Below are 115,343 nucleotides of genomic sequence, written 5' to 3'. Positions count from 1 at the left end.
TGCCAATATGATGCCAGATTGCAAAATGAAACGGATCCTACTCAAGCTGGACGTGGTTTTGATCTTACTAAAATCGATCCTAACGTATTTGACCGACTTATCTTTTCTTTCATGGGTATTTATGGAGACTTTGGAGAAAAAGCCAACGTTTTGCAAAAATCAGTGGATGGCTGGAATAAACAAGCATCCACTGCAATGAGAAAGGGCCACATCGTGCTAATGGATCCTTGGGGCGATCTCGCCACTTATACCAATGTAGGTTTAAGCGCAGCTCAAGGACATATGGGTTTAACTTATGATAATTATCTCAACTATTATCAACAAGAAAAGGCAGCCGGCTTATTAGGTGGGATGAGAGAACTTAAGAAAAAAAATCCCGCTTTAAAATTCTCTTTTAGTGTAGGTGGTTGGACTTTATCAGGATTTTTCTCGGATATGGTTAAAAATCAAGAAATGCGCGAAGAATTTATCGATAGTATCATTGATTTCATCGAGAGATTCCCGATGTTTGATGGTATTGATATCGACTGGGAATATCCAGGCACCACCGGAAATGCGGGTAACCATTTTGATCCAGAAAACGATGGTAATAATTATGCTCTATTAATTAGTGAATTACGTACCGCATTAGATATTAAATTTGGAAAAAAAACCAAAACTATCACCATTGCGATGAGTGCGGATCCTGAAAAAATGAAATTTAGCAACATAGCAGGCTTGAAAAAAGCAGGCTTAGATTTTATTTTTCTGATGAGTTATGACTTTTTTGGTACTGGTTGGGCTCCTAGTTTAGCACACCATAGCAACTTGCAAAAATCACTAGTATCTGACTTTTCTGCGATCAAAGCATTGGCTTATTTGGTAAGTGAAGGTATTCCAACCCAGATGATTCATTTAGGTGTGGCCAATTATGCACGTGCTGCAGCAGATGCGAATTTAAGCTCATTAAAATATAATATACAAGGTAAGGCTTTGGGTAGTTTTGAAAACGGTGCCTATGAATTCTTTGATTTAATTAAAAACGTTCTTGATTTAGAAGCAAACGCAGCGCAAGGCAAAAATGGTTTCAACCTAATGACCGATACCGATGCCGATGCGGATATTCTGTATAGTACGAATACTCAACATTACATCTCGCTGGAAACACCCCGAACAGCAAAAAACAAAGGTGAATACGTTAAAAATCATGGTCTAGCAGGCTGTTTCAGTTGGTCTTGCGATCAAGATGATGGTTTATTAGCCAACGCTTGCAGAGAAGGAATGGGTTATAAGGTCATTAAGGAAAATTTTGCGATGGATCACCTATATAATAAGGGTATAGAATTTAATATGCCTGGGAAACTTAAAAAATAAATAATACTTAAAATTTAATTTTAAGAGTGCTCTTCAGGCACTCTTTTTTTTAATCAAAACTTTGTTTCATTAAACTAATATTAAACAAAAAAGTTGGATCTTTTTATTTTTACTTAGTTATCATGAAAGCAGATTATTTTCCTGCATCCAATCGTCGTTATAAATCTTGCTTAGATATTTAATACCACTATCCGGTAACACTGTCACAATAGTGGTAGGTTCGGTTAATTCGGAGGCAATCTTTAATGCCACCCATACGTTGGCACCCGATGAACCTCCCACTAATAATCCTTCTTCTTTAGCTAAGTGTCGCGCGGTTATAAAAGCATCTTTGTCATTAAAAGGAACAATTTCATCCAATACTGAAAAATCGAGTGCTTTCGCAATGTGATCTTCACCGACACCTTCAATTAAATAATTACAATTCCCTTCTTTTGAAATTTTTCCCGTCTTAAAGTATTCAAAATAAATAGAACCTATGGGATCGGGCATCACCACTTTAATGGCTGGATTTTTTTCTTTGAGAAAACGACCTATACCAGAAACTGTCCCGCCAGTACTGCCAGATGCTATAAAAATATCGATTTTACCGAGTGTTTGTTGCCAAATTTCTGGGGCCGTGCTGACATAATGTGCTTCAGGATTTTTTGGATTATCATATTGGTCGATTCGAAAACTATTTGGCGTTTCGGCAGCGATACGTTTAGCCACATTGACGTAATGTTCAGGAGAATCCGGAGCAGCTGCGGTCGGTGTCACCACTATTTCGGCACCATACGCACGTAAGGCATTTTGTTTTTCCAGACTGACTTTATCTGGCATCGTCAAAATAGCACGGTAACCTTTTATAGCGGCTAGCATCGCAATAGCGGCACCGGTATTACCAGAGGTATTTTCAACCAGCGTACCGGCAGGTTTTAACCAGCCTTTTTGTTCCGCATCGGCAATAATATACTCAACAATTCGATCCTTGATACTACCGCTAGGATTAGCAAATTCACATTTTACTAAAATAGTAACCTGCTTATTAGGCACAATTCTTTTTAATTTAATAAGCGGTGTATTCCCTATCGATCGTAAAAGAGAATCTATCATCATAAAAATTGAGCAATTACTTTACCCATATCGGCAGGCGATTTTACCGTATGTACACCAGCTGCTTCCAAGGCTTTAAATTTTTCAGCCGCAGTACCTTTACCACCCGAAATAATCGCACCGGCATGGCCCATACGTTTTCCAGCAGGTGCTGTCATACCGGCAATATAAGCCACCACAGGTTTAGTAACATAGGTTTTAATAAAATCTGCCGCTTCTTCTTCAGCCGTACCACCAATTTCACCGACCATTAAAATAGCTTCCGTTTGCGGATCTTCTTGAAACAAACGCAATATATCAACAAAGTTCATCCCTGGAATAGGATCTCCGCCAATACCAACACAAGTACTTTGACCGAAACCTAGATCAGTCGTTTGTTTAACCGCTTCATAGGTTAACGTACCCGAACGTGATACGATCCCCACGCGACCGGGTTTGTGGATATAACCAGGCATAATACCTATTTTACATTGGCCGGGTGTAATCACACCAGGACAATTCGGTCCTATTAAGCGCGCATGGGTATTCGTTTCTAAATAAACCTTCACATCGAGCATATCCAATACGGGTATCCCTTCAGTAATACAAACAATTAATGAAATACCCGCATCGGCGGCTTCAACAATAGAATCTTTACAAAAAGGTGCGGGAACATAAATAACACTCGCATCAGCACCGGTTTTTTCAATAGCATCAGCGACGGTATTAAATACCGGCAAATCTAAATGCTGTGCTCCCCCTTTTCCAGGCGTTACACCACCGACCATCTGTGTACCATAAGCGATGGCTTGCTCAGAATGAAAAGTTCCTTGTTTCCCGGTGAAGCCTTGACAAATGACTCTGGTGTTTTTGTCGATTAATATACTCATACATCTAACCTTTTAAGAAAATATGTTTTATTTTGTAGCCAAAAAATCAAGTGCGAAGAGTATCACGCAATTATTGGAGATTTAACAGCCGCTACTATCTGTTCCGCTGCACCGGTTAAACTATTCGCAGCAATGATATTCAAACCACTTTCAGATAATTTTTTTGCCCCTACCGTTGCATTATTACCTTCTAAACGCACCACAACCGGAATTTTAACACCCACATCTTTAACTGCACCAATAATTCCATCGGCAATCATGTCACAACGGACAATACCACCAAAAATATTCACTAATATCCCTTTGACTTTTTCATCGGATAAAATAATCTTAAATGCTTCCGTCACCCTTTCTTGTGTAGCACCACCACCCACATCTAAGAAATTAGCCGGGTTACCGCCGTGTAATTTAATTAAATCCATCGTCGCCATGGCGAGACCCGCACCATTCACCATACAGCCAATGTCGCCATCTAAAGCAATGTAATTTAATTCCCAATCATGGGCACGATTTTCACGTTCATCTTCTTGGGAAGGATCACGCATAGCGCGTAACTGAGCTTGTCTAAATAAAGCATTATCATCGACTACCACTTTGGCATCTAAACAGATTAGCTGATCATTTTTATCGATAATCAAGGGATTAATTTCGACTAAACTCAGATCACGCTCGACAAACATCTTACCTAGACCTAATAAAATTTGCGTAAATTCTTTTAATTGATTCGGTGTTAATTGCAATTTAAAACCAATATCACGTGCTTGATAAGGCATCACTCCTAACAAGGGATCCATGGTAATTTTTAATATTTTTTCGGGTGTTTCTTCAGCCACCTTCTCAATTTCAACACCCCCTTCGGTACTTGCCATGATAACCACCCGACGTGTACTGCGATCAAGCACCGCGCCTAAATAGAGTTCGCGTTTAATATCGCAAGGCTGGGCAATCAATACTTGACTAACCGGTTGACCCTGCTCATCCGTTTGAAAGGTCACTAAACGTCGACCCAGTAGACGTTTACTTTCCGCTACTACGGCTTCTTTACTCGTAACGTATTTAACACCCCCTGCCTTGCCTCTTCCACCCGCATGTACCTGAGCTTTGACCATCCATGCATTTCCACCTAATGCTTCTGCAGCAGCCAAGGCCTCTTCGAGTGTGCTAGCGGGTTTACCTAAGGGGATCGGTAGACCATATTCGCTAAATAGTTCTTTACCTTGGTATTCATGTAGATTCATGGATTTCTTTTTCTCCTAATTATTACTATTACTTTTTAAAAAAATGTAACGGATAGTTCTCACTCACAATGTCTGCTTATTGGAAGTCATTCATTGCTGCTAGCTTACACGTCAATCAACAAACGAGATGGATCTTCAAGTAGTTCTTTAATGGTTTTTAAAAAGCTCACTGATTCTTTGCCGTCAATAATACGATGATCATAGGATAAAGCAACATACATCATGGGTCGAATAACCACTTGACCGTTTTCTACCACAGGGCGTTCCTCTATTTTATTCATCCCGAGTATCGCACTTTGCGGTGGATTAATAATGGGTGTTGCAAGTAGCGACCCGAAAACTCCGCCATTGGTAATAGTAAATGTACCTCCGGTCATGTCTTCAATAGCGATCTGATTTTCTTTGGCTTTACGACCATAATTGGCAATCGTCTTTTCTATATCAGCAAACGATAAACGATCCGCATCGCGCACAATAGGTACCACCAAACCCCGATCGGTCGAGACAGCAATGCCAATATCAAAATAACTATGATAAACCACTTCGTTACCATCAATGGATGCATTCACAGCGGGAAAACGCTTCAAAGCTTCTATAACCGCCTTAGTAAAAAATGACATAAAGCCCAAACGTGTACCGTGTCTCTTTTCAAAACTGTCTTTATAGAGACTACGCAGTTCAATGACTTTTTGTAGATTAATTTCATTAAAAGTTGTCAAAATAGCCGCATTATGCTGCGCCGCCACAAGTCGTTCAGCGATGCGCGCACGTAACCGTGTCATGGGTACACGTTTTTCCAAACGTCCATTGCGGGCAGGCGTATCCGATACAGGGGCATCAGCAGCCATCCGCTTGGATAGATCCGAAGATAATGTTTGTGGTGCAGGTGCTTTTGCTTGCTGCAATACATCGGATCGCGTCACACGACCTGATTTACCGCTACCTGAGATATTCTCTAAAGGTAAACCTTGTTCTGCTGCGCTACGTCTTGCCGCAGGACCTGCCAAATGGGTGTCACTATCCGCAGGTTTAGTTTTTTCTGCGACGGGTGCTGCTGCTGATTGAGAGGGTTGATCTGTTTTCATACTCGCTTCCTTGTCAGTGTCTAGATGCGCTAAAATTTCACCCGCTTTAACCACAGTTCCTGCTTGTTTTATAATTTCGCCCATCACACCGTCGGCGGGTGCCGGTACTTCTAAAACCACTTTATCAGTTTCCAGATCGACTAGATTATCATCCCGTTTAACCTTTTCACCTGATTTTTTATGCCACGTGATGACGGTCGCATCAGCAACCGACTCAGGCAACATCGGAACTTTTACTTCAATACTCATCTCTGGATTCCTCTAAGTTAATTCAGCTTTTTGGCTTAAAAAAAATCTAGGTTAAAGCTTCTTTAACCAATGTTTGTTGTTCTTCTGCATGCACTAAAGGTGAACCTACCGCAGGAGCTGCGGAAGCGGGTCTACCTATATATCGTAAGGTTTGAGTTTTTCCAAGACACGAAACAAGATGATGTTGGACACCATACCAAGCCCCTTGGTTTTTAGATTCTTCTTGGCACCACACTACATCTTTGACTTTAGAATAACGTTTTAGTTCGGCATTGAGCTCGATGTCTGGGAAAGGATACAGTTGTTCGATACGTATCAGTGCAATATCATCACATTTTTTCATGCGACATTGTTCAAGTAAATCATAATAAACCTTACCGCTACATAAAACGACACGTTTTACTTTTTTGACGTCGACTTCACGGTCAGAAATAATAGATTGCCAACCGCCGCTGCTTAATTCATGCAAAGTCGATACCGCTAATTTATTGCGTAACAAACTTTTCGGTGTCATCAGGATCAAAGGTTTCCGATAGCGGCGTAACATTTGCCGCCGCAAACAATGAAAAATCTGTGCGGGTGTACTGGGGACACAGACTTGCATATTATCTTGTGCGCATAGCTGTAAGAAACGTTCTAAACGGGCTGAGGTATGTTCAGGACCCGAACCTTCGTAACCATGAGGAAGAAATAAAACCAAACCACACAATCTTCCCCATTTTTGTTCCGAAGAACTTAAAAATTGATCAATAACAACTTGCGCGCCGTTAACAAAATCACCGTATTGTGCTTCCCAAATAACTAAACTATTCGGATTAGAAATCGCATAACCATATTCAAAACCCATGACTGCCGCTTCTGAAAGTATGGAGTCAATAACAGAAAATGCATTGGGATGTTTGGCAAGCTGCGCTAAAGGGACAATGGTTTGATTGGTATTAAAATCGTGAAGTACCGCATGACGGTGGAAAAAGGTACCCCGTTCACTGTCTTGACCGGATAAACGCACTTCATAATCTTCTTGCAATAAAGTGGCGTAAGCCAGCGTTTCGGCATAACCCCAATTTAATGGTAATTGACCCGCGGTCATTTTACGTCGATCTTCCATAATTTTGGCGACTTGTGGTTGCAATACAAAACCTTCGGGTAAGGTTTCAATTTGTGTAGCCAATTTTTTAAGAAGTTTTAAATTGACCGCGGTATCAACCACGGCACGCCAATCTTGATAACGATAAGGGCGCCAATCAATACGATACGGATTGTCGTAATCGATAGTAAGACGTTGCACAACGGGCTCACCATTATCTAAGCAATTTCTATAGGCATCGGACCACTGTTGAACCTCGTCTGCAGTTACTATACCTTGACTCATTAAGACATCGGCATACTGCTGTTTTGCTGTCGGTAATTGCTTGATAGTTTGATACGTTATCGGCTGGGTTGCGGCAGGTTCATCAGCTTCATTATGGCCGTGACGACGATAACAAACTAAATCAATAACGACATCTTTTTTAAACGTTTGCCGAAAGTCAAATGCCAGTTGTAAAGTAAACAATACCGCTTCGGGGTCATCTCCATTGACATGAAAAATCGGCGCATCAACAATTTTAGCTGGGTCGGTACAATACCAACTCGAACGCGCGTCTTGCGGGTCGGTGGTAAAACCGAGTTGATTATTCAACACAATATGTAAAGTCCCACCGGTTCCATAGGCTTCGGTTTGTGATAATTCAAAATTTTCCATAACGATGCCCTGACCAGAAAAGGCCGCATCACCATGAATAAGTAAAGGTAACACCTGACTTCTACCACTATCTTGACGTCGCTCTTGGCGTGAACGTACTGAACCTTCTACCACAGGGTTAACAATTTCTAAATGTGAAGGATTAAACGCCATAGCGACGTGCATGATGCCATGATCAGTTTTTAAATCGGCAGCAAAACCTTTGTGATATTTCACATCTCCCGAGCGATTTTCTTGTGTTAGCTTACCAACGAACTCTTCAAACAATTTAGCCGGTGATTTACCTAAAATATTAATTAAGACATTTAATCGACCACGATGTGCCATGCCAATCACAATTTCTTGTACCGAATCAGCACTGGCATACGCGACTAATTCTTCGAGTAAAGGAATTAAACTATCACCGCCTTCCAAAGAAAAACGCTTTTGTGCGACAAATTTATTACCGAGAAATTTTTCTAAACCATCCGCCTTGATCAAACTTTTTAAAATAGTTTTTTTAATTTGTGCTGAAAAACTCGGTTTACCCGCAACCGATTCAATACGCGATTGCAACCAGGATCGTTGTGCGTGATCGACAATATGTTCATATTCAAAGCCTATAGTTCGACAGTAAATCTTTTTTAAATGCGCTAGCAAGCTTTCTGCCGTAACACTTTGTAAACCGAGTAAGCCATTAAGATTAACGGTACGACCCAAATCTTGCTCATTAATATCGTGGCTTTCTAAACTTAAATCGACTATTTTTCGTTTGGAGGCTAATGCTAACGGATCCAAATGCGCTTGATAATGACCATAGCGCCGATAAGCATCAATTAATCCTAACAATTTATACTGCAAATCGCTGGTCTGGCGAGTCGTTCTCTTCTCAATAGGACGTTGCGCTAATTCAGTGAAATAAGAACGTATGTCGGTATGCGAAACATCCTTTTCTTTATCACTGAGTTGATTAAAATAGGTTTGCCATTCAGCACTGAGCTGATTCGGGTCACGTAGGTATTGCTCATAGAGGGTTTCTAAATAAGTGCCATTGCCACTAAATAGATAGGAATTTTTTTGTAAGGCCTGTGCCGATTTTAATTGCTCAGTCATGATGGTTAAATTTTATCCTATTAAGTGCTCACCGTTAAGTAAACTTATATACTCCGTGTGAGTATAGTTTATTGTATTTATCTAAATAACAGAAATCATCGCTGACTCAGTGTTCTGCTAAAAAGCTTCACACTTCTTCCTGTAAAAGCTCAGAACGTATATGACCTATTGCCTTAGCTGGGTTAAGACCCTTAGGACAGACCGTGGTACAGTTCATAATAGTCCGACAACGAAATAAACTAAATAAATCATTTAATTCCGCTAAACGTTGTTCTTTGGCATCGTCGCGATTATCTACCAAAAAGCGGCAAAGCCACAATAAGGCTGCTGGACCCAAAAATTTATCCGGATTCCACCAATAAGAAGGACAAGCGCTAGTGCAACAAGCACATAAAATACATTCATAAAGCCCGTCTAATTTTTCGCGTTGCTCAGGTGATTGTAAACGTTCTTTGGCGGGTGGCTCTTTATCATTAATAAGATAAGGCTGAGCTTTTTCGTATTGACGATAAAAAGGTTCCATGTCCACCACTAAATCACGTATCACCGGTAAACCTGGCAACGGTCTCAAAATAATCGGCGAGCGCAAAGAAGAAACCTGCGTGATACAAGCCAAACCATTTTTACCATTGATATTCATGCCGTCGGATCCACAGACACCTTCGCGGCAAGAACGACGAAAGCTCAAGGTTTGATCTTGTTCCTTCAAACATTCCAAGGCTTCCAATAACATCATGTCTTTACCGGACGCAATCTCCAGCGTGTAATCCTGCATATAAGGCTTTTTGTCGATCTCGGGATCATATCGATAAATAGAAAATTGCATAATTTAGCCTAATGAGTGAATATATAGAACATACAAAAAAGCCATTCAACAACACAATCCATTAAAAGATAAAGAGGTTGCATTAGTAAGATCGCTCTTTAAGCTCCATCGGCGGTACCGTTAAAGGTTTCCGATTAACCGATCTAAAATCTATCGTATCCGCTTTAGAAAAGTATAGTAAATGCTTTAACCAATTTTCATCATCCCGTTTCGGAAAATCTTCACGACTATGCGCACCGCGACTTTCTTCACGCGTTAATGCAGATAGTGCAGAAGCAGTAGCCACTTCCATCAGGTTATCGAGCTCTAAGGCTTCCACGCGCGCGGTATTAAAAATTTGACTATGATCGGTTAAGACCGCATGGTTTAGACGTTCTTGCAATCGTTTTAATTTAACTAAGCCTTCTTCCATATATTTCGCCGTACGAAACACGCCAAAATCGGTTTGCATAATTTTTTGCATCGCATGCCGAATCTCGACCAAACTTTCTCCTTGCTTGGATTGCTCCCAACGGTTCAATCGACTTAATGCCACATCTAAATCATCCTGTGTAATATTAAGTAGTGGTAAATCTTGGATTAAGGATTCGCCGACATGTAAACCGGCTGAACGACCAAACACAATTAAATCAAGCAAAGAGTTACCACCCAATCGATTCGCACCATGCACAGAAACGCAGGCACATTCACCCGCTGCGTATAAACCTTCCACCACTTGATCCTGACCTTCGATATCGATCGTGATGACTTGACCATGCACATTAGTAGGTATTCCACCCATCATGTAATGACAAGTTGGAACAACGGGTATCGGTGTGGTAATGGGATCGACATGCGCAAACGTCAAGGCCAATTCACGAATTCCAGGTAAACGTTTTTTAATAATATCTGCACCCAGATGATCCAACTTTAATTTGACATAATCAGTGCCTTCTGGATTAAATCCGTTTCCAGCACGTAATTCTAAAGCCATTGCACGCGCGACGACATCCCGCGAAGCTAAATCTTTGGCATGGGGGGCATAACGTTCCATAAAACGTTCACCCTTTTTATTAATGAGATATCCCCCTTCACCACGACAACCTTCTGTCACCAATACACCAGCGCCGGCGATCCCAGTCGGATGAAATTGCCACATTTCCATATCTTGAACCGGAAAACCCGCGCGTAAGGCCATACCGATGCCATCACCCGTATTGATCATCGCATTGGTCGTCGATTGGAAAATTCGGCCTGCACCACCTGTCGCTAAAATAGTGGCACGACTATGAAAAAAAACCACTTCGCCGGTTTCAATACATAAAGCAGTCAACCCCGCGACTTGGCCTTGTGGGGTTTTAACCAAATCAATAGCATACCATTCATTAAAAAAATGTGTTTTAGCTTTTAAGTTTTGCTGATACAAAGTATGTAACAAGGCATGGCCCGTTCTATCTGCCGCGGCACAGGTACGAGCAGCTTGATCCCCACCAAAATTTTTGGATTGGCCACCAAAAGGACGCTGATAGATCTTTCCTGACTCCATCCGTGAAAACGGTAAGCCCATATGTTCCAGTTCATACACTGCTTCAGGACCCGTTTTACACATATACTCAATACTAGCTTGATCTCCTAAATAATCAGAGCCTTTAACGGTATCATACATGTGCCAACGCCAATCGTCTTCATGCGCATTACCTAAGGCACAGGTGATACCACCTTGCGCAGAAACCGTATGTGAACGCGTTGGGAATACTTTAGAAATTAACGCAACTTTCTGACCTGAGTGGGCTAATTGCAAGGCCGCTCGCATACCCGCGCCTCCCGCACCAACGATCACCGCATCAAATGTGTATGTGGGTAAAGCCATAGGTTAGTTGCCCCAGAAAATCACTAAACCCCAGATAAAATAGAGGAATAGCGCAATGATAATGATGAGTTGACTGAATAAACGTAAACTCGCTGATTTAATATAGTCCGTCACTATCGTCCATAAGCCAATCCATGCATGCCAAAATAAACTTAATAAAAATAAGCTGCTGAACAAACGCATACCAAAATGACTAAATAGACTCTGCCAGGTCACATAATCCAGAGGCTGATGACAAAGAATAAACGTCAATAAAAAGATAATATAGGCTGCCAAGATCAGCGAAGTGACGCGTTGGATTAACCAATCACGCAAACCGTTACCGCTCAGACTGGTTACATTGGTTAATTTTTTTACCATAAATAAATTCCCATCACACCAGTCAATAGTATCGCCAGCACCATCACCACACCTCCGCTAAAGCGAGCTGACTTCAGTTCTTCGCCAATTCCACCATCCATTAACAAATGGCGTATACCGGCAAATAAATGGTAAAAGAGTGCCAATAAAAAACCTAAGAGCATCAATTTAATTAAAGGGTGTGTAAAACACGTATGTACGGTAAAAAAAGCCTCTGGGCTCTGCAGTGTCAGTGTCATAACGACTAAAAAGACCGGGATAATTAAAAATAAGAAAAAACCCGAGATTCGATGCAAAATTGACACGATTGCGGTAATAGGAAAGCGCATCGTCAATAAATTAAGGTTAATGGGACGTTTACTCACAGATTGTAAGCCTTTAAATGAAACTAGAGGAAAAAGACTGGGCGATTATACGCTTAAATAGAGCGCAAATACAAATTAGTTTACTTTGATACCGGTGGGTGTTTAAAGTAAGTCTAATGACTCTATTAATAAGCAAATTCAACCGCGGAAGTTACGCATTATCTACTACTTGCTTATCCTTCAATTCGTAAAAACTCCTAAATAAAATTTAATTTAAACCCACCAAACCTGCTAATTTTTTCATCTCATCAGCTTTTAACTCACGGTATTGGCCTCTACTCAAATCCTCAGGCAATGCCACATTGCCGAATCGCACACGCATCAAACGACTGACGCTAATACCTTGCGATTCCCATAAACGTCTCACTTCTCGATTGCGACCTTCTTTCAACACCACATGATACCAATGATTGACACCGGATCCACCGCGCTCTTCGATACGCGTAAAAGCTGCTTTGCCATCTTCTAATTCCACGCCTTGAGTTAAACGTTGCAGAATTTTCTTATCTACTTTGCCTAATACACGCACGGCATATTCTCTTTCAATTTCGTAAGAAGGATGCGATAAACGATGCGCTAATTCGCCATCATTGGTAAAAACTAATAACCCTAAGGTATTGATATCTAAACGACCGATCATGATCCAACGTTGACCGCGCAATAATGGCAAGTGTTCAAATACTGTCGGCCGCTGGTCTGGATCCGAACGTGCACAGATCTCACCTTCTGGTTTATGATAGATCAACACACGGCGCTTAAAATCGGTAGCGGGTATTAAAGAGACGGGCTTACCCTCTATCAAGATTTTTGCTGTCAAATCAATTCTATCACCCAGTTTAGCAGGCTTCTGATTAATCCGAATTCGACCTTCGCGGATCCAACGTTCTATTTCACGGCGCGAACCGATACCTAAATTGGCCAATACTTTTTGGATTTTTTCATTCATGCCAGGTAACCTGTTAATTCTCTCATGCTACGCTAAATTAAAAATCGGTGTTTGTATTTCTTTTTCTCTTTCGAATAACCATTTCTTGTAACAATTAATTTAATGATATACTTAAAAATGCTTTTCAGGATGAAAAGTTTGATGCAGGAGTCGTATGTTAGCCAGGATATTGATTACACTATTATTGATACTCATCGCTGTAACCACTTACACACAAACCCATCACACTATTATTTACCAACCCTATGCCGCGCATCGCTTGAAAATACGGATGGATCAAAATCAGCTAACACACAAAACGCCTATCTCTGACACTTCCTAGGTATCACCGTCATGGTAAGCGAACGTAATGACAAACCAGAAGCTTTAGCCGAAAAAAATCTTTGATTAAGTTAGTTTTTTAACCTGAAATTAAAATTTATACGTGACTGATAAGGTAAAGATTCTACCTTGGAAACGTGCTTTAGCATTAAATTCCTGCATAAACTTACCCGTCACGGTTAAATTCCATGGACTATACCTATAACCTAACTCTGCGCCAGCTGCATGCACTTCGTTAGTAGTGACATTCGTTAATAACGTCGAACCGCTATCCTGTCTAACCTGCCATTGATCATAGCCAGGAATACCGATTTCTAAGGTTCCATGATCGAATGGTATATACTTACTGATTCCCCAATTTAAGGAAAAATAATCTCCTGGTTTAATATCCACATCCGTTTTTCGTTGATTGATATCGTAAGTAGCCGTTAACAAAAAAGCCAATGAATGGTGTTTATCAAAATAAAAACCACTCGCTAGCTGTAACTCATTCGTCCAAAAACCTAAGCCAATATTATTACGATCAAAACGTGCATAGCGTCCACTCGGTGCATAAACCGCATAAGATGCAGAAACATCCACATAAGGCCATTGCCAAGTCAACCAAATCGGCCGCAGATACACATCACCCCAGCCCCAACTGGATTGATTAGCGGCAATTCCAGTGTTTTGGATTTGTAAAAAAGCTTGTAAAGAAGGATTAGCAATGGGCTGTATCACCATCAAGGCATACTTAGCACCAAATAGCTTTTTCTTGGATGACCAAAGAAAAGTAGGCGCAGTGAAAAAAGTATTTACACCAATATCAAGCTGAATCGGCACTCCTTTAATGAGTACCGATTGAATAGAATTTCCGTTACGATCTTTTAAATCATTACTCGTGTATAAATAGTTATATAAGGTGAAATAAATTCCCTGTGGCGGAGGGATAAAGCTTCGTATATCCCAACTCCCTGGAATATAATGACCTATCTCCCCCGCCTGAACGTACGAAACAAAACCATAGAATAAGATGATACAACTAAAATAAACCTTAGCCCATTTTAATTTAACCCGTTTTATTCTGTTTAGAATCAAATCGTTTAAGTCCTTTTTGATAACGGTGAATTTTGTCTAAATAATGCGATGCATACCATTGCATATCAGTTATTTGTTGGGTGGATAATGGCTTTATTTTGCCTGGAGAACCCATTACTAAGGAACCATCTGGAATAATTTGGTTTTCTAACACCATGGCATTGGCAGCAATCAAACATTGCTTACCTATCACAGCGTTATTCAATACTTTAGCACCGATCGCAATCACTGAATAATCTCCCACGGCACGCGCATGAACCATTGCGTGATGAGCAATCGTTACATTTCTACCAATTTGCATGGGCATATCCGGATCGGTATGTAACACTGCACCATCTTGGATGTTCGTATTTTCACCAATTTCTATTACGGTATTATCGGCACGAATCACCGCTTGAGGTAAGATAATGACATGATTATGAATGATCACTGCACCAATGACATCCGCACTTTCAGCAATAAAAATATCGTCACCTAACAAGCTTGGAATTCTGTCTTCAAAAGAATAAAGCATTTAAAAGTAACCTAATTATCCAGGACATCGAGTGAAGCCTTGGATTCATTATCGGCCACATGTGGTCGCTCGGGAGATTCACTCATCCCAGGTAAGGGAAAAGGCGGTAATTCTGCTAACTCTTTTAAGCCAAAATGATCAAGAAATAATGTCGATGTAGCATACAGATTAGGTCGTCCCGGTACTTCACGTTGTCCGATCACCTGTATCCATTCTTGTTCCAATAAAGTTTTAATCATATTGGGATTCACCGCTACACCGCGTATCGCTTCAATGTCGCCGCGTGTCACTGGTTGCTTGTAAGCGATGATACTTAAGGTTTCTAAGAAAGCTCGTGAATAACGGGGAGGTTTTTCCGGCCAGAGTCGTTTTACCCACACGTTGAGTGGACTAGCCGTTTGAAAACAATAACCACTCGCTAATTGTTTTAATTGGATACCGCGATCATGATAATCCTCGGCAAGATTCAGTAGAGTTTTTTTTAGCGTCGATGTATTAGGCCGCTCTTCCTCAGTAAACAAATCCAAAAGACGCTTCAAACTCACCGGTTCGCCGGCCGCAAGAATAGCTGCTTCACATATTGATTTAAGCCTTTGGTTTTCCATAAGCAAACTATAGCAGCTTAACAATAAGCTGGCTATTGCCCAAACAACTTGATCCAACCCATTAATTGATGTCTAATAAAGTAAGTCACCAGGGGTGCCTTTAACAGGCTGAGAGAATGTTAATTCATTCAACCCTTATAACCTGATCGGGTTAGAACCTGCGTAGGAAGAAGTGTCATGAAAACAAAAAATTGTTTAGGTACGTTGTTAGCACACCCCTCGTCGTCTACCTCTAGTGCCTGTGCATTCACCTTAGAATCGCTATTCCGTGATGTTGAGCAAATCCGTCAAATCCAGCCATTAATCCACAATATTACGAATTGGGTCGTTATGCCAACGACGGCTAATATGTTACTAGCCTTAGGTGCTGCGCCGATAATGGCACATGCCAAAGAAGAGTTAGATGATATTATTCAAATAGCACAAGCCTTAGTCATTAATATCGGCACACTCGATAATGATTGGCTATCTTGCATAGAGTATGCCCAACTTGCTGCTTTAAAACGCGGTATTCCAATCCTATTGGATCCGGTGGGCGCGGGCGCAAGTGCCTATCGTACCACTTCGGCCTTAACTATCCTCGAGCGCGGTGTTGACATTATCCGTGGTAATGCTTCAGAAATTATGGCTTTGCGAGATAGTTCAATCAAAACCAAAGGGGTTGATACATTACATGCCAGTGAAAATGCACTTAGCGCTGCATTCGCCTTAGCTCAGCAACACCAATGTATCGTCGTTATTAGTGGCAAAATTGATTTTATTGTTAGTGTATCAAGTTCCGTCGCACTCGATTATGGAACCCCGCTACTCACTAAAGTAGTCGGCATGGGATGCTCCTTAACCGCTATGATGGCTAGCTTTTTAGCTGTAAACCCAGATCAATTTAGCGCTTGCATTCATGCCATGGCCTGGATGGGACTCGTTAGCGAAGTTGCCGAAAAAAAATCGAATGGACCGGGAAGTTTTTACAATTATTTATTGGATAGTCTTTATACCGTACAAAAAAAAGAGATACAAAGTTTACTTAAGCCAAATGTTGCCATATGACTATAAATTATTCCTATTATTTGCTTGCTGATGAACAAGCGTGCGCACCGTTCTCGATAATCGATGCCGTCCAACTCGTCCTAAACCAGCACATAACCTGCGTTCAATTACGCATGAAAAATCAAAAGCGCGAAAACATCATCAACACGGGTAAACAATTATTACGTTTATTACGATCACGGAATATTCCTTTAATTATCAATGATGACCCTGATATTGCACTCGCCATTGATGCGGATGGTGTGCATATTGGTCAAACCGATCAATCCTATGCCGTGGTCCGTCAACAATTAGGCCATAAAAAAACTATTGGCCTTACGATAGAAAACATTCAACAAGCACAGCAATGTCGTCATTATGATTGTGACTATTTTGGTGTGGGCCCAATCTTTACGACTCAAACCAAAAAATATCTTACACCGCCGATCGGGATTGCTCATTTAAAACAAATTAATAAAATACTGAATGCGCCTGTCGTAGCAATCGGCGGTATCAATCTAGAAAACATCCCCTCTGTGTTAGCCACAGACGTGGCTGGCGTGGCTATTGCATCCGCTATCTTTTCAGCCGCCGAACCCCGTCTTATGAGTCAACAATTAGCGCAAACTATTTTGCAAAGCTCGTATGTCGTCGTTTAACCCTTCGTTAGCTCAAGTTGTCAGTATAGCGGGTACCGATCCGTCCGGCGGTGCTGGTATACAAGCCGACATCAAAACTATTTCAGCCACCGGAAGTTATGCGGCCAGTATCATTACCATCTTAGTCGCACAAAACACACAGTCTGTTACTGCAATACAAGAAATTCCATTAGACTTTATTCAACAACAAATTGATGCCGTGTTCACCGATTTATCCATAACCGCTGTTAAACTTGGCATGCTTTATCATGAAAATATTATCCAATTAGTCAGCCGTAATCTAAAAAAATATCAACCCCCTTATGTTGTACTGGATCCGGTCATGATTTCTCAAACCGGTCATGTGCTATTAAAACCGCAAGCCATACTCGCTTTAGTCACTGATTTATTCCCTTTAGCGACACTGATTACACCCAATATTCCGGAAGCCGAATCCCTCTTAAAACTTAAAATTACTCATGAATCCAGCATGCAAGACGCCGCTATCTTGCTGGCGACACGCTATAAAGTTTCAGTACTCCTTAAAGGCGGCCATCTCAACACGAAACATTCTTCAGATATTTTTTATGATAATTCACAAAAACAAATACATCGTTTTGAAACGTTACGGATAAATACTAAAAATACTCACGGTACCGGATGTACTTTATCCGCTGCAATTGCTTCTTATTTAGCACAAGGCGAGAATTTATATACTGCCATTGCCCGATCAAAACACTATTTGACGCAATGTATTTTAGCGGCAAAAAATTTTAATCTCGGTCATGGTCAGGGCCCAGTCAATCATTTTTATTTTCTAGATAAGGTCGCACAACATGTTTGATGAACTAAAAAATGCTGTTGCAGATATCATGCCTAAAATTTATCAGCATCCTTTTAATCAAGAGCTCGCTCAAGGGACACTCCCTATTGAAAAATTTACCTTTTATTTAAGCCAAGATGCCTTATACCTTGTCGATTTTTCTAAAGCACTTGCGCTTACCGCAACGCGGCTGCCACACGATCAGCAAAGTGAATTATTCATTCAATTTTCCATGGATGCACTTAAAGCCGAACGCGATCTGCATATTAACATTCTAAAAAAATATGCTATCCATACTTCGACAACGCTTAAGCAAAGTCCTTTTTGTTTTATGTATACCAATTATTTGTTACGAATGGCAAGTACCGCCACAGTAGAAGAAGCCGTTGCAAGTTTATTACCTTGCTTTTGGATTTATCAACAGGTAGGACAACGTGCTTATGCTAAAAAAACTTCACATAATCCTTATCAAGAATGGATCGATTTATATTCAAGTCATGAATTTAATCATTCGGTTGACTTAATGATAGCGACCCTAAATGATCTTGCCACACAGGCCAGCATTTCCTGTAAACAAAAAATGGTCTACGCATTTAGACAAGCCAGTTTGTGTGAATGGCATTTTTGGCAAGGCGCTTACTCACAACAAAACTGGCCGATTTAAAATAAAATATATTTTCTAATCTTATTTATTTATCTTTTTTCATTTAAAAACTATTTAAAATATAAGTTATTTAATTTAATTAATTTAATCTTAATGCTATTGTGAATATAAAATTGACCTGATATTCTTATATTTTATTATAAGTAAAACAATAAAAAAAGTAAAATAAAAATTACTTAAATAATTAATTGTTTTTTCATAACATAGAGGGATAATCAATGTTAAATGAATATCAAGTGGATCCTGCCTTTAACAAAAATCTTGTTTTTTCTTTTGAACCTGCACCAGAAATAAATACGAATAAACTACCCGTTTTAGCTGAGAATTGGCTAGATGATTTCCAAGAAATTATTTGCCAATCAGATAGCACATTACCAAAAAATATTTTAGATCATCATTTAAATGAAACCTCCGATTACCGTGCCAAAAAATCTCTGCGAGAACAATTACAACTTATTTATCATCGCTTAAAAGGAAATTTAGACTCAGAATTAGATATACTTTCGACGGATAATCGTGACGCTATCATTAGTCAATTAACTGACGAAATACTACACTGCACCGAAGGTTTTCATAACCGCGTTAATATTATTGTTGACTCATTTCACAAGCCGCGCAATTTAGGCGAATTACTATGCGCCGTACGTAAAGAAATAGTTCAAGAAGTCGCCTCAACACTAACAAAGGAGATTCATGCCTGGAATCGCGTTAGTGTCATTGCAGCGAGCGATGGCTTAGGCGTAAAAGCCAATTTTCCTGAGGACCATTACTCAGGCGATTTATCAGAAACTTTAATTAGACGTACTTTGCAACAAACATTTTATAAAAACTTCACGCCTTTTAATTTACCCAGTTTATTAATCACTGCATTTATAGAATTCATTCCCGAATTAGAAATTGAGAAAAATAATGAGCATGGCATAACGTTGCAAATGAGGAAAAAGATCGTTAGTCTGATTAAACGTTTTTTACCTAACTATATCAATGAAATTCCTAATAATAAAAATAATTGGCAAAAGTATTTTAAAGCTTTTTATGACAAAAAAGATCCGTCAATTTTTAGTTTTGTTAATCTCGATTGGGAAAAATTGTATCGATCTTTTTACAATGCGCTATCTCATCAAAAGTATTTTACCAATCCGAAAATAAAAACATTGTTTGATAGTGCTTGTTATAATTTATTCTTAAAAAAAACTCCCGTCCATGAAACCGCAGAACTGATTTCCCAACTACTTAAAGAAGAAAGATATTCTGATTTATTAGAACAATTAGTCGAATTAAGCACTCGATTTCCAAATTATTACCTACAGTTAAGCAAAAAGAATATTTTTACTAAAAACTCTCTAGCTCTCATCGATCATTTGACACGACAATTAAGAATTAGTCGTGAATATTCCTCAGAAATTATGCAAGGTTTTCATTTAATCCTTCACTTAGATTTACGCCGTAAAAATTTTATCATTGGAAAAATAGCTGATTTGCTCGTTTCAAAAAATCAAGCGGACTTTAACCCATTGATGTTAGCTGCATTTAATAACCCTGATCTGGTAAAGGATATCCTAGATTTTCTCAGAACGCATGCAAGCATTATTACCGCCCACGATGCTGAAATACCAAAAAAAATATTTTTAATGAAAAATAAAACTAATTTGAATGCGTTAATGATAGCCGCTATGCATCATTCTGATGCCGTAGAAATGATACTGGACTTTATAGGAAGTCATATCCAAGAATTAGATGATCATCTATTACAAGAATTCTTCTTAGAAAAGCAAGCCAATAATTACAATGTGTTAATGTTAGCCGCAAGCAAGCAAGCCGAAGCGATGGTCACTATTTTAAACTTTTTAACGACCCATATTGGACGCTTTGCAAATGATACATTACGCCACTTATTTACGCAGCAGCAAAAGGATAGTTATACCGCTGTGACCTTAACAGCACGCGATCATCCTGATCGTGTACAAAATATTTTATCTTTTATAACCAATCATATAAAAATTGACAGTGAAATCTTACGTAAACTCTTATTTACTGAATATTCAAATGGAACCTGTACGGCGTTGATGTTAGCGGTAAAAAACCAAATCGATGCCACCTACTCTATTCTAAGATTCATTTCTGCCAATATTGAAAATTTTGATTCTAAAATTTTAGATAAAATGTTTTTAACAAAAGATCAAAATAATTTTACTATTTTAATGTTAGCCGCACGTTATCAGCCTAAAGCTTTAGAATTTATACTTGCATTTATTGATGAAAACATTGCTTTTTTTCCTGTAAAAAATCTTCCCGCATTTTTTATAGATAACAATTCCGATAACTATAATTGCTTAATGCTTGCCGCTGAATACCAACCTATCTCTGTGCTCCCTATTTTAAACTTTATTAGTAATAAGTCTGAAAGCTTTAAACCCTACTTAGAAAAAATAGTGTGGACAAAAAATAAAAAGGGCTACAATAGTTTGATGCTAGCACGTCATCATCCTGAAGTCATGGCCTCTCTTATTAATTTTATTAATACGCAATCAAAAGAGATCGTATATTTCACTTTAAATAAAATTTTCTTAGAAAAAGACGACTTGAGCTTAACGTTTTTGATGCTATTAGCCAGAGATAAAGCCTCCTCTTTAAAATTTAGCTTTGAATATATTGAAAAACACTCTCCGCTCTTTCTTAGGGAAATTTTACCTCAGTTACTCCTTGAAAAAAATGAATTAGAATACAATAGTTTAATGTTAGCTGCGCGTAATCAGCCGGATGCTGTCGAACATATCCTAAATTTCATCCAAAATCACCCTCAGTTTTTTTCATCGACGTTTATTAGCAATCTTCTGTTAGCCGATGACAAAAATAAAACGAGCACATTAATGATAGCGGCACGGTATCAGCCAGAAGCTGTCAAAGTTATTCTCAATTTTATCCAAAAACAAACTCATATGCTTTCATTCACCTTTCTTAATAAACTACTGTTAGCACACGACGAATATGGCGTTAATGCATTAATGACTGCAGCGACTTACCAACTTAATGTGATTGATCTCCTATTAGATTTTTTAGCTCAAAATATTAAGTATTTCAGTAACGATGCCCTATATGAATTTGTTTTTAAAAAAATTCATGATAAAGCGGCAGCCATGGCGTTGTTTTTTGGAGGTGGTTATAATTTTAAAAAAAGTGTCTTGTCAGTCATTACTCAACTCAACGATCGGACGGCAGCTAACGTCTTGTTAAAGTTTATAGATAACCATATTGAAATATTGGGGATCAAAATCTTCGTTGATTTACTAACAGAACAAGACGATAAAGAAAATTATATTTTCCAGACGGCATGCTCCCAATATCCTTTTATCATGAAAAAAGTCTTAAACTTTATTGCCAACTCAGAAAATAGTGAAGCCTTAATGCCTATTCGTGGCTTATCCGCCTATTTTATATTCGAACAGATCTCTCGATGGTCAATAGAAACGACTGCTGATAAAAATTTAGTCGATAAAGTTCTATTGAATTGCTCAGCATTATTATTAATTTATTTTAATAAAGATTATTTTGCTAAAAGGCCTAATAATTTGCAACTCGTTACTGATAAGTTATTTGACTGTTATTTAAACGAACTCGAAGAGCAAAAAGCCCAGAAAATAATCTACACCACTAAATTTTCATTTTTTAATTGGCGCTACTCTACAACGCAAAAAATAGAAGCAGCACTCTCCTTAAAAAAAGCTTTAGTTACACAAGAAATGGATAAAACATCCGTTTTAATGAAACTCAAAGACCAGTATTCTATTTTATCTTCCTATCCTCCTCTTTGTAATCTATTTGCTGCCTACCAAGAAAGCTATAAGCAGGCTGAGCAGGCTAAGGAAGTAGATGAATTAACTTTGGAAAACGATGCCGTACATCGTCAATTCGATGTGCCGGCTTACCATCTATAAACATTTAATTTAAAATTTTTTAGTCAAAGAAAATCCGTATTTTCTTTGACACGAAGTGAATCAAATTGAAACAAATTAAGCGTTAATGCGGGTAGGCTCGAGGAAGTTTACTCGTAAAACCCAAATAAAGTGCAATAATAGCCATCAAGAGATAGAAAAAACTATCGGAAATAGTAATGTGTACGATACCTAGATTACCATTTATGGCAAAACTCCAAATCGCTACCGCAGCAAAGATGCATCCAAAAAGCTTAAAATACAAACGCGCATAAAAGATAGAACCACTAGCAGACAAAGCAAGCAGACCGACCAGTATATAAAAAAGATTCAATAAAATAGCAACCGTAAAAAAATTGAACAATACATGATTGGGAGCAATCGCTGGAATGAAGCCCAATAAGCCTAATAGAATAAAAACAATAGCAAAGATTAAGGCCATACCTCTTAAGAACACGCTGAAACTCCCTTTACAACGTTTGGCTTTTGCTACCAAAGTCTCGAGTATAGTTTACTTTTAAAAATTAGCAAATAAGCCATACGTCTTAAATAAGATGACTCTGATCGCTAAAAATGTTTAATTATTAGGCATTAGGATGACAAATCTATATTTACCCACAGATTCTGTGAATAACTTTGTGGACAGCGTTGGGGGAAGCTAGTAAAAACCTTTATTTATAAGTCATCGTTACAATTTGTACAAGCTTTAAACAAAAGAAAAAAAATGTCTTTTTTCAAATAGTTATTTCCTGTCAATCAGAAAATTACTTTTAATGCTGTTAAGATTGCATAGAATAAATTAAATTAAGCTGACTTGTGCAAAAGTCCTGACCATTCTTAGCTAAACTTAGCGTTGTCAATAGGTAGTCTATGGAAATTTATAACAAACTTTTCAATCGGTTAAATCCAGATGATTTATTACTAACAGGCAATAAACGCTTAATTCCTTTTTTACAGAAAACTTACGCGCATTATCAACAAAAACAAAAAAAACAAATTTGGTCTACACCGAAATTTTTTACTTTTACACATTGGTTAGAAACGCTTTGGGAAAAACAATTCATTGAAGAAACCGGTTTCTCTTTGCGCTTACTCAACAAACACCAGGAATGTGTACTATGGCAAACGATTATTCAGCAATCGGCTTATTTTTTTTTAGATACGGCCCATACTGCAAAGAAAGCCCAGGAAGCTTGGCAATTAGTACAGCAAACGCAACTTGATTACCGATCTCCTCTTTTTAAACAATGTAATGAAACCGAAACCTGGCAAACATGGGCCAATCATTTCGTAAATCTTTGCCAAAGCCAGGCTTATATTGATTTATCGAGTGTCATTAATCATCTGATCCTATTATTTAACAAGAAAATTTTAAACCCTCCGCAGCGTATTTTTCTGATAGGATTTAATGAAATAAACCCACAATACCAAAAACTGCTCGGCGTCTTACAAGAACTACATTGCCACATCGATCATTACGCACCGATTTATCCAAGCGCTAAACCACAACGTCTACGCTTAAGCGATAAAGAAACCGAATGTCATAACATGGCACTCTGGACTTATCAATCCTGGCGACAAGGTAAAAAAAATATCGGCTGTGTTATTCCCAATCTAGTCGAACAACGTACTCATTTACTTAATACCTTTACCGACCTATTTACTGAATTGGCGCCTCAGAGCATCAATCCTCCTCCCTTTAATATTGCTGCGGGTAATCCACTGTCTGAATTTACATTAATTCAAACCGCAACTCACATTCTTAGCTTAGAGTCCGTCAATGCATTTCCGAAAATCAATCAATTATTACGCTCACCCTACGTAGGAGGTTCTCAACAAGAACAATCACAACGTGCACAACTTGATATTTATCTGCGTTGCACTGCTGAGAATAAACTGAGCTTAGATCAGCTACTTAAACTCAGCCAGCAACAAGCCTGTCCTCTTTTTAGTCATTTAATCACTCATCTCATTCATTTAATAAAGAAATATCCTATCCATTTTTTAGCTAAACCCAGTTTTTGGTCAGACTATTTTGCTAAAAAACTTTATGCTTTTTCTTGGCCTGGAGAACGTGTATTAATCAGTAGCGAATTTCAATTGCTGGAACGTTGGTCTGAATTATTAACTCAGTTGGCTAGTTTAGATTTTATTCTTGGAGAAATCTCACATGCAGAAGCATTACAGCAATTACATGAATTAATTGCGAATACCTTATTTCAAACTAAGACATTGCATGAACCGCCTATTCAAGTATTAGGATTACTGGATACGGCAGGCATGTATTTTGATGCCTTATGGGTGATGGGACTCGATGACAGAACCTGGCCAGCCGCTGCAAAGCCTAATCCTTTTATTCCTTATGCTTTACAGCGCACCTATCAAATACCTTATGCCTCCAGTGAACGTGAATATTATTTTGCATCGATGTTGACAAAAAAATTACGTGCCTGTGCAAAAACTCTTATTTTCAGTCATGCGGCACAACATCTGGATCAGATTTTATGTCCTAGTGTTTTGATTAAATCTATACCAGAGACTGAATTAAGTGATCTGAGTCTACCCAGCTACCAAACTTTTGCTAAAAAAATAATGGTTAGTCAACAATGGGAATATTACACTGAGGAATCCGTGGCAATAGCTGATGCAGATAGCTTTTCTGCTGGTACACAGCTCTTGCAATCGCAAGCGGCATGCCCATTTCAAGCCTTTGCGCGCTGGCGTTTAAAAGCACGTTTTCAACCATTCCCGCAAAACGGACTTAACGCACGAGAACGTGGCATACTCCTACACCAAATCTTGGAACAATTTTGGAATAAGGTGAAAAATCAAGAAACCTTATTAGCGCTAACACCCCGCGCGCTCCATCAACACATCAATACAGCAATTAACTATAGTTTAAACCTATTTAGTAAAAAACGACCGCTTGTTTTTAAAACGCATTTTATTAACCTAGAACGACAACGTTTGCAATCTTTATTAAATAACCTCATTGATTTAGAAAAACAACGACCCACTTTCAGACAAACACAACATGAAAACAAACGACAATTAACACTAGGCAAGTTGTTGCTGTCATTACGCATCGATAGACTTGATCAGCTTAATCCAATGGAATCTATGATTATTGATTATAAAACCGGCAAACCGAGTAAAATAGATTGGTTGGAAGAACGTTGTGATTATCCGCAATTACCGTTGTATTGTTTAAGCTATCCAGAAACCGTGCGTAGCTTTGCCATCCTACATCTACGTAGTAATAAAATTACACTGCAAGGAATTAGTGCAGAAGAAACTGCACTAAAGCAACTCACACCCTTAAAAAAATTAAAAACTTCCGTCGTCTTAAACCATTGGCCAGACCTACTTAAACATTGGCAAGCTTCCTTAGAAAAACTCGCCATAGAATTTCAACAGGGGATTACGCAAGTTAATCCGAAACAGGGTGCTCACACCTGTCGACATTGCGATTTGCAGTTACTTTGTCGTATTAACTCTCTGCAACTTAATGTAACAGTCTCATGAAATCTCCATTCCAGTTAGTCGACTCGGATCAACGCCAGCGAGCACTCGATCCTAACGCATCGTTTATTGTGCAAGCACCCGCTGGATCCGGAAAAACAGAATTATTAGTTCGCCGTTATCTGGTGTTATTGGCGCGCGTAGCATGCCCAGAATCAATCATTGCGATTACTTTCACACGTAAGGCCGCTAACGAAATGCGCTTACGGATTATGCACGCCCTAGAGCAAGCACAAAACATTGAACCAATCGCTAGTAAAAATAACGAACGATATTATTTAGCCCAAAAAGTGCTGGCACAGGATCAAGCCTTAAACTGGAATTTATTAAGCAATCCCAATCGACTGCGCATACTCACCATTGACAGTTTTTGCCAATCCTTAACTCGACAAATGCCTTTACTTGCTGGGTTAGGTGAAAAATTGACACCCGTCGATAATCCTGAATGGTTATATCGCTTAGCCACACATGAATTACTCAACCAGCTCGAAGATAAAGTGCCTTGGCAAGCCTCATTAAGTCATTTATTGAGTCATCTCGATAATGATTTTCAACGCGTAGAAAATTTATTCATTCCAATGTTAACGCGACGTGAACAATGGTTAGATTATTTATTGCAACATCAACAAGATTTACGCAAAGACTTAGAACACGCTTTATTTAACATTAATCAAGCATTGGTCGAAAAATTAAATCAACTCATTAGTCAAGACGTTGCACAAGAACTTTTTCAATTGCTCAATTTTTCCTTACAGCAGCGCCAATTAACACCTTTAGTTCAGCACAATGATTTAAAATTTTGGCAAGCAGCGGGTCATTTATTGTTAACGGAAACCCACACCTGGCGTAAACAATTACGAAAAACTGAAGGTTTTGCTGCGGCTAATGAAAAAAATAATCTCGAAAAAACTGAAATTCAAACACTAAAAAAACAATTATTGAATTTAATTACCCACTTAAGTCAACAAAACTTAGTACAAGAAACTTTAATTGCTTTAAACCGAGCACCACCTCAACACTACTCAGAGGCGCAATGGCAGATTCTCAAGTCACTCTTTGAATTATTGCCGATTTTAGTGGCGCATTTAAAGTTCATTTTTCAACAGCAGAAAAAAGTCGATTATACCGAGATCTTACTCGCCGCAAGCGCTGCGCTAGGACAACCTGAAAACCCCACTGACTTAGCCTTGGCTTTAGATTATCAAATTCAACATTTACTCGTGGATGAATTTCAAGATACTTCCAGTACGCAATTCCATTTAATTGAAAAATTAATTGCCGGCTGGGAAAAGCAAGATGGTCGCACATTATTTTTAGTGGGTGATCCGATGCAATCGATCTACCGATTTCGCAAAGCCGAAGTCAGTTTATTTTTAGACGTACAACGACAAGGCATCGGTTCATTGCAACTCCAAACGTTACGTTTAACTGTTAACTTCCGTTCGACCTCTGGCATCGTCGATTGGGTCAATCGGCATTTTAGTCAGTTATTACCCGCCACACAAGATATGCAATCCGGCGCAGTCTGTTACTCGGCCGCTAATGCTTACTCACAAGCGACACAAACGGATACCGTAGATACCTACTGGCAACTCGCCAATGATTCTGCCTCGGCAGAAACCGCAGAAGCCGATCAGATCATAAAAATTATTCAAAAAATTAAACTTAACGATCATCCCGGCTCAATCGCTATTTTAGTCCGTGCACGTAGCCATTTACGCAGCATTTTAACTGCCTTGCGCAGCGCGGCAATTGCTTATCAAGCCATAGAGATCGACAGTCTCGCCGAAAAATCAGCGGTGCAGGATCTTTTAAGCTTAACCCGAGCACTGCATCACTTAGGTGATAGGATCAGCTGGCTCGCCTTATTACGGTCACCCTACTGCGGCTTATCGTTAAGCGATCTTTATCAAATTACACAATTTAATGATGAAAACCAAACGATTATTAGTATTTGGCAACAACTCCAGCAATTTGAAAAAATTTCTCTTAGCATAGAAACTAAACAACGTTTACGCCGCATCGTGCCGATTTTACAACAAAGCTTGCAACAACAAGGACGTATTCCTTTCCCGTTATGGGTCAAACAAACCTGGTTACAATTAGGCGGGTCTACCACTTTGTCAAACTGGGAAGAAATGGATGATATTCAGGCTTATTTAAATTTTCTAGATAATAAAATTAAAGTCGAAGGCGAATCATTCGATTCTTTTAAATTAGGTGATGAATTAAGTCACATTTACACACAAACCACCTCGACAACTGGCGCTCAAGCAATCGAAGTCATGACACTACATAAAGCCAAAGGTTTAGAATTTGATCATGTGATCTTACCTGGTTTACATCGTCGTAGCCGTCCTGAACCCTGCCCTTTATTATTGTATAGTGAACAAATGCTTGGGCAACAAAAAAAAGATTTTTTACTGGCACCGATACCTGCCAGTCATGAAGAACAAAATTTAATTTATAATTATCTGTTGCACGAAGAAAATAAAAAAAACACCGCGGAATTAACACGTTTGCTTTATGTCGCCTGTACTCGCGCCAAGAAATCATTACATCTATTAGCAACGTTAACAAAAGACACCTCTGGAGAATTTAAATCCCCGGCGCCACAATCTTTGTTAAGTCAGTTATGGCCGGTTTTAGACATCCAGGCAAAAGACGTGTTAAGCAATGCTTCCATACCCACTCGTACAAATCTACCTGCTCAACCTTTATTAAAACGTTTACCCGCCGATTGGCAGTCTATTCCTAATAATCAATTTGAGACACACGCTGAGATAAAAATCAACGCTTATTCCTATCAATGGCTCTTACATCCAGAACGCATACTAGGAACGGTCATCCATCGTTTATTATATCAAATCAGTCAAGATGGTTTAGACCGATGGAATAGAAAAAAAATAAGTACCTCACAAGCGATGTTAGGCAGTTTACTGACACAATACGGCCTGTTAGACTCCTATCTACCGCAAGCTTTAGTGACACTCAACACTTGCTTAGAAAAAACCTTAGCCGATCCGCGCGGGCGTTGGATTTTAAATCAGCAGCATCTTTCACCACAATCAGAATATGCAATAACTGCTCTACTCCATGGCAAATTGGAAAACTTTGTCATCGATCGAACGTTTATTGATCCCATTACTCATATACACTGGATTATTGATTATAAAACGACGGATTATCAAGGAAATAAACCCGAAGAATTTTTAAAACACGCCATGCAACAACATCAACAACAATTGAATCGCTATGCGCAAGCACTGTTGTTGGATACACAATATTATGCCCGCCAGACGCGCTGTGGATTATATTTCCCACTCACCTCATTGTGGTGCGAGTGGAAATTTACGGAAGTGTCTATCACTGAATCGAGCCAATAAATTTAGTTTATTACAAAAATACTTACCGACATTCGGGTATCCTTATCGATGTTGAAGTAGGCATTTTATTTGAATCGTTTTTTCCATTGCCTTTAAAAAAAATAAATGCACTCGATCGGCTATTTTCTAAATTATTAATTACTTCTGCTTGTTTTTCATGATGGAGATTAATTTTATTATTAAAAAATTCTATAATTTTATCAAAAATAGTTTGAGTTAATACTTTGACTTTTAAAAATGCAGCGCATAATCTATTTAATAACGAGTCTGAAGGCTCCTCTGTCGAATTCTCAGATATCCGATTTTGCTGATCATACCGCTTAGCTTTATTATATATTTTTAAAAACTGAGAAAAGTGTTCTTGATCTAAAATATTTGAATGACTAAATTTAGAAAGTACCTGAAATAAGTGCAGCAAATCAGCTTTTTCTAAGTTAGTAATAGGGGTAAAATTATCCTGAGTTAAAATAGCCGCTTTATCCAATAAAGAAATTACATCCGATAACGTTTTAATATCAAAATCTGCTTTTTCTATTTTATCAATATTCTCATGCGTTAATAGATTTTTTAAATTAATGGCCAAATCAAAGTTTTCTTGAGTTAAGACTTTTGATTTATCTTCTACTTGTATAAATTGAGCCAGCACTTCGAGATCAAGCTCAGAATTATCGAGCAATTTATCCAGATTAGCTTGGTTTAAAAGAGGATCGGTCCCCCCACTTAAACTGAGTTTATTGAGTACACTAGAAAATAGTTTACTATTTAGTTGCGTTTTAGCATTAACTTTATTTAGGTTCTCCTCCATAAGTAAATCAAAGTCATTCAACCTTACCCACATTTTAGCCATTTCGAAAGCATCGGCATGCGTTAAGCTAACGTAAATTGCATCCATATTAGTAGAAAAATTAACGGTTTGGAAAAAATCGGATTGCTTGAGAAAAAACTCTACTGCCTTAGAAATTTGAAATACTGGCGAGATCGTTAAATGCTCAAAAGATGGGAAAGTTAATAGTGTCAGTATTTTTAAATAAATTCCATTTTCTTTTTTTTGTATAATTTTTTCCTCCAGCAATCCCTCTAGTTTAAATGTTATGTCAGTATTTTCAGAAGCTAAGTCCCTAAATGTTTTTTGCGGGAAAGATTGTTTTGGGAGTTTTTTATCGAGAAGTTCTTCCTTTAGAAATTGGTTAAATTTTTCGAAAAATAGTCTATACGCTTGCCTATCCGTTTGCTGGCTATTAATAATATTCTGCATATTTCGTAATGCAGCGGAGCGTGAAAAATATCTAATAATCCCATCGTGCTTTAGACTCACCTTCTTAATCTCTAAAGCGGTCTTAATAATTTGAAAAATTTTATTGTGATTTATGAGTTCTTTCATATTATTCTCCGATGCAACGCACTGGATCTCAGTGCCTAGTGTATAGAAGAAGCCTTAAGAAACACTTAAATATCAAGGTTAGTAAAAATACGATTTTTTATGCTGAATTGGATTTATTCAATCAAAAAAATAACTTTGTAAATTTTTAAATTTAAAAAAGCGTATGCAAAAATTTAAAAGACCGCTTTCATTAATAAGCTAATCTGTGTATGTAAGGCCTCGGTTGCACTATGCCAATGGTTATGAAAAAGATAACCGGCACCAATAAACAGACTAACCCATACAACCGCACCAAGATACGCAAACACAGCAAAATAGCGAAAGGGTAATTTTAACGCCCCAGCCACATAGCCAGTCAAGTGTCGAACGCCGGGAATAAAATAACCGATCACTAACGCCCATTTACCGAAGCGTTCAAACCAATTGTGTGCAAGCTGATAACGCTTTTCGGTTAATCCGATATATCGCCCCCAACTTTGACTCAGATAATGACCTGTGGCTAAACCTAGACCATAACTACCGCTGATACCGCAACAACTTCCCGCATAAGCGGCTAGTAAACTTGGAACTATGGCTAGTTTTCCTTTGGCCATTAAAAATCCTAATAATAATAGTAAAGATTCTTCTGGTATGGGTAAGGCAAAAACTCCTAATCCAAACCAAACAAAAATCGCCAGACTACCATAGTGATTTAACCAAGGTAAAAAATGATCCAGCAAAGCGGGTAAGGACATAAAATGTATTCAATAAATAAAACCATTTAATAGCATCAACAGCCACCTAATAAAGTATAGCGTTGCAACCGACAATGATTATGCTATTGATGCTTTTTTTCTCAACTTAATCAGGACGGGTAATCGCCTCTTCGATCTTTTTCAAATCCGCTTGACTTTTATCGGTTTGGCTCGCTGTCACTTGTTCCTCAAGGGAATTGATTATTTCTAATTGGTTGTCAGCCACTTGATTATCGAAAACATCAAAATCATCGTTACTGCTAATGATATCATCGTCATCGTCGTCGTCATCACTGACTCGAACATGATTCGAAGGATAAGGTAAAATAATTACCTGCGTACCAATATCCGCAAATTCTCTATTCAGCCACTGAGCATCGTCACCAAATAATCGCAGGCAACCATGGCTCGCATTGTAGCCTGGCACACCACGTGAGCCGTGCATAGCAAAACCACCTTTAAAGAACATGCAATATGGCATCGGTGCACCGCCATAGGGTTTAGGGAATTTAGTTGAAGTACAACCAGGTCCCCGTTTATCATAAATTTTGAAGGTTCCAGAAGGCGTATGACAAGGTCTACCTAAATCTGGACACCAATTTTGACCACTTGATGCCGGCCCCCAGCGAATAATATTTCCAGCAGGACCATAAGCTGCCCAGGCATTTAATGCCGGCGAGTAAACAATCATTTTTTTACCAGAAGGCGCTCTATAGGGTGAAAATGGTGTATACTCCATCCAATTAGTTGCGTCGAGATTTCGTGGTGCAGCGATCCTCATTCCCGGCCAAATACCCGTATTCATACGGTTAATACGTTGGACCAATTCGCGTCGTTGTGGATTGGGAAATAAGGTATACCAAGTTTCCCCTCTCGCTACGACCAAGCAATACAATCGAGGATCATTACACAGGCTTTGTAATAACCACCCGCGCGCGGCAAAGCTGTCACCATGCATAATGAAGAACACAACAAGCAATGCAATCAATAAACCAAATCTTATGAGTATACGCATAATTTCTCCTTCCGCTGAGTGAGGGCGGTTTTTTCGCTTTTTAAGAAAGCGTTACTCTTATTAAAATGATAGTCTATTTTTAAAGGCTAAGAAGAAATATCATGCTTAAATTTACTGAAAAAAACCGTAAATGGTGGATCCTACTCGCCATGTCCAGTTCCTTAGCACTGGTATTTATTGACCAAACGGCCTTAGCAGTCGCTTTACCGGCTATTCAGCGTGAACTGAATCTCAGTAATAGCCTCACACAATGGGTCATCAATGCTTATTTATTAGCTTTAAGTGCCATCATCCTATTGGGTGGAAAAATTGGCGATAGATTAGGCCATAAACGTGCTTTTTTATTTGGCGTAACTGTTTTTGTACTGGCATCGGTATTAAGCGCCTTAGCCGAGTCTGGCGGGTGGTTAATCACGATGCGTGCCATACAAGGTATCGGCGGTGCGTTTATGATGCCTTCGACCAATGCTTTGGTCACTAACGCCTTTCCTGATAAGGAACGTGGCAAAGCGCTAGGAATTTATGTAGCCCTGGCGGCTATCTTCCTTGCCTTAGGACCTTTATTAGGAGGATTTTTAACTCAGGTATTTAGTTGGCGTGCCGTTTTCTGGATAAATTTTCCGATCGCTTTAATCAGTATTTTTCTAGCGATTTCCTCTGTTCCTGGCTGGACACGCACTGAAAAATTAAATATCGATTGGTTAGGATTTTTTATCTCCATCCTTTTCATTAGCGGATTTGTATTAGGTTTTATGGAAGGTCCTAATTGGGGATGGACCTCTTTATCTAGTATTAGTTTATTTCTATTTAGCACACTCAGTCTTGTTTCTTTTATTGTATGGGAAAATAAAACCAGCAATCCATTAGTAGAATTAACTCTGTTTAAAAATCTAACTTTTTCTATTTTATTTAGTGTGCTGCTGATTATTCAAGCGGTGGGTATCGTGTTTATATTTTGGGCGATTTTTCTACAAAATGTTTTATATTACACCCCTTTAAAAGCCGGTCTATTGCTGTTACCAGCTATGTTGCCTATTATAATTATGGCTCCGCTTGGTGGTCATTTACGTGATAAATACGGGCCCACGATACCGATGTTTTGGGGATCGTTACTAGTTATATTAAGTCTTATTTGGATAGGTATTTTTTGTCATCATCAAACCTATCCTATTTTATTTCCTGGTTTACTCGGTTTTGGCATTGGTATGCCCTTGATATTATCCGGCATTATGGTAACGGTAATGAATATGGTCAAAGTCGAACAACGAGGGATTGCTAGTGCGATATTGAATTGCTCACGACAATTTGGTACCTCGATAGGCTTAGCCGTGTTAGCAGGTTTGTTAGGCAGTTTAAATAAATGGCAACTCGGTTCTTTTTTAAAACACAGTGCGCCCCCCTTTTCCTCTCTGCAGGAATATCAAATTGATGGTTTATTAGTACAATCGGATCGCGCTATGCAAGCAGTCCGTCATTTGTCAGCACAAAATTTGCACCTGTTAAAAGCAGCGGCCGCTAAAGCGTATACGACCTCCTTTAGTATCACAATGTTTGTCGCAGCTTTGTTTGGCTTGATTACCTTAACGCTAGTATCTAAGCTTCCACGTAAAAAGTAGATCAATTAAAGACCAGCATCCCGCATTCTTATCTATTTATTGATTAAATTAATTTCTTAAGTTTCTGCTAAGAAAACTAATTTATAATGCCAGCATTTTTTAGTCATTAAAACTTTTAATCTATTTAACTGCAAGGAAGTCACTCTTTATTTTTAAAAAAACCTAAGATCAATGCCTACTTCCTATGTTTTCGATTCCGCTTTAAACCTTAATAAATGCTTCCAAAACACTCCGCCTTTAACTCTACAAATCAATGATTTGTCTAAACTACCTGAAGCTTGGTTGACAGAATTAGAAAATAAATGTCGTCAAGTTACGCCCAACTTAGAAAAAAATATTTTTTTTAAACATGTCGGCCCTATTGCTCAATATAAACTTAAAAAAGCTTTAAAAGAGCAATTATCATTTTTATATTATCGTGTTTCAGGTGGTTTAGACACGCCTCTAGGTCCTTTAGATAACGAGTCAAGTAAAATATTATTACTCGAATTACTCGAAGATATCCATCAATGCACACCCGGTTTTCACATTCGGGTGAATAAACTGGTCAATTCACTACAAATACCAACCGATCTGGATCAGTTATTATATTTAGTTAGGAAAAGTATTATATTAGAAATTGCCGCTCACTTAACCAATACCGTTGAAGCGATATATCAAGTTCATGTTGTTGATCGAGTATGTCGAATTGCAAAAAAACAAGGCTTAGCTATAGAACCGAATATTCAAAACGATCAATACAAAAGTTTATTATCCGGTAGCACGATTCGTGAACGCTTAGAAGAATTTTCAACACACTATACGGCATTTAAAATTCCTTTTTTATTAGCTGAACAATTACAACTTATTTTAAATCAGCATGGGTATAAAGGCCCTGAAGATATGGGTTATGCCACCGGTCCTGCAGAACATATGCTTGATATTATACAGCGATTTTTAACTCATCCCGCTAAGTCAAATACAAATAAATTTTGTCCTTTTTTCATTCTAGATAAGTTTGACGAATTTGGTGACGCAACGCGGATTTATGATATTAATTGGTCTTTGATTCGACAGCTTTTTTTTCAAAAATTAAACAACCATAACTATTATACCGCGGAACCACAAATAGTTGATTTAATGGATTACGCTTACTATCAAGCCCTAATCCCTAAAAAAGCGACTATTGAAACAGAAACTAAGCTTATTCATAATAAACTTTATGATCAAAATTTTATACTACTGTTTGACGAATTAATCTTAATTCAAGATAAGTTCCCTGATTATTGGAAAAAACTCATAACCCATCCACTGATAATAAAAAATCTTGACACTTTTTTTAATTTTTTAATAGCGCAGCCCCGTAACGTTGCTAATGCTCGAGAACTATTAAAAAAATTAAATTTTACTTATACCTTATTTTTTTCTCAAAACGATAAATTTATTTTAGACAACATCATCGTTGGAAATGCTAGTAAAAAAAATTTAACGGTAATGGATGTCAATCATAACCTACTCTTAAAATCAATTAGATATCGACCTGAAATTACTAAAAAAGCCTTTAGCCTTATTTTTGCTAAAAGTAATCATTCTCATCAAGTGTTTTTTAATCTTGCCGTCAAACAAAATAGTGAAGGCTCTAATCTTTTAATGCTAGCTGCGCGATACCATACCGAAACAATGCAACATATTTTGGGTTTATTAAATCAATTTATTAATTGTTTTGAAAAAGAAAACATTACCGAATTATTTTTTAGACAAAACAAAGAGAACTGGAACTTTATTAGTTTAGCTGCTAAATATCGATCGGATGCTATGAAATTTATTTTTGATTTTATCAGTGAAAATCCTTATTATTTCGATGAAGAAATTCTCAATAAAACCTTCAATCAATCCACCTATTCTGAATGGAATTTTTTTTACTTTTTAGCGCGCTATCAAACTAACGATGAAGTCACTATTTGTTTAGATTTTATCAGTGAAAAATTTAAACTTTCTAAAAATACCCAATGGCTAAAATTGATTTTAAACAATCACATGGGAAATATATTACGATTGGCGGCGCAATCCAATTTAAATGCACTCAGCAGTTTCTTAGCTTTCATTAATCAACATAGTGATCACATTGAACTCCCTAGTTTAAGTGATTTTTTCTTACATTCCAGTAAAAATAATTGGAACTGTTTACATGCCGCAGCGCGTTACTCTCCGAGCAATCTGTCTTTACTTTTACAGTTCATCAAAGAAAAGAGAGATAAATTCTCTGATATCGCAATAAAGAATTTATTTTTTGCACAAAACGATACCGGTCGTAATTTTTTAATGCTGGCGGCTCATTATCAAACAGCGGCCATCAATCGAATCATTGAATTCATGCAGCAGCAATCTCAACTCTTCGACAGAGAAACCTTGAGAAACTTATTTTTACAACAAAATTCTGATGGTTGGAATTTTTTAAGCGCAGCGCATAATCAGCCCGGCAACCTACAGCTTTTTTTAAATTTTATCCTTGATAATTTCGATAAATTTAATACGAAAACGATTAAAGAAATTATCTTCCAGAAAAATAAACGTGGGTATACTTGTTTGCATCTTGCTGTCCGTTATCAACCGGATAGCATAAAAAATATTTTAGATTTTATCGATCAGTATATCGATAGTTTTACTCACGAATTTGAACAATTATTGCTCGCTAAAAATAAACATGAAAAAAATTTATTACTGCTTAGTTTAAACTATCAATCTGATGCAGCTATTCATTTTTTAAGTTTTTTTAATCAGCATGTTGATCGTTTTGCTACACTTAAAAATAATGAAATTTTTAAAAAGTTTATTTGTCAGACATTCCTATTAAGCAAGGATCAAACCTTAATTAAAACCACGCTGGCTATTCATAGTGATTTATTAGTTGATAATTTTTACCGATTAGCTTTCAATGAAATGACTATACCCCGCTGCACACAATTTTTTTCATTAAAAATGTGCTGCTCTAAACAACTAAAAACAGCTGCCCAAGCATTTAAAGATCTATTAAAAAGAGGTTTACACGCTAACGACTTAATGGAATTAAAAATCATGTATCCTGCTGTAGCCCGTGGAGAACTGGGTAAGCTTTATCAAGCGTTAAATCAGGTTTTTTGTAACAATAAAGAAACGCAACCCATCAATGAAATAAAGCATCCCTACCGCTTATAAAGGGATCATAGCATAGCAGGACTGAGTTAATCATTTATTTCGCCGCCATTCAGTCCCGGTGATACTATCCTCCAATACCACCCCTAAATTCAATAACTCATCACGTAACCTATCCGCTTCTTGCCAATTTTTAACCGCTCTCGCTTCATTGCGTGCCATAATTAAAAGGTTAATTTTTTCTGCCTCGTTGCTATTTTGTACTAGGCCAAGTTTTAAAAACTGTTCTGGATCCTGTTGTAAAATACCTAAGATGCTTGCCAGATAGCGTAAACACTCCGCATAGTACTGCGCTTTTTTGTTATTCGTTCCGCGAAAACGATTAATTTCACGTGCTAATTCAAATAAGACTGCTAAGGCGTCGGGTGTATTAAAATCATCATCCATCGCCGTTTGAAATTTTTCTAGGTATTCTCCTGAGAATTGCTCAGGAACAAAAGTTTGTGGCGCTTTACCCACCAAGCCGCGTAAGCTGGTATACAACCGTTGTAGTGCCGCCTGTGCGGTTTGTAAATTTTCTTGGCTGTACTTAATCGGACTACGATGATGGCTCGACACTAAGAAATAGCGTATCACTTCAGCCGGATATTCTTTTAAAACATCACGCAGCGTAAAAAAATTACCTAATGATTTAGACATTTTTTGACGATTGATTTGTACAAAACCCACATGGATCCAGGTATTAACAAACTTCTTAGCGGTTGCCCCTTCAGATTGAGCTATTTCATTTTGATGATGAGGAAATACCAGATCTAACCCTCCGCCGTGTATATCAAAATGTTCGCCTAAAGCCGCCATCGACATGGCCGAACATTCAATATGCCAACCGGGGCGCCCTACTCCCCAGGGAGATTCCCAACTCGGTTCGTTGGGTTTAGCTTTTTTCCATAACACAAAGTCTAAAGGATCTCTTTTGGTAATATCGACAGCAACACGTGAACCATGGCGTAACTTTTCTAAATTTTGATGCGCTAATTCGCCATACGATTTAAATTTATTCACTGCATAACAAATATCACCATTTTCTGCCTGATAGGCATAACCTTTATCGAGCAAGATTTGAATTAAATCTACTATCTGTGGGATAGCATCCGTTGCTCTGGGTTCATGCGTCGGTGGCAGGATATTTAATTGGGCGAAATCTTCATGCATCGCTACTATCATGCGTTGTGTCAATGCAGACATGCTTTCATTATTTTCTTTGGCACGTTTGATGATCTTATCGTCAATATCAGTGATATTACGAACATAATTTACCTGATACCCTTGCATGCTTAAGTAACGCAGCATGACATCAAAAGCAACCAATACGCGAGCATGGCCAATATGACACAAATCATAGACCGTCATGCCACACACATACATACCGACTTTCTTGGCATGCAGGGGTCTAAATTTTTCTTTTTTTTGCGTTAACGTATTATAAATTTTTAGCATAGCATATTCTCTCGCGAATTTTTTCATTGCCTAACAGGCTAAATAATTTAGCCAGCTCAGGACCATCGTGACGCCCCGTTAATACCAAGCGTAAGGGTGAAAACAAAGCTTTGCCTTTAAGATTTAATTTTTCTTGTAATTGTTTTATTAAAACTTTAAAATCTGTATTGCTTTGCTCTAATAAGTCTAAGAGTGTCTGCCAATAAAATGGATCAACTTTTTGTAAGAATTCCTCCACTTCTCGGGTAAAACTTAATCCCTTAGATTCTGCAAATAAAATAGTCGCCCATTCTACTGCTTGCTCAGGAAAACAAATTGTCGAACGCATCAACTCTATAAATTCTAATTCAGCCACATAAGGCACTAAATTTTTTATTTTAGGCTTTAACCATTCGTACAGTTTATCATTAGAAATATGTAATAAAGCTTGTTTTTGCCAATATAATAATTGGGTTGGGTCATAGTGTGCCGGTGATTTTCCGAGACGACTCGGTGAAAATTGATCGGCTAAAGCATGAATATCAAGAAAACTTGGATTAGGATAAGTATGACCTAAGCGTGCTAAATAATTCTGTAAGGCTTCGGCAAAATAACCTGCTTCCCGCAAACCTTTAATACTAAAACTCCCATGACGTTTTGATAAAGGCGCACCATCCTCACCGACAATTAATGCCATATGCCCATAAGCCGGAATATTTAAACCTAAAGCCTGCAATAACATAATTTGCCGTGGTGTGTTGGTGAGATGATCTTCACCACGCAATACATGCGTAACTTTCATTAATGCATCATCAATCGCGTTACAAAAGAAAAATGCGGCTGAACCATCACTCCGCTGAATCACAAAATCGCCGATATCATCACTGGAAAAGCTTTGCTTGCCTTTGACAAAGTCATCAAAACGTATCACTTGCTTAGGTAAAACATGAAAACGCAAACTCGCTAACTGACCTCGAGCCTTTTTTTCGGCCACTTGCTCGGTAGTTAATTGACGACATTGGCCGCTATAACGTGGTGGTTTGCCCAGTGCCAGCTGATGTTTACGCATCATGAGCAATTCCGATTCACTACAAAAACAAGGGTAAGCACGACCGATACTAACTAATTGTTCATAATAAAGCGTGTAAATCGCTTGCCTTTGCGATTGGTAATAAGGCCCCAAGCCTTTTTCTTGACCAGGACCTTCCTGCCAAGGTAAACCTAACCAGAGTAAGTCTTCCTCTAATTCTTTAGCCAGCGCCAATAGCGAGCGCGTTGCATCACTGTCTTCTATCCGCAATAAAAAACAACCGGCCTGTGAATGGGCCAACAAAAAATTAAATAACGCGGTTCTAGCATTTCCTAAATGGATATGGCCGGTAGGACTAGGTGCAAAACGAGTTTTCATAATCAACTACTTGTTTAAAATTTTGGTAGGTTCATCCAAGATGTTTAACTATTATTAGGGTTAAAAAATATCATCACGACCTGCTAATTTACGCTATTATTAAGTCCTATGTCGACCCTCTTTATATCCGATTTACATCTCAGTAGCGACCAACCTGCCATAACGCAGTTGTTTCTAAATTTCTTACAGTACCAAGCCAAGCAAGCTGAAGCTTTATATATATTAGGTGATCTATTTGAAATTTGGGTAGGTGACGATAATTTAAGCACCTACAATCAAAGCATTATAGCGGCACTCGCTGAATTAACGGCCAGTGGCATAGCAACTTACTTCATGCCCGGGAATCGCGACTTTCTCATAGGTAAACGTTTTATTCAGCAAACGGGCTGCCGCTATCTTACTGATCCGACAATGATTGATTTGTATGGAAATCCCACATTACTCACACATGGTGATAGTTGGTGCACATTAGACAAACATTACCAACGCTATCGGCGCTGGTCGCGTAATCCCTTTTGGCAATTTTTATTTTTACATCTACCTTTAGTATGGCGACAAAAAATTGCTAATTTCTTACGTAATCAAGAACATTCCACCGCATCGACTGATGCGACGAAATATGATGTAACCCTGCCTGATATGTTAGCTTGCTTAAAACACTATTCAGGTACACAACAAATCATCCATGGTCACACTCATTTACCAAGTATTCAATTAATAAAAATTGCGGATGATACATGGATAAAACGTTTTGTGTTAAGCGACTGGACTTCTAAGCAAGGGAATGTATTAAGCGCATTACCGAATCATAGCTTTGAATTAATCTATTTCAACTAGTCTCGATTAGCTTACCGTTTAAAATCAAAGACGTATTACGTATACTGGATACCTTACAAACTAACGAATTATGTCCTTGTCATTGGAAAAAAGGCGGAGCCCCCTAGCATCGCACTGTTGACCAAACCATAACCTTTCAGGAGATTATTATGATCCTAACGATAGAAACATTCAAAAACAAACTGTTAGACAGTGCAAAAGATATTAAACTAAATCTATCGAACATTTTAACAGAAGAAGGCTCACCGGATTTAAGCAAAAAACAGATCGGCGGCATTGCACTGGCTTCGGCGTGTAGCATAAAAAATACAGCCTTAATAGGAGCCGTTTTATCGGAGTTTAAATCTATATTGTCAGAAGCAGAAATAAACGCTGCCAAATCCGCAGCCACTATCATGGCAATGAATAATATTTATTATCGATTCATTCATTTGGTTAATGATAAAGAATTTTCGAGTATGCCGACTAATTTACGCATGGGTGTGATTAGCGATCCAGGTGTCGATAAAGTGAATTTTGAATTAAATTGTTTAGCGGTATCGGTAATCAATGGTTGTGGCCTGTGCATTGAAGCCCATACTCGCGGCTTGATAAAAAATGGTGTCAATAAACTGGGGATGCAATCGAGTGTGCGTATCGCGTCAGTATTAAATGCTGCAGCGGTTGCCTTCGAAATTGCAACACTTCAAGAATAATTAATCTAAATAGCTTGTTTACTGAGTAGTTTATACTCAGTAAACAGCATTCGCTTAATAAACCTTTTGCTCAAATTAGTATTGAGCTTTCTGTATTTCAAGATGACTATGTATAGACTCGGGTAAGAAACTACTCAACCAATCTTCTAAAGGTTGGAAATGTGGTACTAATACGGACTCTTGCCAAGATGCTTCTTTAGCGAACGGAGTTAAACTGACCAGCATCATTAATAACACTACCACTAAAATTCCGCGTGCAATTCCAAAAATAATCCCTAACACACGATCAGTGCCGCTTAATCCAGTATTCGCGACAAGTTGACCGATCAAATAATTAATCAGCATACCCAATATTAATGTCACTAGGAATAAACCGACAAAACTAACCACTAACCTGACTGAATCAGAATGAATAAAATTTACCAGTAAATCAGCAATATAACGATAAAAAATAAAGCTGACTGCAATCGCGGCAACCCAAATAACCAAAGAAATCACTTCGCGCACAAAGCCTCGCATGACGCTAATTAATACGGACAACGCAATGATGGCGATAATGGTGTAATCGATCCAATTAAATGTAGACATCAGAAAAACCTTAGAATAGTGTAAAGAATTTTAAACGTGTAGATAGCACCCCGTTGGGTTATATAGTATAAACTACTTTTTTAAAGTAGTGATATTAATAACGTTTGAAAACGGAGAAAGCCTATATCTTAGGACAAAAAAAGACCGATAGTATTTTAAATGCAACCCATTAACTCCTCTATCACTTAATTTTTAATTAATTCAAAGGAAGTAGTGTCATGTGGCAATCGAATTCTACTCTTGACGCAGGAACTCTGTTACGTCGCGCTGCAGCCGAAGGAGACGTAGACAAAGTTAGAAGCTTGTTAGATGATAAAAACTTTATCAATCATAAAAGTTCAAATGGTAATACCGCATTACATTGGTCTATCGTCAATAAACATTATGCCGTCACGAAACTCTTATTAACTCTCTCTGGCATCCATGTCGACGCTAAAAATAAGCAAGGTGATACACCTCTACATTTAGCGACAAAACAAGACGATAAAAAAACCGTCTATCGTTTACTAAAAGCCGGCGCGGGAAAAAAAAATATAACCGACAAAAAAGGATTTTCTCCTTTAGATTATGCTTTGGATAAAAATTGTAGTTTTATAGTCGCTAAATTAAAACAAATGCTTCCTAATATGACTTTTAAAAATGATGATCAGCTTGCCGAACAAGCCTATGAAAAATTTAAAACAAACAATACTAATCTACTACGCAATAAGAAAATCTTTGATCCTAATTATCTTTGTAATGATAAAGTGGCTCGTTATTTTCTACCGGGCAACCCGTTCACGTTAGTCGCGATACAAGCCGCCATAGAGAGAGGTGTCCTTAATCCGCATAAATTATTTTGTTCGGGTAATTTACTGCAAAGCGCAGCCGTTTCTCGAGTTGACACCTGTGAAAAATTTCGTTGGCTACTCGAACAAGATGTCGATCCTAATCTGCAAACCTGCCACGAGATAAATCCTTGTTCTTATAAAAACACTGCTTTACATACACTGATTGCTAACGAAGATGAAAAGGATGCGCTAGTGTTCATCGATATGCTCAATACTAATCAAAAATTTAACTTCAATTTGACGGATAATGAAGGAAAAACCTGTCTTTGTTTAGCGACAAAAGTAGGTTTATCTAACGTGGCTAAGAAACTAATTAAATTAAAAGATAGAGTTGATGTCAATGTTCCTGATGAAGACGGTAATACGCCTCTACACTATGCGCTTCTGTTAGGACATTCATCCATTGCGACTGAACTGCTTGCCCATCAAGCGAACAAAAATGCAAAAAATAAAGAGAACAAAAACCCTTATGAATTATTAATCTCAACCGATAGTGAAGATGTTAGGGACTGTTTAGAGATCACTTGGATTAATCCAGATAAAAAAGTTAAACCTTCTAGAAAAACTTATATTCAACTGTGTATGGAAAATAGAGAACGCGCTAAAAATGAGTGGGTTACTATTTTTAGCAATATCAACCTACCTATAGCAAATAAGCGAAAAAGCATTTGTTTTCTCCTAGCCGCAGCAACCGGCGATTTAACTAAGCTGAAAGATCACTGTGATAGCTTTACACTGAATCAAGTTAACGCAAAAGGGAATACTGCTTTGCATTTAGCCTGTGATCGCGGCCATGATGAAATTATAAAATATCTTTTAGAACAACCCAAAGTCAATCTTGACAAAAAAAATAATGAAAACATAAAAGCAATTGATCTATTGAGTAATCCATTACTTGCGACATTATTCAAAGAAAAATTTTTTGGTATAGAAGAAAAAACAACTGAAGATAAAAAAGATAATGGTAATCGATTAGTTCAGGATTCAGGAACTCTCAGTAACAAAACGAATGGGCTTTAAGCAATTAATAATAATAGAATCTCAAAGCTTAGATTACTTAGTCGATCATTTTATAATCAAGCCAATAAACTAAATATGGACCTTAATAATCCCATCCAGCGTGTAGACACTATGTAATCGATAACCCGCAGCCAATAACGCTTCTTTTCCGCCTTGCTGTCTATCCACTAACACAACGATATCTTTTACTTGTATATCGTGTTTTTTTAAAATCTCTGCTATCTGTAACACACTGCCCCCGGTAGTGACGACATCTTCAACGATTAAACAATCTTGACCGAGTTTAAAAACTCCTTCGATTTGTTTTTTAGTCCCATATTCTTTAATTTCTTTTCGACACATTAGCATCGGCAGGTTTTGACCGAGTGAAATAGCCGTAGCCATAGGTAATGCGGTATAAGGCACACCACATAACAAACTCGGTTTAAGGTGTTTTATCTTACCCCACAAGGCATTAGCAACGGCCCGCAATAACGGTGGATAGGAAATAATTGAGCGACAATCCATATAGATTGGCGAAATTTCACCGCTACGCAGCGTAAAATTGCCCCATTTAATCATACCCCGGTTAATTAAAGCATCGAGTAATTTTTGTTTTTCCATCATTAGGCTTAATTAAGATTGTCACTATCCGTTTTCTCTGGCGCTAAATGTATTAATGTATCGGTTTGTTCCGGACTTACGATCAAATCTTCTTCGATACGTTCTAAACCCACTAAGCTTTCACCTTCATTCAGTCGTATCAGTCGTACCCCTTGTGAATGACGGCCTGCCACACGAATTTCAGCAACTCGTGTACGCACTAACGTCGCTTTATTGGTAATTAACATGACTTCATCAGAAGGTAATACTTGCACCGCAGCGACTACATTTCCATTCCGCTCGGTGGTTTTAATCGCGACCACACCGCTACCACCACGACTCGTCAAGCGATGCTCAGGAACAGGGGTGCGTTTACCATAGCCATGACTGGTTGCTGTTAAAATTAATCCTTCAGGCTTAGCAATGATTAAGGAAATAACTTGCTGTCCTTCTTGTAATTTAACACCTCTTACACCACAAGCCGTACGGCCCATACAACGGACTTTACTTTCATTAAAACGTATGACCTTACCCGCATTAGTAAACAGTAAAACATCTTGCTGACCATCGGTTAATGCAACGCCCACTAAACGATCACCTGCTCTCAAATCAATCGCAATAATTCCGTCGTTACGTGGTCTAGAAAAATCAATCAAACTGGTTTTTTTCGTCGTACCATTCGCCGTAGCCATAAAGATAAAATGTTCGGCACTATAATTCTGTACGGGTAAGACGGCAGTAATTCGTTCCGTTTCACCTAAAGGTAATAAATTAACGATAGGACGACCTTTGGCAATCCGGCTACCTTCGGGTAATTTATACACTTTTAGCCAATAGACTTTACCCACGCTAGAGAAACACAATAACGTAGCATGCGTATTGGCAATTAATAAATGTTCAATAAAATCTTTTTCTTTGACATCGCCTGACGACTTCCCTCGACCACCACGACGTTGTGCGTGATAAACATCTAAACTTTGTCGTTTGACATAACCTTCATGCGACAATGTCACCACCACATCCTCGGCAGGAATCAAATCTTCTTCATTAATTTCAGCATCAACACTAATAATTTCGGTACGTCGTGGATCAGCGAATTCTTCTTTAATTGCCATCAGTTCATCATGAATCACCTGACGTAAGCGTTCCGGTTGATTGAGGATATCTAATAAATCAACAATAATATCTAATTGATCGCGATATTCTTTTAAAATTTTCTGTTGTTCAAGGCCCGTTAAACGATGTAAACGCAGTTCGAGTATCGCTTGTGCCTGTTCAGGTGATAATCGATAACTATTTTCGCCTTTTTTTACTCCATATTCATGCGCTGCATCTATCGTTAATTGGGTTTCCAGCAAATCGGTTTTAGTCAGCATCTCAGCCACCATACCTAATTGCCAAGTCTGAGCTAACAGCTGAGATTTGGCATCCGCGGGATCCTTAGCGATCTTAATCAACGCGATCATCGGATCAATGTTCACTAAAGCAATACCTAAACCTTCTAAGATATGGGCACGTTCTCGGGCTTTCCGTAACTCAAAGATCGTACGCCGTGTCACCACTTCTCGACGATGTGCTAAAAATTCGATAATTAATTGTTTGAGATTAAGTAATACGGGTCTGCCATCGACCAAAGCCACCATATTAATACCAAACGTGACTTGCAATTGGGTTTGCGCAAATAAATTATTCAATAACACATCCACGTTTTCACCGCGCCGTACTTCAATCACCATGCGCATACCGTCTTTGTCGGATTCATCGCGCAATGCAGTAATCCCTTCAATACGCTTTTCCTTTACCAATTCAGCAATTTTCTCGATGAGTTTTGATTTATTTACTTGGTAAGGGAGCTCTGTCACAATAATTCGTTGTTTATTCGATTTTTCGTCCTGTTCGAGTTCGATACGTGCTCTAACAAATACTCGTCCACGACCACTGTGATACGCCTCAATAATACCCTGCTTACCATAGATTAAACCCGCCGTCGGAAAATCAGGTCCTTTAATAAAGTGCATCAAACGTTCTATGGTCAATTCAGGATCGGCTAATAAGGCCACACTGGCATCGATGACTTCAGCAAGATTATGCGGCGGGATATTAGTCGCCATACCAACTGCAATCCCTGAAGAACCATTGACCAGTAGATTGGGTACGCGGGTCGGTAATACGGTAGGAATCTGTTCTGTTTCATCATAGTTTGGTGCAAAATCGACAGTTTCTTTAGCTAAATCTGCTAGCAAGGCATGTGCCAACTTCGACATCCGAATTTCGGTATAACGCATCGAAGCCGCGGAATCACCATCAACCGAACCAAAGTTACCTTGTCCATCAATCAACACAGAACGCATGGAAAAGGTTTGCGCCATACGCACGATGGTATCGTAAATCGCCCCATCACTATGTGGATGGTATTTACCAATTACATCACCCACCACACGAGCAGACTTTTTATGCGGCTTATTCCAATCGTTGCCAAGCTCACTCATGGCAAATAAAACTCGCCTATGTACCGGCTTTAAGCCATCTCGTACATCAGGTAACGCTCGACCTACTATGACACTCATAGCATACGCCAAGTAGGACTGCTTTAGTTCCTTTTCAACTGTTACTGAAATGATTTCATTAGCCACTGATTCTGCCATAAAAGCGCAAACCTATGATACTTAAAGAGTTCTAGATAGTTATACTCACAGCAATTGGATTTTTGGCAAGTGGCGCAACAGCAATCTGGGTATATACAATATATCCAGATTGCTGCAAGTTAGGTGCAATACAAGCAAAAATTCAAGCCCAAAGAGTATACCATAAATAGGCTTAACTGGCAGTGTGATCCAGTAAAATTTTTAAACAAAAAAAGCGTTTTTCCTTAGATTTAATAGGAAACTTCAGACGATAAATTTAGACTTTTCCTGGCTACCCTATGCTGTTTAAAAACAGCGCAGGATAGATCCAAGAGAAAAAGCAAATTATTAATTATTCTTAAACCAGCCTATAAACAGTGATTTCTAGGCTGGTGTTTATAATAAATTTACTTATTTTGATCCAGCGGCAGAATTAGCTGAGTTATCTTTATTAGCGGGTTCTGCGGGTGTTGTCGTATTGGTGGTTTCTTTGTTAGATGATGTATCCGGTGTTACTGGAGTAGCGGGCGTAACATCGCTAGGTGGTATTTGAGTAGGCTCCACAGCTTGTGGACTAACCGACATTGGCGCATCCGAACCAGATGAATTCGCTGGATTAGCCATTTGATCTTGAACAGGCATTGCGGTATCTGATTGATCTCCTTGCTTATCAGAAGGCTGATGATTACAGCCGACTAACGCCGCCGTCAGCAGCATTGAAACCAAAAACTTCTTATACATAAGCAAAATTCCCCATCTAAAAATAGTGCAAAAAAACATTAAAGAACAAAGTTGTCAGCAATAGACTGACAAATCCGTAGCCCATAGTAGAAGCCAACTTAAGCATAGCAAAACTTTCAAGTAAAACAAAATCTCATAAAAATTAGACTTGACTGATTAAGTCCTGCACACCTCCTCTTCCTATTTTAATTAACCAATCTACTCAATATTGTTATAAAATCCTCTGCTGAACCCCCTCTTTTATTGCCAACCTACTAAATACTGTTATAATAAGTCCTAGATTTAGTTTCCAGTGTCAGTATATAGCTCGGCTAAACCCTCTATTTAACTGACATAAAAACAGAACGAAATGATAAGAAATCAACGTTTTTGTAAATAGAGCTAACTAAGGTAAAAATTTTTAGTTAATAAATTTACTCTTGGTGATGAATTTTAACGCCAAAATTAGAGAATTAGTCCGGCTTCTTAAGTTTGCAACTTTTTATTTGGTCGATATTCTTAGGGTGCAGATTTTGTGAATAGTAAATATTATTCGCAAAAAATATGGTATTCAGAATAGGCAGCATATAATCCGTGTTAAAATCAGATATTTAAAACTCGCTACTTAGCCTAAAGGGCAAAATAGCTTATGCAAAGAACCCTGTTGACTCATTCACCCCTTTTAATTAATTAAGCGGTCATTGTTTCAGGTAATGGCAATAGTTTTTAATTTCTTTTAACCACAATTATCACATTGACAAATAAGCAAGCTTAGTTGAGCCTTCATTAAAATAGGATTCAACGATGCATAATGAAAAAAATCGAATATTGATCAATGCAAATCAACCAGGAGAAATTCGGGTTGCTTTGCTCGAAGACAACAAGTTATCCGACCTAGATATCGAATATAGTGGTCAAGAACAAAAAAAATCGAATATTTATAAAGGAAAAATTAGCCGTATTGAGCCTAGCTTAGAGGCTGCATTCATCGGCTATGGCGCCGATCGTCATGGTTTTTTACCCTTCAAAGAAATCGCTCCTTCATACTTTAAGGGGAGAAATCATGAATCACAATCCATCAAGCACTCGCTGAAGGTCGGCCAGGAAATGATGGTACAAATTGAAAAAGAAGAACGGGGTGACAAAGGCGCTGCTTTAACCACTTACATTACTTTACCCGGTAGCTACTTAGTATTGATGCCTAATAATCCGGGAGCCGGCGGTATTTCACGACGTATCGAAGGAGAAGAACGACGCGAAATGCAAGATCTCATGCAAGAGCTCATGAAGCAAATGGATCTTTCAAAAGATATGGGCCTTATTCTACGCACGGCAGGCGTAGGTAGAGAGTTTCCCGAACTACAAAATGATTTGCATTTGCTTATCCAACAATGGAATGCCATACAGAAAGCATATAATGAGCGCCCTGCTCCTTTCCTTATTTTCCAAGAAGGTGATCTGATCACACGTTCGATACGTGATTATTTAAGACGTGATATTGACGAAATTATTATCGATGATAAAAAAATCTATGAAAAAATTAAACATTACATAGAACAAATTCGACCTGATTTTGTATCGCGAATTACGCTTTATCAAAATTCTATCCCCTTATTTATGTATTTTGATATTGAAGAAGCCGTTGAATCTGCATTTAAGCGCAAAATAGAACTCTCCTCTGGTGCCACCATAGTTATCGATCGTACCGAAGCCTTAGTTTCTATCGATATTAACTCAGGGCGTTCTACCAAAAATGTAGACATTGAAGAAACCGCCGTTGCCACCAATCTTGAAGCGGCTAAAGAAATTGCCCATCAATTAAGGGTGCGTGATTTAGGAGGCTTAATTGTCATTGACTTTATTGATATGAATTCAGAAGAAAATCAACGTAAAGTCGAAAACTGCTTACGTTTAGCAACTAAAAAAGATCGTGCACGCATCCAAATAGGTCGAATTTCTGCGTTTGGATTATTAGAAATGTCACGACAACGCTTACGCCATTCCTTAGGAAAGGCTAACGAAACCCTATGTGCACGCTGTAATGGTGAAGGAACAGTACGAACCATAGAATCATTAACTTTATCTTTATTACGTGCAATAGAAAAAGAAGCTTTAAAGAAATCTACCCAGCAAATACGTGTCGAAATACCTGTCGATATGGCTACTTATCTAATCAATGAAAAACGCCCAGCCATACAACAAATTGAGCAACGTTATAAAATAAACCTAGTATTAATACCTAATCCCTATTGGCAATCTCCTCAATTTAAAATTACTGGTCTAGGTAGAAACATAAATCTGCAGGCGAATGAAAACGCGAGCTACCAAATACTCGATAAATCTTGTGCAGAATCACCGTTACCCTATAGCGCACCGACTATTAAAACGATAGAAACACCAGCTGTTAAATCCTTAAGCTTTGCGATTAACAAAAATAAAACTAAAACTCAATTAGGTTTATTAAGCCGATTGCTAGGTATGCTAAAAGATCTCGGTAAAACCAAGGTTGAGCTTAATAAAAAACCATTAAAAAAAGAGATAACTCATACATCTATGTATCCTAACGATCCACATAGACATCCTTCAGAAAGACGTTATTCAAAAACAAATCGGAATAACCGAATGCGAAATCCTCGCCGCGATGATAGAGACAGACGTGATAAAGATGGAGAAGGAAGCGATAATGGTAACGGCGGGCAACACCGCCCTAACACGGGTAAGCAACCACATAATCGTTATAATAAACATCACGCTCAACGTTATGAATCACATCCACAACAACAGAATAATAAATCGACTCCTGCTGTTGTAAGCACAGAAAGAAAATCATTAGCTAATAAAAGAAAACAACCCCTGTTAGAAAAAACAGTAATAAAACCCGAAAATAAACTACACACTCAAGCATCGAGAGAAGAAAATCTAACCATTAAACCAGAATCTAAAATTCCAGAAAAAAAAGTGATTATCTCGCAACAACAGGTTGAAAAAATTACTCCGAGCCAGGAGAAAAAAAAACCACTTGCTGATCCAGTGACTAACACAGCTAACGTTAATGCCAGCAACCCTACTCCCTCTACAAACGCTAACAATCCCTCGTCACAACGCCGAAACACGATGCGACGTTATGGCGGTGAACCCAAATTACGTCATCGCACCTACAGTCACTATGAACAGGATCAAAAAACCAAAAGCTAATAATTAAACTTGAATCCATCTAACACCTAGCCTTCCAAACCCTCGGTTTTAACACATAGACCACCGAGAGAAACGCTGTAAATTGTAAAAATGGGTGCTTCACGTTCTTAATAAACAATAAAGACAACACTTAGCTGGATGGATTAGCTTGCCAACTACCATACAAAGGGTTTGGTAAAACGAAATAACCGAAACCAAACTGACTATATTGTTGCGTATCATTAGGGAAAGCATACGCAGTAGCTTGCTTAAATTCAGGGAAATCTTGGATGTTATCGCCAAAATAGGCAATCACGAGATGTGGAGGTAATTTGTTAGACCATACCATTTCATGGGGATCATAGCAGCCATGTGTCACGGCATTAAAGCGTGGATTTTTATCTGCTGGATGTTTAGATTTTTTATCATTCGCTAAAATAACTTGATCAAAAGTAACGTGTTGTTGTTTTAAATTATCGATAGTGGCCTCGAGGCTGGTAATTCCAGATCGATCAACATAAGAACCATCACGATTAGAAACCAAACTCACATAACCGCCTAATTGATGCACCAATCGCGTAAACGCTACAACGCCTGGTAATGCGTGTGACTTTTGCGGGATCGTCACATAATGTTCAAAGTCTGCTGGATTCGCAGCTAAGTTGCTACATTGATAGTAATACCAGGAATTATCTAACGTCGTTTCGTCAATATCTAAAACCACGCCCCAGGTTTTAGCTTTGGGATGATGCTGTTGGACCCATTGTTTAATATAAGCCGATCCGATGTTATATACCTGTCGATAACTAGCTTTTTTCTCTGCCGAATTTCGATACCATTTAACCGCTTGAGCTATCGCAGAGTTTTTTTTTGCAGTCGGCGCGCAAACAATGACGTATTGATTATTAGCAAAAGCAAGCGGGGAGAAAACAGATAGATACACTAAGGTCACTATTAACCATTTCTTCATATATTTTTGCTCTATCAAATTAATTAAATGACACTCGACTCAAGCTAAAAATTCACAGTTCTTATCCAAAATAAATAAAGATTAGGATTGATGATAAAAAATTCAGAGATTTATTTCAATTAATATTATTCAAACTGAAAAGCCTGCGTTTTTTAAATAGTCTTTGCTATTTATTAACTGCCTCAGGCTTTTTTTATTGGTGGAGCTAAGCGGGATCGAACCGCTGACCTCTTACATGCCATGCAAGCGCTCTCCCAGCTGAGCTATAGCCCCGTGTTGAGCATTTTACCGTAGCACCAAACACTGTCAACCGTGAATATTAAGCTAAGTAAAAATAAGCTTTTATCCGTTAGATTGTACAAAGGTGATTTTACTCAATTGAATTTCTTCACTGGTATTTAAAGTCTTCTCAACGAACGAGTGCTGCTGTTTTTTACACCAGAAACTTGAAGAGGAATAGAGACTTTTTCCCAGTTGATAGGTTTCTTCTCCCACTTTAAAACAGAATCCTTGAACAAACTGTAAGAATAATGCTGGTAATAGCTTGCTATTTTCTGAAAGAAATAAACTAGGATTCCATAACAAGGTCCAGATCATCATCTGCACTAAAAAACACAGTATTTTATTGTGGATCTTTTCAGCAAGCTTTCGAGTCAGCGGTTGTCCAATAGCCACGCTTAGATAATTTACCGAAAAATAAGTAAAAATTCGGGCAATTTTTTGTTCTATTTCTACGGTTTGATCAAAAAATACGTTGTTAAAGCCCGCACTCACCACAGCAAAGAGGAAAGGTTTCAATCCATACTGGATATAGGCGGGAAGTAAAGGATAGTTACTTCTGTGAGCTAAACTGACATTATCAAGACAAGCCGAAGTAAATCCAGCTAATAATGAATGTAATAATAAAGGTAGGCCTTTTTTCACTTGTGAGGTAAATTCTTCACTAGAATAAGAAACTAAAGCAGTTTCCTGTGAACCTGTTAAATCTTTATCTGAATAAACCAGAAAATTCCTTTTAGATAGCGCACTAGAATTAAAGAAAGGAAATTCTGTAGACAATGTCTGAGTTTGACTCAAACAGACTTTAATATCATTTAAATAGATCATCGGTGGTTCATGTCCATTAGGGAAAATACTGAGGTAGTTATTACATAGATTGACCTGCTGACGTGACCAAGCCACAAATGCCTGAACATTAGAAGCGTTATCGATGAATGTATCCATCTCTGTATAGAAGCTACGCTTATCCTTCTTCTGTAGGAAACAGACTAAGGTTTTAAATAAGTCAGGCTTCTCATTCACTAAGTACGCAACCCATTTTAAGGCGTTAAAATAAAAAGGGTATTGACGTGCTTTAAAAAGTTCAAATATAAAGGTATCGTTTACAAAATTTCTTAAGTCATAAATATTCTTTTCAGAACAGATGCCGCTAGAATATAACTCAGCCATCCCTTCGACCAATGTCAAATCGATCTCTCGATTTTGGACATACAAAGCATATAAATGGTGAACATATCCATGCTTTAGAGCGGGAGGATCGAGCGTGTAAGTATAGGTCGAACCTAATAAAGGACCGGTTTGGCTTCGGTTTTCAAACGGAAAGTAAGTGGCCAAGGTACCGAATTTTTCAGAAGGAATATCGCGCTCGAAAAGAAATTTATCTATCAAGAAGTTTTTTTCAGAGTCAGCCAAATGTAAACGATATTGACTGGCATTATAGTTAGGTTTAAATCCAAATTTTTCCATCCAAAGAACAAACGGCTCTACCGCTCTCATAGCGACACATAAGCGATCGAGATCGACTTTAGAACAGTTATTATTTCTAATATCTATCAAAAAACCAGGCAGTCGATCGATTGAACAGCGATAGTTATCTTTAAAACGAACATAATCAGATTTACATTGCGATCGATAATTTTTACTTTTACATAACTCAGTAAGCTGGGTCGAGTTAGGGTAACTTCGCGCAAGATACGATTTATATACAATAAACTGTAAAAAATTTTTTTCGACATAGCGTTTAAACTGATTATAAATAAACTTGCGAGCATCCTGAAGAAACTGATTGATCATCGCTTGATTGACTATAACCTTCCTTACCCGACTTACTTTCAACGTATGAGCCAGCATACCCAATGTATCGAATAGCTCCATAGCCGCCAGCTCATTTGAATCAATCTGCGCTTTATCCAGTGAATAGGCCAAATCGCTAATCGTTCGTATTAAGACAGGATAGTTTTTAATAAAAGTTATCGATTGAAAACTTAATAGTAAGGTATGGCGAAATTGTGATAAAAGCTCTAGTGAGTTAAACGGTCTTTGAGAAATTTTTTGAAAATCATTTGTCCAAAGGCTAATCTCAGGTTTTTTAAATAAATCGCGATACTTAGGTTCGAGCATTAGCGATAACAGTTGAAGATAATGGATCACGACGTTTTCTTGCTTACTATTAAAACGAGGTTCTACGCTTATTTTATCCAAAATCCCAGCAGTAATTTGACTGAACTCTCTTAGAACCCCCTTATGCCATGGCTTAGTTTCTGCTAGTTTTCTTAGAAATCTAAAAAATAGAGTCGTTTCCGGAGGGTTATCAAAAAAATTAACCGATGTAATTTGTTGGTTAAATGAACTTAAAATCATTGCTAAACCAATAGGATTTATAGAAAAATAATCAGGCCATTTTTCCTCATTCAATAACAAAATTTTTAAACTAGGAGAAATAGGCCAAGAAGAAAAATTTGGCTTAATAGGCATTAAATCCATAACTTGCATATAAATCCCTTTATACTTTTCATTTATTTATTTAACTTTAATCTAAAATTAGTTTACAATAAAATTTTACAAAAAAATACAAAAAATTAAGTTGGCAGTTAATTAATAAATGATTTTTAATTTTAAAAAATTATTGAGATCCCAATCTAAATTTTTGGGATCAATTTAAGACGCGGTCTAAGCGGACTAAAACTTCTTCTTTACCTAATACGCGTAAAGTCGCATTAATAGGTGGTGATACACTCCCTCCTGTCACAACATAGCGCAAAGGCTGAGCCACTTTACCCATTTTCAATGAAAGTTCAGCGCCTGTTTCAATTAATACACTATGTATCGATTCATCTGTCCAAACGCTAAGTGATTGAAACCGATCGCGGAGAATTTTTAATAACACTAACCTGTCGGCTGAGAGAGTCTTTTTTTCTATAGTGGGTGATAAATAAAAATAACGGCTTTTTTCAGCCATTTCATTTAAGGTTTTAACTCGTTCGCGTTGTAACCTAACCACATCCGTTAAATCCGGACCGGTATCGCTCGGTATGTTTAAACGCTGACATTCCTTTGCTAATAACTCAGCGATTTTTTTTACATCATCGGTTTTTAAATAATGTTGGTTTAACCAAATTAATTTATCTGGATTAATCGCCGCTGGTGCTTTATTTAAATGGTTCAAGTCAAAATACGCTATCATTTCGGCACGGGAGAAAATTTCTTGATCGCCATGCGACCAACCTAGTTTAACCAAATAATTTAACACTGCGTCCGCTAAATACCCTTCATCTCGATATTGTAAAATATTAGACGCACCGGTTCTTTTAGAAAGTTTTTTTCCATCGCCGCCTAGGATCATCGGTAAATGGGCATACACTGGCAAACTAGCCTCTAAAGCCAGTAATATATTGATTTGTCTCGGTGTATTATTCAAATGATCATCGCCGCGAATGACATGAGTAATCTGCATATCACTGTCATCGACGACTACGGTAAAATTATAGGTCGGTGAACCATCACTGCGAGCAATAATTAAATCATCTAATTCACTATTTTGAAAAATAACTTGACCGTGCACTTGATCATCAACGATCACTTCACCCTGTAACGGATTACGAAAACGCACTACATAACGTTGCTGAGGTAATATCGATGTTCTCTCTCGACAATAACCGTCGTAGCGTGGTTTTTGATGTTGGGCAAGTTGTTTTTCTCGTAATTCAGCTAAGCGTTCTTTAGAACAATAGCAACGATATGCCTTACCTTCATTGAGCAATTGTCTTAAAACTTCTTGATAACGGGCTAAACGTTGACTTTGAAAGATGGGACCCTCGTCATAATCTAATCCTAGCCATTCCAAACCTTGTAAAATAACATCAGTTGCCGCCACTGTGGATCGTTCGGTGTCAGTATCTTCAATGCGTAAAATAAATTCACCTTGTTGTTTTTTTGCGAATAACCAAGAATATAATGCCGTTCTAACGCCGCCGATATGCAAATAACCGGTAGGACTGGGTGCAAAACGAGTACGAACTTTCATAAATTAGCCTTTATTTTTATACTCACCCTCATTGGATTTTTAACAAGTGCCGAAACCATGCCGCGATCTCCATCGTTACCTATCCATAAGGAATGCGAATTGAACGGTAACGCAAACAAAAATTCAAGTGCGAAGAGTATATATCAAATAGATTGAAACGGTTTAATATCGCCTCCACCACAGCGAATAATTTCGGGTGTATGGGTGGATAAATCAATGACGGTTGTTGGCTCTAGACCACAAAAACCTCCATCAATCACTAAGTCAACGCGTTTGCCTAAAATATCACAGATGGCTTCGGGTTCTAATAAAGGTAAATCAGAACCCGGTAAAATCAAGGTCGTACTCACTAAGGGTTGATCATTCATTTCCAATAGCGCATGCACTATTTTATTGTCCGGAATTCTTATACCGATCGTTTTACGTTTGACATTGACTAAATAGCGTGGCACATGAGAGGTTACGGGCAATAAAAAAGTGTAAGGACCTGGCGTGTTGGTTTTTATTAAACGAAAAATAGGATTTTCTAACTGAGCAAAGACTGCCATTTCTGAAATATCACGGCACAATAAGGTCAGGTAGTGTTGGTCTTTCAACTGACGTATCTGCCTAATCCGTTGTATCCCCTTTTTATTACCTAATTGGCAACCTAAGGCATAAGCTGAGTCGGTAGGATAGACAATCACGCCTTCTTTCATCAAGCTATTGGCTGCTAGCCGTATCAAATGCAACTGAGGATTTTCTGGGTGGATCTTGAGAAACTGGCTCACATTACTAACCCTTTCCTAAACAAATCAGACTATTATACATACGCTTCGCACTTGAATTTTTATCGATGTTGCCGATCAATTCGCTATTCTCACGTAAAATATTGTACACACACAGACTGCTGCATGGCCGAAGCACTTGACAGAAACCTAATTACTATGAGTATACTAGGGTGTATCGACTCTCTATTACTTCACCCAATGCGCCTACTTTTCGATTTTTTGCCTATAGTTGCCTTCTTTATCGCTTATAAGTTTTTTGGCATCTATGTCGCAACCGCAGCCGCTATTATTATCAGTTTGTTACAAGTAATCAGTTACTGGATTAAGCACCGTACCGTACCTAGTATACAACTTATTAGCTTAATCCTCATCCTCTTATTTGGGGGTGGAACTTTGTTATTGCATAATGAATTATTCATTAAATGGAAGCCTACTGTTCTTTACTGGCTACTCGCCTGTGGCGCATTAGTGACACAATATTTTGGCAAAAAACCTTTAATGCAGCATCTATTAGAAACAAATATTGTCTTACCCGCTCACCTTTGGTTCTCTTTAAACAGAAATTGGATCATCTTTTTCACCTTAATGGGCAGCATTAATTTATGGGTTGCCTATACTTTTGATACGAACACCTGGGTCAATTTTAAGTTATTTGGCTTGTTGGGAATTACTTTTCTCTTTATACTCGTGCAAGCAATTTATTTAGCGCGTTATATTCGATCCGATGAAAAAACATGAAAAATAATAGTCCGACACTTGATACATCCACCACAATTCGTAAAAAACTCTATCAATCACTCGCACCTACATTTTTAGATGTCATTGACGAAGGCGATCAGCACATAGGCCATGCGAACGAAGGCGCCGGCCATTTTTCAGTACGAATCTCCTCACCTTTATTTAAAAACAAACCCTTAGTTGAATGTCATCGGCTGGTTTATGCCGCATTGGGTGATACCATGCGTACCGAAATCCATGCTTTAAAAATAGATATCACCACGTCTGAGTCATAATGTTCACAGTTGTAATGTTCTAAAATTATGATTTAATAACGCCTGATCATTATTTGGTTTATTTAAATTTAAAATCGCACTAAACCTATCCGGGTATGTTATGACTGTCTCATTTAGATACTGAGTAGAAAAAGAGCATAGCTTACCCACATCACAAAAATTCTTAGGCTTAAATTGAATAAAATTTTCATGGAGCTCAGTTTCGTTACTACAAATATCTAATTCATCTTTTGTTTGAAATGTTATTAATAAGGGGCAATTAGTTTTAATTAAACGGGGAAATATTTTATCGACTATTTTACAAAAAGTACGCTGCCTATTGTTGTGATCTGTAAAATCAGGATTACGCAAAATTCCCAAGTCAATTGGCTCAAGAGCTACTTTATTAGTTATTTCATCGAGATTAGAAGCATCTGCACAGATAAATTTTACATTTTTGAAATCCCTATATCGATTTTTGTTATCCTCAATTACATTCCTGTTATTGTCTATACCAATGTAATTAACTTTTTTATTTTGATATTGAAAGTACATGATCAGTGGTATTATTTCTGTAGAGATACCACACGCTAAACTCAGAATGGTAAACGTATTTTGATGATTGTTTTCTGGCGGAAAAAACTCGGATAGTTTTAATGAGCTTATAATAAAATGAAAAGCAGTTGCTGATGCCAATTCGCCCTCAAGTTCCTCAGATGAGGTAATTTTCGCGCATTCTATCTTTAATAGTTCGTTTACTAATGTAAAATAGCAAGAAATTTTTTCTCTTAAGTCTTGGGGCAAAGTAGATCGATCCACATTAACATGCAAATCTTGTAAAAAATCATGCGGTATCTTTCCACATTTATTTTTTATAAGGTGACTCGCGCCCGATTGGATTAACAAGCGAATAGTTTCATTATATGCTTCAGAATAGCCACCATGGTTTTCTTTCGCATTTAAACAGGCCCAATGCAACGCGGTATTCCCATTGGAACTTTTAGCATTCATATTAAAGCATGAATTTTTTTTATTTTTATTTTTATTTAAAATTTCTTGAACCGCATTAAACTCCCCATCCGCTGCATATCTACGTAATAGGTATTCTTCATTATTTTTTAAATCCTTTTTTTTTAAATTATTTTTAAACACACTTTACCTTCCTTTGTTTTTTTATAAAATTAACAATATTTCATAGTTACTTAAAATTTTTATCGTGATAGAAATGGTTCCGCTATTAATAACAATTATATATTCTCAAGATAATTGTAATTGCATCACTTTAAACCGTCAACTTCAAATATTACGATTACAGCTTTCTTTATAAAGAAAGAAAATTTTCTTTTTTATTTTCATTTAAAAACAATTAAATTTTAACGATTATTTTTTTAAAAATTAATTTATATATCAAAGGTGAAAATAGTTTGGATGGTAGTAATTAAAGTGTATACATTATTTGCTGTGTCGCTAACATCAACTTATTTTCGTCAAATTGATTTTCCCTGTTACCTTCTTCTTGATAAAAACGATAAAGATTTTTTTTATATCTTGCCGAAATAAAAATCGGTTTATTTTTAACTTCGGCACCCACGATTAATCTCAACAAATCGTCATAGTCCATTTTATTGGTGTTAAGAAATAAAAGCGTCTTCAATGGGTGATATTCTGGAAGATTTAAATAATTCAAGCACGCTCTAGCGGAACGAGTCTGACCATTATTTAATCCATAGCGATTCATTAAACTGACAGCAATAAAATTTTTTAATAAATTCTTTATATGATCGCTACTTATTTCTAGTTGTCGTTCTTTCGCATTCAATTGTTGTAAACTTAACATGATCGTTTGTTTCTGCGATTTATTCGCTCGCCATCCCATATGCCGGATGACGGTTTGCATAAAACATTTCGCAAGATTAAACAATAGCATGTTTTTTTCTTTTTGGATGTCGACAAACTGTTGTTGCAGTTGGGTCAATTCTTTTTCTGACGCTTGTTTAATCGTCTTTTTTTCATATATTAAGCTCTGTATTTGCTCTTCTAAATGGTGTAATCGAGTAATCGTTTTGTCTTCAGCCTGTTGTTTTTCATGAGATAAAGCTAGCTGTTCGTGGTAAGTTTCTAAACCTTCGATGGCATTGATCTTCTGGTTCATTCTCACTTTGTATTGAGGGATTTCTTGGAAATAATGATCAAATAATTGATCAAAGTCTTGTTGCTTTGCCCCACCCGATGAATTCAGAATATGTTTAATAAAAGCAAGGATTTTTTTTCTGCTTAGTAAACTTAGCAAACATTTACATTTTTCAAAGTTAGTTTTAATTAAATTAAAAGTTTCTTCTGTGATAAAGTTCCAAAGGCTATCATAATAAGTAAAAGGAAGCACACTTAAACCTCGATAATCTTTTTGATAAATTTCTGGTAAGGGTGGTTTTTTGCCAAAAAAATCTCCTCCCGACGCGCTATAACACTATCACTTACGCGTAAATCATGTTCACCGCCGTATTGATCCGGTTTTCCTGGAGCGGATTGTTCTATACCGAGCAATAAACCAGATGACTTCTGTGTTTCACCTTGATAAAAGTTAATATATAAATGCCCATGTTCGCCATTATTCTGGATCATCTTTTTTGAAGCAAAATGTTGATTGCCTACACCACCCAACGCTAAATCGAAACCATAATGTTCCGCTATATCTAATTTATTTGATGTATGTTCCTGCATAAACTCCGAACAGGATGTCATTAAGCCTGTGACGGAATTGTACGCAAAGTTAATCGTGGCTTGTCCGATATTAATTTTTTCTTCTTTTAAACACTTATAGATAAAGGGATTGGTGGTGTTGTCATTATTATCAATCCTTTCTGCTTCTGTTAAGACGCTAATACCGTGTGTTGCTGCATAACGCCAGCTATTCTTATCAATAATCAGCCAATCCATTATTTGGCGTGCTAGTTCACTAGGAAATTCAATTAATACTCGACTACCATGTAATAAAATAGCGGCTATGGGAAAATGCGTTAACGTCGTGTTGGTTTTGAAATAGTTGTTTAACGTATCAAAGGGGTAAAAACATTGATCTGAGCTGTGCCGATAACAAACTTGACCAAAAAATAAAAGCAGCATACTTTTTAATAACCTATCCGCTTTTAGTTTATCTTGCTCGGATAAGCCATAGTCAACAATCGCTAAACTCATGAATTCAATATCGCGCTTAAATTGGTTATCTAAGCTATCATTTCCAAAACGGATATGATTGAGTGCTTCATGTCTCAATTGAGTAATTTCACCTTCTTGTAAAATTACAAAACTATCATCCTGGTTTTCCTTAGTCATAGCAGCTCACCTCCTTTTTATTAATATTTTATTGAGTTAAACGTTATTTTCGGGTGCTTAGTCACTAAAAAAATTTCTATTAAGCTCTAAGCAGCCTCATTTAAGTCACCACCACTGAGGATAACTCTGGATCTTTACGATAATTAAGCAGGATTTCCTCTGCAATTTGCTCAATAATTCCTAGGCTAGAATCTTCAGTAATGACACCGTAATCCTCTTTTATGGCAGCTAAACGTCTTTCGACCAATTTTTTAATACTCCCATTGGGAAATAAACGGGCTAATATACGTCGCGCTTCTACCGGCCCCAAATTATGATAAAGCCGATTACGTAAACTTACGTCTTCTACCGTCGTACTAAACGCCCATAATTCGATAGGACCTAGCGTTAATGTTAACAATTGGGTATTCATCCCTTCTTTTGTCGCAAATTGCGCTAAGAAGGTAGCGCCGCCTTCACGTGGACCATGCACACGTGTTCGCAATGCAATTTTAGCGGTAGGGGACAAACCAAAGGTTTCTACTGATTTCTCAATGGATTGTGCAGGACCGGCATCCATAATATAAATCGACGTGGCGAACTCTACCATCACTTCATCAAAATCATCTAGGGATTGAGAAAGTAAAGCAATCTGGACATTCCATTTGCGGCCTTCACGCATATCCACGATCACTTGATCACGAACGGCTTTTGCTTTTGAGGTCCGATGAAATTCATCAAAGACTATACGCTTAGGGTCATCGCGCAATTCTGCAATACGTTGTTTGTGGTAGTCACGATATTGGCTGGCAATATCATTTAAATTTTCTTCACTCAAATAATAATTTCGCGCGAGTATATAACGTGCCAGCATATACATAACAGCGGTTTGTCTATCTGCTGCATCACCACCGCTTTTTGCCACCTCATCCAAATCTAATGAGACTATCCTTGCTTCACCCAAATCAAAACGCGTCACGCGTGATAAAATCGGATATTCTCGAATCGCACTGGAAATCATCCGTGCAAAGGCATTAATTAAACTTTCGCCAGTCGGCGCGGTTATTTTCCCATACAAATCTTCTATGATAGGCGTGCGACATATAGCGGCTGCATCGGCAAGTAAAGGCATTGCATAGCGTTGTGCCAACATAGCTTCATGTGGAAAACCTGAAATAAACAACGCATCCGTCACTTCCCACCAAGTCGTACGCTGATCCGCAATAAAACCCATTTCCTCTAGAATTCCATCCACTAAGGGTTCAATACCCGAAGTATACGGATAAGGCAGCCCCTCATCAGAAAGACTTTTGTAAAGTTCATCGATAACCAAACCCGCCATATCAGAAATAGCATCGTAAGGTTTAACTGCACCTAACGGCGTAGTTAATAAAGTTAAAAAATTAACTAAAAAGCTACGCTCTTGTGGTGTTGGGTAACGACAACCCAATTGCGTATCAAATGGATTAATCGAATAATCCGCTGTCATGCGCAAACGGTGATACGCCACCCAATGTCGATTCGCCACCGGTAATGCTTCGCGTAATAAAGAAATCAACCCGCTACTTGAAGGGCCGATATCAATAATGGCAATACGTGGTAAACGTTGTAAACCACCCGCCAAACAAAGCGCTAAATTTAATGTATTGGATAGTACTGATTTTCCTGAGCCAGGACGCGCGTAAATCAGATCGATCCAGGTGGTTTGTTCACTTGAACCGGGCTGAAATGGCCAAGGCTTACCATCAGGACTCCGAAATAATTGGGCACCCGTCTTCCATGGCGACGCTGGTCGTGTAATTGGTAACATATAAACGACCTGAGAAAAAGGCAGTATGGTTGGTGTGGCAACACTTTCTGCGGATATACCTAGCAGCGTTGAAGCAAGTCCACCAAAGGGATCACCAGAAACTTCAGAGACATCACAGGAACCCCAACCTTCGATGGCTTTAGCTAATTCTGCCGCGCGAGTACGTAATAAACCTATTTGTCCCTCGGGCGCCCAGGTGCATGCCGCTACGCGTAATCTCACTACCGCATCATCCGTATTAATCGCCACATATTGCAACAAATTATTGGCATCACTCAGCAAGCGATTTTGCGCCGAAGAAAAACTCAATATAGAAGCCAATGTCGATCGTAATTTAATAGTACGTAAGCCATCACTTTCTACAAAGAAAGAAATCCGCCATGGAATTCTTGCAGATAAAGTACGTTGCAATAAGGCATTGAAAGTTTTTATCTCCTTGGGTAAAAGATCAATAAACACACAAGAATAAATTTTATCGCCAAAGCGTACGGTCCTTAAATCTAAATTCTCGGCATCACGGGGTAATACTTGGCGTGCTAAAGAGGGCCATAAAATATCAGAAATCGTATTGCGTGATCGATCATATTCTTTCAGTGATATTTTATCGCCTGGTAATGAGGGGCGCCAATTTTTATCGGTAAAAGCAGGATCAGCTACTGAGCGAATCGCATGCAGTGCATCATGGACTTCTAATAAATTGGCCGCAATATTTAAATCCGCTAAATCATGGCGTATCGAACGGATAAATGCATCATGCGTATCACGCAAATCGGGTATGGCCGCAATGACATTTTGCGTCAACGTGGAAGGAGGAATTTTTTTTTCGCGAATAAATTTTAATTTATCTTTAGTCGAGCGCTGATGTTGTTCCGTGGTTAAGCTAGTCGGTCGTGTCCAACAAACAAAATAAACACTTTCAGAGGCACAATGCTTCGCGAGAAAATTAACTCGTTCAGCAAATAAATCATTTAACTCTAAATTTAATCGTTGACTGGTTTGCTTCCCTGGTTCTAAAATTTCTTTTATTAGGTCAGAAACAACTTGTCTATCATATTGAAATAAAACCTGCAGCGCATGACCCGAACGTGAAAGCGCAATTTGCAACGTTTGTGTTAACCCTTCGTGCAAACGCTGAAATTCAGTCGTTCCTATGAGTTGTGTCACACCTAAAATCTGAATGACCGAAATAAGCGAGCCATCATGGGCAACGAGCACACTAGGACTATCGGCAGTTTCTAAATCGCAATAGGACTCCACTGTCTGCTTAAGTGATGTACTCAACCAGGCAAGGAAAGAATCTATTCCATCTAAAAATGAATTTAGAAATTTAGCCATGCAAATTTTTTTATTGTAAAATAGTTGTTATTGAACGTGACCAATCTGTACTTTGATACCTAAATCCTGCTCGTGAAGGTAATAAGCGAATAGCGCTAAAAATTTTCTTGTCTAGTAAACTCTTATTTTCTGACTCAATGATAAGTTGGCCGAAAACAGCCGGTTCCTGCAATTGCACACCCCATTCGTCTTCTATCACTTGAGCACGTAACTTTAAATTTCGATACGCATTTTGCGCTGTCTCTTTATACTTGGTTTCATTATTCATTGCTGTAAACAATAAATGACAAAAACCATTTAAATGATTTTGCGATACTTCGGGTAAATAAATTAAAATGCCTCCACCATACGTTTCGACCGATTCTAAAAAAAAGCATTGTGTGCATAAACTACAAGCGGTTACTAAATTAGACATTTTATTGTTATGATAATTTTGATCCAAGTTAATTATTTCTTGATGTTTTTTTGATTGTAAACCACAAAATTGACAAGTGAACTCATCACGTTGCCAAATTTTTTGAGTAAATTCCTCAAAGCGCCGATCTAATTTACGTTGCATAAAAAGACGCCAGCCATGTGGATTTACATTTAATTTAATGGGATACATCGTTTAGGGCCCCGGCAACCCAGTCGTACCCGAAATTCCAGCTGCACCACTGGTCCCGCCAAAAATCGTATAACCGGCAATAATAAAGATATGGGGTAAAAAAATTAAAGCGGACCCCACAAATAATAAAGCAATCGGTGTTCCTATTGGAATTTGCGTAGGATTATCTTTATGTGCTTTAAACTTCAGCATCGAAGCCATAACAAAACCGATCCCAGCCATATACGCACCTGCGGTAATCAGCTTGGCTAAACCTTCAAATGATTTTGTAATCGTTAAGGCCATATCCCCTAATGTCATCACGCCATCGGCTTTACTCACTGCTGCATAACCTAAGGTAGTCAACATCACCGTTACTACGGATAGAGAGCGCTGGACACTTAACTTTTTAAGCAAAACCATTTTTTTATTTTTCATGCATTTTTAAATCCTTAAATCATTCACCTACTTTAAAACACTAAATGGTAACTTTAGCATGACCTATTTCGAAGTAATTTCTGAATAGATTCTTCGGCCTTGAATTTTTGTCTACGTTGCTGCTTAACTCTCAAGCTTCATATAATTATTATAAACTTCCTGAAAGCCCTGTCGTACCACTAACACCCCCTGCGCCACTGGTTCCACCAAAAATCGTGTACCCGGCAATACGGAATATATTCGGAAGGAAGATTAATGCGGCACCAATAAACAATAAAGCAATCGGTGTTCCAATAGGGATTTGTGTAGGATTATCTTTATGTGCTTTAAACTTCAGCATCGAAGCCATACAAAAACCAATACCCGCCATATAAGCCCCTGCCGTAATCAATTTAGCAAGTTGACCAAAAGAACCCGTAATCGTGCTAGCCACCTTGCCTAAATTATCATCTGTATCCGCAGCTAACGCTAAACTGGTATAAAAATAGACGCTCATCCACAAGGGCAATTGAGCTAAACTAGATACGCTGCATCGAATCCGCTTAGCTTTTAGGAATTTATTTTTCATTTTACATTCTCCAAACATTCTCTATTTATAATAATGATCCACTCTAACTTATACCAAAACTGGCTTGTAACATTTCCTTTGTACCTTCGATATTAATTGCTAAAAGCCCAGCAACAATATGTGTAACCGCTTTGCCCATCGTACTCCTCCCATTAGGATTAGATACATGGGTAAGACTCACCCAGCCTTTTATAAACGAGATAGTACCTATTAATTGAATAAAGCGCAAAACTGCCTGTGAGGCTAAAAACGTTGATAGACTACTCGCTGGCTCATAACTCATTGGATCCGTCACGCTGGTGGTCGCAAAAGTCGTTAACAGCATACTTTTAAAAGCAGTGGGTGCATACAGCAGTGCCGTGCCCGCAAAGAAGACCATCATAGTCGCTTTAAAGTTAGTTTGCACAGACATCATGGTGCGTAAATCACCGTAAACCTTTAATTGATATACTCCGCGAAAAATAAAAGCGATGCCCATCAAATAAGCCAGCGCGGTAATAAGACGGTAAATATTAGGAAATTGATTCGACACGGTGAGCAACATACTTTCAACATGAGCATAATGCACCCCACTGCAACCACTTAGAAACAAACAAGCTAGCAAGAATAAAGCAGGTCTCCAGGATTTCTTGATAAGATTGTTGTCACGGAATAAGTGCATGATTAATTACCTATCATCTGGGTTATAACCAATGATGGCTCCAGAACTCAAAGTAATAATTCCCTGATTAGGATCTATTGCGGTTATAACACCATATCCGGCTAATTTATCTCCCCTACCTAAAGTAAGCGTTGAACCATCCTGTAAGGTTAACCACACACGACCCGGTATGATTGCACGCACATAATAAATGGGTTTAGGTGCTAATTTTTTTCTTTCGCTTAGTTTAGTTTTAGCTTTTTGCTGTTTTTGAAAAAAAGCTTCTTGTTGAGTCCGTAATAGTTGAGATTGTTCATTCATATCGATTAATCGCACATTGAGATCCGCTAAAGTTGATTTAATATCGCTTAATTCCGAATCAAAATCTTGGACATGCGATTGTAACTCACGCTGTTCTTTTTCAATATGATTAAACCGATTATCGAGCGCCATGTTAGCTTGCACGGCGGCTGGGATCGGCACAGCGGAATTTTGTACTTTTGCGACCGTTTTAGGTTTCGATACAGCCTGCCTATGAATTAATTTATCCACTATTTTATAAATACCTAAACTTGTAAAAATAATAAATATAATTAAAAAAATATGATGACGTTGGGTCTTTTCCAAAATAGCTGATGCTGGATCTTTACTTGTTGTACCCGAAAAATGTGGCGCTGATTCTGTTGAATCCTGAAGCTTATATTCTTCATCAGAATTATAATTTTTCTTATCCATTATCCCCTCATTTTACTGTGAATAGTTGTCTGTAAGTCTGTATTAAGCATAAAAATTAACTCGTCGGTAATGCCGGTAAATCAGAAAGAAATAATATACCCACCGGTGTTCCTGAAAAAACTTTCACTGTCGGCGGCGTATTGAATAGGCTCCTTAATGCTGACGCATATTGCTGGCCCACTTGACCTAAACCAACAAAAGCTCTCTCACGTGGTGATAAATTAATTGGTTGATTAGTCGGGTTAATAACTACCGCACCGGCATACGTGTTACCATAATCTAAAAAGGATTGACCATAACCTTGGAGAAAAGCAGAAGCAAATAAAGTCCCATAACGTAACCAATAGTGATTATTGGTATCGCTGGATAAAGCCGTACGTGCGGTATTCTCATCAATAGCAACGGTATTAATTGGAACACTTTCGGATAATTTGGGGAGGGTTAAGGTATTAAAGGAAAGTAAAACCTTTTGACCTTGATTGCTTAATGCACCCATTAAACGGGCGCCTTTAAATTTGCCTTGTACAATCTCTGCAAGTACCGGTCCTGGCTCATCACTATTGACTGCCGTCAATAGCACGGCATACATAATAGTCCCTGCTTTTACGGCCGGCGCTTTGGCGTTTGCTTCAGGTCCAGACAATGTGCTCGCTAAACCATTCCCCAGTCGATTTAACTCCGGCATTCCTGCTACATATTGCTGATTGGGCGAAGTCCAAGCCGCAAAAAGCTGACTTGCTTGGGTACTCATCGAAGTTTGCATTTGTTGTTGTAATTGATCGGCTTTTTGGGCTGAAATTTGTTGCGCTTGTCTATCTAAAATGCTCCGTAATTCTGGATTAGGATTACTCGCCGTGTCAGAGAGTAAACTAACAGCAGCATGGGTTGCTGTCTCATTATTGTTTGTTACTGACGCCGTATTTCTGTGGGGTGGTGTAATACTACCAATAGGATTACTTTGTGAATCGCGCACAACTCCACCTGCGCCTAATTTCCCTAAGGCTTTACCTTGTACGTCTCTAAGCAGGCCATCGTTACCTACACTTCCGACTAAATGGCCTTGACTATCATAAACAGGCGTACCGGGTGCAGTTGCGCCGAGTTTTCCTATAATTTCATCATGTAATCCGCGTACCAAACCATCACTATCTAACTTACCAATCACCTTTCCCTGTGTATTACGAACTTCAGCATCACTATCAAGCGTCCCTATTAATTTACCCTGATGATCATAAACAGGTGTACCTGGAATAGCATGTCTTTTTTCATGTGTTCCTTTTAAGTAAGCATGACCAATAATTTTACCGGCTGAATTACGCACAATTCCGTTTGCATCGACTTCACCCATCACATTTCCTGCGGCATCTCTTAACTTACCATCGGCACCAAGCGTACCCAGCAAATGACCTTCGGAATCATAAACAGGAGCACCTATCATGTTAACACCCGTTTTACCGATAATATCGCCCTGAGAATTACGAACAGTGCCATCCGCATCGACTTCACCAATAATATGACCGTTGGCATCTCTTAATTTACCATCGGCATCCACCGTACCGATCAGATGGCCTTTTTTATCATAGGCTGGAATAACAATGCTGGCTTTGGGAACAACCACTTTACCAATCACTGCCCCTTTTAGATTACGTACAATACCATCAGGGCCCACTATGCCTATCACACGACCTTTTGCATCCCTGACTTTTCCATCTCGATCTACCGTACCTATTAACCGACCCGCCAGATCATAAATAGGATCGCCCATCGCCGGGACTGCAGCACTACCGATAACCGTTCCATCTTCCGATCGGACTAAACCATCAGGACCTACTTGGCCGATAATTTGTCCATTCCTATCCCGTACCTTACCATCCATACCAAGATGACCAATAACTTTTCCTTGTGCGTTATAAATTAATGTTCCCGATTTTAATTGACTCGGTTGCAGAGATAAACTGGCCGCTGTCGACTGTATACCCGCACATGCCATATATTTTGCGCAAGCCTCACACGGTGAACTGACCATTGGGCAAGGTAAACCACCATTTTGATTAAACTGATTAGAGTCGAGTAAAGTGGGAATAGAACTCGCACCCGTTTTTTCAGCGATAGCCGCTTGTTCAAGATTTTGTTGGGCTTGCAAACGTTGGTAATCCGCGGGGGGTGATTGCTTTAATCCACCAGGAACTGATTCAATATTGGGGGACCCTTTCAGCTGTATCGAAGTATCTTCGACGGATGTTTTTTTATTCGTAAAATGCATAAATCCATATAAAAAACCAAATACAAGGATGCACGCTGTTACTAGAATAATGCTACGTGTACGGATATTTTTAAATAAATTGGCAATATTTTGCAATTGAAGTTTCATAAATTTTTTTAAAATCCTTCAACTTTTAATTGGATAGACTGTCCATCTTCAAAACCCAAAATAAGGGGTGTTTTGGGCATTTCATAGGCCTTCATGCCATCTGGACTCGACATCGTAGAAATCCAGGCGGGTGAAATTAAGGTTAAACGTGTTCGCAAATAAAGATGATCACCCGCCAACCAAGCTTGAGCAAGGCCTCCTGAAATTTTTAATGCGGTATTCCCTGGGGGTGGAACACCTTCTAAGATATTTAATAAGGCTGGATCAGCGCTTTGCGGTAGATTTCTTCCTAAGAGTGCTTTTGCATTAGGACCATTGCCGGGAACACGTAAATCAACTCGATAATCTACCGCTTTTTGACCCGAAATCAGTGTCACCATCACCGGTGTTTCTAAACCACGTAACTGTACCGCAAGATTTCCAACGTTATATAAGGAAGTCGCTTGTATCATCAACAAATTACTTTTTTTATCCCATTGGATATTAAATGCTTGTGGATTACCAATATCATAATTGTCCACAGGCCAGGATTGACCGGTTGAGTCAAGAAACGCGAGTGTCGTCACATAACCTTCGGCTAAACGGATTACCGTCGGTGTCGCACCAGGTTCTAACTTCACATATTGAGATGAAATAGTAGGCCGCGGTGGCGTGCCAGGTGTTGTAGCAGCAGCCGCTTGGGTTTGATTAAAAAGTCCTCTTAAGCGTTTTATTTGTTCCGGCGACATCGGTAACATCGTTTGCGCCATCGACCCAAATGCCGCTTTATTAAGGGATTGTATCGAAACAGACGCTTTATCGTTATCAGCACTTGCCTCTACTGAATTGCTAGCGGAAGGAGAATCTTGTTTAGCTGAATTTTCTGCCGCTGCAAACGACACCGCCGAAATGCTGATTAAGACTATCAGTGCTAAAAAGTTAAAAATAGTGCGAAACTTTCTTTTTTGATCAGTAAAAAAATACATACTTGTTAACCGGTTATTCCCCCGCCTCCCGATACAATAAATTGCGCAATACCGATACCACGTGGCGATGTTAACGTCGAAACTCGAACGATTAACATCGTGACTGTCACGGCTTGTTGAGAAAACTGACTGGCGCTTTGGAAAGTAATGAGCATCGGAATTTGCACTTTCCAAGTATAACGACCTGCTAATAAACCTTGTTCTAATATGACTGGAACACCTGTCGCCACGGCCGAGACAATTAATTTTTTACTAATCACGGCTTGCAAATTATTCGAACTTTTTATCGCCGAAAAAAACATTTGTTTTCCTTCTGGCGTAAAATAATCAGCCGCTTGTTGTAGCGCTTGTCGATAATTAACGAAGTTATAACTATAGGCTGCCGTTGCTGCGGTATTAGACCATTCCAATACGGCAGCATTGCTTAAATTCGGTTGCGAAAAAGGCACCAAAGGAACAACACGACCATCACTGCTGGTTGCAAAATAACGGGGTGCCGGCGGATGGGTCACGATATAAAATAAGGCGCCCGCTAAAATTAATATAACAAAAAAACTAAACATTAAAGCGGCGACAACTTTTCTATAATTATCCCGATAAAATTCGTTACGTAACTTAACGACTTGTAGGGCATCTTCTTTCATGGTCATCTCAATTTTAAAATTATTTTTATTAAATTAAGTACGCATATCGCTTGAGGATTCGAATGAAACTAAACGTGTTAACTTTCCGTCTTGAGAACTTGCATAAAAATCAGGCGTAGGAGAAAAGACAGCTAAATAAATGACTAGTGCACTTAATATCAAAATTATAAATAAAGTGAGTAACAGCGCACTACAAACACGGTTGTAATTATCCCGATAAAAACCTTTACGCGATTTAAGCAACTCAATTCGATTCCCCACTATGACCTCTTTTTGTCTAATTTGGTCTTATTTCAACGAACTATAACTCAATACTAGGCGAAAAAGCTAGTTTTAAATACATCATTTAATTTCCCAAAAAAAGGTTTTTTAGGGTTGTTTATCGTTTCATTTCCTAAATTTTATTAGCCCCCTCGCTTCTTTTTTTCACTCGCTATCTTCAGGACGCAAATGGCGCGTTCTAATCTCAGTTGACAAAATTTTCGGTTGATCGCCATCAAATCTCACTCCTCGCTCATCGCTTTGGTCTCCTCTATCCCAAGCTCGAGCGACAATAATTCGTACATTCAAACCCTGTTCTAATAGATAATTTTGGATAGTTATAGCTTGTTGTCTCGCTAAATCTGAGGTTTCATACTGTAAATCTCGTGTCGGATTAAATGTCAGCACATCAATTCCTAAATTTTTTCGTTGGTTGAGCAAGGTGACTAGTCGGTTTAATGTCGGATAAGCACTAACTTTTAATTTAGAAGTATTCTTAATGAAAAAACGGGAATTAGGGAGAGTTAATCGCAACTCATCTCCTACTTCAAGTCTACGCACACCTTCTTTGCTAATAGCATTTAATAAATTAGCCTGTTGCGCAGCTGGGCTTAGTGATTTTTTAGGCGTGCTCGTACAAGCTGAAAGCAACAAAAAAATAAATAATAAAAAAATTCGATTTTTCATACATTAACTCGACTATGCATCTGACTTTTCCTCACGGGAGACCCGTTCTTTCTTAATAGCTAACAACAATTTATTCACATCTTTAGCCAGCTCTGCTCCTGGTAATATAGGATGAAGTGCCGGTGGATAATGGGTTGCTAACGCCATATCTTGAACAATTTCCGCAGCGATACTATTGGCATGTTTTTCAAATTTACCGGATACTTTTTCTATCACCGCTACTAATTTTTGTGTTATCGATCGTTTTAAAAATGCCGCGTTAAATTGATCCGGATTATCCACCGTCATCAAACTCGCTAATTGCGGTGTGACGGTTAATGGGGTGAACACATTTAATTCATTGTCAGGTAATGTTTCTTCTGTCTCAATGACTGTTTCTTCTTTACTGGCCTCTATAGGTTGATCTAAAACTAATAAAGCAGGCACTGCTGCTTTAATAGGATTGAGTTCAGGATGTTCGGATAAGGTTTGTGCCAACCTAGTAATAATGGTTGATTCATCAAGTTTAGTCAGTGAAAATTGTGCTTTGTCTGTCACTTTCCGAAAGTTTTGTAGGCGTGATTGCAAATCTAACAAATAGCGATTAGTTGGCAGACCTACTTTTAAAAATTGATTCAGTCTCATGCGGGCCACTGGACGTGGATTCGCATAAAATAATCGTGCGCGAATAATCTTAGATTTAAATAAAATGTGTGCTTCTCCTTCACGCTGTTCTTTTAAATCAAGTAAATCGATACGTGCCCGCTTTTCTGAAGAAGCGCTACGTGTATCCGCATAATTATTCATCACACTTTCAGCGCGGGTTTGAAAAGCATCTACTTTAGTAACCCAAGCCTCGCCTGCACTTTTTGAAAAAAAGTCCCACGTTTCTAATGGATCTTCCAATTTCATACAAAGTTTAATATTACAGTTCGCCCCTATCGATGCCGCTTCTTCTTTAGACGCTTTTTGAAAAGCGGGCAAATCTTGTCCTGCAAAAACGATGGAAAACCCTAATGAACGGGCTTGAGCAGGAACGACAGCAAACCCAGGGACTGCGTAATAGCCATATTCATCGAGCACACACAAGTAAGGCGTTAAAGAGTTAGTAGGCTTACGCTCAATAATATCTCGGTAATCCCCTTCGACTTCCTCCCCTAAACCCGCGGCTAACATTGCTTTTAAAGAAGCAATGATCACTTTACCTAGATTAGATAATTCATCCGGTGATTTTTCAAAAGCAGGCAATAAGACCAACAGAATACGGCGATTGAGTACGACGTCTTTTAAATCCACTTCTGCCAAATTCGTTCGTAAAATATGGCCATAGGTATCGGCTAAGGAACCAAAAACACGCGTTAACTGCATGGTAATAAACCCATGTTGCTCCAAAACTTGTGAAACTTGTTTTCCTTTTTTGGATTTATCATAGCCAGGCAAGTTAATCAGATAATTAGTAATCGGTTCCAATACAACTTCAGGAACATCAATTAAGCTCAAAGGTTCTTGACCATCACGTGGAAATATTTTATCGATAACGATATTTTCTACTCGTGTTAACTCAAAATAATTACGTACCACATTAACATCTAATAGAATTCCACCTTGATCACGGATATAAACTAATAATTTCATTAACGCTTCAACAAATACGATGGCTCTACCTTTCCACATATCCCCATCCGGTGTATTACTACTCGCATCCATTAAGCTGACGACCAACTGAGATAACATACTCGAAGAGCCATTAGCAAAAGGATTCATCGTATTTGACAACCGTTTTTCTTGTGGCCCAACAATATCCCGCGCACCAGTCATAAAATTGACTACAAGAATATCGTCTTCACGACCCATGGAACGTGCCATCGAGAAAACTTTAGCAAATAAGCTGTTATCTCCTTTGCCATCCACGTAGATAAATCCACTGCCCTGTACCAATGCATTAAAGGCTAAGGATATTAACGCTTCAGTTTTACCACTTCCGGTAGAACCAAAGATCAAACAGTGCGTCCGCATGTCATCGTTGCTAAACCATAACTCTTCGCCGCTAGATATTTCATTACCAAACAAACAAATACCACGTGCTTTTTGTGGTTTATTCGATCCGGCTTTTAAATCATTATGGTCTAATTGATGTGAACGTTGTGGCATCCGAAAGGGTAAGCAGGTTTTACGTGTATACGCATAAAAAAACGACAGGATACCCAGTAGAAAGATAAGATCGGCAATTGCTGGAATAAAAAAAGCACCTGAAGCGAAACCTACTAATAAAATCGTAACGGCCTGAGGATTTTTGAAAAAATCGACAAAACGCTGAGAGAGCGTACGCGTATCTCGTAATAATCGACGCGGATCTTGTTCGTGTTTTTGTTCTAAACCACGTGCTATCGCTACCATACCTTACTCAACTCTAATATATTATTTGAAGCAAAGTTTTCTTAATCTATGTTTAACCTGATCCAAGAACATTTTACACGTCTTCAGCATCAGGAATATAAAGTATGTCTTTAATCGCGGCTTCCAAACCATTCACTGCTTCTTCTACCATAGGAACCATCAGTCTTCTACCCATCGCACGTTCAACATTCCAGTGTGCAAAGGGTCCGCTCACTTCTGAAAAAGCGGTTTGACGACCGACTGAATTTAACATAAACCACAATAATCGATCCGTGGGTTTTAGCCACAAAAAATCTGCACTCGCCAAAACACCTTCTTTTCTTGCTAGTTCTAACATCGAGGCCATGACTGTTAAAATATAAGCATGACTATACATCACGCATTGGACTGATTTATTATTTTTATGCTTTTCTAATAAGGCATCTACACCTGAAAAATCAAGCCGCCCGCTAGTTGTCGATTCTGCAATTTGTAATAATAATTTCAATGCGCCATCGCGATCACGATTGGCTCTGGCAGCAAAGACAGCAAACAATGCCTTAGTTGCTGGTTTTAAGTAGTGAATACCTTGCCAATACTCGCCACATTGCATGACAAATACGTGGTGCGCCGCCTCTCTTTTTATACTCACTGTCCGTTGATTATGTTTCTTTGCTGCCATAGTCATGGAGGAAATGATTTTTTCTTCGTGTAATAATTTATATTTTTTGGCAAATTGCATCGGTGATAATGCCATCGCCCAAGGACCTTTATCAATATCTTCCTTAACTAAATCAAGTTTAATGACCGGGGAAATTTGTGGCCAATTTTTCCTTTCTGCTGCTGCGAGCGTGCCCATATTATAAAGTTTTTTAAATTGTAGATTAATATGACTAAAATAAATAATTAACGCTAATGCGACGAGGATCACAATAATCGGATAACGTAAATAATTACCGACCTCACGGCTGATATCTAACAGTTGTGGAAAAGGTATTTGCGCGGGAATTAGATGGTGAATACTTACCGGAAGTTGTGCCATAGAAGGCAAGACGAATGCAATTAAACGCGACTCCCAAAATTTAATTTGTAGTATAAAAGCAACAATTTGAGTATGAAAAAAAGCCCAAAACAACCATCCTAAAAGAAAGACACATAAAATAATCCATAATGGAGCAAGTGAGTTATCTCCGGATTGCTGTTGTTGTGCGGGAGCGGCCATAATAATTATTTATTTTTTTGTATACTCTTCATAATTGAATTTATGCCTGTGCTGCCTCAACCCACAATCCTGTTCGCGACACTTGACAAACACTCAATTGCTGTGAATATTTTTTTACATTCAATTCTGTTTTACTAAAAAATTTCTAACCACTTTATATTCCCCGGTGGCATGCACTAAACGAATAATATTCTTTAATTGAATCGCCGATGCACGCAAGCTAACTAATTTGCGTCCTTCGCGATCGGTACGTACTTGTTCCGCTGTGTCATTTAGAATAGCATCACTATGCACTTTAACCACGGCGTAAGCATGATTTAAATTTCTATCATTTAAACGAATCGCTGCTCGAACGTCCGTTTCATTGTAATAAATGGGTCTTCCCATGGTATAATTTACTAAAGAGAAAACGACTTCTTGCCATTTGTTTATATTGTCACCTCGAGATTGATAAAGGGCAATATACACTTCGGTATGTTCAGCACTATTCGCTGCCAACAAATCCTTCGTAAGTTGCTCATGGTGCTGTTCTAGACCGACTCTAGTGACAAAATCATCGCGTAACTCTTCTAATTTTTTCTTAATCCCTTTTAAAAATAAATTAGCTTGCCATGGACCCGCCGCTATTCCTTCCTCTAATATTTTCTTTATTTCTAAAGCAGCTTGAATTTCTTGCTCAGTCTGAAGCATAAATTAAGCCCCTAATTCTCATCAGCAACAATTAAAAGTTCGCTTAGAGGTAGCTTCTGCGTTTGTTGTTTCGATTTTTTGATAAATAGCCTTTAAATAAGCACCTGCCCCTGAAAAGTTAGGACTTTGGCTTTTAAGCGCTACTCTGTCAGTCGCTTGTATAACGCGAGTTAATTCTGCTAAAACATTTTCTTTTTCGTCATGCAAAGAACTACTCTTGTATTTGTTGCCAGAATCAGAAAAATTCAAATTCATCTTAGTCAGCTCCTTATACTCATTTTTATAGAGTTACTATTTTATCTATTTAATAGTATGAAATTAACACACACAAACCTACAAACGAGCCCGTTTATCGTATAACTTAAATCCATTTAATGGGGAAAATTCATAGTTTCGGGTCAAGCCCATCACTTTAATAAGCTCTCCCATTTCACTCGGCGATGTTAATAAATGTGCCTGTCGATTGACATCCATCGAGGATGCCTCATCATAACATTTTTCTATTAAAGGTAACAAATCATTGTTAAGCAAGAACGCCGCTTGTGATGTATAACCGGCCACTTTTAAGCCAGCTTGCAGTGCCGCTTGTGCCAAGCAACTAAAATCAACCGACGCCGTGATATCCTGCAGACCCACTAAACTTAAAGGATCGTCATGGATGCGATGTTGGTAATAACACCTAAGCGTACCATTGACCCGGTCAGGATGATAATATTCTTGGGCTGGAAAACCATAATCGATAACTAAAATTAAACCCTGTTTTAAAGCGAAACTAAGCTTATTCACCCAATCAGGTAGTTGCCCACACACCTCAGATTGATAGGCTTTTACATTTGGAAAGTACGCCGCTTTTAACTTGCCCAAATCATTTAACACGTAATTTTTAACAGGACTCAGATGGTAACAAAAACAATCTTTTTCACAACCAACTCGCACCTCTTGAATATTAGCTTCAGTCCAAAAGAACTGACTCACGGGTAAAGCATCCAGCACTTCATTGGCCAAAATCACTCCTTTAATAGGTTGTTTTGGCCAGTCATGTAACCACTGAATTAAAGGAAATAGATGAGGAATATCTTGCTGTAAGCGCTCTTGTTGACGTTCTCTAAGTGTTGGACTGATTTCAAAAATTTTATAGGCCCCAGGCAAACTCTGTTGTTGTTCTAAGAACAACAATAAATCGATGGCTAATTGACCGGTGCCCGCTCCGACTTCTAAAATATCGGTTTGACCTAAATTCGCAAAGACTTGCTGGCATTGTCGGCCGATGCATTGTGCAAATAAGGGAGAAATCTCAGGTGCGGTAGTGAAATCTCCCATTTTACCAAATTTTTCTAAATGCGCTGTATAATATCCCCACTCTGGCTCGTATAATGCCAATTCCATAAATCGTGCAAAGCTGATAGAAGCTGATGGCTCATGGCGTATTTCTTCAGTAATCAATTGGCATAATGCGTCACTTTGCGTTTGCAAGGCAGCAGTCGGAACCGGTAAACCGAGCGGTATTGTTATCATTGTTACTCTAACTATTCTAAGGTAAAAGCCATGTTAGATGATTCGAAAGCCCATAGTAAAGTAGTACTTATAACCGGTGCCGGAAAGCGTGTTGGTGCGGCTATCGCCCAACATTGTCATCAGTTAGGTATGCGAGTGGCCATACACTATAGAGAATCCGCACAACAAGCGTTTTCTTTATGTACAAACTTTAATCTACAACGCCCAGATTCCGCCATAACCCTCGGCACCGATTTACGTGATACCGACCATCTGCAAGATCTAATCACGCAAGTCACCCGTAAATGGGGCCAACTCGATGTTTTAATTAATAATGCGTCCAGCTTTTATCCCATGCCTGTCGCCAAAGTAACACCTAGTGTATGGGAAGATGTGATGGCAAGCAATTTAAAAGCCCCATTTTTTTTAGCGCAACTTGCAGCACCCTATCTTAAAGAGCAAAAAGGTTGCATTATTAATCTTGTTGATATTCAAGCACAACGTCCGTTGAAGAATTATTCTGTGTACTGTATTGCCAAAGCGGGATTGGTCATGCTTACTAAGAGTTTAGCTAAAGAATTAGGACCCAACATTCGCGTCAATGCGATTGCACCGGGTATCGTTTTGTGGCCAGATGATGATACCGAGTTTAACGACGCCTTACGTGAGAAAATTGCTGCCCGAAATGCCTTAAAACGTATCGGAACCCCTCAAGATATTGCTAAGACGGCGGCTTTTTTAATTAATCACGCTGACTTTATCACCGGTCAAATTATCGCAGTGGATGGTGGTCGTTCACTCGGTTATTAATCAGAAAGAAAAAGACGAAAGGTTTTAGTAGAAGAAATAGAAAAAAGTCCCGCCAGTGTCTTATCTACTTGAAAGCGACAATGCTACGATGGCGATTTGTGATGCACTTTAGGCTTCCTACTTAAAGTAGGCATGCACACCATGCATCAAGACTATCTCCAACCTTTTAGGATCAAACTTCAAGCGCTATCCAACGGAACTTTCATAGTCAAGTGTAGCTTTTAATCAAGATAATGCAAATTATCGGCTATAGATCAAATTTTGAGCTGTTCTCTCATTTTCTTCAAGTACATTTGAGGAAGATTGAAAAAAAGGAGCTTTGGTATTTTTTTTAAGTTTAGTAAGTTTAGATAGTGATGATATTTCTACAAAATCTTCACCATTATATATAGAGTCAACCTGCGATTGTCTTGTAGCATCACTTATTCCTAAATGCGCCTCATAAGATGCTTTTGAATCTTTTTCCCAAGGTATAGATTCACCAGATTCAATTTTTCGCACATCAGAATATTTTTGTTTAAAATTATCTTGAATTGATTTTCCTATCGGATCTTGCCCTTCTAATGTATTTAAGGAAACAAATATATTTTTCAATCCTCCGCTAGACTTTTCTAATATTTCTTTAATATAGTGATAGACAAAATAAACACAAGAATAGTTATCAGCCTGCTTAGCATGATGGATATATTTAACCTGATAACCTTGTTTCTTTAAATCTTTTAAACAATTCGGATAAAAAAGATTTCGCCACCAAGATTGTGAATCATATGTATTTATTTTTTTCCTACCCTCTTCAATATTAACCTCGACCAAGACGCAATGTTGCTTCCATAAACGTGATTGCATTAAAGGGATTAATAAAGTGGTTTTTTGTTCGGGATTATTTTTTTCAAACTGTTGGATAACCTCGTTAATATAAGCAAGATTTTGCCGTGTTTTTTTGGCATCGCTAACCGCTTGAAAAACAAAAATAGAAGTTTCATTTTTTGAAATTTTTTTAAATGGAACTAATTTATTGTCTTTATCTATTTCATCTTGAATAGTATAACCCTTCTCTTCTGTAAGAGTCCCTATCATATAAGATAGAACTAGATTATTTAATTGCGTAGGATTTAATCGTGACGGTCTGCTTGCTGTAGGCATTTCTTAGCCCTTTTTATTATTATTTCTCCTTATTTTAATTGAGTTGTATTAAACAATAATTAACACCTAAGAACATGACTCCTTACTAAAGTTCTGAATAATTCACCATAACTGAAAAACAACTCTGTTAAGAAATTTATTAACATAAAACCTTGTTTTTAAACTAGAATAGGACTAAAATGGTCCCATTTCAGACGGGTATAATAAAAATTTACTTATTATGTTAAGACTCAGCAAACTAACCGATTATGCCGTGGTCATCATGGCGTATTTATCACAACATCCTGGATTGGCTATTAATGCGAAAAGCATTGCCGAGCATACCGGCATCTCTTTACCGACGACTAGCAAACTACTGAAACGTTTAAGCCATGAAGGCCTTTTACAGGCAAATCGAGGCATTAAAGGGGGCTATCAACTGGCCTGTCCAGCCACAGATATTGCACTCGGAACCGTGATTCAAACCCTAGAAGGCCAAATTGCTCTGACCGAATGTAGTCATCACACACGATCCTGTCACTTAGAAAAACAGTGTACGATTCGGGATAACTGGCGTAGGATTAGCGCCTTTATTCAGGCAACGATGATGCATATTAGTTTAGCGGATCTCATCCAGCCACTTAAGCGAAGTCAATTAGAGAGACTAAAAATAGAAAATCCTCTTCATTTGCTACCAGAGAACAACGCATGACTCAAGCTGCTTTAAACAAATTATTACAACAAGATTATCAACATGGCTTTGTCAGTGATATTGCGGCAGATACGTTGCCCTGCGGGTTGAATGAAGACGTTATTCGTCATATCTCAGCGAAAAAAAATGAGCCTGAATTTTTATTGGCCTGGCGCTTAAAAGCTTATCGCCATTGGCTAACGTTAACCGAGCCACACTGGGCTGATTATATGCATTATCCCGCCATCGATTACCAAGCGATTAGCTATTATTCGGCGCCAAAAATAAAAAAACAGCTGAATAGTTTAGATGAAGTCGATCCGGAGTTGCTACGTACTTATAATAAATTAGGTATTTCACTTCAAGAACAGGAACGCTTATCGGGTGTTGCCGTAGATGCCGTCTTTGACAGTATTTCTGTCGCCACTACGTTCAAAGAAAAACTGCGCACAATGGGAATTTTATTCTGCTCCTTTTCTGAAGCCGTGCAAGAATATCCAGAGCTGATCAAAAAATACTTAGGTTCTGTCGTCCCTTATACCGACAATTTTTATGCCTGCTTAAATGCGGCGGTGTTTACCGATGGATCTTTTTGCTACATTCCACCGGGCACACGATGTCCGATGGAATTATCCACTTATTTTCGAATTAATGCCGCGAATACTGGCCAGTTTGAACGAACCTTAATAATTGCCGACGAAGGCAGTTATGTGAGTTATTTAGAAGGATGCACGGCGCCACAACGCGATGAAAATCAACTCCATGCCGCTGTGGTTGAATTAATAGCCTTAGATCATGCGCAGATAAAATATTCCACTGTGCAAAATTGGTATCCTGGTGATAAAGAGGGCAAAGGAGGAATTTACAATTTTGTCACTAAACGCGGTCATTGTCGTGGCGTGCATTCAAAAATTTCTTGGACACAAGTCGAAACCGGGTCTGCCATTACTTGGAAATACCCTAGTGTTATTCTGCAAGGCGATGCTTCTGTCGGTGAGTTTTATTCTGTGGCCTTGACTAACCATAAACAACAAGCTGATACCGGAACTAAAATGATCCATATTGGCAAAAATACTAAAAGCACGATTTTGTCGAAAGGAATTAGTGCTGGTCACGGCCAAAACAGTTATCGTGGTTTGGTCAAAATAGTCGAAACAGCCGACCATGCGCGTAACTATACTCAATGCGACTCACTCTTAATTGGTGGAAACTGTAAAGCACATACGTTCCCTAGCATTGAAGTTAAAAATCAAAGTGCACAAATAGAGCATGAAGCCTCTGCTTCGAAAATTAGTGAAGATCAGCTTTTTTATTGTTTACAACGGGGCCTTGATAGCGAAACCGCCCTTTCATTGATCGTCAATGGTTTTTGCAAAGCGGTATTTAAAGAATTACCTATGGAGTTTGCGGTTGAAGCACAGAAATTATTGGGTTTAAGTTTGGAAGGATGTATCGGTTAATTATTCATAAAGACGAAGAAAAACATGTTAGCTATTAAAAATTTACACACAGAAGTCGATAACAAGAAAATATTACGTGGGGTTAACCTTCATATAAAATCGGGTGAAATACATGCCATCATGGGACCTAATGGTTCGGGTAAAAGTACCTTAGCCAATGTTTTAGCAGGACGTGGTAACTACACACTGACACAAGGCGAAATCAGGTATTTAGGGGAAGATCTAACCCGCTTAACACCTGAACTACGCGCACGCGCCGGAATATTTTTAGCGTTTCAATATCCCGTCGAAATTCCGGGTGTTAGCAACGTTTATTTACTAAAAGCTTCTTTAAATGCGATTCGCAAAGCACGTGGTGAAACTGAACTCGATGCCATGGATTTTTTAAACTTGATTAAAGAAAAACTAAAATTGGTCGAAATGGATCAAGATTTTCTGTATCGATCCGTCAATACCGGTTTTTCTGGCGGTGAGAAAAAACGCAATGAAATTTTACAAATGGCGCTTTTAGAGCCTCAACTCGCTATCTTAGATGAAACCGATTCTGGTTTAGATATTGATGCTTTAAAAATAATTGCACAAGGTGTCAATAGTCTGCGATCACCTAAACGCGCTATAGTGCTGATTACGCACTATCAACGTTTACTCGATTATATTAAGCCCGATCATGTCCATATATTGGCTGGCGGAAAAATTATTCGTTCCGGTGATTTCTCTTTAGCGCAAACCTTAGAAAAAGAAGGTTATACGACTATTTTACAAGAAGAATCGTTGGTGTAGAACATGTTAAACCCTAAAAAAATCAATGATGTTAACGCTATAACCCATTATTGTCGCGAATATCAACGAGTTGAAAAAAAATTAATCGGTCAGGATCAAGACTATTTACATCGATTACGACTCGCTGCTTTAGAAGAATTTTCTACGTGCGGTTTTCCTAGTAAAAAACAAGCCGATTGGAAATACACCTCCTTAACGGCTTTACGTCAAACGCCTTACTCGTTAAGTGCGCCAACACGCAACACGGTTACAGCAACGATGCTGGATCCCGTTAGTAGTGAGTATCGCTTAGTCTTTGTGAATGGTTTTTTTGCTGCACATTTATCTACGATCGCAAGCCTAGCTAACTGTAAAATGACTCATTTAGCTACCTTGCTGAAGCAACCGTCTGAACGCTTCAATGCAACTTGGAAACCTAACGAAACGGTCGAAAAAAATAGTTTTACACATTTAAACACTGCCTTTATACAAGATGGCGCCTATATTTATTTATCTGCCAATACGCGTTTAAGCTCACCGATAGAAATCCTGTTTATCAATACGGATGAAACACCTCATCGTTTTATCCCTTTACGTAATATCATTATCGCTGAAGAAAATAGTCAAGCGACTATTATCGAAAAATATATTGATATGACTCCTGGAAATAAGGCTAATTATTTTTTGAATACGGTGACCGAATGTTGTTTAGCCGCCCATAGTCATATCGAACATTACAAAAACATTACTGAAAGTAAGCAAGCACAGCATGTTGGCAATCTTTGTGTCACACAACAACAAAATAGTCGATTTTCAGCGTATTCACTGGCTTTAAGCGGTGCTTTAATTCGTAGCGATGTTTACGTGAAATTATTAGCGCCGCATGCCTATTGTCAATTAAAAGGTCTGTATTACGCCTTAGACCAACAACAAGTCGATCATTGCACACAGATCGATCATGTGAGCCCGGAAACCCGCAGTGAAGAATTTTATAAAGGTATTATTGATGACCAAGCCCGTGCCGCATTTAACGGGAAGCTTATTGTGCGCGAAGGGGCTATACAATCCAAAGCTCAGCAACTGAATAAAAATTTATTATTATCCGTACAGGCTGAAGTGAATAGTAAACCTCAACTAGAAATATTTACCGATGATATCCAATGCACGCACGGTGCGAGCATTGGCCAACTCGATAAAGAGGCTTTATTTTATTTACGTGCTCGAGGATTAACCGCAACCGCAGCAACTGATCTACTCGTTAAAGCGTTTATCCAAGACATCATTGAACAAATGCCATTGTTTAATGTTTCGTCTTTATCCCGTTCAATTAATAAATACTCATGAAAGTGTTTGATATAAAAAAAATACGATCTGATTTTCCTATTTTACAAGAAAAAATAAAAGGTAAGCCTTTAGTTTATCTCGATAATGCGGCAAGCACACAAAAACCTAGCTCGGTTATTGAGCGTCTACAGCATTTTTATCGCCATGAATATAGTAATGTGCATCGCGGCATTCATACTTTAAGTGAAGTAGCCACTGAAGAATTTGAATTAAGCCGCGAAAAAATTAAACAATTTATTCATGCAAAGTCTTTTGCAGAAATTATTTTTGTCCGTGGCACCACTGAAGCTATTAATTTAGTGGCGCAAACCTATGGTTTAAGTCAGATCAAAGCGGGTGATGAAATTATTATTTCGCATATGGAACATCATGCTAACATTGTACCTTGGCAAATTTTATGTGCACAAACTGGCGCCCAACTTAGAGTTATCCCGATTAATGATTCGGGTGAGTTGATTCTAGAAGAATACCAACGATTACTCAATCCAAAAACTAAATTAGTCGCTATCTGCCATATTTCTAATACGTTAGGGACTATTAATCCAATTAAAGCGATCATCGATACTGCCCATGCGAATAGTCCCGAAACCAAAGTGTTAATTGATGGCGCACAGGCGGTGGCTCATCAAAAAATTGATGTCCACGCTTTAGATTGTGACTTTTATACCTTTTCAGGCCATAAACTCTTTGCGCCGACCGGTATTGGTGTTTTATATGGTAAACAGGAATTATTAGCGCATATGCCACCTTATCAAGGCGGCGGCAGTATGATCACCGAAGTCAGCCTGGAAAAAAGTCATTACCGCGAGCCACCGTATAAATTCGAAGCCGGTACACCGCATATTGCCGGCGCCATTGGACTAGGAGCCGCTATTGATTACCTCAATCAATTAGATTTTAACGCGATACAGCTTCATGAACAGCAATTACTCGATTATGCCACGCAAAATTTACAAACGATTCCGGGCCTACATTTAATAGGCACTGCCAAAGAAAAAGCGGCTATTTTAAATTTTACTGTGAGTGACTCACGTGGTGTGCGTATCCATGGACATGATATCAGTGACGTTTTAAATGCCGAAGTCGGTGTTGCAGTACGTGCTGGTCAACATTGCACCATGCCATTAATGCAACGCTTCAATGTCGATTCGACCGTACGCGCCTCATTAGCATTCTATAATAATAAAGAAGATATTGATGCCTTAATAAGTGGTTTACAGTCATTAAAACAATTGTTTAAATAAAAATGATGTCAGATTTACGCGAACTTTACCAAGAAATGATCCTGGACCATGGGCGCAGTCCTCGCCATCACCATGCGATGCCGTTAGCCAATCGTCTAGCCAATGGTTTTAATCAACTGTGTGGTGATCGTTTAACAGTCTATCTTAAAACGGATCAAGATAAAATTACGGCGATTAGTTTCCAAGGTTCAGGTTGCGCCATTTCGATGGCATCCGCTTCATTGATGTCGGAACTATTATCAGGAAAAACACTCAACGAAGCTGAATCGTTATTTAAAATCTTTCATCAGTTATTAACAAGTGAATCCACGACCTCTGAACAATTACTCAGGCTCAAAAAATTAGCGGTTTTTTCTGGTGTTAAAGCTTATCCTGCACGAGTAAAATGTGCTACGTTGGCATGGCATACCTTACTCGCTGCTTTGAATCAAAACACCGAATTAGTTTCTACCGAACATTAACACATTAATAACCCACTCATGACACCCTACCCACTTAACGAAGACGCCTTAATTAGTTTAAAAAGTGCTATTATTGAAGCACTTAAAGGTATTTATGATCCTGAAATACCGGTCAATATCTATGATTTAGGCCTTATTTATCATATTTTTATTGACCCACAAGGTCTGGTAAAGCTTGAAATGACGTTGACTTCGCCGGGTTGTCCTGTTGCACAAACTTTTCCCGGCATTGTAGAAAATGTGATCAATAACGTAACGGATGTTAACGAGACGCAGGTGGAATTAGTTTGGGATCCACCCTGGACTAGCGAAAATATGTCTGAAGCCGCCAAATTACAATTAGGCATGCTATAAAAAATTTTCTGCGGTCCTAACGTTCACACAGGAGAGAAAGCGTGACAAATTGGGTTGATGTAATCGATGTAGCAAGCTTTCCGGTGGATAGCTATAAAGTATTTGATTGGAATGGCTTATCCTTATTAGTTTTCAATCTAAACGGTAAATTTTATGCCATAAAAAATCTCTGTACGCATGAAGATCAATCATTGGAAGGCGGTGAGATAGAAGGAGAAGAAATTATTTGTCCTTGGCATGGGGCCGGTTTTTGTATTAAAACGGGTGTTGCAACCCGCGCTCCCGCTTTCACAGGCATTAAAACCTTTCCTGCTCGATTAGTCGATGGCAAAGTCCAAGTCGCAATTGATAGGTAAATTCCAATGTTTTAACCTGACTTAACTATTGCTTTAAAGTGTGAAGTTTTTTAATTCAACTTCTGAAGCCTTGACAGAATTATTTTTTTCCTCGTCACTATAAAAAAATCGCTGCTTAGCTAAGCTAGTTACTAAAAAATAACTTTGGCTGCTTTCTTGTTGCTCCAAAGCTTTTATTTTTTCTTCGATAGTTTGTAATCGCGTGTGCTTTTAATTTAAAAACTTTTTCAACTTCCCATTTTGTTTTAGCTATTGCTGACGTATCTAATTGTTCTAGATTAGGCAGCGCTAATTACTGTAGAATTTCTTCGGATAATTCTAAATTTTTAAATAAAATTTTGTGTTTAGAATTTTTTGGTCAGGTGAGATAGGGTGGATCCTGATAAGGAATATCAAGGTAGCGATAAACATTTACTCGGAAGCAATACGTCTATTATTCCCTTAATAAAGGTGTATCATAGATTTCTCGGTATTTTCTGTCAATTAAAAACCTAAAGTACAACCTATCACCTCTACATCGCTAATTTTGCAACTGTCTTTGCTAACGTATCCTCTTCAGTAAAGGTGGTTACACCCGAAACGGTTGCTGAAGCCTGTAAATTATCAAAAAAAACAGATGATCCCATTAATCGAGGTGCCTGCTTTATATTTTCTGAATTTTCAGGTTCAAATAGATTTTTGGTTTTTTTTCTGATTTTCTTCCTAAAATTAAATCCATGAATTCCTTTGTCTTTGGAATCCGAAGAGTAATCTGTTCTACCAAAAATATATTTTTTTTTCTCTCTAACCTCCTCTCTTTCTCTTTGTGCTCTTTCTACCTCAACTATAGTTTCAGGAACATTCGTTAGATCTAACTCAATTTGATAGATAATGCCAATTTCTTCGAGTTTTTCTTTGGACACTAATATTTTTTCTAATTTAACCGATTGAAAATCTCCGGATATATAAGAAGTTTCGTTTCGCTTAAAAGGAGAAGGAATGTATAATTCTTTATATTCTTTTCCATTAAAAGAATAGATTGTTGAACCACCGTCCCTAAAAACTTCCCTACTGTCAATTTTAACTTTTTCCCAATCGGTGGGTTCTTGCTTCATCCAAAATTCTTTTTCAGAATTAGTCATAAAAAAAAGTGCTGTTTTATCTTCTGTAATATTCGCTTGAAATAAATTCTTTGGTTTTAACATCGTATTGACCTTTTTTTAATTTAATCTAAATATACTAATAAATTTAAAAATAGCCGCCAAGGATAATTTAATCCTATTTATTACAAAATACTATTTAGGGTTTTTTGTCGATTAAAAGATTATTTAGAATAATAACCTATAGATTGTTTATTTTTTAAACAGCTTCTGTAACGCCAGTCATCTAAACGTGTTCAAACGCTTTTACACACATTTTTACACAGCTTTAACACAGAAACTGTGAATAGTGCCTCCTTCCGTTTGTTCTTCTATGGGATTCTCAAGTGCCTGTAATTGTTTCGCATAAAGAATTTTTTGTTCTTTATAAATATTGATTTGATCACTGAGTCTATTGACCGATTCTATAGGGGGATATTTTAGATTTTGTATATTTTCTATTGTTTTTCCTAGTAAGATGATAATATTTTCTACTTTTTGAATTTCTTGTCTTTTTTCGTCTAAGTCTAATTTTTTTTGTACTTCTTCTCTCGTCTCAGGAATACTCGTTAAGTCCAATAAAGATAAATTCGGAATACCTCTCTTATGAAGTGCTTCTTGAGATAAATGAATCGTATCTAATGGAATTTCTAAGGTTTCTTTTAATGCATAAGCCTTATTTTTAACTATAGAAATATTTAAGCTATCCATATAATCGTTTTTTTCAAAAAAATAGATTGTTGAATTTTCTTCTTTTGGTTTCAATAAGTGCTTTATTTTAAGCTCCTGCCAATCATTCAGGCCTCTTTTTATCCAAAAATTTTCAATCGAGGTGGTAATAAAAACAGATAATGGATTATTTTTATCATTCTCTGTGCAAAATAAATAACGTGGCTTAGGTTTATTCGTGCTATCACGGACAGAGAAAAAAGTTACACCATTGGGAGGAATATAATGAGTTTCCATTCTTTTCATACATTTATCCGTAGTTTTTTGCGATTATATTATTTTAAAATTTTACCTTGTTGACTCAAAGCTCAATTATTAAAAAGGAGTTTAATAGAGAAACTTGAATATTACTAGCGTTTTAAATTACTCCTATTTTTCCATCGGATTCCATGACACCCATTAATCTTTTTAGCCAAATGGGTAAATTAAAATTCTTATCTAAAACACCATCAATAGAAAATTCATCCGCACCCAATACGACATAACTCAAAATAAAAACACTCCACATGACGGGATATTCCCAACCACCACCGGGCAAGGCCCAAATAAAGCCCTTTAAAAAATGATGGCCGATAATGGTTGCAATAATTAAATAGAGGGACGTGCCTAACGCACCTACACGCGTTAAAAAGCCTAATCCTAATGAAATGACACCCGCTAGTTCGCATAAGCCTGATAATCGGACAAAAAAACTGGGATCAACCACATTTAAGTGCATGAAAGCGGTTACGTCAGTTCGGAAAGGGATACGCCCGGCAAATAATTTTTCGGTACAGTGAGCAATGAGATCAAATCCTACGTAAAGTCGAATAAAGCTTAGATGCCATTCATAGGCCGACATTTCAAACATAACTTGAGGTTTACGCTGTAAAATAATAGGTCGTCGTTTAACATCGTGATAAGCAATATAAATAAATAAAATGACTAAACACAAAAAACTAATAATCACGGGTATCATCGGTACAAAACATTTATGCAGACCTAAAATTCGTAACACGGATAGCACACTAAACGTTGCAAATAAAAATGGAATACAAATATATCGATACAACATACACAGCGTGATGATGCCACCTAAGCTTAATAACACAATAAAAAAAGTGGGATTAGTAGGAATTCTATGGTTTGAAAAAGCCAAAATGATTAAGCTGAGAAACATTCCTACGATAGCAATAGCAACTAATGATGAATAGGCTTGTTTGAACATGAGTGCTCCAGTTAAGCAAATTAGTTTCAACCCCTTTTAGGCATCTTGCGTTAAAACTCAGATAATGATTGTTTTAACCTGATCGATCCATCTCTCTAAAATCAAACCATTGAACCTCAATTAGTATAGTATTTTATTTTTATACGGTAAGAAATTAAACTGTTAAGACTTCAGTTGATGAGTTGATATAAATACGGCATTAAATCACTGGCTAATAAACCACGCTCACCTTTTAGTCTAGCCGCTTTATCACCCGCCATTGCATGTAAATAAACACCACACTCTGCTGCTTGCTGTAAAGTGAAATGTTGCGCCATAAGTCCGCCGATTACTCCACTTAAAACATCACCCATGCCTCCACTGGCCATGCCAGGATTACCCGCTAGACATATTCGTAGTGATTGGTGAGTGCAGACTAAACTACCTGCTCCTTTTAGTACAACAACACCACCATATTTCTTTTGCAATGCCTTAACTGCCTTAATTCTATTCGTTTGAATCGCTTTAACCGTGCAGTCCAATAATCGCGCTGCTTCACCTGGATGAGGTGTTAGTATCCAGTTGTTTGATTTTTTAGGGCGTTTTGCCAGTAAATTTAAAGCATCGGCATCCAATACTTTGGTTTGCGAAACCTTTAAAAGAGACGTCACTAATTGTTGTGACCAACGGGACTGACCTAATCCTGTTCCTAGTACAATAACACTCGCTTTTTTGAGTAACGGCAACAAATCGTTGCTCGTTTTAACTGCATGCGCCATGATTTCAGGACGCTGACTGATGATGGCAGTAACGGATTCAGCTCGAGTAGCCACACTGACTAAACCCGCCCCCACACGCAACGCGGCTTCTCCTGCTAAACGTACAGCTCCCATCATGCCATGATCACCGCCGACTATCAGTGCATGACCAAATAATCCCTTATGAGCATCTCTAGGTCGCGGCGTTAATAATTCCTTAAAATCATTCAATTGTATACTGGATGGTTGTATCACCTGAGCAATCCTTTCATCATTAATCAATCCACTCAGTTAATAGCTTAGTTCAATTTTTAAAATTTAATTTCCAAACTAAACTCATAATGACGCTTTAGGAAAAATTGTATCGATGAATTGCGCGCTGATATTCAGATCACATTGTGCATCGATTTCACGTACACCGGTAGGACTGGTAATATTAATTTCGGTCAAATAATCACCAATGATATCTAAGCCAACAAATAACAAACCTTTTTCTCGTAAACGAGGCCCCACTTGTTGGCAAACCCAAACATCGCGTTCGCTTAATTTAACGGCCTTACCTATTCCACCTACCGCCAAATTAGCTCGCGTTTCACCGGGCGGCGCGACACGTGCCAAAGCATAAGGAATAGGTTCACCATGAATCATAATAATACGTTTATCTCCACTACGCACTTCGGGAATATAGCGCTGTACCATCATATAAGATTGGTTGTTAGCGGTTAAGGTTTCTAAGATGACATTGTTATTGGGATCATTGACGCGCAATCGAAACACTGAATAGCCACCCATTCCATCCAATGGTTTAGCAATAATATCTTGGTGTTCCAACAAAAATTTTTGTGCCGCATGGATACTGGATGTCACTAAACTGGGAGGACAACATTGAGGGAAATTTAATGTAAACAGTTTCTCATTAAAATCACGCAAACTTTGTGGGTGATTGACAATTAATACGCCAAGCTGCTCCGCTTTATCGAGCAATTGTGTCGTATAAATATATTGCCTATCTACCGGAGGATCCTGACGCATCAATATCACCGATAAGCTGGCAAGTGGGGCAATCGTTTCCTTGTCATAAGTAAACCAACTTCTCTCATCATCTTTGACTTGCAAATTGCGCATGCGTGCATAAGGTTTGTCATTGACTAAAAAAAGATCCCTAGCTTCCATATAAAAAATCGGCCAATCCCTTTGCTGTGCTGCTAGCAATAGGGCCAAGGTAGTATCTTTCTTAGGATTAATCCCGGTAATGGGATCCATAATCACACCCAGAGGCTTAAGCATGGTTTACTCCGCTTTCTTTAAAACTTCGGCTTGTTCACGTGCCGCCGCCAATAAAGCCAATCGTGCGATGACACCATACACATAAAACCGATTTGCACATTTTCCTTTTGGTTGTCCGCTATGATCGGGAATATTACACGCTTGCACAAAAGGTAAAGGCTCAAATTGCATACCCGGTGTATTCAGATTATCGCTGACACCGCGACCGGTATGGACACGATAAAAACCACCCACTACATATTGTCCTAGCATATACACTACGGGTTCAGCAACCGCCTCATTCCACGTTTCGAAAGTATAAACTCCTTCTTGGATAATCACCTGATCAATAGGTCGACTCCCTTTAGAAACCATCATATCACTGCGTTTTTTACGATTAAGTTGTGAGATTTCTTCCGCTTCGCGAATAGACAACACACCCATACCATAACTACCTGCATCTGCCTTAATAATGACATAGGGTTTTTCTTTAATATGATATTGCGTATATTTTTTTTGTGTTTTTTGTAATATTTGTTGACTTTTTTCTATCATGCACGCCTCACCTTCACGTTGCATAAAATCAACACCGGCACAACGTGAAAAATAAGGAGTAATCAACCAAGGGTCTAAATTCAGTAATTGAGAAAATTCTTTTGTTACTTGCTCATAGTGAGCAAAGTGATTTGACTTTAAACGCTTATACCAACCTAAACTAATATTAGGTAAAATAATTTGTTTGATTCCTTGTAGGATTTCAGGGATACCATTTGCTAAATCATTATTTAATAGAATCAAGCAGGGTAAAAAATCACTGACTTTGATCTGATTCGCTAGCCGATGGATCGGTTCTAATGTTATCACTCCGCCTGATTCTAACTTAATTTCTTTGGTTGTTTTGATGTCTTCTAGTAAGGATCCCACTCTCACTTCAAAACCGGCTTTACTCAAAATATCCTGTAACCTATAAAGATTTTCGAAATAAAAATTATTTCGGGTATGATTTTCTGGGATTAATAAGATACGTAAACATCCTGGTACTAAGCGTTCTAAGGTTTCCTGTGCCGCTTGGACTGCCAACGGCACAAAAGCTTCATTCAAATTATTAAATCCCGCTGGAAATAAATTGGTATCGACCGGAGCTAATTTAAATCCCGCATTGCGTAAATCAACTGAAGAATAAAAAGGAGCCGGTGTTTTACGCCATTGTTCACGCAACCAATTTTCAATTGTGGTTTGTGCTACCAATAAGTGTTGTTCTAACTGGTGAAGCGGATCTAAGCAATGCGATGCTAAACATGGGATCTTATATCGATTTTCTGATGATGTTGTCATCCAGCTAACCCCCAATAAAGAAAAAGGACTTTTTTAGTGTATCTTAACTAAACAACTAAAAAAGTCCTATCAGTATTTTGAACGACTTTCTTTCAATAAAGTATAGGAAAGTCAATTTTATTTACCTACAATTGCAAAAGTAGATTTTCCCTCATCTGTTCGTCTGAATCCTCAAGAGGAGATTGAAGAATGGGGATATCTGAAAAAAATTGCATAATATCTTTGATTTTCTGATCCGTTAGTCTACATTCTATCTCTCCAGCCGCTCCTTCTATACTAGTTAGCTGCGCAATAGGTTTAACTATTAATAGTTTCATCTGCTCATCCCAATAATCATTTAATTCTTGCGTTTTAAAATTGGGTTTTCCAGTGATTGGATCTTTGTGTAAGAGTGCGTCAATAAGTACTCTTCCCATCACAGCATCCTTTTTTTGATCCACAATCTTTAAAGGTGTTTCACCTCTGTTGCTCACAATATTGAGTGAGGCCCCTCTCTTTATAAGCAGATTAACAATCTTGTCATAACCCATTCGTACCGCAGCATGTAATACGGTTTCACCCGCAATATTTTTACTATTAATATTGGCACCGTGATCTAAAAGCAAATTTATCTGCAGAGCAGTATCCTGATAAAATGCATCATGTAATTGGATTGTATGAGTTAACTCCTTCATTTTTTCTGCAAGCTTTTCAGTAGGTGGTAATTTGCCTATCTGTATTGTAAATAGCTTACATAATTTTCCTTGAGTAATAGTAAAAATGGACCCTATTTCTATCTCATAATGGGATAAAAATAGTTTGCAGTCCTCTACAAATTGTGTAAATTCGCCCACAGTTAATCGACTGCGAAATTCAATCCTGTAAGCGGTATTAGAATTACCCACTAAACGACATTCTTGCCAGAATGCTCTTTTTAATAATTTATTTAACTTTCTAAACTCTTTTTTCTTCATAGCAAGTCCTTTTTATATCAATTAAAATCGATATTTTATTAATAAGCTAAACAACCTATGATCCGCTTAACGATTATACCTATAAACTTCAGCATAGACGGTTAGAAATAATCTCACTATTTTTAAAAAACTCAAAAATAAAATCTACACTGCATTGAGAAAATTAAAAAAAAATAAACTTTCCTAAAAACATGACTTCAAAAACAATCTTTAACCCGCTATAGTAACATTTTATTCAGTATCCACATGGGAATGACTTTTTTTCAACGTCTTGGTCGTTTTTTGCTCGGAAAACCCCGAAACCCTTTAAATCCTAACGCGCAACGCAATATCGCATTGGTGGCTTTTTTAGCCTGGGTGGGCCTAGGTGCGGACGGATTATCTTCTTCTTCTTATGGTCCTGAAGAAGCATTTATTGCTTTAGGACCACATTACAGTTCTTTAGGTCTGTATATTTCCATTGCTACCATACTCACCGTTTTTATCATTGCACTGGCTTATAATCAAGTCATTAGCTTATTTCCTAGTGGTGGTGGTGGTTATAAAGTGGCCACACAATTATTGGGTCCCCACGCAGGATTGATTTCCGGTGCAGCACTCATCGTCGATTATGTCTTAACCATTACCATCTCCGTCGCCAGCGGTATCGATGCTTTATTTAGTTTATTACCTCATTATTTTCTAAATTATAAACTGTTGACTGCCGCTGCTGTCATCATCCTATTAATTACACTTAATTTACGCGGTATGAAAGAATCGATTAAGGTTTTAATGCCCATTTTTTTAGGTTTTATCGCCACACACTTTTTTTTAATTATTTATGGCGTCATTGCACATAAAAGTAATTTACCCAGTGTGTTTTCCGATACCTTAAGTAACACACTCAAAATGTCAGAGCAAACCGGTTGGTTATTTATTATTGCTTTATTATTACGCGCTTACTCATTAGGAAGCGGAACTTACACGGGGATCGAAGCCGTCTCCAACAATGTGAATCGACTGACGGAACCCCGCGTACAAACCGGCAAGTGGACCATGTTTTATATGGCGCTTTCTTTAAGTTTTACTGCGGGTGGAATTATTTTGCTGTATTTGTTATGGCATGCGCATCCCGTTTATGGTCAAACCTTAAATGCAGTCGTATTTCATAAAATTTTAGGTGATTCTGCATTAGGAAAGGTGATGTTAACTGTCACCTTATTGATGGAAGCAGGCCTGTTATTAGTCGGTGCGAATACCGGCTTTTTAGCAGGTCCCAGTGTGTTAGCGAATATGTCAATCGATAGTTGGTTACCCAATCGTTTCCGCCATCTTTCGAGTCGTTTAGTCACACAAAATGGTGTCATTGTGTTTGGTATTGCTGCGTTACTCATATTGTGGTTGAGTGGGGGGCGAGTTTCTTGGTTAGTCATTCTTTATAGTATGAATGTGTTCTTAACCTTTTCACTCTCTATTTTAGGTCTATGTGTTTATTGGATCACCCATCGAAGTAATGCATCCCCACACTGGGTAGGTCGATTATTTTTTTCAGCTTTTGCATTTCTAGTAACCTTTAGCATATTGATCATCACTCTGATATCCAAATTTACATTCGGTGGCTGGGTAACAGTGCTAATCACAAGTTTTGTTATTTTAATTTGTCTATTAGTCAAAAAACATTACACCATGGTCTTCAATAAATTACATGATATTGACCTATTGATGACTAGCACACCCTTAAAAACACCGACTGTGGTCAAACCCTTACAGCCTAAAGAAGCCACGGCTGTCATTATGGTAGGGAAACATCGTGGTATCGGTTTGCACAATCTGTTATGGATACTACGTATGTTCCCGAATCATTTTAAAAATTTTGTGTTTGTTACGATCGGGATCGTCGACGTAGAAAGTTTTAGTGCCAAAAAAGAATTGACTACGATGCAAAAAGATACGAATGAGATGTTGGATTATTTTGTCACTTATTGCCAGGAACAAGGCTTAGCAGCAAAAGGTTTTTCAGCTTATGGGACCGATCCGACAGAAAAATTAACAATTCTCTCTAAAAAAATTATAAAAGAATTTCCACATTCAATCTTTTTCGCCAGCAAATTGATTTTTAGTAAAGATAACTGGATAACTCGCTTATTGCATAATGAAACAGCAATCATGCTACAACGACGTTTACACTTATTGGGCGTACAACTGGTTATTTTACCCATGAAAATAGATTAACATGATAAAAAAATCTGCTCCGGAAAAAAGTCCAGCCAGCATCTTGCAGCAAGATCCAGAAAGCGTGTTAGCGTTTATTCAAAAAAAAGTACAGCAATTAACCAAACTAAATAAGATCTGGCAAGCTGAAATTTCTAACGATCTAGAAGAACATACGCGTATTGCTAATTTTCGTGACGGTTATTTAATTGTCGAGTGTGATAGTGCGGCCTGGGCTACCCGTTTACGTTATATATTGCCTGATATAACTCAAAAATTACTTAAACATCCGGATTTGCGCGATTTAACCCATATTGAATGGAATATCCAGCCTCTGTTTCACACGCCAAACGCACAATTAAGCCCGCCCCCTCTGCTATCCAGTGCTAGTGTAGCATTACTGAAAAATGCTGCAGGTACTATACACGTTAAACCTTTACAAGAAGCTCTATTGCGCATCGCAAAGCATGAAAAATAACATTGTCGGCGCACAGAATGTAATTGGATAAACTATATAAAACCTGCTATTTTGCATCGTGACTACTGATAAGATTATCATAGGGAACTAAGTGTTTTTTATAAAGTTTGGTTAACCCCTCTCCATTATCCCGCCAATCACGTTGTAGTTCAGCCGAGAGCGCAAACCAACCCATAGGAATAGCTCCAGCGTGTATCATACGGCTAAGCGCCGCATCACGTATCGACTTATTCAATGTTCCTGAAGCATCTACCACGATATAAACGTTATATCCTTCACTTAATGCGGCTAATGCGGGAAATGCTACACAAACATCCGTTACGATGCCTGCGATAATCAGTTTTTTTCGACCTGTTGCTTTGACCGCTTTTACAAAATCTTCATTATCCCAAGCATTGATTTGCCCAGGTCTAGGAATAAAAGGAGCATTCGGAAATTCCTTTTTTAATTCAGGTAAGAGTGGTCCATTAGGACCTTTTTCAAAACTCGTTGTTAATACAACTGGTAAATTATATAACTTACCGATAGCCGCTAAAGCTAAAATATTATTTTTGAATTCATCATATTGATAATCTCTAGCTATCTGCATCAAGCCAGTTTGATGATCGATCATTAATAATGCTGCGTTTTCTTTAGACAAGCGATTATCACCTACTTGTCTTTTGGCACACATATTTGCATTGTTCATTTAATCCTCCATGATTAAGATAGTTTATTATAAGCATTAATTAGGTAAATAACTATCCTATATAAAACTTATAAACTCCCCTCTTCTTCCGACCATCCCGCTTTCACCTTGACCCAAAGCTCTAAATAAACTTTTTTATCAAAACACGTTTCCATATCCATTCTAGCTTCGGTGCCAATTTTTTTAAGCAACTCGCCATTTTTACCGATAATAATGGCTTTCTGACTGGATCGCTCTGTCCAAATAATCGCAGAAATTTTAATGATTTTTTTTTGTTCAACAAATTGTTCGATACTAACTGTTAACCAATAAGGTAATTCTTCGTATAAACTACGCATTAATTTTTCGCGAATAAATTCTGCGGCTAAAAAACGCTGGCTACGATCCGTATATTGATCCGGCGGATAAATAAATTCAGCGATCGGTAATGCTTCGGCGATCACTTTTTCTAATTCCTCAATATTTTTTCCTTTTTGCGCTGAAACAGGAACAACGGCTAAAAAAGGCATTTTTTCATAACAGGATTGCAAAAAAGGAAGTAAACGACTCTTATCTTTTATTTTATCTATTTTATTAACAATTAATATCACCGGCTGTTGTTGTTGCTTTAAGCGTTCTAAAATTGCATCCTCTTCTGCAGTCCAACGATTGGCTTCGACAACAAAGCCAATGATATCAACATCGATTAAAGCATTTATCGCTGATCGGACCATTGCTCGACTTAATCGACGTTGCGTGTTTTGATGGATACCCGGCGTATCGATATAAATGGACTGTGTCTGTGTGTCGGTTTTAATTCCTAAAATTTGATGGCGAGTCGTTTGTGGTTTAGATGAAGTAATCGTTAATTTTTCACCTAGGATTTTATTCAGCAAAGTAGATTTACCGACATTGGGACGTCCAATAATGGCGACGCTACCACAATGACTTGCTAGATTTTTCATAGTTATACACTCTTCGCATTTGAATTTTTGTCTGTGTTACCGTTCAACTCACCAATCCTCGGGGTGATTGTAGACATGTCGATGGCGGCATAGTCGCGACACTTTGCTAAAGTGTCCAATGACTGGGAGTCTGCGTATTGATTTCAAGCTTTATAAATTAACTCTAATTCCTCTAAAATTTTTTCTGCTGCTTTTTGTTCAGCACGGCGCCGACTACTTCCTATCCCTATCGCTTTATTAGGCAAACCATGTAGATGACATTCTACTTTAAAGGATTGTTGATGAGCGGGCCCTTCTAAAGCGAGTATGGTGTACACGGGTAACGCTAATTTTTTTGCTTGTAAATATTCTTGTAAACGAGTTTTAGGATCTTTAAGCTCGGGAATGGTTTCGACGTTTTCTAAACGATTTGCATACCAACGCAGAATGCAAGTCTCACAGACTTGAAAACCACCATCGAGATAAATAGCACCCACGACGGCTTCCATACCATCGGCTAAAATAGATTTACGTTGCGCGCCACCGGTTTTTAATTCTCCCGCACCTAGACGTAAATATTTTCCTAATTCGAATTCTTGTGCAAGATCGGTGAGAGTTTCACCACGCACCAAATTAGCACGCAAGCGACTTAACTCACCTTCGCGCGCTTTAATATTTTGACGAAATAAAGCCGCCGCTATAACAAAATTAAGTACCGCGTCTCCTAAATATTCTAATCGTTCATTATTTTTATTGCCGCGAAAACTACGGTGGCTGAGTGCATCTTCCAATAATTCATGATTTTTAAATCGATAATTTAATTTTTCACATAAGATTTCTATTTCTGCTTTCACGATTGCCTCTTAAAATAAAAAACCTTATCTAATGGATACGCATACCCAAGCGATTCCAACGAACTCGGTGTTGTTCGTTATCCCAACTAAAAAATACCCACATGGCCTTTCCTATGAGATTTTTTTCAGGAACAAAACCCCAATAACGGCTGTCTAAACTATTATCTCGGTTATCACCCATAACAAAATAATTACCGGGTGGCACATGAACTGAAAAATCTGTTGATGATTGATCAGGACGTAGATAAATATCATGTTGAACGCCTAATAAATTTTCCCGTTTCAACAATACCGGCCATTTTTCATTCAAGCCATCTCGATCAGTTTTCTCTCCCAGTAAAGTTTGTGGAGCAAGCTGGCCATTAATGGTTAATACTTTATCCTTATAAGTAATAACGTCACCCGGTAAGCCGATTACGCGTTTGATGAAATAAATTGAGGGATCTTTCGGCCATAAAAAAACCACAATATCACCCCGTTTAGGTTCACCGATGGGAATAATTTTTTTATGAAGTACCGGTAAGCGTATGCCATAACTAAATTTATTTGCAACAATAAAATCACCGATCAATAAATCAGGTTTTTCAGAACCGGAAGGAATGCGGAACGGTTCAGCCAAGAAAGATCGTAATAATAAAACTAAGAGTAAAATAGGAAAAAAAGAACGTGCATATTCAATTAACATCGAAGGATGAGCAATTTTTTTTCGCTGTCGAATAGGCGCAAAAATCAGTCTATCTATTAAAGCAATGGCACCCGAAATGATGACCGCCATCGTTAAAAAAAATTCAAAATTAAAACTCATCATAGTCACTCTATATAGGATTATTTCTTATCTAGTTGCAAGACAGCTAAAAAGGCCTGTTGCGGTATCTCTACGCGACCGACTTGCTTCATGCGTTTTTTACCCGCTTTTTGTTTTTCTAATAATTTTTTCTTACGTGAAACATCCCCCCCATAACATTTAGCGATGACATTTTTACGTAACGCCTTAACCGTTTCTCTTGCAATAATATGGCCGCCTATCGCGGCTTGTAGTGCCACCTCAAACATCTGACGTGGAATAAGCTCTCTAAGTCTAGCTACCAATTGACGGCCCCGATATTGTGATTGACTGCGGTGTACCACTAAAGCAAGGGCATCGACTTTATCACCATTAATTAGAATATCCAACTTGACTAAATCCGCTTCTTGAAAACGGATAAACTGATAATCCAGTGAAGCATAACCCCGGCTTAAAGATTTTAAACGGTCGAAAAAGTCTAAAACCACTTCACTCATCGGCAATTCATAAGCGATAGAAACCTGTTTGCCTGTATAAAGTAACTTGGTTTGTATGCCACGACGCTCGTTACACAGTGTGATCACTGCCCCTAAATAGGTTTGTGGCACGAGTATATTCGCCAAAACGATGGGTTCACGCATCACAGCCACTAAATTGGCAGCCGGTAAATCAGCCGGATTATCCACATGTAGCGTTTCTCCCCGCGTGGTTACTATCTCATAAACAACGGTAGGGGCGGTAGTAATTAAATCGAGATCGTATTCTCGTTCTAAGCGCTCTTGGACTATCTCCATATGCAACAAACCAAGAAAACCACAACGAAAACCAAATCCTAATGCTTCGGAAGTTTCAGGTTCATAAAATAGTGATGAATCGTTTAAACTGAGTTTTTCCAACGCTTCGCGAAAATCGGTAAACTCTTCGGTATTGACTGGAAATAAGCCCGCGAATACCTGAGGATGGACCCGTTTAAAACCGGGTAAAGGTGCGCCGGCTGGCTTCGAGGTATGAGTTAAGGTATCGCCGACCGGTGCACCATGGATATCTTTAACACCCGCAATAACAAAACCGACTTCACCGGCACTGAGTGTCTCCATTTCTTGTCGTTTAGGCGTAAAAATCCCACATTTATCAATAAGGTAACTGCGTCCCGTGGACATCACTTGGATCTTGTCTCCTACTTTAAGCTTGCCATTTTTTATGCGTACTAAAGAAACGATGCCTAAATAGGTATCAAACCAAGAATCGATAATCAAGGCTTGTAAGGGTTGCTGTAAATCACCTACGGGTGGAGGAATAACGTGTATGAGCCTTTCTAAAAGTTCTAAAATACCTATCCCTTGTTTTGCACTTACTCTAACCGCCTCTTGAGCCGGTATGCCGATGATCTCTTCAATTTCTTGGATGACGTTTTCTGGATCGGCTTGTGGTAAATCAATTTTATTTAATACCGGTAAAACTTCTAAGCCTTGTTCAACCGCCGTATAACAAACCGCAACGGTTTGTGCTTCGACACCTTGAGCGGCATCGACGACTAACAACGCTCCTTCACAAGCCGCTAAAGAACGTGATACCTCATAAGAAAAATCCACATGTCCTGGCGTATCAATAAAATTTAACTGATAGCGTTGGCCGTCCCGAGCGGTATAATACAAGGTAACGCTTTGCGCTTTGATAGTGATGCCACGTTCGCGTTCTAGATCCATAGAGTCCAGTACTTGTTCGGACATTTCTCTCGCCGACAACCCTCCGCAAACTTGTATTAACCTATCGGCCAAAGTCGATTTTCCATGATCAATATGGGCAATAATAGAAAAGTTACGAATATTCTGCATGATAATATTGTATCGCCTTAAACTATTTAAAATGTCGTTTTTTTACTGGATAAAGCGAAAGAGTATAACGGATTTATACTCACAGCAATTGGATTTTGGCAAGGTGCCGAGAAAATGAGCAACCGGAGTATATTAATAGATACATGAGGATTGCGAATTGAACGGCAACACAGTCAAAAATTCAAGTGCGAAGAGTCTATCTTTATTTTTGTAAACGTTGTTGTAACCATTGTGTTATATCCATAATTTCTTGTGGACAAACGCTATGACCTATTGGGTAACGATTAAACTGTACAGGATAAGCTAATTTTTTTAAACACTCGTAAGAAAATTCGCCTAATGCTGGTGCGACCACGTTATCTTCATCACCATGAGCCATAAAAATAGGAGTTGTTTTATTCGCGTCACTCGCTTCTTTTTCTAAAAAATGATGTAAGGGTAAGTAGGTCGATAAGGCCAAAACTCCCGCCAAAGCATGTGGATAACGTAAAGCCGTGTACAAAGCCATTGCGCCACCTTGAGAAAAACCTGCTAAAACAATCCGATTGGCAGGAATACCTCGCGCCATTTCTTTTTGCATCAACTCAAATAAGCTTTGCGCAGCAGCACGAATACCCGCCTCATCTTCAGGCGAGCCAAATGTTAGGCCATGGATATCATACCAAGCTGGCATTTTCACTCCACCATTTAAACTAATTGGTCTCACCGGCGCATGCGGAAAAACAAAACGAAAGCCTGTGCTTAAGGCCACTGCTCTAGCCATATTGGCTGAATCGTGACCACTGGCTCCGAGTCCATGTAAACAAATGATGCTAGCTGAAGGAGATTGGATCGGATTAAACTCTAAATAATCTAATGGCCTTGGGTTTTCCATTGTGAACCTCATAAAAATTAAGACTGTTTTTTACTATATTGCTTCCGAATTGCTTCCGAAGAAAAATCACTTATATTTTCAGTATATACCGCTCCCTAATATTTTTAAATTTTCCCCTTTGTGTTAAAAACGAGCAATTTTTACTTAAAATTTTTGGCGTCAACTCCACCTAGGCAGGATTGTAAAATCTTAGCACAATAGAATTGATGGATTATTTTTAACCGCTCGCAATTTCAATTGCGAATACTATATACTAGGAGTTTCAAGGTTTCACAATAGCGCTTTATGAAGTTTTCATTTAATCCTTCGCTGGCTCTTATACTTTAGAGTAAACAAATTTTTTAGATGCTATTCGGCTGATAATAAATTAAATTTCTAGACCCATTAACTTTTAACTTTATGCGAACAAAACACTGCTGTTACACTCTTTATTTAAGTATTGTATTTTTAGCCGGGTGTGGACAAATGGGTCCTTTATATTTACCCGATCAAAAACCACCCGTTTATATCCCTCATCATTTTGCTAAGCCTGCTCCCTAATGTCTTTTCATTATTCAAATCAGGTTTTACATGCAGAAGCGATCCCTATCACACACTTATTAGCTAAATATGGTACGCCTTGTTATATCTACTCGAAAGCTAGCTTACATCGCCAATGGTGTAGGTTTAAACAGTTATTCCAAAACTCGCAGCAAATCTGTTATGCCGTAAAGGCTAATTCTAATCTTTCTATTTTAGCTATTTTAGCCAAATGGGGGGCCGGCTTTGACATTGTGTCTGGCGGAGAACTTGCTCGTGTCCTGCTAGCAGGAGGAAACGCAAAACAAACTGTATTTTCTGGTGTCGGTAAAACCGGCGAGGAAATCAAGACTGCTTTACGAGCAAATATTGGCTGCCTCAACGTTGAATCACCCTCTGAATTACTCAGAATCGAAGCGCTTGCAAAAAATTTGCGTCTACTGGCTCCGATTGCCTTGCGTATCAATCCCAATATAGATGCTAAAACCCACCCTTATATAACAACCGGTTTAAAAGGTACTAAGTTTGGTCTAAGCGAAGAAGATGCCTTATCACTCTATCGCTTAGCCGCACAATCTCAACATTTAAAGATTCAGGGTATTAGCTGTCACTTAGGTTCACAACTCACAACACTCGATCCTTTTTTACAAGCAATGGAGCAATTGTTAAATCTTGCCGAACAATTAGAGAAAGAAAATATCCTATTAAAAACTATTAATTTAGGCGGTGGCTTAGGTGTTGCGTATCAATCAGAAAATGTTCCAAGCCCTGAAGAATATTGCCAGAAAATTTTAGCTTTACTGAAAAAAAGAAACTCTAAACTTCATTTAATCATCGAGCCCGGCCGCGTAATTACCGCACAAGCAGGTATACTTGTCACCAAGGTTGAATACCTTAAATCGAATAGGGATAAAAACTTTGCTATAGTCGATGCAGGCATGAATGATCTCATCCGGCCTGCTCTTTATCATGCGGAACAAAACATATTACCCATCATGCAACATAGCGATAGACCCAAAAAAAATTATGATATCGTCGGTCCTATTTGTGAAAGCAGTGATTTTCTCGGTAAAAACCGTCGACTGGCACTACAAGCTGATGATTATTTAGCAATTATGGATAGCGGTGCCTATGGTTTTTCTATGAGTTCCAACTATAATTCTAGACCGAGAGCCACAGAGATTATGGTTGATAAAGATCAAGCCTTTTTAATTCGCTCACGTGAAACTTTAGATCAATTATGGGTAAATGAAACGATAATCTCAACATCCAATTAAAAACCTAAAGCAAATCCAATGAAAACTGAATTTACTAAGATGCATTTATTAGGGAATGACTTTGTTGTTGTCGATGCCCTGCAACAAAATTTTAAGCCCAATGGTAAATTGATAAGGCTCTGGGCCAATCGACACCGTGGTATTGGTTTTGATCAGCTATTGTTAATCGAAAAGCCTCGACCTAAATCCAAACATTTTTATTATCGCATCTTTAATTCCGACGGCAATGAAGTCGCTCAATGTGGTAATGGTGCTTTATGTGTTGCAAAGTTTTTATTAGAAAAAAAACTTTGTATGGAAAATCCCATCCATCTGATGACCATGAATAATCCCTTGGAACTCAACATGGAAGCAAGTGGTAAAGTCACTGCCAATTTAGGTCTCCCGATTTTTAATCCAGAAAAAATTCCTTTTATCAGCCTGTCTGCACCACCCATTCATCCTATCGAAACACCTTTTGGGCGCTTTGATTGTTGTGTTTTATCTTTAGGCAATCCACACTGTGTAATTCAAGTCAATTGTTTAGATAAAGCGCCGCTAGAAGACTTAGGCACCTATCTTAATCAGCATCCCTATCCTTATTTTCCGCAAGGATGTAACGTCGAGTTTATGAAAATTCGGGATCCAAAACAAATCGATCTCCGTATTTATGAACGTGGTGCTGGAGAAACTCAAGCCTGTGGCAGTGGTGCCTGTGCTGCGGTCATTGCCGGACGTTTATTAAATCGGCTCACTAAAAAAGTTAATGTCAATTTACCCGGGGGCCTTCTCACAGTAAGGTGGGAAGGTGAAAATTCTCCTGTCTTTTTACGCGGAACCCCTGTCAAAATATTTAGTGGTGTTATCGATTAATCCACATTGTGTCCCAGCATTTTTTTAGGGTCAACCGCTTTATCGAATTCTTCCGCTTTGAGATAACCCAAAGACAAACAGGCTGCACGTAAACTCGTTTCTTCATGTAACGCTTTATGCGCAATTTTAGCGGCTTTATCATAACCAATAATAGGATTTAAAGCCGTCACTAACATCAGTGAATTTTCTAGAAAATGCTTAATTTTAGCTTGATTGGCTTTTAAGCCTTTAACACAGTAGTTAGTAAATGATTGGCACGCACTACTCAATAAATCGACCGACTGTAAAAAATTATAAATCATTACAGGCTTATAGACATTTAATTCGAAATTACCTTGACTACCTGCTAAGGTGATCGCCGTATCATTGGCCATCACTTGCACGCATATCATGGTCATGGCTTCACATTGAGTAGGATTCACTTTACCTGGCATGATCGAAGAACCCGGTTCGTTTTCAGGTAAAATGAGTTCACCTAAACCCGATCGCGGACCCGAACCTAACCAACGAATATCATTGGCTATTTTCATTAAAGCACAAGCTAAGGTTTTGAGCGCTCCGCTAGCAAAGACTAACGCGTCATGAGCAGCCAATGCCGAAAATTTATTTTTCGCTGAAACGAAAGGTAATTTAGTTTCTTCAGCAATGATTTTTGCAGTTAATTCGGCAAATTTTGGATGCGTATTCAAGCCTGTACCCACTGCTGTACCGCCAATTGCCAACTGATAAAGCCCTGGTAAGGTTTGTTCGATATTCGCTAATATTGATTCCAATTGATCGACATACGCTGAAAACTCTTGGCCTAAGGTTAAGGGTACCGCATCTTGTAAGTGCGTACGTCCAATTTTAATAATATCCTTAAATTCATGAACTTTTTCAATCAATGCTGCATATAATGTCTGCACAGCAGGAATTAATTGTCTAACAATAGCCAGTACAGCAGCGATATACATCGCGGTAGGAAAGGTATCGTTAGAGGACTGGGATTTATTGACATGGTCGTTAGGGTGAACCGGATTTTTACTGCCACGCTCTCCCCCGGCTAATTCTATGGCACGATTCGCAATTACTTCATTCACGTTCATATTCGTTTGTGTGCCACTACCCGTTTGCCAAACGCGTAAAGGAAATTCAGCATCAAGCTGTCCAGACTTTACTTCTTCGGCCACTTGAATAATTAAATCAGCTTTGTCCTTTGTTAATAAACCTAATTCCAAATTGGCTTTAGCAGTCGCTTTTTTCAAAATGCCAAACGCATGAATGACCGCCAACGGCATCGCTTCGTGACCTATGGCGAAGTGATGCAAACTCCGTTGTGTTTGAGAACCCCAATAGTGATGAGCTGGAACTTCAATCGGCCCCATACTATCGGTTTCAATACGCGTATTTTTTGTATTTTCTGACATACCACCCCTATAAACAAATTAGTTCAGCAAATTTAAAGTGAGTTTGCCAACAAAGTATAAAGACTCTATTTAGCATTGGCTAGTTTTAAGCTAAGCCACCCAAACTTAGAGCAACACTAGTCTAAATCACTGGCAATTTAGAGGTTGCGCCCGCTTGTTCATACACACATTTCGGCACTAAATAACCGGGTAACCTCTCGCGCAATGCAGTCATGAGCTGTTTAGCTTTTGTTCGAGACACCTCAAAATGTGCTGCCCCCTGCACTTTATCTAATAAATGCAAATAATAAGGGAGAATCCCACAGACAAATAAACGATGACTCAAATTAACTAAAGCTTCAACATTATCGTTGATACCTTTTAATAATACGGTTTGATTTAATACCGTAATTTTTTGTTGACGTAATTTGCTCATCGCATGTTGCACCGAATCATCTAATTCATTAGCATGATTACTATGCGTAACCAATACCGGTTGCAAACGCGTTGCAGTAAACCCATTTAAAAACTCAGGGGTAATACGCTCGGGTAAGACAATTGGTAAACGAGAATGGATGCGTAAAATCTTTACATGCGTTATATTCGCCAGATCATTGGCACATTGTTTCAAATAGTGATCATTAGCCAATAAAGGATCGCCGCCACTGAAAATAACTTCACTGATTGAAGTATCCGCTTGGATATACGCTAAAATAGCCTGCCATGCCTTGCCACCCGGAATATTCTCTGTGTAAGGAAAATGACGCCGAAAACAATATCGACAATTTATAGCGCAGGCCCCTGCCATCGTTAGCAGCACTCTGCCATGATACTTATGTAATAACCCAGGCAATGGATTAATGGCATGCTCGTGCAAAGGATCACGACTAAATCCTTCCGCCGTTATTTCCTCTGCGGCTAAAGGAAGTACTTGTTGTAAAAGCGGATCAGCTGGATTGCCTTTTTCCATCCTTGCCAAAAAATTTTCCGGAACGCGCAAAGGAAATAATTTTGCTGCTCGCTGCGCTGCAGGTAATAAGTTTTGATTGAGTTCTAATCGATCTAATAATTCTGCTGGATCCGTTATCGCTTCTTTAAGTAAGATTTGCCATTTTTTTTTCATAAATCTTAATAACGTCTATTTTTTTAAGCCTATCTTTAAACTATAACATAACTATCTTGTTAGCTAATTCCCTTTTAAATTAAATTTTAATAACAAACAATGAAAAAGCAAACGAAACAACTTAGGGGCAAACAGTAGTCACACCATTCACCATACACACAGTTCCTGAATTAATATTGACCGGATTTCCTGTCGCTATCGAAGAATTGGTACCCTGCACGCTTAAGTTACTATCTATTACTGTGATGTTACTGCCATTACCATTACTTAAGACAACAGCATTACCCGTGTTACTGTTATGAACCACATCAATTGTCGAATTTGTTATAGAGATATTCGTGTTTGATAAGGTTCGTATACCTTCATAATTAAAATTCGACGTTCCTGTCAGTCGAATCGCTGAATCTATAACAGAAACACTGCCTCCCATAACAATTATTCCAGCACCTCCTCCTAACTCTTCCACATCTATTGTGCTATTTTGAATAGTTAAATTGGAATTACCTTCTTTTACAATTCCTAATTGACGAGCATAGACAGCTGTATTTTCAATACGAGTCTTTATCCCTAAATCTTCTAGGCCATAACCACCATAACGATTGTTTTCATTTCCGATATCGCTACCACGAATCTGATTATTTTGACCATTTATTGTAACGCCGGTTAACGGAGATCCTCCCAGAAAAGGGATCAAAATGATATTTTCTAATAAATTATTACCCGCTAAAACAAATCCCCCACCAAACGTCGAACGATCGGTACCGGTTGCCGGCGCTGAATAATCCGTTGTACGAGAGTGTATGCTTTGACCATTATTTAATGGCAGAGGATCCGTTCCAATGTTTGCAAAATAGTTTCCACCATTAAAATACATACGCGTATTAGGCAAAAGATTATTTAACGTATTCACACCGGTTTGACTAAAATCAGTAGGGCCACAGGGATTCTCAAATGTACAATTTGCTAACGTTAAACTGCCTCCTCCATTGTTCGGTGTCCCTGTCTGACTAAAAAATGCAATGCTATCGCTGACCAATACACTACGACTACCACTACCCATTCCATATAATAACGTTTTGCTCGGTATCCCAGAACCATGACCTAAATTGGCTAAATAGCGCTCCACCGGATCCATTAAACGCTCAGATAGACTCGGATCTGCCCAATGTTTTCTTACCCCTCCAAAACTAATTCCTATACCCCCTATCACATTACTGTGCTGATAATTATCGTAACTATAATTTGCAAATACTCGGATATTGTCATCAAACCAATATTCCATTCCTGCCGCTCCACCACGCACCTTATCGGCATTAGCTATGTCAAAAAAATAAGCTCCCAAATAGCCCTTTAAAGGCACACTACGAAACAATTGATAGCCGACTCTTGCATCTGCTCCATTACCCACTTGTTGAATGGCATTCGCATCGCTAAACACACTATTTATCATTTCCGTATGACCCGTAAAAACGGGTGTGTTTACGATATCAAATTCTTTGATGCCTAATTCATTACTACGCCCTGCCACAGGGATATACACATTAATCCGTGCATCCCAACGACGACCCATCACTTCTAAACCTGGATTCGTTAGCCAAAATCCACTGCTATTTTCGACACGTGTATGTCCTGCAAAGAGATACCAGCCTAATATCGCCGACTCATTCTTAATCCAGCGATAACCTAAACCCACATCACCATACCATTGCTGATCACTACCGTACGCGCCTTGTGGATTCACATACAAATTATGTTGCTGATCACCATCCAAAGAAATCATCAAGTCCGCCTGACCTACCGTATACACACCCGTAGAAGCATTCGCTGAAAACCGTGGCGGTAAGAGCTCTCGTGCTTGAACATTCGATATAAAAAAAATAAAGGAACATAATATAAAATGAAAAGTATGGCTCTTTAACATCAATCCCTTCCCTTGCCGAATATTCTTAATACAAATCGAACTTATGACAAAACGTTACTTTGAGAAATTTAGTTTAATACTTAAATGGATGGGTGTAATTCACTAAACTCTATTAGACAGAAAATTAATATAATTATTTAGGCTTTCCATACGGGTATCAGATTATACCTTACTAAAGATAGTATGCACTAACATGACTAATCTTGCATACCTTGTGAAGGGAGCATTACGTGAGGAAGTGGTTGATTAAGACTCGCTAAATCGTCAGGGGGAATATTAAGCAAGTGTAACGCATTATTCATCACATGAGAAAAAATAGGTCCTGCCGTATAACCACCATAATATAAGCGGCCTTTTGGATCATGCAACACAACTGCAACGACGAGACGTGGATGGCTCGCAGGAGCAATGCCAATAAAAATACTATTATAACGATGTTTTTCATAACCGTGCACACCAACTATGCGCACAGTACCGGTTTTACCAGTCACTCTATAGCCTGGAACACGTGCTAAGGGTGCTGTTCCACCTTTAGTCAGTACGGACTCTAACATATCCAACACTTCTCTACTAATAGCCTTATCTAGCACACGTTGTCCCGATGGAGCATCACCTTGAATTTTAAGAAAAGTCACCGGAACTTTAACACCCTCATCCGCTAACACGGCATAAGCTTGTGCCAACTGCAAAGCAGTCACTGAAATTCCATAACCAAACGACAAGGTCGCTAATACAAAAGGATTCCATACTTTAAAATTGGGTAAACTACCGGTTCGCTCACCCGGAAAACCACTTTGCGTAATTTGACCAAAACCCACTGTATTTAAAGTATTCCATAAATTTTCCGCGGGTAGTGAAAGAATCAATTTTGACATGCCCATGTTGCTAGAAATCTGTAATATCTTGGTTAAATCCATGACACCATTATTACGTTCATCCATAATACGTTTACCTGCAACGATCATCCAACCAGGCGATGTATCGATTTGACTACTAGGAGTAAATCGACCACTGGCTAACACGCTCGCCATACTAAAGCTTTTAATGGTAGATCCCGGCTCAAACAAATCGGTTAATGCACGATTACGCGTATGGCCGTCCTGTGTTGTAAGCCTGTCATTAGGATTATAAGAGGGCCAGTTTGCCATTGCTAAAATTTCACCCGTTTTAACATCAAGTACAACGACCGATCCAGAATCCGCTTGATATCGTTCGATTCCTGTTTTAAGCTCTCTAAAAGCCGCATATTGGATGCGTTTATCTATACTTAATTGTAATTGATGTCCTGGTCTGGGTTGACGGATTGATCGTATATCCGCTACAACATGCCCTAATCGATCTTTAATCACTTTCTTTAAACCGGATTGACCTTCTAGCCAATTATTATAAGCGAGTTCTAAACCTTCTTGCCCTTTATCATCCACATTCGTTAAACCCACCACATGTGCCATCACCGGTCCTTCTGGATAATAACGATGATATTCATTTTGTAAAAAAAGGCCGGGTATTTTTAGATCCTTGATTTGCTTGGCTAAACTGGGATTTAAACCACGCTTTAAATAAACAAATTCTTTAAATTGACCATGTAACCCTATTTCATGAATAGTTTGAGGATTGATGTGTAAAAAATGACTGAGTAAAGAAAGTTGTTGTCTATTCGGATTAAAATAAGCAGGATCTATCCAAATAGCATCTACCGGAGTACTGATCGCTAAAGGTTCACCACGGCGATCCAAAATCATACCGCGATGTGCAGGAATAGTTAACGTACGCATTGTTCTTGCATTCCCTTGGTTACGTAAGAATTGGCGATTAACAATCGTTAAATTGATAAGTCGTCCAATTAAACCTAAGGCGACGATCAACAATATAAAAACCACTATCATCAAACGCCATTGGTAGGTCGAAGCAATAGGAGTACGTTTGTTTTTTTTGACGCGACGACGCTGCATGAAAACTAAACCTCTTGCTAAACCAAATTAAGAGCTTGAGTCCGAGGCAAGCAAGTCAAAAACCAAAATTATCTTGAGAAATAAATATTCTAAATTCTTTTCACAGAATAAAATCAAGTCGACAAGACCCTTTATAAAAAGATCGAATAGCATTTTTAAACAGACTTCGTTAATAAAACCGTGTTTTTCATTTCAGGAATTCGCATTCCTAATTCTTGTTGCGCTAAAGTTTGTATTCTCACTGGCGCCACCCAAGTATTTTCTTCGAGTAATAATTGGCCCCATTCGGTTTTTAAATGATCGTAATCTTGCTGACTTGCTTGTAACTGACTATATAAATTACGCTGTACGGTTTTTATATAAATCACTGAGAGTGCTGAAGACAATACGGCAAGTATTAATAAAATGAGCCCTAACATCTTTAAGGAAATGACCCAACTTTGCCCTCGCTCCCAAGTTAAAGAACTTTGTGTTAAAGCACGTGCTGCCATATTCATGATATTTTCTCCGCAATTCGTAACACAGCGCTACGCGATCGTGGATTCGCTTTAATCGCATACGCATCCGGTTTAATCCTGCGACCTAAATTTTTTAATTTAGGCTCCCATTTAGCTGGCATGAAAGGTAGCTTTTTTAATTCCACCGCTTCATGAGTATGCTGGCGAATAAACCGTTTTACGATTCGATCCTCTAACGAATGAAAGCTAATAACTAATAAACGCCCACCTATCTTCAACACTTCCAAACTTTGTTCTAAGCAGACTTTTAAATCTTCCAACTCATTATTAATTCGAATGCGTATTGCTTGAAAGGTTTGCGTAGCAGGATGTTTATGCCTCTCCCAACGAGGGTGAGCTAATTTCACTACATTCGCTAAATGAACTGTCGTTGCAATAGGTCTTAATTTCCGTTCTTCTCCTATTGCTCGAGCAATACGTTTTGCATAACGTTCTTCGCCATAATCCTTTAATACTTGTGCAATTTCCTTCTCTTGTGCACAGGCTAGCCATTCTGCTGCGCTGATTCCTGTTTTTGGATCCATGCGCATATCTAATGGCCCATCTCGTAAAAAACTAAATCCTCTATCCGCTTGATCTAATTGAGGGGAAGAAACCCCTAAATCTAATAAGATTCCAGCGACCTGACGCATAATACCTTCGATTTCTGCTATGGCTTTTAGACGCTTAAATGAACCCTGGTACACTTTAAAGCGCTCATCATGACCCCATTGCTGTTGCGCATAAGCCACGGCTTCAGGGTCCTTATCAATAGCAATTAATCTTCCTTTAGGTCCTAAATTCTGTAAAATTTGCCCTGCATGCCCACCACGCCCAAACGTGGCATCCATATAAATTCCATCCACATCAATGGCTAAATTTTCAACAACCTCTGCCAATAAAACCGGTTGATGCTGCTCTTGTTTTTGCATCGACAAACGCCTACAACGCTAAATTCTGTAACTCATCAGGTAACTCTTCCGGTTTAACGGTCTCTGAAATCCATTGAATACGATAATCGTCCCATTCTCTAGCGCTCCACAATTCAATTTTTCTACCTTGACCTACGACCATAATTTCTTTTTCTAAATGTGCATAATTTCTTAACACTGCTGGCAATAAAACTCGGCCATTGGTATCGACATCCAAATCAGTTGCATGACCTATCAGTAATCGTTGAATACGCCGCACAGCTGGATTAAAACTGGGTAAGGCCTGCAATTTTTCTTCGATGATTTCCCATTCCTGTAAAGGATAAAGCAATAAACAAGGAGACTCGGTATCGATAGTGAGTACTAGTTGAGGTTCTTTATCTGTAGGTAGTAACTGTCGATAGCGAACCGGTAACTTGATCCGGCCCTTCGCATCGAGCACTACCAAATTTATACCCCGAAACATAATTTATCCCATTTTTGCCCACATTTACCCACTTTTTGCCACTTAATTACACTATAGGAATTAGAATTGCTTCTTGTCAAGCATTAGCTGGGCTTAGATAAAATTGATGGGGAGTTTTGTGTTTAATAAGCACAAAATGAGCCGATACAGAAAAAAATATTTAGCGAATTAATTACCTTAATGGTAATACTTTTTAAAAAAAGAGAGTTAGCCGATAAGCCGGGTTCTGTCGTGGACAGTCATTCATCTAGGATATACGTCACCATACATCTCAAGCGACCTACCCGAACCTAGCGTGGGCCACGCCTAAAAGGTTCCTATTTGGTCTTGCTCCAAGTGGGGTTTGCCCTGCCATCACTGTTACCAATGATGCGGTGCGCTTTTACCACACCTTTTCACCCTTACCCAGCTATACTCTTCACACTTGAATTTTTGGCTGTGTTGGCGCTCAACTCGCAATCCTCATGTATTTTGGATATACATGTTGACTGCACGAACGCGGCACTTGCCAAACATCCAATTGCTGTGAGTATATAATTTAACTAAGGCGGTATATTTTCTGTGGCACTTTCCGTAGGCTTACACCTCCCAGGCATTACCTGGCACTTTGCCCGATGGAGCCCGGACTTTCCTCTGTAGAAACTACAGCGACTGTCTAGCCAACTCTACTTCAGCTTAGCGTACTATTTTTTCCCTATGCTTTGCAATACAATTAAAAAGTTTTATTCTCCTATTTATTAATGATGGTTTAATGAAAAAATTATATATAGGTTTAATGTCAGGCACGAGTATGGATGCAGTGGATGTTGCATTAGTCGATTTTTCAAATAATCAACCCAAATTACTTGCTACCTATAAATCCCCTTTACCTCATCGGTTACGTAAAGAACTCAATAAACTTTACTCTATAGATTCAATTAACATAGTAAAATTTGCTGAACTCGATCAAAAAATCGCATTAATTTCGGTGGAAGCCGTTAAAAAACTATTAGAAAAAAGTCAATGTTCTGCCAAAGATATTTTAGCGATAGGTAGCCACGGGCAAACTGTTTTTCATTATCCCCACCTTTCAAATTATCCATTTACTCTTCAGATTGGCGATCCCAATATCATTGCAGAAAAAACCGGTATTACGACCATTGCGGATTTTCGTCGGCGAGATATTGCCGCCGGAGGTCAAGGAGCGCCCTTAACGCCGGCTTTTCACAACACGATTTTACGCAATAAAAAAGAAGAGATTATCGTGTTAAATCTCGGTGGAATTGCCAATATCACTTATTTACCTGCTGATCTAAAAGCGACAGTTTTA

At 38.4% G+C, this 115,343-nt stretch carries 99 protein-coding genes, 1 tRNA gene, 1 other RNA gene and 1 riboswitch (2 of these 102 only partly in view); of the genes, 32 read left to right on the top strand and 69 right to left on the bottom strand.

The window, feature by feature from the left end; all coding sequences use genetic code 11:
* Nucleotides 1-1,353, top strand: partial view of a glycosyl hydrolase family 18 protein gene (locus ACICP9_RS02770; RefSeq protein WP_395498670.1) — the 3' portion only. It extends 414 nt beyond the left edge of the window; 1,353 of the gene's 1,767 nt are visible here — the last part of the coding sequence; its start codon lies beyond the left edge, outside the window; it ends in the stop codon at nucleotides 1,351-1,353.
* 120 nt (nucleotides 1,354-1,473) lie between these two features.
* Here ACICP9_RS02770 and ACICP9_RS02765 read toward each other — a convergent pair whose 3' ends face one another.
* The 10 genes from ACICP9_RS02765 to rluB form a co-directional block, all read right to left on the bottom strand.
* Nucleotides 1,474-2,451 carry a PLP-dependent cysteine synthase family protein gene (locus ACICP9_RS02765; RefSeq protein WP_395498668.1) on the bottom strand — a complete coding sequence of 326 codons (978 nt, stop codon included), beginning with the start codon at nucleotides 2,449-2,451 and terminating at the stop codon, nucleotides 1,474-1,476.
* On the bottom strand, nucleotides 2,448-3,317 hold the full coding sequence (sucD, locus tag ACICP9_RS02760) for a succinate--CoA ligase subunit alpha (RefSeq protein WP_395498666.1): 870 nt from the start codon (nucleotides 3,315-3,317) through the stop codon (nucleotides 2,448-2,450). Before sucD ends, ACICP9_RS02765 begins: the two co-directional genes overlap by 4 nt.
* Before the next feature lie 62 nt (nucleotides 3,318-3,379).
* Nucleotides 3,380-4,555 (bottom strand): ADP-forming succinate--CoA ligase subunit beta, encoded by a 1,176-nt coding sequence (sucC, locus tag ACICP9_RS02755; RefSeq protein ID WP_395498664.1) that lies wholly within the window; start codon nucleotides 4,553-4,555, stop codon nucleotides 3,380-3,382.
* 104 nt (nucleotides 4,556-4,659) lie between these two features.
* Complete coding sequence (gene odhB / locus ACICP9_RS02750) at nucleotides 4,660-5,889, bottom strand: 2-oxoglutarate dehydrogenase complex dihydrolipoyllysine-residue succinyltransferase (RefSeq protein ID WP_395498662.1); 1,230 nt, start codon at nucleotides 5,887-5,889, stop codon at nucleotides 4,660-4,662.
* 46 nt (nucleotides 5,890-5,935) lie between these two features.
* On the bottom strand, nucleotides 5,936-8,725 hold the full coding sequence (locus ACICP9_RS02745; protein WP_395498660.1) for a 2-oxoglutarate dehydrogenase E1 component: 2,790 nt from the start codon (nucleotides 8,723-8,725) through the stop codon (nucleotides 5,936-5,938).
* Nucleotides 8,726-8,852: 127 nt separating this feature from the next.
* Nucleotides 8,853-9,551, bottom strand: a complete 699-nt coding sequence (locus ACICP9_RS02740; protein ID WP_395498658.1) for a succinate dehydrogenase iron-sulfur subunit — start codon at nucleotides 9,549-9,551, stop codon at nucleotides 8,853-8,855.
* An 82-nt stretch (nucleotides 9,552-9,633) separates the two neighbouring features.
* Nucleotides 9,634-11,400, bottom strand: coding sequence for a succinate dehydrogenase flavoprotein subunit (sdhA, locus tag ACICP9_RS02735; protein ID WP_071662326.1), 1,767 nt, complete (start codon nucleotides 11,398-11,400; stop codon nucleotides 9,634-9,636).
* Between the two features lie 3 nt (nucleotides 11,401-11,403).
* Nucleotides 11,404-11,760, bottom strand: a complete 357-nt coding sequence (gene sdhD, locus ACICP9_RS02730; RefSeq protein WP_071662327.1) for a succinate dehydrogenase, hydrophobic membrane anchor protein — start codon at nucleotides 11,758-11,760, stop codon at nucleotides 11,404-11,406.
* Nucleotides 11,754-12,125, bottom strand: coding sequence for a succinate dehydrogenase, cytochrome b556 subunit (gene sdhC, locus ACICP9_RS02725; RefSeq protein ID WP_071662328.1), 372 nt, complete (start codon nucleotides 12,123-12,125; stop codon nucleotides 11,754-11,756). The genes sdhD and sdhC overlap by 7 nt, the downstream gene beginning before the upstream one ends.
* Before the next feature lie 208 nt (nucleotides 12,126-12,333).
* Nucleotides 12,334-13,071 (bottom strand): 23S rRNA pseudouridine(2605) synthase RluB, encoded by a 738-nt coding sequence (gene rluB, locus ACICP9_RS02720; protein WP_395498655.1) that lies wholly within the window; start codon nucleotides 13,069-13,071, stop codon nucleotides 12,334-12,336.
* A 154-nt stretch (nucleotides 13,072-13,225) separates the two neighbouring features.
* On the opposite strand from rluB, the gene ACICP9_RS02715 reads away from it, so the two are divergent.
* On the top strand, nucleotides 13,226-13,393 hold the full coding sequence (locus tag ACICP9_RS02715) for a hypothetical protein (RefSeq protein ID WP_171910811.1): 168 nt from the start codon (nucleotides 13,226-13,228) through the stop codon (nucleotides 13,391-13,393).
* Nucleotides 13,394-13,482: 89 nt separating this feature from the next.
* Here the strand turns inward: ACICP9_RS02715 and ACICP9_RS02710 are convergent, their stop codons facing one another.
* Genes ACICP9_RS02710 through scpB form a run of 3 tightly spaced genes read right to left on the bottom strand, consistent with a single transcriptional unit; the run spans nucleotide 13,483 to nucleotide 15,588 of the window.
* Entirely contained in the window at nucleotides 13,483-14,469 is a 987-nt protein-coding gene (locus ACICP9_RS02710; RefSeq protein ID WP_395498653.1) for a transporter, read from the bottom strand.
* Entirely contained in the window at nucleotides 14,441-14,983 is a 543-nt protein-coding gene (locus ACICP9_RS02705; RefSeq protein ID WP_395498651.1) for a gamma carbonic anhydrase family protein, read from the bottom strand. Before ACICP9_RS02705 ends, ACICP9_RS02710 begins: the two co-directional genes overlap by 29 nt.
* 11 nt (nucleotides 14,984-14,994) lie before the next feature.
* Nucleotides 14,995-15,588, bottom strand: coding sequence for an SMC-Scp complex subunit ScpB (gene scpB / locus ACICP9_RS02700; RefSeq protein WP_395498649.1), 594 nt, complete (start codon nucleotides 15,586-15,588; stop codon nucleotides 14,995-14,997).
* Between the two features lie 80 nt (nucleotides 15,589-15,668).
* A riboswitch (TPP riboswitch) is annotated at nucleotides 15,669-15,776 on the top strand.
* Here scpB and thiM point away from each other — a divergent pair.
* The 5 genes from thiM to ACICP9_RS02675 all read left to right on the top strand — a co-directional run bounded on the left by thiM (nucleotide 15,766) and on the right by ACICP9_RS02675 (nucleotide 22,674).
* Nucleotides 15,766-16,635, top strand: a complete 870-nt coding sequence (gene thiM / locus ACICP9_RS02695) for a hydroxyethylthiazole kinase (protein ID WP_395498647.1) — start codon at nucleotides 15,766-15,768, stop codon at nucleotides 16,633-16,635. Its footprint overlaps the riboswitch before it by 11 nt.
* Nucleotides 16,632-17,273 carry a thiamine phosphate synthase gene (gene thiE / locus ACICP9_RS02690; RefSeq protein ID WP_395498645.1) on the top strand — a complete coding sequence of 214 codons (642 nt, stop codon included), beginning with the start codon at nucleotides 16,632-16,634 and terminating at the stop codon, nucleotides 17,271-17,273. Before thiM ends, thiE begins: the two co-directional genes overlap by 4 nt.
* Nucleotides 17,260-18,096 (top strand): bifunctional hydroxymethylpyrimidine kinase/phosphomethylpyrimidine kinase, encoded by an 837-nt coding sequence (gene thiD, locus ACICP9_RS02685; protein ID WP_395498643.1) that lies wholly within the window; start codon nucleotides 17,260-17,262, stop codon nucleotides 18,094-18,096. Before thiE ends, thiD begins: the two co-directional genes overlap by 14 nt.
* Complete coding sequence (gene tenA, locus ACICP9_RS02680) at nucleotides 18,089-18,739, top strand: thiaminase II (protein WP_395498641.1); 651 nt, start codon at nucleotides 18,089-18,091, stop codon at nucleotides 18,737-18,739. Before thiD ends, tenA begins: the two co-directional genes overlap by 8 nt.
* Before the next feature lie 218 nt (nucleotides 18,740-18,957).
* Complete coding sequence (locus ACICP9_RS02675; RefSeq protein ID WP_395498639.1) at nucleotides 18,958-22,674, top strand: hypothetical protein; 3,717 nt, start codon at nucleotides 18,958-18,960, stop codon at nucleotides 22,672-22,674.
* Nucleotides 22,675-22,756: 82 nt separating this feature from the next.
* Here the strand turns inward: ACICP9_RS02675 and ACICP9_RS02670 are convergent, their stop codons facing one another.
* Entirely contained in the window at nucleotides 22,757-23,113 is a 357-nt protein-coding gene (locus tag ACICP9_RS02670) for a DUF4383 domain-containing protein (protein ID WP_395498637.1), read from the bottom strand.
* Between the two features lie 428 nt (nucleotides 23,114-23,541).
* On the opposite strand from ACICP9_RS02670, the gene ACICP9_RS02665 reads away from it, so the two are divergent.
* The gene (locus tag ACICP9_RS02665) at nucleotides 23,542-26,196 is read left to right on the top strand and encodes a PD-(D/E)XK nuclease family protein (RefSeq protein ID WP_395498635.1); all 2,655 of its coding nucleotides are present in this window, start codon (nucleotides 23,542-23,544) and stop codon (nucleotides 26,194-26,196) included.
* Complete coding sequence (locus ACICP9_RS02660; protein ID WP_395498633.1) at nucleotides 26,193-29,579, top strand: UvrD-helicase domain-containing protein; 3,387 nt, start codon at nucleotides 26,193-26,195, stop codon at nucleotides 29,577-29,579. The genes ACICP9_RS02665 and ACICP9_RS02660 overlap by 4 nt, the downstream gene beginning before the upstream one ends.
* A gap of 22 nt (nucleotides 29,580-29,601) precedes the next feature.
* Here ACICP9_RS02660 and ACICP9_RS02655 read toward each other — a convergent pair whose 3' ends face one another.
* The 3 genes from ACICP9_RS02655 to ACICP9_RS02645 all read right to left on the bottom strand — a co-directional run bounded on the left by ACICP9_RS02655 (nucleotide 29,602) and on the right by ACICP9_RS02645 (nucleotide 32,709).
* Entirely contained in the window at nucleotides 29,602-30,960 is a 1,359-nt protein-coding gene (locus ACICP9_RS02655; protein ID WP_395498631.1) for a hypothetical protein, read from the bottom strand.
* 173 nt (nucleotides 30,961-31,133) lie between these two features.
* Entirely contained in the window at nucleotides 31,134-31,694 is a 561-nt protein-coding gene (locus ACICP9_RS02650) for a DedA family protein (RefSeq protein WP_395498629.1), read from the bottom strand.
* A gap of 106 nt (nucleotides 31,695-31,800) precedes the next feature.
* Nucleotides 31,801-32,709 (bottom strand): L,D-transpeptidase, encoded by a 909-nt coding sequence (locus ACICP9_RS02645; RefSeq protein ID WP_395498627.1) that lies wholly within the window; start codon nucleotides 32,707-32,709, stop codon nucleotides 31,801-31,803.
* A 101-nt stretch (nucleotides 32,710-32,810) separates the two neighbouring features.
* Here ACICP9_RS02645 and ACICP9_RS02640 point away from each other — a divergent pair, with 101 nt between their 5' ends.
* Together ACICP9_RS02640 and ACICP9_RS02635 are read left to right on the top strand one after the other, a co-directional pair.
* Nucleotides 32,811-34,325: a DHA2 family efflux MFS transporter permease subunit gene (locus tag ACICP9_RS02640; RefSeq protein WP_395498625.1), complete on the top strand. Its 1,515-nt coding sequence runs from the start codon at nucleotides 32,811-32,813 to the stop codon at nucleotides 34,323-34,325.
* Between the two features lie 258 nt (nucleotides 34,326-34,583).
* On the top strand, nucleotides 34,584-37,499 hold the full coding sequence (locus tag ACICP9_RS02635) for a hypothetical protein (protein WP_395498623.1): 2,916 nt from the start codon (nucleotides 34,584-34,586) through the stop codon (nucleotides 37,497-37,499).
* A gap of 30 nt (nucleotides 37,500-37,529) precedes the next feature.
* Here the strand turns inward: ACICP9_RS02635 and cysS are convergent, their stop codons facing one another.
* Together cysS and gltX (ACICP9_RS02625) are read right to left on the bottom strand one after the other, a co-directional pair.
* On the bottom strand, nucleotides 37,530-38,933 hold the full coding sequence (gene cysS, locus ACICP9_RS02630) for a cysteine--tRNA ligase (protein WP_395498621.1): 1,404 nt from the start codon (nucleotides 38,931-38,933) through the stop codon (nucleotides 37,530-37,532).
* Nucleotides 38,917-40,320 carry a glutamate--tRNA ligase gene (gltX, locus tag ACICP9_RS02625; RefSeq protein WP_395498619.1) on the bottom strand — a complete coding sequence of 468 codons (1,404 nt, stop codon included), beginning with the start codon at nucleotides 40,318-40,320 and terminating at the stop codon, nucleotides 38,917-38,919. Before gltX (ACICP9_RS02625) ends, cysS begins: the two co-directional genes overlap by 17 nt.
* Before the next feature lie 108 nt (nucleotides 40,321-40,428).
* Here gltX (ACICP9_RS02625) and ACICP9_RS02620 point away from each other — a divergent pair, with 108 nt between their 5' ends.
* Both ACICP9_RS02620 and ACICP9_RS02615 read left to right on the top strand, forming a co-directional pair.
* A complete protein-coding gene (locus ACICP9_RS02620; protein ID WP_395498618.1) occupies nucleotides 40,429-41,157 on the top strand; it encodes a UDP-2,3-diacylglucosamine diphosphatase in 729 nt (242 codons plus the stop codon).
* Nucleotides 41,158-41,306: 149 nt separating this feature from the next.
* Entirely contained in the window at nucleotides 41,307-41,852 is a 546-nt protein-coding gene (locus tag ACICP9_RS02615; RefSeq protein WP_395498616.1) for a carboxymuconolactone decarboxylase family protein, read from the top strand.
* A gap of 75 nt (nucleotides 41,853-41,927) precedes the next feature.
* On the opposite strand, the gene ACICP9_RS02610 is transcribed toward ACICP9_RS02615, so the two are convergent.
* Nucleotides 41,928-42,440, bottom strand: coding sequence for a CvpA family protein (locus ACICP9_RS02610; RefSeq protein ID WP_071662347.1), 513 nt, complete (start codon nucleotides 42,438-42,440; stop codon nucleotides 41,928-41,930).
* A gap of 218 nt (nucleotides 42,441-42,658) precedes the next feature.
* Between ACICP9_RS02610 and ACICP9_RS02605 the strand changes: the two genes are divergently transcribed.
* On the top strand, nucleotides 42,659-44,290 hold the full coding sequence (locus tag ACICP9_RS02605) for an ankyrin repeat domain-containing protein (RefSeq protein WP_395498614.1): 1,632 nt from the start codon (nucleotides 42,659-42,661) through the stop codon (nucleotides 44,288-44,290).
* A 69-nt stretch (nucleotides 44,291-44,359) separates the two neighbouring features.
* Here the strand turns inward: ACICP9_RS02605 and pyrE are convergent, their stop codons facing one another.
* From pyrE to ACICP9_RS02590, 3 genes are all read right to left on the bottom strand, one after another.
* Nucleotides 44,360-44,896, bottom strand: a complete 537-nt coding sequence (pyrE, locus tag ACICP9_RS02600) for an orotate phosphoribosyltransferase (RefSeq protein WP_395498612.1) — start codon at nucleotides 44,894-44,896, stop codon at nucleotides 44,360-44,362.
* A 5-nt stretch (nucleotides 44,897-44,901) separates the two neighbouring features.
* Nucleotides 44,902-47,517 carry a DNA gyrase subunit A gene (gyrA, locus tag ACICP9_RS02595; RefSeq protein ID WP_395498610.1) on the bottom strand — a complete coding sequence of 872 codons (2,616 nt, stop codon included), beginning with the start codon at nucleotides 47,515-47,517 and terminating at the stop codon, nucleotides 44,902-44,904.
* Between the two features lie 390 nt (nucleotides 47,518-47,907).
* Nucleotides 47,908-48,237, bottom strand: a complete 330-nt coding sequence (locus ACICP9_RS02590; RefSeq protein ID WP_395498608.1) for a hypothetical protein — start codon at nucleotides 48,235-48,237, stop codon at nucleotides 47,908-47,910.
* A gap of 783 nt (nucleotides 48,238-49,020) precedes the next feature.
* Here ACICP9_RS02590 and ACICP9_RS02585 point away from each other — a divergent pair.
* On the top strand, nucleotides 49,021-51,411 hold the full coding sequence (locus ACICP9_RS02585; protein ID WP_395498606.1) for a ribonuclease E/G: 2,391 nt from the start codon (nucleotides 49,021-49,023) through the stop codon (nucleotides 51,409-51,411).
* Nucleotides 51,412-51,541: 130 nt separating this feature from the next.
* Here ACICP9_RS02585 and ACICP9_RS02580 read toward each other — a convergent pair whose 3' ends face one another.
* From ACICP9_RS02580 to ACICP9_RS02560, 5 genes are all read right to left on the bottom strand, one after another.
* Complete coding sequence (locus tag ACICP9_RS02580; RefSeq protein WP_395498604.1) at nucleotides 51,542-52,360, bottom strand: HAD family acid phosphatase; 819 nt, start codon at nucleotides 52,358-52,360, stop codon at nucleotides 51,542-51,544.
* A 197-nt stretch (nucleotides 52,361-52,557) separates the two neighbouring features.
* Nucleotides 52,558-52,633: transfer RNA gene (locus tag ACICP9_RS02575), tRNA-Ala, on the bottom strand.
* Between the two features lie 69 nt (nucleotides 52,634-52,702).
* Entirely contained in the window at nucleotides 52,703-55,132 is a 2,430-nt protein-coding gene (locus ACICP9_RS02570) for a hypothetical protein (RefSeq protein ID WP_395498602.1), read from the bottom strand.
* Between the two features lie 160 nt (nucleotides 55,133-55,292).
* Complete coding sequence (gene gltX / locus ACICP9_RS02565) at nucleotides 55,293-56,663, bottom strand: glutamate--tRNA ligase (protein ID WP_395498600.1); 1,371 nt, start codon at nucleotides 56,661-56,663, stop codon at nucleotides 55,293-55,295.
* A 143-nt stretch (nucleotides 56,664-56,806) separates the two neighbouring features.
* Nucleotides 56,807-57,433, bottom strand: a complete 627-nt coding sequence (locus ACICP9_RS02560) for an L-threonylcarbamoyladenylate synthase (RefSeq protein ID WP_395498598.1) — start codon at nucleotides 57,431-57,433, stop codon at nucleotides 56,807-56,809.
* A 198-nt stretch (nucleotides 57,434-57,631) separates the two neighbouring features.
* Between ACICP9_RS02560 and ACICP9_RS02555 the strand changes: the two genes are divergently transcribed.
* Nucleotides 57,632-58,171 carry a septation protein A gene (locus tag ACICP9_RS02555; protein WP_395498908.1) on the top strand — a complete coding sequence of 180 codons (540 nt, stop codon included), beginning with the start codon at nucleotides 57,632-57,634 and terminating at the stop codon, nucleotides 58,169-58,171.
* Nucleotides 58,168-58,446 (top strand): BolA family protein, encoded by a 279-nt coding sequence (locus tag ACICP9_RS02550; protein ID WP_395498596.1) that lies wholly within the window; start codon nucleotides 58,168-58,170, stop codon nucleotides 58,444-58,446. The genes ACICP9_RS02555 and ACICP9_RS02550 overlap by 4 nt, the downstream gene beginning before the upstream one ends.
* Nucleotides 58,447-58,449: 3 nt before the next feature.
* On the opposite strand, the gene ACICP9_RS02545 is transcribed toward ACICP9_RS02550, so the two are convergent.
* From ACICP9_RS02545 to ACICP9_RS02455, 19 genes are all read right to left on the bottom strand, one after another.
* Nucleotides 58,450-59,577: a methyltransferase domain-containing protein gene (locus tag ACICP9_RS02545; RefSeq protein ID WP_395498594.1), complete on the bottom strand. Its 1,128-nt coding sequence runs from the start codon at nucleotides 59,575-59,577 to the stop codon at nucleotides 58,450-58,452.
* A gap of 286 nt (nucleotides 59,578-59,863) precedes the next feature.
* The gene (locus ACICP9_RS02540; protein ID WP_395498592.1) at nucleotides 59,864-60,808 is read right to left on the bottom strand and encodes a hypothetical protein; all 945 of its coding nucleotides are present in this window, start codon (nucleotides 60,806-60,808) and stop codon (nucleotides 59,864-59,866) included.
* Between the two features lie 2 nt (nucleotides 60,809-60,810).
* The gene (locus ACICP9_RS02535; protein ID WP_395498590.1) at nucleotides 60,811-61,758 is read right to left on the bottom strand and encodes a hypothetical protein; all 948 of its coding nucleotides are present in this window, start codon (nucleotides 61,756-61,758) and stop codon (nucleotides 60,811-60,813) included.
* 100 nt (nucleotides 61,759-61,858) lie between these two features.
* Nucleotides 61,859-64,882, bottom strand: coding sequence for a type IV secretion protein IcmB (locus ACICP9_RS02530; RefSeq protein WP_395498588.1), 3,024 nt, complete (start codon nucleotides 64,880-64,882; stop codon nucleotides 61,859-61,861).
* A gap of 10 nt (nucleotides 64,883-64,892) precedes the next feature.
* Nucleotides 64,893-65,489, bottom strand: a complete 597-nt coding sequence (gene icmJ, locus ACICP9_RS02525; RefSeq protein ID WP_395498586.1) for a type IVB secretion system protein IcmJDotN — start codon at nucleotides 65,487-65,489, stop codon at nucleotides 64,893-64,895.
* Between the two features lie 3 nt (nucleotides 65,490-65,492).
* The gene (locus tag ACICP9_RS02520; RefSeq protein ID WP_395498584.1) at nucleotides 65,493-65,906 is read right to left on the bottom strand and encodes a type IV secretion protein IcmD; all 414 of its coding nucleotides are present in this window, start codon (nucleotides 65,904-65,906) and stop codon (nucleotides 65,493-65,495) included.
* Between the two features lie 148 nt (nucleotides 65,907-66,054).
* The gene (locus tag ACICP9_RS02515; protein WP_245756778.1) at nucleotides 66,055-66,402 is read right to left on the bottom strand and encodes a type IV secretion protein IcmD; all 348 of its coding nucleotides are present in this window, start codon (nucleotides 66,400-66,402) and stop codon (nucleotides 66,055-66,057) included.
* Between the two features lie 115 nt (nucleotides 66,403-66,517).
* Complete coding sequence (locus ACICP9_RS02510; protein ID WP_071662365.1) at nucleotides 66,518-67,135, bottom strand: hypothetical protein; 618 nt, start codon at nucleotides 67,133-67,135, stop codon at nucleotides 66,518-66,520.
* A gap of 6 nt (nucleotides 67,136-67,141) precedes the next feature.
* Complete coding sequence (locus tag ACICP9_RS02505) at nucleotides 67,142-67,849, bottom strand: hypothetical protein (RefSeq protein WP_395498582.1); 708 nt, start codon at nucleotides 67,847-67,849, stop codon at nucleotides 67,142-67,144.
* A 55-nt stretch (nucleotides 67,850-67,904) separates the two neighbouring features.
* Entirely contained in the window at nucleotides 67,905-70,220 is a 2,316-nt protein-coding gene (locus ACICP9_RS02500) for a TrbI/VirB10 family protein (RefSeq protein ID WP_395498580.1), read from the bottom strand.
* Between the two features lie 8 nt (nucleotides 70,221-70,228).
* Complete coding sequence (locus tag ACICP9_RS02495) at nucleotides 70,229-71,185, bottom strand: DotH/IcmK family type IV secretion protein (RefSeq protein WP_395498578.1); 957 nt, start codon at nucleotides 71,183-71,185, stop codon at nucleotides 70,229-70,231.
* 5 nt (nucleotides 71,186-71,190) lie between these two features.
* Nucleotides 71,191-71,829 carry a type IVB secretion system apparatus protein IcmL/DotI gene (locus ACICP9_RS02490; protein ID WP_071662369.1) on the bottom strand — a complete coding sequence of 213 codons (639 nt, stop codon included), beginning with the start codon at nucleotides 71,827-71,829 and terminating at the stop codon, nucleotides 71,191-71,193.
* Nucleotides 71,830-71,862: 33 nt separating this feature from the next.
* The gene (locus ACICP9_RS02485; protein ID WP_395498576.1) at nucleotides 71,863-72,090 is read right to left on the bottom strand and encodes a type IV secretion protein IcmL; all 228 of its coding nucleotides are present in this window, start codon (nucleotides 72,088-72,090) and stop codon (nucleotides 71,863-71,865) included.
* A 165-nt stretch (nucleotides 72,091-72,255) separates the two neighbouring features.
* Nucleotides 72,256-72,777 (bottom strand): OmpA family protein, encoded by a 522-nt coding sequence (locus ACICP9_RS02480; RefSeq protein WP_395498574.1) that lies wholly within the window; start codon nucleotides 72,775-72,777, stop codon nucleotides 72,256-72,258.
* Nucleotides 72,778-72,789: 12 nt separating this feature from the next.
* Nucleotides 72,790-75,153 (bottom strand): TraM recognition domain-containing protein, encoded by a 2,364-nt coding sequence (locus ACICP9_RS02475; protein ID WP_395498572.1) that lies wholly within the window; start codon nucleotides 75,151-75,153, stop codon nucleotides 72,790-72,792.
* A 73-nt stretch (nucleotides 75,154-75,226) separates the two neighbouring features.
* Nucleotides 75,227-76,354: a type IVB secretion system coupling complex protein DotM/IcmP gene (gene icmP, locus ACICP9_RS02470; RefSeq protein ID WP_395498570.1), complete on the bottom strand. Its 1,128-nt coding sequence runs from the start codon at nucleotides 76,352-76,354 to the stop codon at nucleotides 75,227-75,229.
* A gap of 120 nt (nucleotides 76,355-76,474) precedes the next feature.
* Nucleotides 76,475-77,044 (bottom strand): Dot/Icm secretion system protein IcmQ, encoded by a 570-nt coding sequence (icmQ, locus tag ACICP9_RS02465; RefSeq protein WP_395498568.1) that lies wholly within the window; start codon nucleotides 77,042-77,044, stop codon nucleotides 76,475-76,477.
* Between the two features lie 21 nt (nucleotides 77,045-77,065).
* Complete coding sequence (locus ACICP9_RS02460; RefSeq protein ID WP_395498567.1) at nucleotides 77,066-77,299, bottom strand: hypothetical protein; 234 nt, start codon at nucleotides 77,297-77,299, stop codon at nucleotides 77,066-77,068.
* A 78-nt stretch (nucleotides 77,300-77,377) separates the two neighbouring features.
* Nucleotides 77,378-78,559 carry a class I SAM-dependent methyltransferase gene (locus tag ACICP9_RS02455; RefSeq protein WP_395498565.1) on the bottom strand — a complete coding sequence of 394 codons (1,182 nt, stop codon included), beginning with the start codon at nucleotides 78,557-78,559 and terminating at the stop codon, nucleotides 77,378-77,380.
* Between the two features lie 30 nt (nucleotides 78,560-78,589).
* On the opposite strand from ACICP9_RS02455, the gene ACICP9_RS02450 reads away from it, so the two are divergent.
* Nucleotides 78,590-79,348 carry a pteridine reductase gene (locus tag ACICP9_RS02450; protein WP_395498563.1) on the top strand — a complete coding sequence of 253 codons (759 nt, stop codon included), beginning with the start codon at nucleotides 78,590-78,592 and terminating at the stop codon, nucleotides 79,346-79,348.
* A 240-nt stretch (nucleotides 79,349-79,588) separates the two neighbouring features.
* Here ACICP9_RS02450 and ACICP9_RS02445 read toward each other — a convergent pair whose 3' ends face one another.
* Nucleotides 79,589-80,491 (bottom strand): hypothetical protein, encoded by a 903-nt coding sequence (locus ACICP9_RS02445; RefSeq protein ID WP_395498561.1) that lies wholly within the window; start codon nucleotides 80,489-80,491, stop codon nucleotides 79,589-79,591.
* A gap of 220 nt (nucleotides 80,492-80,711) precedes the next feature.
* On the opposite strand from ACICP9_RS02445, the gene ACICP9_RS02440 reads away from it, so the two are divergent.
* Genes ACICP9_RS02440 through ACICP9_RS02405 form a run of 8 tightly spaced genes read left to right on the top strand, consistent with a single transcriptional unit; the run spans nucleotide 80,712 to nucleotide 87,139 of the window.
* The gene (locus tag ACICP9_RS02440; RefSeq protein ID WP_395498559.1) at nucleotides 80,712-81,182 is read left to right on the top strand and encodes an SUF system Fe-S cluster assembly regulator; all 471 of its coding nucleotides are present in this window, start codon (nucleotides 80,712-80,714) and stop codon (nucleotides 81,180-81,182) included.
* A complete protein-coding gene (gene sufB / locus ACICP9_RS02435) occupies nucleotides 81,179-82,621 on the top strand; it encodes a Fe-S cluster assembly protein SufB (RefSeq protein WP_395498557.1) in 1,443 nt (480 codons plus the stop codon). The genes ACICP9_RS02440 and sufB overlap by 4 nt, the downstream gene beginning before the upstream one ends.
* 24 nt (nucleotides 82,622-82,645) lie before the next feature.
* Complete coding sequence (gene sufC, locus ACICP9_RS02430; RefSeq protein WP_395498555.1) at nucleotides 82,646-83,401, top strand: Fe-S cluster assembly ATPase SufC; 756 nt, start codon at nucleotides 82,646-82,648, stop codon at nucleotides 83,399-83,401.
* Between the two features lie 3 nt (nucleotides 83,402-83,404).
* Nucleotides 83,405-84,724, top strand: a complete 1,320-nt coding sequence (gene sufD, locus ACICP9_RS02425) for a Fe-S cluster assembly protein SufD (RefSeq protein WP_395498553.1) — start codon at nucleotides 83,405-83,407, stop codon at nucleotides 84,722-84,724.
* Nucleotides 84,721-85,968 (top strand): cysteine desulfurase, encoded by a 1,248-nt coding sequence (locus ACICP9_RS02420; protein ID WP_071662382.1) that lies wholly within the window; start codon nucleotides 84,721-84,723, stop codon nucleotides 85,966-85,968. The genes sufD and ACICP9_RS02420 overlap by 4 nt, the downstream gene beginning before the upstream one ends.
* 2 nt (nucleotides 85,969-85,970) lie before the next feature.
* The gene (gene sufU, locus ACICP9_RS02415; RefSeq protein ID WP_395498551.1) at nucleotides 85,971-86,429 is read left to right on the top strand and encodes a Fe-S cluster assembly sulfur transfer protein SufU; all 459 of its coding nucleotides are present in this window, start codon (nucleotides 85,971-85,973) and stop codon (nucleotides 86,427-86,429) included.
* A gap of 18 nt (nucleotides 86,430-86,447) precedes the next feature.
* A complete protein-coding gene (locus ACICP9_RS02410) occupies nucleotides 86,448-86,783 on the top strand; it encodes an SUF system Fe-S cluster assembly protein (protein WP_395498549.1) in 336 nt (111 codons plus the stop codon).
* A 41-nt stretch (nucleotides 86,784-86,824) separates the two neighbouring features.
* A complete protein-coding gene (locus ACICP9_RS02405; protein ID WP_395498547.1) occupies nucleotides 86,825-87,139 on the top strand; it encodes a Rieske (2Fe-2S) protein in 315 nt (104 codons plus the stop codon).
* Nucleotides 87,140-87,651: 512 nt separating this feature from the next.
* On the opposite strand, the gene ACICP9_RS02400 is transcribed toward ACICP9_RS02405, so the two are convergent.
* From ACICP9_RS02400 to ACICP9_RS02370, 7 genes are all read right to left on the bottom strand, one after another.
* Nucleotides 87,652-88,260, bottom strand: a complete 609-nt coding sequence (locus ACICP9_RS02400; RefSeq protein WP_395498545.1) for a hypothetical protein — start codon at nucleotides 88,258-88,260, stop codon at nucleotides 87,652-87,654.
* 276 nt (nucleotides 88,261-88,536) lie between these two features.
* Nucleotides 88,537-89,232 carry a hypothetical protein gene (locus tag ACICP9_RS02395; RefSeq protein ID WP_071662387.1) on the bottom strand — a complete coding sequence of 232 codons (696 nt, stop codon included), beginning with the start codon at nucleotides 89,230-89,232 and terminating at the stop codon, nucleotides 88,537-88,539.
* A 112-nt stretch (nucleotides 89,233-89,344) separates the two neighbouring features.
* On the bottom strand, nucleotides 89,345-90,193 hold the full coding sequence (locus ACICP9_RS02390; protein WP_395498543.1) for a DoxX family protein: 849 nt from the start codon (nucleotides 90,191-90,193) through the stop codon (nucleotides 89,345-89,347).
* Between the two features lie 170 nt (nucleotides 90,194-90,363).
* Nucleotides 90,364-91,185, bottom strand: coding sequence for an NAD(P)H-hydrate dehydratase (locus tag ACICP9_RS02385; RefSeq protein WP_071662389.1), 822 nt, complete (start codon nucleotides 91,183-91,185; stop codon nucleotides 90,364-90,366).
* A gap of 81 nt (nucleotides 91,186-91,266) precedes the next feature.
* Nucleotides 91,267-92,217: a glutathione synthase gene (gene gshB / locus ACICP9_RS02380; RefSeq protein WP_395498541.1), complete on the bottom strand. Its 951-nt coding sequence runs from the start codon at nucleotides 92,215-92,217 to the stop codon at nucleotides 91,267-91,269.
* Between the two features lie 3 nt (nucleotides 92,218-92,220).
* Nucleotides 92,221-93,531, bottom strand: coding sequence for a glutamate--cysteine ligase (gene gshA, locus ACICP9_RS02375; RefSeq protein WP_395498539.1), 1,311 nt, complete (start codon nucleotides 93,529-93,531; stop codon nucleotides 92,221-92,223).
* 125 nt (nucleotides 93,532-93,656) lie between these two features.
* Nucleotides 93,657-94,484: an ankyrin repeat domain-containing protein gene (locus tag ACICP9_RS02370; protein ID WP_395498537.1), complete on the bottom strand. Its 828-nt coding sequence runs from the start codon at nucleotides 94,482-94,484 to the stop codon at nucleotides 93,657-93,659.
* 252 nt (nucleotides 94,485-94,736) lie between these two features.
* Here ACICP9_RS02370 and ACICP9_RS02365 point away from each other — a divergent pair, with 252 nt between their 5' ends.
* Both ACICP9_RS02365 and ACICP9_RS02360 read left to right on the top strand, forming a co-directional pair.
* A complete protein-coding gene (locus tag ACICP9_RS02365; RefSeq protein WP_395498535.1) occupies nucleotides 94,737-96,695 on the top strand; it encodes an APC family permease in 1,959 nt (652 codons plus the stop codon).
* 1 nt (nucleotide 96,696) lies between these two features.
* The gene (locus ACICP9_RS02360) at nucleotides 96,697-97,152 is read left to right on the top strand and encodes a DUF721 domain-containing protein (RefSeq protein ID WP_395498533.1); all 456 of its coding nucleotides are present in this window, start codon (nucleotides 96,697-96,699) and stop codon (nucleotides 97,150-97,152) included.
* Between the two features lie 46 nt (nucleotides 97,153-97,198).
* Here ACICP9_RS02360 and ycaC read toward each other — a convergent pair whose 3' ends face one another.
* The 6 genes from ycaC to ACICP9_RS02330 form a co-directional block, all read right to left on the bottom strand.
* Nucleotides 97,199-97,840: an isochorismate family cysteine hydrolase YcaC gene (ycaC, locus tag ACICP9_RS02355; protein WP_084028710.1), complete on the bottom strand. Its 642-nt coding sequence runs from the start codon at nucleotides 97,838-97,840 to the stop codon at nucleotides 97,199-97,201.
* A gap of 68 nt (nucleotides 97,841-97,908) precedes the next feature.
* Nucleotides 97,909-98,784: a GTPase Era gene (gene era / locus ACICP9_RS02350; protein ID WP_395498531.1), complete on the bottom strand. Its 876-nt coding sequence runs from the start codon at nucleotides 98,782-98,784 to the stop codon at nucleotides 97,909-97,911.
* A 143-nt stretch (nucleotides 98,785-98,927) separates the two neighbouring features.
* The gene (gene rnc, locus ACICP9_RS02345; RefSeq protein ID WP_395498529.1) at nucleotides 98,928-99,617 is read right to left on the bottom strand and encodes a ribonuclease III; all 690 of its coding nucleotides are present in this window, start codon (nucleotides 99,615-99,617) and stop codon (nucleotides 98,928-98,930) included.
* Between the two features lie 28 nt (nucleotides 99,618-99,645).
* On the bottom strand, nucleotides 99,646-100,422 hold the full coding sequence (gene lepB / locus ACICP9_RS02340) for a signal peptidase I (protein WP_395498906.1): 777 nt from the start codon (nucleotides 100,420-100,422) through the stop codon (nucleotides 99,646-99,648).
* A gap of 20 nt (nucleotides 100,423-100,442) precedes the next feature.
* Nucleotides 100,443-102,236, bottom strand: coding sequence for a translation elongation factor 4 (gene lepA, locus ACICP9_RS02335; RefSeq protein ID WP_395498527.1), 1,794 nt, complete (start codon nucleotides 102,234-102,236; stop codon nucleotides 100,443-100,445).
* Nucleotides 102,237-102,438: 202 nt separating this feature from the next.
* Nucleotides 102,439-103,110 (bottom strand): alpha/beta hydrolase, encoded by a 672-nt coding sequence (locus tag ACICP9_RS02330; RefSeq protein ID WP_071662399.1) that lies wholly within the window; start codon nucleotides 103,108-103,110, stop codon nucleotides 102,439-102,441.
* A 399-nt stretch (nucleotides 103,111-103,509) separates the two neighbouring features.
* On the opposite strand from ACICP9_RS02330, the gene ACICP9_RS02325 reads away from it, so the two are divergent.
* Genes ACICP9_RS02325 through dapF form a run of 3 tightly spaced genes read left to right on the top strand, consistent with a single transcriptional unit; the run spans nucleotide 103,510 to nucleotide 105,758 of the window.
* A complete protein-coding gene (locus ACICP9_RS02325) occupies nucleotides 103,510-103,650 on the top strand; it encodes an LPS translocon maturation chaperone LptM (protein WP_395498525.1) in 141 nt (46 codons plus the stop codon).
* Entirely contained in the window at nucleotides 103,650-104,906 is a 1,257-nt protein-coding gene (gene lysA, locus ACICP9_RS02320; RefSeq protein WP_395498523.1) for a diaminopimelate decarboxylase, read from the top strand. Before ACICP9_RS02325 ends, lysA begins: the two co-directional genes overlap by 1 nt.
* 18 nt (nucleotides 104,907-104,924) lie before the next feature.
* Entirely contained in the window at nucleotides 104,925-105,758 is an 834-nt protein-coding gene (dapF, locus tag ACICP9_RS02315; protein WP_395498521.1) for a diaminopimelate epimerase, read from the top strand.
* Here dapF and fumC read toward each other — a convergent pair.
* The 8 genes from fumC to rnpB all read right to left on the bottom strand — a co-directional run bounded on the left by fumC (nucleotide 105,755) and on the right by rnpB (nucleotide 114,701).
* Complete coding sequence (gene fumC / locus ACICP9_RS02310) at nucleotides 105,755-107,164, bottom strand: class II fumarate hydratase (protein ID WP_395498519.1); 1,410 nt, start codon at nucleotides 107,162-107,164, stop codon at nucleotides 105,755-105,757. The genes dapF and fumC overlap by 4 nt on opposite strands.
* Nucleotides 107,165-107,285: 121 nt before the next feature.
* Complete coding sequence (epmB, locus tag ACICP9_RS02305; RefSeq protein WP_395498517.1) at nucleotides 107,286-108,266, bottom strand: EF-P beta-lysylation protein EpmB; 981 nt, start codon at nucleotides 108,264-108,266, stop codon at nucleotides 107,286-107,288.
* A gap of 121 nt (nucleotides 108,267-108,387) precedes the next feature.
* Nucleotides 108,388-110,187 (bottom strand): hypothetical protein, encoded by a 1,800-nt coding sequence (locus tag ACICP9_RS02300; protein WP_395498515.1) that lies wholly within the window; start codon nucleotides 110,185-110,187, stop codon nucleotides 108,388-108,390.
* Nucleotides 110,188-110,384: 197 nt separating this feature from the next.
* Entirely contained in the window at nucleotides 110,385-112,139 is a 1,755-nt protein-coding gene (locus tag ACICP9_RS02295; RefSeq protein WP_395498513.1) for a peptidoglycan D,D-transpeptidase FtsI family protein, read from the bottom strand.
* Between the two features lie 155 nt (nucleotides 112,140-112,294).
* Nucleotides 112,295-112,636, bottom strand: a complete 342-nt coding sequence (gene ftsL / locus ACICP9_RS02290; protein ID WP_395498511.1) for a cell division protein FtsL — start codon at nucleotides 112,634-112,636, stop codon at nucleotides 112,295-112,297.
* The gene (rsmH, locus tag ACICP9_RS02285) at nucleotides 112,633-113,568 is read right to left on the bottom strand and encodes a 16S rRNA (cytosine(1402)-N(4))-methyltransferase RsmH (RefSeq protein WP_395498509.1); all 936 of its coding nucleotides are present in this window, start codon (nucleotides 113,566-113,568) and stop codon (nucleotides 112,633-112,635) included. The genes ftsL and rsmH overlap by 4 nt, the downstream gene beginning before the upstream one ends.
* 10 nt (nucleotides 113,569-113,578) lie before the next feature.
* Nucleotides 113,579-114,034, bottom strand: coding sequence for a division/cell wall cluster transcriptional repressor MraZ (gene mraZ / locus ACICP9_RS02280; RefSeq protein ID WP_395498507.1), 456 nt, complete (start codon nucleotides 114,032-114,034; stop codon nucleotides 113,579-113,581).
* 199 nt (nucleotides 114,035-114,233) lie between these two features.
* Nucleotides 114,234-114,701: RNase P RNA component class A (rnpB, locus tag ACICP9_RS02275), an RNA gene on the bottom strand.
* An 84-nt stretch (nucleotides 114,702-114,785) separates the two neighbouring features.
* Here rnpB and ACICP9_RS02270 point away from each other — a divergent pair.
* A protein-coding gene (locus tag ACICP9_RS02270) for an anhydro-N-acetylmuramic acid kinase (protein ID WP_395498505.1) crosses the window boundary here: on the top strand, nucleotides 114,786-115,343 show its beginning. 561 nt of this gene lie beyond the right edge of the window; 558 of the gene's 1,119 nt are visible here — the first part of the coding sequence; it begins with the start codon at nucleotides 114,786-114,788; its stop codon lies beyond the right edge, outside the window.

Origin of the sequence: Rickettsiella endosymbiont of Litargus connexus, assembly GCF_964277335.1 — a bacterium.
Classification (GTDB): Bacteria; Pseudomonadota; Gammaproteobacteria; order Diplorickettsiales; family Diplorickettsiaceae; genus Aquirickettsiella; species Aquirickettsiella isopodorum.
The sequence above is the reverse complement of the archived record's forward strand: the minus strand, read 5'-3'. Positions and strand labels throughout refer to the sequence as shown.

Coding starts and splice junctions, on each gene's coding strand:
- ACICP9_RS02520 (WP_395498584.1), bottom strand. CDS start 65,906: ATGAAAAATAAAAAAATGGTTTTGCTTAAAAAGTTAAGTGTCCAGCGC.
- ACICP9_RS02580 (WP_395498604.1), bottom strand. CDS start 52,360: ATGAAGAAATGGTTAATAGTGACCTTAGTGTATCTATCTGTTTTCTCC.
- gshB (WP_395498541.1), bottom strand. CDS start 92,217: ATGCTTAAGCCTCTGGGTGTGATTATGGATCCCATTACCGGGATTAAT.
- ACICP9_RS02500 (WP_395498580.1), bottom strand. CDS start 70,220: ATGAAACTTCAATTGCAAAATATTGCCAATTTATTTAAAAATATCCGT.
- gshA (WP_395498539.1), bottom strand. CDS start 93,531: ATGACAACATCATCAGAAAATCGATATAAGATCCCATGTTTAGCATCG.
- icmQ (WP_395498568.1), bottom strand. CDS start 77,044: ATGCTTCAGACTGAGCAAGAAATTCAAGCTGCTTTAGAAATAAAGAAA.
- ACICP9_RS02300 (WP_395498515.1), bottom strand. CDS start 110,187: ATGTTAAAGAGCCATACTTTTCATTTTATATTATGTTCCTTTATTTTT.
- sdhD (WP_071662327.1), bottom strand. CDS start 11,760: ATGGTAAAAAAATTAACCAATGTAACCAGTCTGAGCGGTAACGGTTTG.
- ACICP9_RS02390 (WP_395498543.1), bottom strand. CDS start 90,193: ATGTTCAAACAAGCCTATTCATCATTAGTTGCTATTGCTATCGTAGGA.
- odhB (WP_395498662.1), bottom strand. CDS start 5,889: ATGAGTATTGAAGTAAAAGTTCCGATGTTGCCTGAGTCGGTTGCTGAT.
- ACICP9_RS02745 (WP_395498660.1), bottom strand. CDS start 8,725: ATGACTGAGCAATTAAAATCGGCACAGGCCTTACAAAAAAATTCCTAT.
- ACICP9_RS02510 (WP_071662365.1), bottom strand. CDS start 67,135: ATGCACTTATTCCGTGACAACAATCTTATCAAGAAATCCTGGAGACCT.
- pyrE (WP_395498612.1), bottom strand. CDS start 44,896: ATGATGGAAAAACAAAAATTACTCGATGCTTTAATTAACCGGGGTATG.
- gyrA (WP_395498610.1), bottom strand. CDS start 47,517: ATGGCAGAATCAGTGGCTAATGAAATCATTTCAGTAACAGTTGAAAAG.
- ACICP9_RS02650 (WP_395498629.1), bottom strand. CDS start 31,694: ATGTCCTTACCCGCTTTGCTGGATCATTTTTTACCTTGGTTAAATCAC.
- tenA (WP_395498641.1), top strand. CDS start 18,089: ATGTTTGATGAACTAAAAAATGCTGTTGCAGATATCATGCCTAAAATT.
- ACICP9_RS02645 (WP_395498627.1), bottom strand. CDS start 32,709: ATGCGTATACTCATAAGATTTGGTTTATTGATTGCATTGCTTGTTGTG.
- ACICP9_RS02395 (WP_071662387.1), bottom strand. CDS start 89,232: ATGAAAAGAATGGAAACTCATTATATTCCTCCCAATGGTGTAACTTTT.
- ACICP9_RS02515 (WP_245756778.1), bottom strand. CDS start 66,402: ATGAGCGTCTATTTTTATACCAGTTTAGCGTTAGCTGCGGATACAGAT.
- ACICP9_RS02440 (WP_395498559.1), top strand. CDS start 80,712: ATGTTAAGACTCAGCAAACTAACCGATTATGCCGTGGTCATCATGGCG.
- ACICP9_RS02655 (WP_395498631.1), bottom strand. CDS start 30,960: ATGAAAGAACTCATAAATCACAATAAAATTTTTCAAATTATTAAGACC.
- ACICP9_RS02490 (WP_071662369.1), bottom strand. CDS start 71,829: ATGAAAGAAGATGCCCTACAAGTCGTTAAGTTACGTAACGAATTTTAT.
- ACICP9_RS02535 (WP_395498590.1), bottom strand. CDS start 61,758: ATGACTAAGGAAAACCAGGATGATAGTTTTGTAATTTTACAAGAAGGT.
- lepB (WP_395498906.1), bottom strand. CDS start 100,422: ATGAGTTTTAATTTTGAATTTTTTTTAACGATGGCGGTCATCATTTCG.
- ACICP9_RS02585 (WP_395498606.1), top strand. CDS start 49,021: ATGCATAATGAAAAAAATCGAATATTGATCAATGCAAATCAACCAGGA.
- ACICP9_RS02615 (WP_395498616.1), top strand. CDS start 41,307: ATGATCCTAACGATAGAAACATTCAAAAACAAACTGTTAGACAGTGCA.
- rluB (WP_395498655.1), bottom strand. CDS start 13,071: ATGAATGAAAAAATCCAAAAAGTATTGGCCAATTTAGGTATCGGTTCG.
- ACICP9_RS02675 (WP_395498639.1), top strand. CDS start 18,958: ATGTTAAATGAATATCAAGTGGATCCTGCCTTTAACAAAAATCTTGTT.
- ACICP9_RS02365 (WP_395498535.1), top strand. CDS start 94,737: ATGACTTTTTTTCAACGTCTTGGTCGTTTTTTGCTCGGAAAACCCCGA.
- ACICP9_RS02410 (WP_395498549.1), top strand. CDS start 86,448: ATGACACCCTACCCACTTAACGAAGACGCCTTAATTAGTTTAAAAAGT.
- ACICP9_RS02455 (WP_395498565.1), bottom strand. CDS start 78,559: ATGATAACAATACCGCTCGGTTTACCGGTTCCGACTGCTGCCTTGCAA.
- ACICP9_RS02705 (WP_395498651.1), bottom strand. CDS start 14,983: ATGCTTTATTCTTTTGAAGACAGAATTCCAAGCTTGTTAGGTGACGAT.
- ACICP9_RS02665 (WP_395498635.1), top strand. CDS start 23,542: ATGGAAATTTATAACAAACTTTTCAATCGGTTAAATCCAGATGATTTA.
- ycaC (WP_084028710.1), bottom strand. CDS start 97,840: ATGAACAATGCAAATATGTGTGCCAAAAGACAAGTAGGTGATAATCGC.
- sdhA (WP_071662326.1), bottom strand. CDS start 11,400: ATGGCTTTACCCACATACACATTTGATGCGGTGATCGTTGGTGCGGGA.
- sufU (WP_395498551.1), top strand. CDS start 85,971: ATGATGTCAGATTTACGCGAACTTTACCAAGAAATGATCCTGGACCAT.
- ACICP9_RS02640 (WP_395498625.1), top strand. CDS start 32,811: ATGCTTAAATTTACTGAAAAAAACCGTAAATGGTGGATCCTACTCGCC.
- thiM (WP_395498647.1), top strand. CDS start 15,766: ATGAAAACAAAAAATTGTTTAGGTACGTTGTTAGCACACCCCTCGTCG.
- sucC (WP_395498664.1), bottom strand. CDS start 4,555: ATGAATCTACATGAATACCAAGGTAAAGAACTATTTAGCGAATATGGT.
- icmP (WP_395498570.1), bottom strand. CDS start 76,354: ATGGCCGCTCCCGCACAACAACAGCAATCCGGAGATAACTCACTTGCT.
- era (WP_395498531.1), bottom strand. CDS start 98,784: ATGAAAAATCTAGCAAGTCATTGTGGTAGCGTCGCCATTATTGGACGT.
- ACICP9_RS02450 (WP_395498563.1), top strand. CDS start 78,590: ATGTTAGATGATTCGAAAGCCCATAGTAAAGTAGTACTTATAACCGGT.
- ACICP9_RS02495 (WP_395498578.1), bottom strand. CDS start 71,185: ATGTATTTTTTTACTGATCAAAAAAGAAAGTTTCGCACTATTTTTAAC.
- ACICP9_RS02570 (WP_395498602.1), bottom strand. CDS start 55,132: ATGCAAGTTATGGATTTAATGCCTATTAAGCCAAATTTTTCTTCTTGG.
- mraZ (WP_395498507.1), bottom strand. CDS start 114,034: ATGTTTCGGGGTATAAATTTGGTAGTGCTCGATGCGAAGGGCCGGATC.
- lysA (WP_395498523.1), top strand. CDS start 103,650: ATGTCTTTTCATTATTCAAATCAGGTTTTACATGCAGAAGCGATCCCT.
- gltX (WP_395498619.1), bottom strand. CDS start 40,320: ATGAAAACTCGTTTTGCACCTAGTCCTACCGGCCATATCCATTTAGGA.
- ACICP9_RS02590 (WP_395498608.1), bottom strand. CDS start 48,237: ATGTATAAGAAGTTTTTGGTTTCAATGCTGCTGACGGCGGCGTTAGTC.
- ACICP9_RS02765 (WP_395498668.1), bottom strand. CDS start 2,451: ATGATGATAGATTCTCTTTTACGATCGATAGGGAATACACCGCTTATT.
- ACICP9_RS02295 (WP_395498513.1), bottom strand. CDS start 112,139: ATGCAGCGTCGTCGCGTCAAAAAAAACAAACGTACTCCTATTGCTTCG.
- thiE (WP_395498645.1), top strand. CDS start 16,632: ATGACTATAAATTATTCCTATTATTTGCTTGCTGATGAACAAGCGTGC.
- ACICP9_RS02445 (WP_395498561.1), bottom strand. CDS start 80,491: ATGCCTACAGCAAGCAGACCGTCACGATTAAATCCTACGCAATTAAAT.
- dapF (WP_395498521.1), top strand. CDS start 104,925: ATGAAAACTGAATTTACTAAGATGCATTTATTAGGGAATGACTTTGTT.
- ACICP9_RS02480 (WP_395498574.1), bottom strand. CDS start 72,777: ATGAAAAATCGAATTTTTTTATTATTTATTTTTTTGTTGCTTTCAGCT.
- icmJ (WP_395498586.1), bottom strand. CDS start 65,489: ATGTATCCCATTAAATTAAATGTAAATCCACATGGCTGGCGTCTTTTT.
- ACICP9_RS02550 (WP_395498596.1), top strand. CDS start 58,168: ATGAAAAATAATAGTCCGACACTTGATACATCCACCACAATTCGTAAA.
- sucD (WP_395498666.1), bottom strand. CDS start 3,317: ATGAGTATATTAATCGACAAAAACACCAGAGTCATTTGTCAAGGCTTC.
- ACICP9_RS02325 (WP_395498525.1), top strand. CDS start 103,510: ATGCGAACAAAACACTGCTGTTACACTCTTTATTTAAGTATTGTATTT.
- ACICP9_RS02370 (WP_395498537.1), bottom strand. CDS start 94,484: ATGAAGAAAAAAGAGTTTAGAAAGTTAAATAAATTATTAAAAAGAGCA.
- thiD (WP_395498643.1), top strand. CDS start 17,260: ATGTCGTCGTTTAACCCTTCGTTAGCTCAAGTTGTCAGTATAGCGGGT.
- gltX (WP_395498600.1), bottom strand. CDS start 56,663: ATGAAAGTTCGTACTCGTTTTGCACCCAGTCCTACCGGTTATTTGCAT.
- scpB (WP_395498649.1), bottom strand. CDS start 15,588: ATGGAAAACCAAAGGCTTAAATCAATATGTGAAGCAGCTATTCTTGCG.
- ACICP9_RS02460 (WP_395498567.1), bottom strand. CDS start 77,299: ATGAATTTGAATTTTTCTGATTCTGGCAACAAATACAAGAGTAGTTCT.
- sufD (WP_395498553.1), top strand. CDS start 83,405: ATGTTAAACCCTAAAAAAATCAATGATGTTAACGCTATAACCCATTAT.
- ftsL (WP_395498511.1), bottom strand. CDS start 112,636: ATGAATATGGCAGCACGTGCTTTAACACAAAGTTCTTTAACTTGGGAG.
- ACICP9_RS02505 (WP_395498582.1), bottom strand. CDS start 67,849: ATGGATAAGAAAAATTATAATTCTGATGAAGAATATAAGCTTCAGGAT.
- ACICP9_RS02475 (WP_395498572.1), bottom strand. CDS start 75,153: ATGGTAGCGATAGCACGTGGTTTAGAACAAAAACACGAACAAGATCCG.
- ACICP9_RS02360 (WP_395498533.1), top strand. CDS start 96,697: ATGATAAAAAAATCTGCTCCGGAAAAAAGTCCAGCCAGCATCTTGCAG.
- lepA (WP_395498527.1), bottom strand. CDS start 102,236: ATGCAGAATATTCGTAACTTTTCTATTATTGCCCATATTGATCATGGA.
- ACICP9_RS02620 (WP_395498618.1), top strand. CDS start 40,429: ATGTCGACCCTCTTTATATCCGATTTACATCTCAGTAGCGACCAACCT.
- fumC (WP_395498519.1), bottom strand. CDS start 107,164: ATGTCAGAAAATACAAAAAATACGCGTATTGAAACCGATAGTATGGGG.
- ACICP9_RS02555 (WP_395498908.1), top strand. CDS start 57,632: ATGCGCCTACTTTTCGATTTTTTGCCTATAGTTGCCTTCTTTATCGCT.
- ACICP9_RS02740 (WP_395498658.1), bottom strand. CDS start 9,551: ATGCAATTTTCTATTTATCGATATGATCCCGAGATCGACAAAAAGCCT.
- rsmH (WP_395498509.1), bottom strand. CDS start 113,568: ATGCAAAAACAAGAGCAGCATCAACCGGTTTTATTGGCAGAGGTTGTT.
- cysS (WP_395498621.1), bottom strand. CDS start 38,933: ATGCTAAAAATTTATAATACGTTAACGCAAAAAAAAGAAAAATTTAGA.
- ACICP9_RS02670 (WP_395498637.1), bottom strand. CDS start 23,113: ATGGCCTTAATCTTTGCTATTGTTTTTATTCTATTAGGCTTATTGGGC.
- ACICP9_RS02420 (WP_071662382.1), top strand. CDS start 84,721: ATGAAAGTGTTTGATATAAAAAAAATACGATCTGATTTTCCTATTTTA.
- ACICP9_RS02660 (WP_395498633.1), top strand. CDS start 26,193: ATGAAATCTCCATTCCAGTTAGTCGACTCGGATCAACGCCAGCGAGCA.
- ACICP9_RS02400 (WP_395498545.1), bottom strand. CDS start 88,260: ATGACTAATTCTGAAAAAGAATTTTGGATGAAGCAAGAACCCACCGAT.
- epmB (WP_395498517.1), bottom strand. CDS start 108,266: ATGAAAAAAAAATGGCAAATCTTACTTAAAGAAGCGATAACGGATCCA.
- ACICP9_RS02610 (WP_071662347.1), bottom strand. CDS start 42,440: ATGTCTACATTTAATTGGATCGATTACACCATTATCGCCATCATTGCG.
- ACICP9_RS02605 (WP_395498614.1), top strand. CDS start 42,659: ATGTGGCAATCGAATTCTACTCTTGACGCAGGAACTCTGTTACGTCGC.
- ACICP9_RS02330 (WP_071662399.1), bottom strand. CDS start 103,110: ATGGAAAACCCAAGGCCATTAGATTATTTAGAGTTTAATCCGATCCAA.
- ACICP9_RS02715 (WP_171910811.1), top strand. CDS start 13,226: ATGTTAGCCAGGATATTGATTACACTATTATTGATACTCATCGCTGTA.
- sufB (WP_395498557.1), top strand. CDS start 81,179: ATGACTCAAGCTGCTTTAAACAAATTATTACAACAAGATTATCAACAT.
- ACICP9_RS02530 (WP_395498588.1), bottom strand. CDS start 64,882: ATGGCTAAATTTCTAAATTCATTTTTAGATGGAATAGATTCTTTCCTT.
- sufC (WP_395498555.1), top strand. CDS start 82,646: ATGTTAGCTATTAAAAATTTACACACAGAAGTCGATAACAAGAAAATA.